Here is a 111,201-nt window from a genome sequence, read left to right on the forward strand (position 1 = left end):
AGCGTCCCCCGCAACCGGACCCACCCCGCCAATCCACGGATAGCGCGCTTCGGTTGTTGCCGTTGCCTCTGCAGGTGCAGGGCTGCAAGCCCTGCAAACCCACCCTCCCTCAGTGAGCAGCAGGCCGCGACGGCGGCAGCCATGCCGCCACGATGCCGAGCAGCGGCAGGAACGCCGTCAGGTGATAGACGTATTCGATGCTGGTCCTGTCCGCCAGCAGGCCCAGCACCGCCGCGCCCAGGCCGCCCATGCCGAACGCAAAACCGAAGAACAGGCCCGACACCATGCCGATCCGGTGCGGCATCATCTCCTGCGCATAGACCACGATGGCAGAGAAGGCAGACGACAACACGAAACCGATCAGCACCGCCAGCACCGTGGTCCACAGCAGATCCGCATGCGGCAACGCCAGTGCGAACGGCGCCACGCCCAGGATCGAGGTCCAGATGATCGGCTTGCGGCCGATGCGATCGCCCAGCGGACCGCCCAGGAAGCCACCCGCCGCCGAAGCCACCAGGAACGCGAACAGATGCAGCTGCGCCTGCGCCACCGGAATGCCGAAATGGTGGATCAGGTAGAAGGTGAAGTAGCTGCCGATGCTGGCCATGTAGAAGTACTTGCTGAAGATCAGCACCAGCAGGATCGCCAGCACCTTGGCCACGGTGCGCGGAGGATGCCGCGACGCCACCGCCGCCACGCCGGCCGGGCGGGGTGCGCCCAGGTGCAGCGCATACCAGCGGCTCACATAGGTCAGCAGGGCGATGCCGACCAGCGCAGCACCGGCAAACCATGAGGCCGCATGCTGGCCGTACGGCACGATCACGGCGGCGGCAATCAGCGGCCCCAGCGCGGTACCGAAGTTGCCGCCGACCTGGAACACCGACTGTGCGAAGCCATGGCGCCCGCCGGACGCCAGCCGTGCGATGCGCGACGCTTCCGGGTGGAAGATCGCCGATCCGATGCCGACCAGCGCGGCGGCCATCAGGACCATCGCATAGTTCGGCGCGAAGCCGAGCAGCAGCATCCCGCACAGCGTCGAGGCCATGCCGATCGGCAACGAGTACGGCGCTGGATGGCGGTCGGTATGCATCCCCACCAGCGGTTGGAAGATCGACGCGGTGAGCTGGTAAGTCAGCGTGATCAGGCCGATCTGGGTGAAGCTGAGATTGAAGCCGCCCTTGATGACCGGATAGATCGCCAGGATCAGCGACTGCATCATGTCGTTGACGACATGCGAGGTGGAAATGGCGGCCAGTACGCCGGGCGCCACCGGGCGGGAGGTCGTTGCAGGGGAAGCAAGAGTCGACATGGACGCAGTCAGATTTGGGGGCGGTTCCGCATGCTACGGTTGCCTTCCCCTCCCTTCTGCCGCGTTCGGGTCATGGCCTATCGCAAAAAGGACATTGGCGGTGACGTCGATCCGGCTGCGCCGTGGCGCGATGTGCCGCTGCATCGCCCGGTCACCTACCGGGTTACCCAGTACCCGGCCGGCGCCCATATCGCAGGCCACAAGCACCAGCGCCACCAGCTGGTCTATGCCATCTCCGGGCTGATGGTGGTGCGCTCGGAGGTCGGTCGCTGGGTCGTGCCCTCCACCCGTGCGATCTGGATGCCGGCCGGCATGGTGCACGCGGTGGACTGCATTGCCGCCGTGCACATGCGCAGCCTGTACATCGACCCGTCATTCGCCCCGCAACTGCCGGCCGAACCGTTCGCGGTACAGGTGGCACCGCTGCTGCGCGAACTGCTGCAGGCAGCCACCCTGATCAAGGGCGAGCACATCGAAGACAGCCGCGATGGCCGCGTGGTGCGCCTTCTGCTGGACGAGCTGCATCGCATGGACGTATTGCCGCTGCATCTGCCCGCGCCTGCCGATCCGCGCCTGCAGCGGATCTGCCGGCACCTGCAGAAGCACCCCGGCGATGACGCCACGCTGCAGGACTGGGCGCAGGCACTGGAAGTGGATGTGAAAACCATCCAGCGCCACTTCGCCAACGAACTGGGCATGACCTTCGGCCAGTGGCGGCAGCAGGCGCGGCTGCTGGCGGCAATGGAACGGCTGGCGACCGGCGAGAAGGTCATCGATGTCGCACTGGCGATGGGCTACGACAGCCCCAGCGCGTTCACCAGCATGTTCAAGCGCCAGCTGGGGCAGACCCCGGCGGCGTTCTTCCGCTGACCCCATGCACAGAAACGCCGGGCATGGCCCGGCGCTACCGTTCAACGCTTGCGTTGAAAATTCAGGACGTCATCCGGTCCCAGAAGCCCTTCACGCCGTCCATGAAGGTGGCGGACTTCGGCGAGTGCTTGCGCGCTTCCTCACCGACGAAGGTGGCCTCGAACTGCTCCAGCAGCCTGCGCTGGTCGTTGGTCAGGTTGACCGGCGTCTCGACCACCACGCGGCAATACAGATCGCCCTCGCTGCGGCTGCGCACCGAACGCACGCCCTTGCCGCGCAGGCGGAACAGTTTGCCGGTCTGGGTCTCTGCCGGAATGCGGATCTCCGCTTCGCCACCCAGCGTCGCCACGCGCACGGTATCGCCGAGCGCCGCCTGCGAGATGCGGATCGGCACTTCACAATGCAGATCGTCGCCATCGCGCTGGAAGATGGGGTGCTCGCGCACGCGCACTTCCACGTACAGGTCGCCCGGCGGCGTGCCGGCCGGCCCCGCTTCGCCCTCGCCAGCCAAGCGGATGCGATCGCCGGTGTCGACGCCCGCCGGCACCTTCACCGACAGCACCTTGTCTTCCTCGACACGGCCATTGCCGTGGCAGGTCTTGCAGGGCTTGGCGATGATCTGGCCGCGGCCGCCGCAGTTGTGGCAGGCCTGCTGCATGGCGAAGATGCCGCGCTGGATGCGCACCTGGCCGCGGCCGTGGCAGACGTTGCAGGTCTCCACCTTGCCGTCTTCCGAGCCACTGCCATCGCAATCGCCGCATTCGGCCAGCGTCGGGATCTCGATGCGGCGCTCGACGCCACGCACCGCTTCTTCCAGGTCCAGCTCCATCACGTAACCGATGTCGGCACCGCGGCGTGCCTGGCGCGGACCGCCGCCGGCACCACCGAAGATGTTGCCGAAGATGTCGCCGAAGATATCGTTCATGTCCGGACCACCCGGACCGCCCCCGCCCATGCCGTGCTCGAACGCGGCATGACCGTGGCTGTCATACATCCGGCGCTTGTTGCCGTCGGACAGCACCTCGTAGGCTTCCTTGCACTCCTTGAAGGAGGCTTCGGCGGCCGCATCACCCGGATTTCGGTCCGGATGGAACTTCATCGCGCAGCGGCGGTAAGCCTTCTTCAGCTCTTCTTCGTTGGCGGTGCGGGCCACGCCCAGCACTTCGTAGTAATCGCGCTTGCTCATATCGTGAATCGGCTTCCGGAATGTCGGGATTCGTCAAAGCGGAAGAGCGGAACCAGGTCCGCTCTTGCGTCGGGCGCCCCGACGCGCCGGAGGCGGTCAGGACCCTGATGCGACAACGGGACGCTGCCAGGCAGCGTCCCGCGTCGGTCCGGATCAGGACTTCTTGTCGTCCTTGACTTCGGTGAACTCGGCGTCCACCACGTCGTCGTTGCCCTTGCCCGCATTGCCGGCATCGGCGCCCGGGGCACCGCCCTGCTCTGCCGACGCTGCGGCGAACAGCGACTGGCCGGCTTCCTCCAGCACCTTCGACTTGGCTTCGATCTGTGCCTTGTCGTCGCCCTTCATCGCGGTTTCAAGATCGGCCAGAGCCGCTTCCACCTTGCCGATGACATCGCCGCCGACCTTGCTGCCGTGCTCGGTGATGGCGCTGCGGGTGCCGTGGATCAGGGCATCGGCCTGGTTGCGGGCCTGCACCAGCTCCTGGAACTTCTTGTCTTCTTCGCGGTTGGCTTCCGCGTCGGCGACCATGCGCGCGATCTCTTCCTCGGACAGGCCCGAGCCGGCCTTGATCTCGACCTTCTGTTCCTTGTTGGTCTTCTTGTCCTTGGCCGACACATGCAGGATGCCGTTGGCGTCGATGTCGAAGGACACCTCCACCTGCGGCAGGCCACGCGGCGCCGGCTCGATGCCGGACAGGTCGAACTTGGCCAGCGACTTGTTGAAGCGGGCCTGTTCGCGCTCACCCTGCAGCACGTGCACGGTCACGGCCGACTGGTTGTCCTCGGCGGTGGAGAACACCTGCGAGGCCTTGGTCGGGATGGTGGTGTTCTTCTCGATGATCTTGGTGAACACGCCGCCCATGGTTTCGATGCCCAGCGACAGCGGGGTCACGTCCAGCAGCAGCACGTCCTTGACGTCGCCGCCCAGCACGCCACCCTGGATCGCCGCACCCAGTGCCACGGCTTCGTCCGGGTTGACGTCCTTGCGCGGCTCCTTGCCGAAGAACTCGGTCACCGCCTGCTGCACCTTCGGCATGCGGGTCTGGCCGCCGACCAGGATCACTTCGCTGATGTCGCTCGAACGCAGGCCGGCATCGTTCAGGGCGACGCGGCACGGCTCGATCGACTTCTTGATCAGGTCTTCCACCAGCGCTTCCAGCTTGGCGCGGGTCAGCTTGATGTTCAGGTGCTTCGGACCCGACGCGTCAGCGGTGACGTACGGCAGGTTCACTTCGGTCTGCTGGGCGCTGGACAGCTCGATCTTGGCACGCTCGGCAGCGTCCTTCAGGCGCTGCAGGGCCAGCGGATCCTTGCGCAGGTCGATGCCCTGGTCCTTGTTGAACTCTTCCACCAGGTACTCGATGACGCGGTTGTCGAAGTCTTCGCCGCCCAGGAAGGTGTCGCCGTTGGTGGCCAGCACTTCGAACTGCTTCTCGCCGTCGACGTTGGCGATCTCGATCACCGAGACGTCGAAGGTACCGCCGCCCAGGTCGTACACAACGATCTTGCGATCCTTGTTGTCGCCCTTGTCCAGGCCATAGGCCAGCGCGGCCGCGGTCGGCTCGTTGATGATGCGCTTGACGTCCAGGCCCGCGATGCGGCCAGCATCCTTGGTGGCCTGGCGCTGGCTGTCGTTGAAGTAGGCCGGCACGGTGATGACCGCTTCGGTGACCTTCTCACCGAGGAAATCCTCGGCGGTCTTCTTCATCTTCTCCAGTACCTTGGCCGAGATTTCCTGCGGCGCCATCTTCTTGGCGTCGCTGGTGGCCACCCACGCATCACCATTGTCATGGGCAAGGATGCTGTACGGGACGTGGGCGATGTCCTTCTGCACCTCGGCGTCGGTGAACTTGCGGCCGATCAGGCGCTTCACCGCGTAGAAGGTGTTCTTCGGGTTGGTCACCGCCTGGCGCTTGGCCGAGGCACCGACCAGGACTTCGCCGTCCTTGGTGTAGGCGACGATCGACGGGGTGGTGCGATCGCCTTCCGAATTCTCGATGACGCGGGCCTTGCCGCCGTCCATGATCGCCACGCACGAGTTGGTGGTGCCGAGGTCGATACCAATGATCTTGCCCATGGGGGAGACTCCTGAGAAATGCTGTGTGGATGTCAGTCCGGCCGCTCGGCCGGTGGATGAATGGGATGTGGGGGAGGCTCGTGGAACATTCAAGCCATCTCCCGAACGCTGTGTTCAGCCGTTCAAGGTTCGCCGGGCATGGCCCGGCGATGACGATCCGGGGGTAGCGCCGGGCCATGCCCGGCGGCCGCTCCCGGATCGACCGCTCAGTCGGCGGCCACCACCACCAGCGCCGGCCGCAGCAGGCGCTCGTTGAGCAGATAGCCCTTCTGGAACACGGTCACCACGCTGCCCGGGGCGGCGTCCGGGGCCGGCACCTGGCTGATCGCCTGGTGGTGCTCCGGGTTGAACGGCTGGCCGGTCGGGTCAATCAGGACCAGGCCGTTGTCGGCGGCGACCTTCAGCAGCTGCTTGTAGGTCAGCTCCAGGCCCTCGCGCAGCGGGTGCGGGTCGTCGCCGGCGGCCTTCAGGCCGGCATCCAGGCTGTCGAACACGGGCAGCAGTTCGCCCAGCAGCTTCTCGTTGGCGAACTTGCGGGCCTGCTCGATGTCGCGGGCCACGCGCTTGCGCTGGTTCTCCAGGTCGGCGCGCTCACGCAGCGCATCGGCCCTGACCTGCTCGACTTCCGCGCGCAGGCGCTCCACTTCGTCATTGACGCCTGCTGCGGCGGCCGCGTCGGCGGCGCTCTGCTGGGATTCGAAATCTGGATGTTCGTGGTTCATGTCTGGGTCCCTGGCGGTCACTCCCCGCCTCCACCCACCCTAGTGTGGGCGGGATGCTGCGTTTCAAGCGTCCGCGGCACCGGATCCGCGCCCGGTCGGTGAAAAGGCCGCGCCCAGCACGTCGGCGGTGGCCTGTACCAGCGGGATCATGCGGTCGTAGGCCATCCGCTTCGGCCCGATCACCCCCAGCACGCCCAGCACCTGCCCGTTGGCCGCATACGGGGCGGTCACCAGCGAAACGCCCTGCAGCGGCATCATCCCGGTCTCTTCGCCGATGAAGATGCGCACGCCCGGGGCCTGGATGGTCCGCTCCAGCAGCTGCAGGATCTCGCGCTTGCTGGAAAACAGCTCGAACAGTTCACGCAGGCGCTCCAGGTCGGACAGGTCCTGGACCCCCATCAGGCGGGTCTGGCCCGCCACCAGCATGTCGTCGGCCGCGGGCTGCAGGGCCTGCTCGGCCAGTTCGATGCTGTGCGCCAGCAGCTGCTCCAGCTCGGAGCGGGCATCGCGCAGCTCCAGCAGCAGGCGCGCCCGGATCTCCGCCAGCGGCAGCCCGGCGAAATGGGCGTTGAGGTAATTGGCGACCTGCTCCAGCTGGCCCGGCGCGAAGTCCTGGCGGGTTTCGATCACCCGGTTCTGGACCTCGTTGTCGGCGAACACCAGGATCGCCAGCACCCGGCGGCCGTCCAGCGCCACGAAATCGATCTGGCGGAAGGCGAACTGCTCGCGCCGCGGCGCGCTGACCACGCCGACGAAGTGGCTCATCGCCGACAGCAGCTCGGAGGCACTGCCGAGCAGGGCCTGGGTGCTGCCGCCACCGGCCAGTTCCTGGCGCAAGCGGGCCAGCTCGCCCTCGCCCGGCGGCTGCATCTGCAGCAGGCTGTCGACAAACACCCGGTAGCCATGCGCGGTCGGGATCCGCCCGGCGGAGGTATGCGGCGACGCCAGCAGGCCCAGGTCCTCCAGGTCGCCGAGGATGTTGCGGATGGTGGCCGGGCTGACTTCCAGCCCGGCCACGCGCGCCAGCGTCTGCGAGCCCACGGGCTCACCATCCTGGATGTGGCGCGCGATCAGCGTGCGCAGCAGATGGCGCGCGCGCGGGGCGAGTTGGTCGGCGGAACCGTGCATGGAATCAACCTGTGAGACACGGAGACTAGATAATGGCGCCGGATCACCTTGGCAAGCCATTGGACCGCCCGCGTGCGCGTGCTAGCGTTGCGCGGCTCAGATACCCCCAGACCCATGCTCAGACACCTATCGATCAAGGATTTCGCCGTCGTCCGCGCTACCGAACTTGAATTCGGGCCTGGCATGACCGTGGTTTCAGGCGAGACCGGCGCCGGCAAGTCGCTGATGGTCGACGCGCTGGGCTTCCTGTCCGGCCTGCGCGCCGACAGTGGCGTGGTCCGCCACGGTGCCGCCCGTGCCGAGCTGTCGGCCGAGTTCGCGCTGGAGCATCTGCAGGCCGCACGCCAGTGGCTGGCCGACAACGAGCTGGACGATGAGGACCAGTGCCAGCTGCGCCGCGTGATCCGCGCCGACGGCGGTTCGCGGGCCTGGATCAACGGCCGCCCGGTCACCCTCGCCCAGCTGGGCGAACTGGCCGCGCTGCTGGTGGAAATCCACGGCCAGCATGAACAGCAGGCCCTGCTGGCGCGTCCTTCCCAGCTGGCCCTGCTCGATGCCTATGCCGGCAACGAGGAAGAGCGCCGTCAGGTCCGCCGCGCCGCAGCCGCCTGGCAGGCACTGGTCGATGAATCCCTGGCGCTGTCGCAGCAGGGCGACGTCAGTGACCGTATCGGTTTCCTCGAGCATCAGCTGCGCGAACTGGACCGTGAGGATCTGGAGCCCGAATCGATCCTCGCGCTGGGCGCCAGCCATCGGCGCCAGGCCCATGCCAGCGCGCTGCTGACCGCCTGCCAGGCCGCCAGCAACCAGCTCAACGGCGACGAGGGCAGCTCGGCGCTGGATCAGCTGCAGCAGGTGCGGCACGAACTGGCCCGGCTGATCGAACACGACCCGCGCCTGGGCGAGGTGGACAGCCTGATCGAAAACGCGTCGATCCAGCTGCACGAAGCCCTGTCCCTGCTCGACCGCGTGCACGACGACCTGGATGCCGACCCCGAGCAGTTCGAGGAGAACGAGCGCCGTCTCGGCCGCCTGCACGACCTTGCGCGCAAGCATCGCGTGCCGATGGACGAACTGGGCGCGCAGCGCGAGCGCATGCATGCCGAAGTGGAGCAGCTGCGCGGCGCCGACGAACGGCTGCAGCGCCTGGCCGGCGAGATCGACAAGGCCGCGGCCGCCTGGCGGGTGCAGGCCGAAGCACTGACCACAAGCCGGCGCAGTGCGGCGGCCGCGCTGTCGACCACCACCACCGGCATCATCGCCGAGCTGGGCATGGGCGGTGGCCAGTTCCTGATCGAGCTGGAACCCCAGGACGGCGGCAAGCCCGACCCGCAGGGCGCCGAACGCGTGGAGTTCCTGGTCGCGGCCAATGCCGGTCAACCACCACGCGCCCTGCGCAAGGTGGCCTCGGGTGGCGAACTGTCGCGCATCTCGCTGGCAATCGAAGTGGCCGCGCTCGACCTGGACGCCGTGCCGACCATGGTGTTCGACGAAGTCGACTCGGGCATTGGTGGCGCGGTGGCCGACATCGTCGGCCAGAAACTGCGCGCCCTTGGCGAGAAGCGCCAGGTGCTGTGCGTGACCCACCTGCCGCAGGTCGCGTCCAAGGGCCATGCCCACTACCGGGTCAGCAAGGCACCGGTGGAAGGCATGACCCAGAGTGCGGTGGAGAAGCTGGACCTCAAGGCACGCGAGGAAGAACTGGCACGCATGCTCGGTGGCGTCGAAGTGAGCAAGGAAGCGCGCGCCGCCGCCCGCAAGCTGCTGCAGGTCTGACGCCGGCGGCGCCGAGCGACGCCCGGTCCGTCCCACCGCAGGTTCACCCCAGCGGCCGCGCCAGATCCACCTTTTCCACCAGGAAATCCAGGAACGCACGCACCCGCAGCGGCAGATAGCCACCCTGCCCCAGGAATACCGCGTGCACCTCTTCCAGATCGCCGGGATTGGCCTCTTCCAGCACCGGCAGCAGCCGCCCGGCCGCTATGTCGTCCCTGACCTGGAACGCGGCCAGCCGGGCCAGCCCGAGCCCTCCCAGCACCAGCTGCCGCAGGGCATCGCCGTTGCTGGCGCGCGCATTGCCGCTGGTGGGCACGCGCAGCACCTGGCCGCCCTGCAGCAGCGGCCACCCCTGCATCGCCCGCGCATGGCCGATGTCCAGCCGGTTGTGCGTCTGCAGGTCGTCGACGTTGCCAGGCAGACCGTGTCGCTGCGCATAGCCGGGTGAGGCCACGATCATCATCCGCGTCGCCCCCAACCGTCGTGCCACCAGGCTGGAACTCTTCAGCGGACCGGCCCGCACGGCCACATCGGTGCGCTGCTCGAGCAGATCGATCACTTCATCGGTCAGGGTCAGATCCACCCCCACCTGCGGGTGCTGCTGCAGGAACATGGGCAGCAACGGCAGCAGGAAATGCTGGCCGAAGGGCACGTTGGCATTCACCCGCAGCCGCCCGCGCGGTTCGGCATGCGCGCTCGCACAGCGCTCGGCCTCTTCCAGGTCAGCAAGCACGCGCAGCCCGCGCTCGTAGAAGGCGCAGCCCTCCGGGGTCAGCTGCAGCTGGCGGGTGGATCGCTGCAGCAGGCGCGTGCCCAGCCGCTGCTCCAGCCGCGCCACCAGCTTGCTGACCGCCGAGGGCGTCATGTCCAGGCTGCGGGCCGCCGCGGAGAATCCGCCGGTTTCGATCACCCTCACGAACACTTCCAGCTCGCCGGAGCGATTGATGTCGGGTCGCGCCATGGTGATGAATCCAGTTCACAGATGATTATCCAGGCGCAGTCTAGTTCACAGAAAGCGGCAGGGACACCATGGCCCCTCCTTCCGACGGACCCTTCCGATGAACCGCCTGAGCACGTTGACCACCGCTGCCCTGCTCACCCTGTCCGCAGCAGCCAGCGCCACGGCCGCCCCTCCCCGGCACTGGGTGGCCAGCTGGCAAGCCAGTCCACAACCGGTTTGGCAGGCAGACTTCCTGTTTCCGACGCTGATCCCCGCAGAGCTGGCCGACCAGACCTTCCGCCAGACCGTCCGCATCAGCCTGGGCGGCTCGCGCCTGCGTGTCCGCTTGAGCAACGCCTACGGGACACAGCCACTGAGGGTGGGCCGGGCCACCCTGGCGGCACATCCGGGCGAGGTGCCGCAGGCGCTGACCTTCGATGGCCAGCCCGGCGTGCTGATCGCGCCTGGCCAGGACCGGCTCAGCGACGCGCTGCCACTGCCCACGCGCAACCTGCAGTCGCTGCAGGTCAGCATCCATCTGCCACAGCCCACGCCGCTGCGGACGTTCCACTGGGAGGGCCGGCAGACCAGTTGGATCGCGCTGGGTGACCAGAGCCTGGCTGCGGACCTGGACGGGGCCCGCAGTACCACGGCCCGCCTGCTGCTGTCCGGCATCGACGTCGAAACCGCAGCCCGCGCGCGCAGCGTGGTGGTGATCGGCGACTCGATCACCGATGGCGCAACGGCCAGCCTCGACCAGGACCAGCGCTGGACGGACCATCTCGCCGCACGGCTGGCACCGCAGGGAATCGCAGTGGTCAACGCCGGCATCTCCGGCGGACGCCTGCTGCGCGACGGCATGGGGGAATCCGCCCTGGCCCGCTTCCCGCGCGATGTCCTCGACCAGCCCGGTGTCGCCAGTGTGATCGTGCTGATCGGCATCAACGACATCAGCTGGCCGGGCACAGCGTTCGCGCGCGGCCAGGACCGGCCCGGGCTCGCCGAACTGCAGGCCGGCTATCGCAGCCTGGCCGGACAGGCCCATCGCCATGGACTGCGCATTGTCGGCGCAACCCTGCCGCCGTTCGCCGGTGCCCTGCCCGGCACCCCGCTGGACGACTACTACCAGCCGCACAAGGACGCACTGCGCCAGCAGCTCAATGCCTGGCTGCGGCAGGACAGCCCATTCGATGCGGTGATCGACCTGGATGCAGTGCTGCGCGACCCCGCCGATCCCTCACGGATGGCCGCCGCCTACGATTCAGGCGACCATCTGCATCCGGGCGATGCCGGCAACCGGGCCATGGCCGAGGCCGTGGATCAGCGGATGCTGATGCCGCCATCGCACCCGGCGGTCACTCCGCCGCGCTGACGAAAAACCCCGGGGCCAGCCCGGGGTCTCGTCGCAACCGGCACGCAGGGGGTGCCTATCTGCGCTTCTTGCGCACGTACAGCACCAGCGAATGTTCTTCCAGCTCATAGCCGTGATCGGCCGCGATCTTGCGCTGCAGTTCCTCGATCTCGGTACTTTCGAACTCGATGATCTTGCCGCTGTCCACATCGACCATGTGATCGTGATGGCCGCCGCGGTCCAGTTCATAGACGGCCTGGCCGCCTTCGAAATTGTGCTTGAGCACGAGGCCGGCAGCCTCGAACTGGGTCAGTACCCGGTACACCGTGGCCAGGCCGATCTCGTCACCATGCTCCAGCAGCTGGCGGTAGATGTCTTCGGCGGTCATGTGGTGCTGGGCAGTGCGCTGCTCGAGCAGCGCCAGGATCCGCATCCGTGGATGGGTTACCTTCAGGCCGACTTTACGCAGGTCGTGGGTTTCCATAGGTCTCCGTTCATTGGCGATTTAGCGCCAGCTGCCTCGGATTGGGTCGCGGTGGCACGCCGGGAGTGTATCATCGGTTCGATTTCCCCAACCGCCAGTCCCGATGCGCAATCTCCTGTTGGTCGCCGCCGTCGCCCTGTCCACCACCGGGTGCGGCATCATCTACAAGCAACCCATCTATCAGGGCAACCTGATCCGGGAAGATGCCGTGGCCAAGCTGCAGGTCGGGCAAAGCAAGCAGCAGGTGAACGCGCTGCTGGGCACGCCCTCCGTGCCGGACCCGTTCCATGCCCAGCGCTGGGACTACACCTCCAGCCAGCGGGTCGACCGTCTCGGCCGCACGGAAGTGAAGAACTTCACCGTGTATTTCGAGAACGACGCCGTGACGCGCTGGGAGGGTGACTATTTCCCGGCCAACGACAAGGCGCTGGCCCAGCAGACCGTCCGCCAGTTCGGCCGCAACCTGCCGAAGGACAAGAAGAAGAAGGGCCGCTGAGGCCGCCAGCCCGTTCCGACGGACGGGCCCTGGCCCTCAACCGCCGAGCGCGCGACGCCGGCGGTTGTCCTTGGGATCGGCCTGCAGCGGGCGCAGCAGTTCGACCCGGTCCCCATCCAGCAGTGCCTGCTGCGGGCGGGCCAGCACACCATGCACGGCGGCAGCCGGGCAGCCGGCACTGCCCTCAAGAGCGGCAGCGGCGATCGCATCGGCAACCGTGGCGCCCTCTTCCAGCTGCAACCGGCGTGACAGCACCCGCTGCGGCCAGGCAAGCACCACCTCGACCTCGATCATCGCTCAGTCCTCGTCGGCAACCCGGACGAAATCGTTGACCATGCGATCGGCCAGACCCTGGAAGCCGATCGCCAGCGCCGGGCCCAGCAGCCGTGAGCTGGGTTCGAATTCCAGGGTCAGCGTCACCTTGCAGGCGTCTTCGGCCAGCGCGTGGAATTCCCAACGGCCATGAAGCTGCTTGAAGGGACCGTCGCGCAGCTGCATGTCGATGCTGTGCGGGCGCTGCAGGGTGTTCTCGGTCTGGAACCAGGTACTGAACGAACCCAGGCCCAGGTCCAGACGCGCCACCAGCCGGTCCTCGCCCTGCTCCAGGATGCGGGCATCGGAGCACCAGCGGAAGCGGCGCGGATAAGCCTGGACGTCGTTGACCAGGTCGAACATGCGCGCGGCCGAATGTTCGACCAGGGCGCTGCGGCGGATAGTAGGCATGTATACGGGACGTTTCGGCAATCGACCGGGCGGGCCCGAATCGGAGACAATACGGAAATGAGCAAGAACAGCGGCAAGGATAAAGCAAAGAGCGCGACGGCCAACAAAACCATCGCGCTGAACAAGCGTGCCCGCCACGAGTACCACATCGAAGAGCGCTTCGAGGCCGGGCTCGCCCTGCAGGGCTGGGAGGTCAAGTCGATCCGGGCGGGGCGCGGCAACATCATCGACGCCTACGCTTACGTGAAGCGTGGCGAGATCTACCTGATCGGCGCACAGATCACTCCGTTGATCCAGGCCTCCACCCACGTGGTGGCCGAGGATCGGCGCGAGCGCAAGCTGCTGCTGCACCGGAACGAGATCGACAAGCTGATAGGCAAGGTCGAGCGTGATGGCTATACGATCGTGCCGACCGCGATGTACTGGAGCAAGAACAAGATCAAGCTCGAGATCGCGCTGGCCAAGGGCAAGCAGAACCACGACAAGCGCGATGCGGCCAAGGATCGCGACTGGGCGATCGAGAAGCAGCGGGTGATGCGGCGCGGCAACCGCGACGCCTGAGGCAGGCCCCGCCGCCATGTGGCGCCGGGCGATGCCCGGCGGCCCGGGCCATCAACCGGCCAGCATGCCCTGCCCGCGCGCGCGCGGCGCCAGGGCCGCGTGCATCACGGCCAGGTGCATCACCACCGCCAGTTCCGGCGCGTGGCGATCATCGCCCGCCCGCCACTGCTGGGCGAGCTGGGCTGCATCGGCCGGCAGCAGGGCCAGCAGCTGCGTATCGTCGAGCGCATCGGCTGCACCCTGCAGCTGGCGCGCCAGCTGCCGCGACTGCCACACGTGAACGCCGATGCTGAGGCTGGCCAATGTCATCAAGGTCAGCGCCAGGCCGTGCTCGAACCACTGCGCCAGCACGTCCGGCCCCCACAGCAACGCCGCCAGTACCGCCAGCGCCGGCAGCCGCCAGCCCAGCCAATGGGTGCGCCCACGCTGCGGCCAATGCACCACCACTGCGCTGGCGACCAGCGCCACCGCTGCGGTGGCCGGCAGTTCGGTCAGCCAGGTCGCCGCCAGCAGTACCGCCAGCAGCGCCCAGACCCAACCGGGAGGCAACGCCCGTCGCTGATAGTCGGCCCCGACCGGGCCCACCAGCTGGCGCAGGCTGCGCTGTTGCATCGCGTCGGTCACCCACAGTCTCCCGTTTCTGTCCTGCCCTGGATGGTCACGACCAGTGTGTCGCAAATCCGTGCCGGAGACGTTAGCAATCCGCTATGACACAGGCAGTACAACGTGTTGCGGATTGACCGGCCGCGCGAGGTGACTGTTCAGCTGTTTTGCCGTAGCATGACAACCGTTGGGCAGGCCCTGCCCGTGGTGACACGGAATCGGCCCTGTACCTTGCAGCACTGTAGAAACCGGGGGTGCATTGGTTTCGACGGGGGTTGTGAAGTCGCCTGGCGCATGCCGAGGGGGTAGCTTTCCTCGTAAATCCAGCTGCAAAACTCTAGTTGCCAACGACGACAACTACGCTCTGGCCGCTTAAGGCCTAAGCCTCGAAACCGCTTGTGTCCATGCTCGCGGTGTAGAGTCACTATCATGGAATCGCGCTGGACGGCTGCCTGTCAGTCCGGCACTAGAACACAACAGGCTGGTTCCCGGATGCGCTTTGCACGCCGTGCTGTTCGGGGACGAGATTCAACGGCGAGCTAAGCATGTAGTGCTGGGGATGGAGTGCCTTCGGACGGCGGTTCAATTCCGCCCACCTCCACCAACGAGCGGTCCTTCAAGGACCGGAGAAGCCCGGACATTCCCGCCAGAAGGGGATCTCCGGGCTTTTTTATTGCTTGCGGTATACACCGCTCGCCGCGCGTGTCGATCTCGACATCGGTAAATCAGTTCAGAAATTTCCTACCCCCGCACTGGGGGAGAACGGTCTGCGAAGCCGTTCGTTCAAGGTCGCCATCAGAAAGGAGACCGCGCGGACATACCCCCTTCATCTCGAGTCGAGCCCCCAGGGCACGACCGGCTCATCGCACCTTTCACAAAGGAACTGTATTCATGCGTACGTCGCTTCGGGTTTCCCTTGCCAGTGCCATCACCCTGGTCCTGGCCAGTGCCCCTGCCTTCGCCCAATCCACCGAACGGGTGTGGACACGGGGCATGGACAACAACCAGCAGTACAGCAGTTTCATCGTCAAGTACCGCGATGGCAGCCGCAAACGCGTCTCTGCCGACACCGCCCAGGATGCGCTGAAACAGCGCTTGGGCGCGCAGCAGCGCAGCAAGCGCTCGGTGGGTGCGGCGCAGGCTGCGGCGGTGGCGCATCAGCGCCGCATGGGTGGCGGCGCCGATGTGATCAGGACAGACAAGGCACTGGATCGTCCGGAGGCCGAGATCCTGATGCAGCGCATCGCCGACGACCCGGACGTCGAATACGTGCAGCCGAACTTCATGATGAGTGCGTTCGCCACGCCCAACGATCCGCGTTACGCCGAACAGTGGCACTACAGCAATCCCGTCAGTGGCGCACGCGTGCCGGCGGCATGGGATCGCTCCACCGGCCAAGGGGTCGTGGTGGCGGTGATCGATTCGGGCTATCTCGACAACAACGACCTGCAGCCGAACCTGCTGCCGGGCTACGACATGATTTCCTCCACCCGGCCGTTCAGCAATCTGCAGTGCATCCTGGGCGGGCTGAATCCCGGTTGTGGCGGTTCCGACGATGGCGATGGCCGCGATGCGGATGCCTTCGATGCCTCGGGCATCGCGCACGGCACCCACGTTGCGGGAACCGTCGCGGCGGTAACCAACAACCAGATCGGCGTGGCAGGCGTGGCCTACAACGCGAAGGTCGTACCGGTACGCGTGCTGGGCAACCAGGGCAATGGCGGCTCGGATGACATCATCGACGGCATGCTCTGGAGCGCTGGCATCGCCGTGCCGGGTGTTCCCGCCAATGCCAACCCGGCCGAGGTCATCAATCTCAGCCTGGGCGGCCGTCGGCCCTGCTCGCCGGCCGAGCAGGATGCGATCGACGACATCACGGCCACCGGCACCCTCGTGGTGGTCGCGGCGGGCAACAGCAACCTCGATGTGTCCGAGTTCGCACCGGCGAACTGCAACGGCGTGATCGCGGTAGCCGCGAACGACCAGGGCGGGCGCCGCGCGTTCTACTCCAACTACGGTGCAGGCATCCATATCACCGCGCCCGGTGGCGAGACGTGGTCGTGCCGCGCCTCGGTGGGCGAGTTCCTGCCCCTGGCCACACCGCCGAACTCGACCAACTGCGCACCGACCCGCCAGCATCCGGCGCAGGGCGTTCTGTCCACGGTGGGCAACAATGCCTTTGACTTCATGTCCGGCACCTCGATGGCGGCACCGCACGTGGCCGGCGTCGTCGCGCTGATGCAGGCGGTGGCACCGGTGCCGAAGACCACCAGCCAGGTCAAGGACATCCTGCGCCGCACCGCCCATCCGATCGCGGCGGCCAACTGCCCGGGGGGTTGCGGTCCGGGCATCATCGACGCCGCAGAAGCTGTCAGGGAGGCCAGCAACTGAGGCCCGGGCGCAGCGGCCCGCCACAGCCGCTGCGCCATGCGTTGCCCGCCGGTCAGATCCACAGGCCACCGTCTCCCACATTCCCGGCACGAAACCCATGAACTGGTTCGACGGCATGGCCATCGGCTTCCTGCTCGGTGTCCTGGCATGTACTGCTGCGGTGGTCCTGGCAATCCGCAACAGCGATCTGGACGATTGACGACCGGCCGCTGAAGGAACCGGCGCACGCCGCTTCCGCCTTGACATGCCTCCCGCTAGAGTGGCGCGACCGCGCAGGAGGATCGTATGGCAACCACGGGAATGGGCATCGTCGGCCGCACGGCTCTCGTCTTCACCCTGCTGCTGGCGCTGAGCGGCTGCGCCACCCTGCGCCAGTTCGGGCCCTCGGTGCAGGTCGCCTCGGTTACCCCCGGCCAGTACATCGCGCTCAAGCGCGGTGACATCCTCACCACCGGCAAGCTCAGCTCGGCCACCCTGGAAACCCTGCGCGTGGCCGGGCTGGACGAGGGTGTCTGCGCCAGGCCCGGTCCGCCCTGCATCGATGCAATGGAGGCCAGCATCGTCGTGCGCGAGGAAGACAAGCGCTCGGCCCTGGCCGAACTCTGGCTGCAGTACGCATTGACCCTGCCCGCCCCCAAGCGCGAGTACTCCGCGGAAGGCCGCGCCAAGGCCGTGGTCACCGAACTGGACGCCGGGTTCCAGCCGCGTCTGGATGCGTGGATGCAGGTTGCAAGGCAGGCCTACGCCTATCTGTTCTTCACCGAGCGCACCGCCAACCAGCGGGGTTTCGAGGATCGCCAGACGCAGGTGCGGGACTACTACAACCTGGCCGTGCAGGAAGCCTCCGTGCAGCTGTTCGAGGCCTACGCTACCGGCCGGGTGCACAGCGACACCAGCCGCTTCCAGCTGGGTCGATGGACCTTTGTGCTGGCGCCATCGGACGACGGCTCGCCCTTGGACGAGCGTACGCCGAGGGAGCTGGTTCCCGCCGCAGCGCTCTCGTTCACCGGCACCCTGCGCAGCGTGCATCGCCGAGATGGCTTCGGCGCCGAGCTGGTGGCGGTGATGGATGATCCCGGCAGCGACGTGGACACGCCGGCTGCCGCGGCCAGCGCCGCTGCGCCGGTACAGCGCAGCTGGAGCGAAATGCCTTCACCCTCGATGTCGGTGCTGCTGCGGTTCTCCGGCGACAACCTGTGGGAAGTGCTGCACGACGACGAGCCGGAGGTGGAGATCCACGATCCCTACCAGGTTTCGGAAGTCACCCTGCATGGCCAGCAGGTGCCACTGGCGGCCAACTTCACGGCAGGCTACGCGCTGTGGCTCGCACGCTCCAATTTCAGCCGGCAATCGCTGCGCTCGCTATTCGGGAGCAAGGGCGGCATCGATACGCCGCATCTGTACATGATGCAGCCCTACGACCCGAAGCGCCGCGTGCTGTTGATGATCCACGGCCTGGCAAGCAGCCCGGAGGCATGGGTCAACGTCGCCAACGAGCTGATGCGCGACGATGAGATCCGCCGGGACTTCCAGGTGTGGCAGTTCTACTACCCGACCAACATGCCCATCGCGATGAGCCACGATGCGATCCGCCACATGCTGGCCGATGTGCTGCAGCACTTCGATCCCACCGGAAAGGCCGCGGCCTCGCATGACATGGTGCTGGTCGGGCACAGCATGGGCGGAGTGATCTCGCGGCTGATGGTGTCTTCGTCCGGCGACCATCTGGTCGAGACCCTGCTGGCAACCGCGCAGATGACGCCGGCACAGCGCGAGCTGCTGCGCACCCGCGGCGCGCCGGTGCTCACGTTCAAGCCGGAGCCGGAGATTTCACGGGTGGTATTCATTGCCACACCGCATCGCGGCACCGACGTCGCCGGCACCCGCCTCGGGCGCTGGATCGGCCGTCTGGTACGGCTGCCACTGACCGTGCTGGAGGACGTGGCGACGATCGCCAACGACGGCCACGTCGACCGCGACGACGGCAAGCACGGCTACCAGATGAACAGCATCCAGAATCTCGACAAGGATGACCCCTTCGTCAAGGCCGTCGCCGATCTACCGATGTCCCCGAGCGTGCGCTATCACTCCATCATCGCGCGCGCCAAAGCCGATGGACCGCTGGAGCAGACCAGCGACGGACTGGTGCCGTACTGGAGTTCGCACCTGCCGTTCGCCGAATCGGAGAAGGTGATCGTGTCCGGTCACAGCGTGCAGGAAGCCACGCCCGCCATCGTCGAGCTCAGGCGCATCCTGCATGAAGACATGCAGGCACACGACCGGCGCGATGAATAGCGCAGGCTGATCGCCGTTCCGCCACCGGCGGAGACGGCGGGTCAGCCGTTGCGGGAAATCCCTCATCGCACGTACGCACAGTGCCTCCTATGCTGGCCGCACCTCCCCGACAGCAGGCCAGCCACATGAACACCCAGGACCTCAGCCGCCAACCCCGTCCCGATCCGGCCGAGCGCGATGCCTTCTTTCCCTCGCCCTGGTCGCTCTCGCAGTTCACGTCACCCACCAGCAATCTGTCCGGCGCGGACTATGCCGACGCACGCCGGGATGGCCGCTGGAAGATACTGATGATCGGCGCCGATGAGCGCTACCTGCCGACCGCCAACGGCCACCTGTTCTCCACCGGCAATCACCCGGTCGAAACGCTGTTGCCGATGTATCACCTGGACAAGGCCGGCTTCGACTTCGATGTGGCAACCCTGTCCGGCAACGCCGTGAAGTTCGAATGGTGGGCGTTCCCCGGCGAGGACCGCGACATCGGCGGTCTGTACGAACGTTACCTGGCGCGGTTCCGCCAGCCGAAGGTGCTGGACGACATCGTGGCCTCGCTGGACGCGGCGTCGGACTATGCAGCCATCTTCATTCCGGGCGGGCATGGTGCACTGATCGGTCTGCCGGAGAGCCGCGCGGTCAGCAAGGCGCTGCACTGGGCGATGGCGCAGCAGCGCTACATCATCACGCTCTGCCACGGCCCTGCAGCGCTGTTGGCTGCCGGGATCGATGAAGCGGGCGGTGATTCGCTGTTCCGTGGCTACCGCATCTGCGCCTTCCCCGATGCGATGGACCGGCAGACGCCGGACATCGGCTACATGCCCGGGCAACTGCCGTGGTTCTTCGGTGAAAAGCTCGCGCAGCAGGGCGTGCAGATCGTCAACGAGGGTATTGACGGCAGCGTGCTGCAGGATCGCCTGCTGCTGACAGGCGATAGTCCGTTGGCCGGCAATGCACTCGGCCAGTTGGCCGCACGCACCCTGCTGGACGCGCTGGCAGGTCGCTGAACACCGTGGCCGCGCTGGTGCCCATGCTGCTGGAACTGGAGCAGGCGCGTTCGATCGCCGGGATCGGCGCGCTGCTTCGCTCGATCGCCGCGCCCCTCGGCTACGATCGCGTGCTGGTGTTTGCGGCCGGCACCGGGGTGGAACGCGGCGCACACCGCGTGTACTGGATCGAGGGCGACTGGCTGGGCGAAGGGCGTGAGACCGATCTTGCCCGCTACCTGCATGCCTGCCCGGTCAACCGCCACGTGCTCGACAGCGATGCCCCGTTCTTCTGGAGCAAGCGCGACGGCGTAAGGGGGGCCCGCTACCAGGTGGTCAGGCACCCCCGCGGCGACGGCCTGCATGGCCTGCAGGTACCCGTGTTCGGAACCACGGGGCTGGAAGGGGCGATCAGTTTCGCCGGAACGATCATCGACGCTTCCGCGCCTGCCCGGCTGCTGCTGGAGTCTGCCGGCACAGCAGCATTCCGCGCCGCCCGCCGGCTGGCCGAAGCACCGGCTGAACGCCCCCTGGGCGAACTGAGCACGCGGGAACGCGAGGTTCTGCGTTGGGTCGCAGCCGGCCGGCGCCAGGCGGAGATCGCCGCCACGCTGGGGTTGTCCGCGCGCACCGTGGAGAACCACCTGCGCCGCGCGCGCCAGCGCCTGGGCGTTGCGACGACGGCGCAGGCCGTGCGCGCGGCCGCGCGACGCGGCGAGATCGAAGACTGAGCGGGCCCCCGTGCAGCCGCCACGCCAATGACCCATCCCGGCATACCCTCCCCTGCCAATCCGTGCCATCCTTCATGGAATCGTTTACATGGAATGGAGGGATTCCACGATGCTGTCGCGTTTCCGTCGCCCTGCGCTGTGTGCGCTGCTGGCCTTCGCTCTTCCCGCCATCGCCTGGGCGGCGGCCCCTGCGCCGCTGAAGGTGATGTCCTTCAATGTCCGCACCCCGGCCGACACCGCGCCAGGCAAGCGCTGGCCGGATCGCCGCGATGCGATGGTCAAGGTCATCCTGGATGCCCGCCCGGCCGTGATCGGCACCCAGGAGCTGGTACAGGAACAGGCCGACTATCTCGCCGGCCACCTGCCCGGCTACGCGTGGTTCGGTGAAGGACGGCGCGGTGGCAGCGGCGATGAGCACACGGGCGTGTTCTACGACACGCGGGTGCTGGCCGTGGAGGAATCAGGCAACTTCTGGCTGTCCGATACACCGGAGGTCGCCGGCAGCATCACCTGGGGCAACCTGTACCCGCGCATGGTGACCTGGGCCCTGTTCCGTCGCCTTGACGATGGCCGCCGCTTCTACTTCATGGACACCCACCTGCCCTATCGCGACGAAGACGAACCGCGCCGGGTCAAGGGAGCCGAGCTGATCGGCAGGCGGGTGGCGACGCTGCCGCCGGATCTGCCGGTGGTGCTGACGGGCGACTTCAACAGTGAACCCGGGGGCGGAACCTACGCGACGCTCACCCGCGTTCTGCAGGACGCACGCACCCAGGTGGCGTCTCCCCAGGGGCCGCGCCTGACCTTCCATGATTTCACCGGCAAGGCCACCACGCAGCTGGACTGGGTACTGGTGAGAGGCTTCCGTGCGCGCAGCTTCCTGACCGATGACCGTCGCATCGACGGCGTGCTGCCCTCGGATCACTTCCCGCTGGTGGTCGAGCTGGACTGGCCCCGGCCCTGAGTCGGGTTGCCGCCGCGTTCACCGCGGCGGCTGCCGCGCCAACAGGCGATACAGCGCCTGGTGCTGATCGCGCGCCTGGCAGATGCGAGCGCCGATGGCCAGCAGCACGGCCACGCCGATCAGGCCCAGGCCCAGCATGGAGTCCGGCAGCCGCGCGAAGCCGATGGCCGCGGCCAGCATCGCCAGCACCAGCAGAACGACCACCGCGACGGACAGTCCTGCACCGGGTGGTCCCGGATCGCCGAACAACATTCGTTGGGTATCCCGCTTGCCGTCCGTCATCGCCTGTCCTCTGATGGCCCGCCCCACTTGTTACACGGCAGAAGGCGCTTCCGGGAGAGTCAGAAGCGTCACGAATGTGACGGTGTCCACGGCTCACGCCGCGCTGCCCTGCCTGAGTTCGCAAAGTGTGGAGGACGGCATGGCAGGGCGGCAGGCGCCCGCCCATCGGTGGCCCTGACCGGAAACGAGGACGGAGGCCACTGCCGCCGTCCCCGTCCGGTCAATTCACCTGTGCCACGCTCGGCGCCTGCGGGGACTGGCCCCAACCACCCAGCGCCTTGTATACGCCGACTACGCTGACGTTGACCTCCGCCTCGGCGGCCGCCAGTGCATCATCGGCGGCCAGCTGGGTGCGCTGCGCGTCGAGCAGGGTCAGGAAGTCTTCCGAGCCCTCGCGATAGCGGATCTGCGCCAGCGACTCGGCTCGTCGTGCGGCCTGCGCCTGCTCCACCACGATCGCCAGCCGTGCCTGCTGCTTGGAGTAGCGTGTCAGCGCGTTCTCGGTGTCTTCCAGTGCCAGCAGCACCGTCTGCTCGTACTGCGCGGCAACGCCCTCGGCCTCGGCCTTGCTGGCACGCAGACGTGCGCGCACGGTTCCGAAATCGAAGGCCGCCCAGCTCAACGACGGCGTCAGCGACCAGGCCTTGTTGCTGCCGTTGACCAGGCCATTGGCGTCGCCGCCGAGGAAGCCGACGAAACCGGAAAGCGACAACCGCGGGAACAGATCGGCCGTTGCCACCCCCACCCGTGCCGTGGCGGCTGCCAGCCGCCGCTCGGCCGCACGCACGTCGGCACGCTGGCGCAGCAGTTCGCGGGTATCGCCCAGCGGCAACGGCTTGGCGAACGCCGGCACCTCATGCGGCGCGAGCATGTCGGCCAGTACTTCCGGGCGCTGGCCCAGCAGCACCGCCAGGCGATTGCGGGACTGCGTCTCGGCCACTTCCAGCAGGGGAATATCGGCCTCGATCGCCTTCAGCCGGGCACGGCTGCTCTGCACATCCAGCTCGCTGCCGGCACCCAGTTCCCAGCGCGCCTCGGTCAGCTTCTGCGTATCACGCAGATTGACCAGTGTGTGCTGGGCCACGGCGATGCGCTTCTGCGTGCCGCGCAGCTCGAAGTAGTTGCGTGCCACTTCGGCGGCAACCAGTACCTGCGCATCGGCCAGGTTGGCCTGCTCGGCCCCCAGATCAGCGCGTGCCGCTTCGGCAGCACGGCGCTTGCGGCCGAACAGATCCAGCTCCCAGCCCGCATCGAAGCCGAGCTGGTAGCTTTCACTGAACACCCGCTGCCCACCCAGCTGCGGATCGGGTTGCTTGCGGCGATCGTAACTGCCGCCTGCGGTCACGTGCGGTGCCTGGTCGAAGCGGCTTTCGACGAACACCGCCCGCGCCTGGCTGACACGCGCCACGGCCACGCGCAGGTCGAGATTGCTCGACAGTGCGCCGTGCACCAGCTCTTCCAGCACCGGGTCATCGAACTGCGCCCACCAGCTGGCAACCGGCGACGTGGTGCTGAACACCGGCTGCTCCGCGCCCTGCAGGACGACAGGCTCCTGCTGGGGTGCCTTGTAATTGGGACCGACGGTGACACAGCCGGCCAGCACGAGGCTGGAAACGGCCACCGCCAGGGTGCGGATCACCATGGCAGCACCTCGCCCAGATAGGTGAAGCTGCCACTCGGGCCTTCAGGGCCGATCAGCGCCATCTGCACGCTGGAACGCGCACCTTCGGCGATCTCGATCTCGCCGTGGCCACCATTCATGTCGGTCTTGACGTAGCCCGGGTGCACGGTGTTCACCTTGATCGGCGAGCTGCGGAGCTCGTATGCCAGGGCCAGCGTCCAGCTGTTCACCGCCGCCTTGGAGGCGTTGTAGGCCGGAATCTTGAAGTCATAGATGCCCGAACCCGGGTCGGCGTGCAGGGTCTGCGAGCCGAGGATGCTGGACACGTTGACGATGCGCCCGGCCTTGGCCTGCTTCAGCAGCGGCAGGAACGCCTGGGTCACCGCCACCAGTGCATATACATTGGTGTCGAAGGTGCGACGCCACGTATCCAGCGACTGCTCCGACGGTGCCTGTGCCGGGTTCTCGATCATGATGCCGGCGTTGTTGACCAGGATGTCCAGCCGGCCGTGACGCTGGCGCACCTGCTCGACCGCGTCGGCGATGCTCGCAGCGTCGGTAACGTCCAGCTGCAGCGCTTCCACCGGCAGGCCTTCCGCCTGCAGCTTCAGTGCCTGCTCCACCGCCGTCTCACGCTTGCGGCCGGCCAGCAACGTGTGCACGCCTTCCTTCGCCAGCTGACGCACGGTCTCGGCACCGATGCCACGGGTAGCGCCGGTAACCAGCGCGATCTTGTTCTGATGGGTGTTCATGGATTCATGCCTTTGGAGGGAGAAGCCGCCGCCGATCATCGACCGGCGGCGACGGGGTTCCGTATCAGTGATGAATGGTGGGCTCGCCGTGCTGCACCAGCTGGCCACCGCCGTTGCGGGTGACGAACTTGCGCAGGGCAACGTAGAACACCGGGGTCAGGAACAGGCCGAACAGGGTGACGCCCAGCATGCCAGCGAACACCGTGATACCGGTCACCGAGCGCACCTCGGCACCCGCACCATGCGAAAGCACCAGCGGCACGGTGCCGGCGATGAACGCGATGGAGGTCATCACGATCGGGCGCAGGCGCAGGCGGCAGGCTTCCAGCGCGGCCTCGACGATGCCCTTGCCGCCCATCTCCAGCTCACGGGCGAACTCGACGATCAGGATCGCGTTCTTGCATGCCAGGCCCATCAGCACCACCAGGCCCACCTGCACGAACACGTTGTTGTCGCCGCCGGTCAGCCATACGCCGAACAGAGCCGACAGCAGGGTCATCGGCACGATCAGGATCACCGCCAGCGGCAGCGACCAGCTCTCGTACAGCGCGGCCAGCACGAGGAAGGCCAGCATGATCGCCACCGGGAACACGATGAACGCGGCCTTGCCTTGGGTGGCCTGCTGGTAGCTCAGGTCGGTCCATTCGGTGGCCATGCCGACCGGCAGCACCTGCCCGGCAATCTCGGTCAGCTTGTTCATCGCTTCCGCCGAGGACAGCAGGCGCGGGTCGGCTTCGCCGGCCAGGTCCGCTGCCGGGTAGCCGTTGAAACGCAGCACCGGGTCCGGGCCGAACGTCTGCTTGATGGTCACCATCGAACCGATCGGCACCATCTCGCCGCGGTCGTTGCGGGTGCGCAGCTTGGCGATGTCCTCGACGCTCTCACGGAACGGGCCGTCCGCCTGGGCGATCACCTGCCACGTGCGGCCGAACTGGTTGAAGTCGTTGACGTACGCCGAACCCAGGTAGGTCTGCAGCGTGTCGAACAGCTCGGTCAGCTGCACGCCCTGCGCCTTCGCTTTCACACGGTCCACTTCCGCATCCAGCTGCGGCACGTTGGCCTGGTAGCTGCTGATCGGGAAGGCCATGCCCGGGGTCTGTGCAACGGTCCCCTGCATCGCCTGCACGGCATTCTGCAGCGCGCCGTAACCCAGGTTGCCGCGGTCCTCGATGAACATCTGGTAGCCATTGCCGTTGCCCAGGCCCAGGATCGGCGGCGGCATCATCGCGAACGCGAAGCCCTCCTGCAGGCCTGCGATCTTCTGGTTGATCTCGGCGTTGATCTCCGCCGCGGTCCGGCCATGACGCTCGTTGAACGGCTTGAGCGGAATGAACGCCACACCGGTGTTCGGGGTGTTGGTGAACTGCAGCGCGTTCAGGCCCGGGAACGAAATGGTATGCGCCACGCCGTCGGTTTCCTGGGCGATCTTGGCGACCTTGCGCAGCATTTCATCGGTACGTGCGATCGACGAACCTTCCGGCAGCTTCACGCCCGCGATCAGGTACAGCTTGTCCTGGGTCGGGATGAAGCCCGGCGGCACCAGCTTGAAGATCACACCGGTACCGACCAGCAGGATCGCGTAGACCACGAACACAGCGCCGCGGCGGCCAAGGATGCGCGCCACGCCGCGCTCGTACTTCTCCGAGCTGGACTTGAAGAAGCGGTTGAACGGGCGGAACACCCAGCCGAACAGGCGATCGATCAGACGGCTCGGGCCATCCTTCGGAGCGCCATGGGCCTTCAGCAGGCGGGCGGCCAGGGCCGGCGACAGGGTCAGCGAGTTGATCGCCGAGATCACCGTGGAAATGGCGATGGTGACAGCGAACTGCTTGTAGAACTGACCGGTGACGCCCGACAGGAACGCCATCGGCACGAACACCGCGCACAGCACCAGTGCGATCGCAACGATCGGGCCGGACACCTCACGCATGGCCTGGTGGGCGGCTGCGGTCGGCGACAGACCTTCTTCGATGTTGCGTTCAACGTTCTCCACCACCACGATCGCGTCGTCGACCACGATGCCGATCGCCAGCACCAGGCCGAACAGGCTCAGCGTGTTGATCGAGAAGCCCAGTACGTACAGCGCTGCGAAGGTACCGACCACCGACACCGGAACCGCGATCAGCGGAATGATCGACGCGCGCCAGGTCTGCAGGAACAGGATCACCACCAGCACCACCAGGGCGATCGCTTCAAGCAGGGTCGAGACCACCGCCTTGATCGAATCACGCACGAAGATGGTGGTGTCGTACACCGCTTCGTACTTCACGTCGGCGGGCATGGTCTTCTGCATCTCGTCCATCGTGGCGATGACCTTGTCGCGAATCTCCAGTGCATTCGCACCGGGCGACTGGAAGATGCCGATACCCACCGCATTCTTGCCGTCGAGCTGCGAGCGCAGGGTGTAGTCGCCAGCACCCAGTTCCAGGCGGGCAACGTCGGACAGGCGCACGATCTCGCCGTCGACACCGCTCTTGAGCACGATGTCGCCGAACTCCTGCTCGCTGCGCAGGCGGCCCTGGGCATTGATCAGGGTCAGGAACTGGCTGTTCGGCAGCGGCTCGGCGCCGAGCTGACCCGCAGAGACCTGCACGTTCTGCTCACGCATGGCACGCACCACGTCGCTGGCCGTCAGGCCGCGCGAAGCAACCTTGTCCGGGTCCAGCCATGCGCGCATGGCGTAGTCACCACCACCGAAGATCTGCGCGTCGCCCACGCCGGGAATGCGTGCCAGCGCGTCCTTGACGTGCAGGCGGGCGTAGTTGCGCAGGTACAGGGTGTCGTACTTGCCATTGGGCGACGTCAGATGCACGACCATCAGGAAGGTGGGCGACTGCTTCTGCGTGGTCACGCCCTGCCGGCGTACGTCCTCGGGCAGGCGTGCCTGCGCCTGCGCCACACGGTTCTGCACCTTCACCGCCGCCGCGTCCGGATCAGTGCCCGGGCGGAAGGTGACGGTCATCTGCAGCACGCCGTCGGAACCGGCGACCGACTTGAGGTACATCATGCCCTCGACGCCGTTGATCGCCTCTTCAAGCGGCGTGGCGACGGTTTCGGCGATGACCTTGGGATTGGCGCCCGGATAGACCGTGCGCACGACCACCGACGGCGGCACCACTTCCGGGTACTCGCTGATCGGCAGGATCGGAATCGTGATCAGGCCTGCGGCGAAGATCACGATCGACAGTACCGCCGCGAAGATCGGCCTGTCGATGAAGAAACGGGAAAAGTCCATGGAGGAATTCCTGGGAAATGCCGCCGGCGGGCAACAGCCACCCTGCCCCTCGCCGATATGACGAAGGCAGGGAAGGCCGCCGCTGGCGCCGGCAGCTAAGCGGAAACTCGGATCAGGAGACGGCGGATCAGCGGTTCAGCGCAGCAGTGGCATCACGACCTGGTGCGGCGGCCGCAGCCGGCTGCATCGTCACCGCCTTGGCCTGCACCGGCATGCCCGGCATGAAGACCTTCTGCACGCCATCGATGATGACCTTGTCGCCTGCGGACAGGCCCTGCTCGACGATGCGCAGGCCTTCCGCCGTGCGGCCAAGGCGGATGTCGCGGCGCTGGGCCTTGCCATCCTTGTCGACCACGTACACGTACTTGCGGTCCTGGTCGGTCAGCACAGCCTTGTCGTCGATCAGCATCGCCTGGAACTGGCCACTGCCCAGCAGCTGCACACGGGCGAACAGCCCCGGGGTGAACTGCCGGTCGGCATTGTCCAGCAGCGCACGCACGCGGATGGTGCCGGTGCTGCGTGCAACCTGGTTGTCGAGGAAGTCGACCTTGCCCGCGTGCGGGTAGCCTTCTTCACCCGACAGGCCAACCTTCACTGGCAGGTCGCTGTCGCGCTCGCTCGGGCGCTCGCCCTTGCGTGCCATCTGCGCGTAACGCAGGAAAGTGCTTTCGTCGGCATCGAAGTAGACGAACACGGTGTCCAGCGAGACCAGCGTGGTCAGCACGCTGGCGCTGTCGCCGGCGGTGACCAGGTTGCCCGCGGTGACCATCGCGCGGCCGGCACGGCCGTCGATCGGCGCACGCACCTTGGTGAACTCCAGGTTGAGCCGGGCAGCATCCAGTGCCGCCTGCGCGGCCTGCACGGCTGCGCCGGACTGGTCTGCCGCAGCGCGACGCTGCTCGGCGGTCTCGGTGGAGATCGCCTGCTGCTCGGCCAGGCGCTTGGCCCGCTCCGATTCACTGCGGGCCAGGGTTGCCTGGGTGCGGGCGCGGGCCAGTTCAGCGGCGGCGCGATCGTACTCGGCCTGGTAGCTGCGCGCGTCGATGGTGAAGAGCACATCGCCCTTCTTCACTTCCTGGCCTTCGACGTAGTTGACCTTGTCGATGTAGCCGGACACGCGCGGACGCAGTTCAACGCTCTGCACCGCCTCGATGCGGCCGCTGAACTCGTCCCATTGGCTGATCTGCTTGACCAGCACCGGCGCTGCGCTGACCTGCGGCGGGGGCGGTGCACCGGCTTCTTCGGCATGGCCGCCACTGCAGGCAGCGAGCACCGCCGCGGCGAGGATCGACACGCCGACCATCGCAATGCGATGGCCGAAACGATGTGGGGTGGTTTTGGGGGAAGTCATGGCATGCATCCGTACGGAGGGGTGGTACAGCTAATGAGAATGGCTATCAGAAAGTGCGGCGTATGCTGCAACCTCAACCAAGGTCAAGGTCAAGCGACACCGACGGCGTCGCGCCACGGTGGTGGAACTTCCAGTCGCAGCATGCCCCGCGGCAGTTCCGCATCGCTGCTGTCGCAGCGAACGATGGCGCGGTTGTCGCGGCAGCCATCAAGCAGCGACACCACGCGCCGGCCGACCAGCAGCGAGCTCGGCCACTCGATGCAGGCGTTGGCGGCGTTGGCCGGTGTACACACCGGGCTGCACACCTCCAGCATCTGCGCGCGGACACCGACCGCCTGTGCTTCCTGGTGCACCACCTGTGCGTACATGCGCAGGGCGGCGGTGGTGATCGAGGTCTCGCCGTAGCCGGCCCAGGGCTTGAGACCGGCAGGGCTGCCGATCATCACGTAGCGCCGCGCATGCACGTTGTCACGCAGCAGCGGCAGCAGGTGGCGTACCGCATGCACATGGGGCATCAGGTCGGCCTGCAGTGCGCCGAGCAGTTCGTCGCCCTTGCGGTCCATCACCCGGCCACGGTTGTAAGGACCGCCCATGGCCGCGATCACCGCCGCCAACGGCCGCGGGCGCTGCGCGACGCGCTCGGCCAGGACCTGCGCCGAACCGTCGTCTGCCAGTGAACCCAGCATGGTCTGCAGGCCGGGCTCATCGGCGAACTGCGCTTCCAGCGACGCCAGCCGTCCTGGATCGCGGCCGACCACCAGCACCGGGCTGCCGGCTTCCAGCAGCGCACCGACCACGCCCTGGCCGACCGCACCGGTTCCGCCGAGGACCAGGACTTCGGGCATCAGAATCCCATTCACGGGACATTTCCTCCCAAATCCGGGATAGTCCCGATTCGGCGCAGTCGATCGCTCTTCTGCGGCGCCAAGCGGATGGCACCGCCACGCTGCTGCCGCATGGGCGCGGTAAACTCACGGAAATCCTTGTGCACCAAGGAACTCGGGCGGATCTCAACGGTCATCGCCAGATCCAGGGCGTTCTGGCCGGCATGCCGGAAACGGGCAAGAATGTTGCGCAGGCTCATGGCGGGGGGACTCCATTTCACGAATGGCGCCACGATAGACCTCAAACCTTTACTTGATTAGTCCTGATTAAGGGGAATAATCATCCCGTTCCCGGTCCAATCGATCTGTCACGATTGTCCCACCCCCGACGTCCAGGACTCCCGACCATGTCCCACGATCTCAATGAAACGCTGATCTTCGTCAAAGTGGTCGAGCAGGGCAGCTTCATCGCAGCTGCCAAAGCGCTCGGCCTGCCCAAGACCACTGTCAGCCGCAAGGTGCAGGAGCTGGAGACGCGGCTGGGCGCGCGCCTGCTGCACCGGACCACGCGCCGTCTTGGCCTGACCGAGGCGGGCTCGATCTACCACGAGCACTGCCAGCGCATCGCGCGCGAGCTGGAAGAAGCCGAGAGCGCGGTCAGCCAGTTGCAGTCCGGCCCACGCGGCTGGCTGCGTTTCACTGTGCCCTACTCCATCGGCATCACCTGGATCGCGCCGTTGCTGGGCCAGTTCCATGCGCAGTACCCGGAAATCCGCCTGGACATGCACATGGGCAACGAGAAGCTCGACCTGATCGCCGGTGAAGCCGATCTGGCCCTGCGCGTCGGCGCCCTGCCCGATTCCAACCTGGTCGCACGCAAGCTCGGCAGCCTGCGCACGCAGGTGTTCGCCAGCCCAGCCTACATCGAGCGCTACGGCGAACCACTGCACCCGGAAGAGCTTCAGTTCCATCGCATCCTGGCCATGCGCAAGCCCTACCACACTGGCAATTCACCGCGCTTTACCTGGCAGCTGGGCGAGAACGGAGGGGAACTGCGTGACTTCCCGGTGACGCCGCTGATGACGGCCAACGACATGTCCGCGCTCAACGGCGCGCTGGTGTGCGGTGAAGGCCTGCTGCTGACCGGCGATGTGATGGCCAAGCCGTTCGTCGAGTCAGGCATGGTCCGTCGCGTGCTTGCCGGGTGGACAGGTCCGGAGGTGGATTTCAACGCGGTCTTTGCCGGCGGCCGCCTGGTCTCGCCGAAGGTGCGCGCATTCGTCGACTTCCTGGTGGAGAAGCTCAACTTCGACGCCAATTACATGCTGGCGCAGTGCCCTGGCGCGAAGCTGGCGCGGCAGCAGCAGGAGCAGGAAGATGCCGCGCTTGAGATCAGCGGCAAGCGGATCCTGGAGAAGGTGGCCGCGCCGGCGGCGTGAAGCGGGGCCTGCCCGGCGTCATGCGGCGCGCTGTTCCAGCAGATGCTCGATCAGTGCCCGCAGCTTCGGCTCGGCCTGGCGCCGGCTGGGGTAATACAGGAAGAACCCTGCGAACCACGGACAGTACGGCTCCAGCACGCTGACCAGTTCCCCACGCTGCAGCCACGGGCGCCATGTGTCCTCCATGCCGAAGGCCAGCCCGGCGCCCGCCAATGCCAGGCGGGTCATCGTGGCCATGTCATTGCTGGTGATCTCCGGCTGCACATCGACGCTGAACTCGCGTCCGCGCTCTTCGAATTCCCAGCGATAGGGCGCCTTGCGTGGTGCGGCGCGCCAGCCGATGCAACGGTGCCCGGGCAGCTCGCGCGGGTGTCTGGGCATGCCGTGCTGCTGCCCATACCGCGGAGTGCACACCACCACCTGCCGCTGCCGGCCGGACACCGGAATCGCCACCATGTCCTGGGCGATCACCTCGCCCAGACGCACGCCCGCGTCGAAACCCGCCTCGACGATGTCGAACTCCTCATCGGTCACCGTGATGTCCAGCTGCAGCTCCGGGTGCCGGGCGGCGAAGCTGGCCAGCAGGGGACCGGCCAGGAAATGCTCGGCAATGGAGGACACGGCCAGGCGCAGCTGGCCCTTGAGGGTGCTGCCGCGACGTAGCGTGGACTCCACGGCGCTGCCCAGCTCAGCCAGGGCGGGTCTGACCGCCGCAAGCAGCGCCTGGCCGGCATCGGTGAGGTTGACGCTGCGGGTGGTGCGCAGCACCAGAGCGACACCGAGCGACTGTTCCAACCGGGCGATGGTCTGGCTGACGGCCGACCGGGTCACGCCCAGTTGCTGGGCCGCCGCGGTGAAGCTGCTGCAGTCGGCTACCCGCTGGAACACCGCGAGGGCATTGAGATCGACGGACATTGGTTAGCGGATCTATACAAGGTAGTCAGCAGCCGCCATCTTATCGCGACGAAGCAGGCCGTCTACCGTGACTGCACCGGGCACGACCCGGCATTTCCCCCTAGCCCTTCTGGAGACCTGCCATGAGCCATTCCCGAACCATCCTGATCACCGGTGCCTCCAGCGGCATCGGCGCCGGCATCGCCCGCTCGCTGGCGCAGCCCGGCGCGCGCCTGGTGCTCGGCGCGCGCCGCCTCGAACGGTTGCAGGCACTGGCGGATGAACTGCGCCAGCACGGCGCCGACGTACGCGTGCATGCGCTGGACGTGACACAGCGCGCGCAGGTCGAAGCGTTCGCCGCTTCGGCCCTGGAGCAGTTCGGCGCCCTCGATGTGATCGTCAACAATGCCGGTGTGATGCCCCTGTCGCCGATGGCATCGCTGAAGGTGGACGAATGGGACCGGATGATCGACGTCAACATCCGCGGTGTACTGCACGGGATCGCGGCCGTGTTGCCGCATATGTGCGCACGCGGCCGCGGACAGATCATCAACATCGCGTCCATCGGCGCGCTGTCGGTCGTACCGACCGCTGCGGTCTACTGCGCCACCAAGCACGCGGTACGCGCCATCTCGGAGGGCCTGCGCCAGGAGCACCGCGAGCTGCGGGTCACCTGCATCCACCCCGGCGTGGTGGAAAGCGAGCTTGCGGACAGCATCACCGACCCGGTCGCCGCCGAAATGATGGTCGGCTATCGCGCCATCGCCCTGCAGCCGGATGCGATCGGGCGCGCGGTGCGGTTCGCCATCGAGCAGCCCGACGACGTGGACGTGAACGAGATCGTGGTGCGGCCGACGGCCGCAGCATGACCCGGCCGCCGTTCCTGCGCTAGGCGCCGCGCATCGCCGCCAACGAAAATGCCGCCTGCAAGGGCGGCATTCCCGTTCCGGCTGCGCCGGACCTGCACGCACGCGCCGCGCGTTACTGCTGCAGCGGAATCACGCGGATTTCAACACGGCGGTTCTTGGCACGGCCGGCATCGGTGCTGTTGTCGGCAATCGGGTACGCCTTGCCGGCGCCCAGCGTTTCGATACGCACGCTCTGCACGCCCTGCCCGATCAGGTACTGGGCGACCGAATCGGCGCGCTCCTTGGACAGGCGGTTGTTGACCGCATCGCTGCCGATGCTGTCGGTATGGCCGACCACTTCGATCATGGTCTGGTTGTAATCACGCAGGGTGCCGGCCACGCCGTTGAGCGCGCCGTAGAACTGCGGCTTCAGTGCCGACTTGCCGAAATCGAAGGTGATGCCGTCGGGCAGGTTCAGCATGATGTTGTCGCCCTGGCGCTGCACATCGATGCCGGTGTTGGCAGTGCGCTCGCGCAGCGCGCGTTCCTGGCGATCCTGGTACTGGCCCACGGCCGCGCCACTGAGCGCGCCGATGCCTGCACCGATCAGCGCGTGCTGGCGGCGCTCGGTCGCACTGTCGCCGCTGAGCAGGCCGGCGGCCACGCCAATGGCGGTACCGATCAGCGCGTTGCGACCGGTCCGGTTCTGCTGCTCGGTCGGGTTGCCGTACTGATCGCTCTGCACGTAGGAACCGCCGGTGGCGCAGGCCGACAGGACGGCCGCGCTCATCAGGGCCAGTGCGACATTGCGGGTGGTGTTGCGGATCATGATGGTCTCCTTGGTTTCCGGTCGGGCCGGCGGCTTGCGGGCCGCCCAGAGGATAAACAGCAGGACGCGATGCCGGGATGATGAACACGCCGCTCGACAGGCCCTTGTTCAGCTAGCTGTCTGGAACCCCGCGGCGGCGCTTTACCCCGCTCCCGACTGGCGGTAGGCGGCGAGCGCTGCATCCCGGCCGGCGGCCAGATCCACCAGGGGGCTGCGCGGATACTCCGGCGCGTGCTCGGCCAGCCACTGCGGATGCTGCCACGGCGCGAAGCGCGCCTTCACCGGCAGCGCCGCCAGTTCCGGTACCCAGCGGGTGATGTAGCGCGCCTGAGGATCGAACTTTTCGGCCTGGGTGACCGGATTGAACACGCGGAAGTAAGGCGCTGCATCCGCACCGGTACCGGCCACCCACTGCCAGCCCATCGTGTTGTTGGCCAGGTCGGCATCGACCAGTGTGTCCCAGAACCAGCGTGCGCCATGCAACCAGTGCGCGCGCAGGTGCTTGCACAGGTAGCTGGCGACGATCATCCGCACCCGGTTGTGCATGTAGCCGGTATGCCACAGCTCGCGCAGGCCGGCATCCACGATCGGTACACCGGTGTTGCCGCGCTGCCAGTCATGCAGCTGACCGGCGCTGGGCGTGGCCCATGGAAAGCGGTCGAAGCGCGGGTTGAGGCTGCCGGTCGGGGTCTCCGGAAAGTGATGCAGCAGGTGGTAGGCGAAGTCACGCCAGCCCAGTTGCCGCAGGTAACCGTCGATGTCGGCGTCGGTGCCGGCGCTGCGCAACCCTTCCAGCGCCTGGGCGATGCGCCAGGGCGCGATCTCGCCGAAGTGCAGGTGCGGTGACAGCCGCGAGGTACCGACCCGGTCCGGCAGGTCGCGCTGCGCGCGATAGCCTCGCAGCGCGCCGTCCTCGAACACCGAAAGCGCCTCCAGCGCGCCGGCCTCTCCCGGCTGCCAGTGCTCCCAGAAGCCCTCGTCCCAGCCGAGCGCCGGTGCCAGCCCGAGCGCCTGCAGCGACTCGCCTTCGACGGCATGCGTTGCCAGTGCCGCGGGCGCCGCCTGCAGCCCGGGCAGGCGCCAGTGACTGAGCACGTTGCGCCAGTAAGGGGTGAACACCTTGTACGGCTGCCCCTGCTGGGTGGCGATGTCCCACGGCTCGAACAGCAGACTGCCGTTGCAGCTCTGCGCATCGATGCCCTGCTCGCGCAGCGTGCGCTTGATGGAGGCATCACGTGGCTGGGTGGCGGGCTCGTACTTGCGGTTCCAGTACACCGCCGTGGCACCGGTCCGTGCGATCAGTGCCTGCAGCACCGGCAGGCTGTCGCCGATCTGCAGCACCAGGGAAGAACCGCGGCCACGCAGATCCGCATCCAGCGCGGCAAGCGAGCGATGACGCCACGCGTTGGATGCCGCTCCCGGGGCCCACTCGCCTTCTTCGTGCGGCGCGTGGATGTACACCGGGACCACATCGTGCCCCGCATCCAGTGCGGCCTGCAGGGCCGGATTGTCCTGCAGCCGCAGGTCGCGACGGAACCAGACCAACGCTACCGACACGTGCACCGCCTTTGCTGTGGAAGGCGGCCATGATAGCCAGCACAGGTGAAGACCGCGCAGGGGTGCAACGCCGTCCGCAGCCGGACTACTTCCCGGCGTCGAAACGCTGCATGGCTTCGCGGATCAGCGTACGCGCCTCGGCCGCGTTGCCCCAGCCCTGCAGCTGCACCGGGTTGCGTCCGGCTGGCAGATCCTTGTACACGCGGAAGAACGCCTCGATGCGCTGCCGCTCGATCTCCGGCAGATCGGCCAGATCGCGGACGCCTGCATAGCTCGGATCAACCTTGTCGGTCGGCACGCCGATGACCTTCTCGTCATGTTCGCCGCCATCGATCATCTTCAGATAGCCGATCGGGCGGAAGCGGATGATCACGCCGGGATGCAGGGGCTCACGGGTCAGCACCAGCGCGTCCAGCGGATCGTTGTCGCCCGCCAGCGTGCGCGGCATCGAACCATAGTTGGCCGGATAGGCCACCGGCATCGACTGGAAGCGGTCGACGTGGACCAGCCCGTCGTCCTTGATCTCATACTTGGTGAAGCTGCCAGCGGGAATTTCCACGGCCAGGTTCACCTCCTGCGGTGCCTGCTGCGGCTGGGCCGCCAGGAACGGATGCAGCACCGCATCAGCGGCGGCCACCGCACCGGCCAGCAACAGCAGGGCGGCACCGATGGCAGCAAGAGGAACGATGCGTCGGGGCATGGTCATCGGCGTCTCCTTATTCCCAGCAACGGTCGGCGCGACCCTTGGCAGTCTGCGCGCGCGGGCAGTCGCGTGGCGTGATGCGGCCGTCGGTCAGCTCCGTGCGCTGCTTGCCCCCGCTGGCGTCGCGGCGCAGCTCGAAAGCATCGTACAGCTGCCCGGTCACCGTGCGCGCCTCATAGCGCAGGTGCTGCGGATCGATGCGCAGCACCTGGAACAGCTGGGTGTCCTCGGCCACCGGGGCCATCGTCCTTCGGGCTTCATCGGAAAGACGGTACTGCTTCGGTCCCGCCACGGTCACCACGTACTGTGGTGTGGCGGCCTGTCCTTCGCCACGGCGGCCATAGGTGTGGTCGTGCCCCTGCAGCACCAGATCCACCTGGTGACGACGCACCACCGGCAGCAGCACGTCACGCAATGCGGCGTTCTCGCGGCCTTCGCGCGGCGAGTAGAAGGGCTGGTGCAGCAGTACGATGGTCCACGGCTGCGGATTGCCGGACAGCACCTTGTCCAGCCAGTGTGCCTGGGCCTGGGCGGTGCCGAGATCGAGTGCCGAGGTTCCATCAAGCACCGCCACGCGCACGCCCTGCGCATCGAACCAGTAGCTGGTCTGCTGCGCGGCAGCGGCGCCATTGCCCGGCAGTGCGAAGGTCACCGGCCAGTGCCGGCCCAGCACACGGCGTTCCTGCGGAGTGTCCTCGAACTCCTCGAAATACTCGTGATTGCCGATGGCAGGCGCCACCAGTGTTTCCTGCGCCAGCCAGCCGGTGGCGGCGAACCATTCGCCCCATTCACTGTCGTCCACACCGTCGCCGCCGCTGACCAGGTCACCCGCGAACAGGCTCAGGCGAGCGTCCGGTGCCGCCTTCTGCGCGGCCCGGATCACTCGGCTGACGTGACTGAGATTCTTGTTCTGGGTATCGCCGAAGTACAGCAGCGTCAGCGGCTGCCCGGCGGTGGCCAGCGTGCGCAGCTGGTTCCATGCACTCCAGCCTGCCCTGCCCTGCACACGGTAGATGTATGCGGTATCCGGCTGCAGGCCATCGATGTCAACGCGGTGATGGTGCGACAGGCCGTTCTCGGTCTGCAGCGCCTGCGTGGTCGCGCGCAGCGCGCGAATGCCTTCGATGGCCGGCGAATCGCCGGCACGCGCGATCTCCAGCAGTGGCGCCTGTACGCTGCCATCCGTACGCCAGGCTACGGCGAATCCGTGGCTGGGGTCGGCCGAGGGCGAAGCAACGATACGATCCGGCAGTGGCGATGCCGCATAGTGGCGGCTGCCCGCAGGCACCTGCGTGTTGGGTTCGACCGCCGCGGTGACCAGCAGAGGCAGGGCCAGCAGCAGGCTGGCGACGAACGCGCGCGTGCTGTGCCGCCTCATGCGCCACACTCCAGCGGCAGCGCCAGCTGCCTGGCAATGCTTTCCCAGTCAAAGGCGACCACGCCCTGATCGTCATGCACCGCATACAGCGCACCGTGCGGGAACCGCGTGCTGGGCTGCTGCATCAGCCAGATGCCATCGGTGTTGGCCACGGTATTGCCCTGGAAGGCACCGACCGGCTTCAGCGTGTGCCGATCGAACAGATGGAACACGCTGCGCTGCTTGCCCTGCTCGGTGGTGATCCACCAGCCGTCCTTGCCGCAGGTCCGCAGGGTCACCCCTTCGGCCTGCGCCTTGAACACGTCACGGCCGAAGGTGGTGCCGGTGAAGCGGCCTGCCAGCGTATAGACCTTGAACTCGCTGGCGTAGCTCTCATCCTCTTCGGCAATCAGCAGACGGTCGTTGTCCGGATCGCCCCAGATCGATTCGACCACGCGCAGCGCACCGGCCTCACTGGTGTCGCCGATGTCGGCGATGCGCTTCGCGTCGATCTTCGCGCCGTCGCGGGAAACGTGGTACTGGCGCACGCGCTTGTCCAGTTCCGCCAGCGGCGGCAGGATGTCGCGGCCCTGTGCGTCCTCGCCGTTGTCCCAGGAGTCCGTGACGTAGACGCTGTAGCCGTCCGCCCTGCGATCGACCCACAGCCCATAGGGCTTGCGCAGATCTTCGGCAGCGAACGTCGCCAGTGGTATGAAGTCCGGCAGGGACAGGACCTGGACCCGGTGATTGTCGCGTTCCACGATCCACAGCAGGTCGTCGGTCACGGCGATGCCATTGGGGCGATCGAACTGTCCCAGGCCGGTACCGGTGGCACCGACGTCGCGCAGGTGACGGCCGGTGCTGCCGTCATACACCACCAGTTTGTCGGTGGCCTTGGCGGTGGCGATCAGCCAGATCTGCCCGTCCGGCGTGCGCCAGGTTGCGGGCGAATCGATGTTGTCGGCGGGCGTGAGTGGCGAGACGAACGCCTCGGCAACGGTGGCCACCGTGCGCGCCGGAGGCGTCGGCGACGCCGCATGTGCCGCCGGCGCACGGTCGGCCGCTGGCGTGCAGCCCACGACCAGCGCGGTTGCGATCGCTGCCACGAGCCCCGGAATGTGCCGCCCCATCACAGCGCCACCTTCAGGCCCAACGCATAGGTGCGGCCATATTCTTCCATCTGCAGCGTGCGCGAGCGCGTGCCCTGGTACAGCTCCAACGGCTTGTCCAGCAGGTTCTGCGCCTCGAAGTACAGGCTGACGCGCGGGCTGAAGCGATAATCCAGCGAGAAGTCGAGCTGCGTGTTGGGTGCCACGTAGATGTCGAATGCACGGCCCTTGCCGATGCTGTCCAGATATTCGCTGCGGTACACCGCAGCCAGGCGGGTGCTCAGGCCATATTTCTCGTAGCCGACGTGCGCGCTGTACACGTGCTTGGAGGCACGCGGCAGCGTGAAGTCCTCGCCGGCACGGTCCGCGATGCCGGCATCGAATTCGGTATCCAGCCAGGTGCCGCTGGCCCCGACCAGAAGACCGTCGAAGCCTGCCGGCAGGAAGGCCAGCTGCTGCTGCCAGTTGAACTCGGCGCCGCGTACCGTGGCCTTGCGGCCATTGATCGGCTGGGTCACGTCGAAGCCGTCGTAGTCCGGATCATTGGTACGCACGGTTTCCACGATATAGCCGTCGATGGACTTGTGGAACAGGCCAAGCGAAACGATGCCGGTGCTGCCGATGTACTTTTCCACCGACAGGTCGATGTTCTTCGACTCGTACGGATCCAGCTCGGGATTGCCCAGCCGCACTTCCTCGTCGCCGCGGCTGTAGCCCACACGGGGCGAAACGTCGCCGAAGGACGGGCGCGAGACGGTCTTGTTGGCCGAGGCGCGCAGCACCCAGTCATCGGCTGCGTCGTAGCGCAGATGCAGGCCCGGCAGCACATTGGTGTAGCTGTTGTTGGCCACGCGCGGGGTGACGGTAAAGCTGCGCCCGTTGGCCGCCACCTCGACCTGGTTGCCCACCGCCTTGAAACGGGTGTTCTCCACGCGTGCGCCGCCGATGATGCGCAGCGCGCCGATATCCCAGGTCCCCATCGCATAGCTGGCGAAGATGTCTTCGCTGGCCACATAGTCCTCTTCCAGCGATGCCAGGGCATTGGCGCCGGCATCCTGCGGCCGGGCGCTGTACTGGCTGCCATTGGCCGCCCAGTAGGCCCGCATCGCCGCCGAATCCATGCCATCGCCCAGGTTGCCATGGCGATGCTCGGGGGCCGACGTGGTCCAGCTCGACAGTGCCACCTTCGGGCCCACCCGCAGCTCACGCTCGTCGGTATTGACATCGCGGTCGCGCCAGCGGCCCAGCAGGCCGAACTTCAGGCTGCTGCTGTCGCCGTCGAAGCGTACGTTGACCTGCGCGCTGTGCTCCTTGTCGTTGACCTGCTTGGGCGAAAGCACGAAGCGGTCGAAGGCGTAGTTGCCGTTGTCCAGCCACTGCGGGTTGTCGAAACTGTAGGTCGGCAGCCGGCTGCGCTGGTCCAGGGTGCCGTTGAAGTCATCACCATCCAGTGTGAACCGCGCCTCCATCTCGTCGTTCACCCGCTCCTCGGTGCGGGTGTAGCCGATACGGTAATCGACCACCGCGCTGGTCAGCCGGTTCTCGCCACCGAGGCTGGCTGCGAAGGTGTTCTCCTTCTTGGTGCGGTAACGCATGCGCTTGTCGATCGCATCGCCCGGCATGTCATCTAGCCGGTACTGGTCGGTGCCGGTGCGCACCATGTCGGCATCGTCGAAATTGAAGATCACCCGCTGGCGGGTCTCGGCATCGTCGAACTGGCTGTACAACGTGCGCAGGTAGTACTTGCTGTCTTCATTCGGGCGCCAGTCCAGGTTGAGGTTGGCGCCGATGCGCTTGCGCTCGATCTCGTACTTGCGGTGCTGCAGGTTGATCGCGGTGACATCCCCCGGTGCAGCATCATCCTCGCCGTCGTACTCCACTTCGGTGTTGTCCGATTCAAACCTGCGCTTCTGGTAGTTCACGCCCAGCGCGATGCCGAACGTATCGGCGAACACTTCGCTGTAGTTGAAGGCGGCCTTCGGGCTGGTTTCGCCCGAGAGCTGCTGGTGGCTGCCTTCGATCTTGGCACGCAGGCTGCGCCCGTCGCGATCGAATGCCGAGGCCGATTCGACCAGGACCGCACCGCCGATCGCGTCGCCGGGCATGTCCGGGGTCGGCGACTTGACTACGCGCAGCCGCTCGGTGGAGTCGGAGGGAATGACATCCAGCGGTGCAGCGCGGCTGGAGTCCTCCGGCGTACCCACGGCGATTCCATCGACGCTGACGCTGTTGAGGTTGGCGTCCAGGCCCCGGATGACCACGAAACGGCCTTCGCCCTGGTCGCGGGTGACGCTGATGCCGGGTAGACGCTGCAGCGATTCGGCCACGTTCTTGTCCGGATACTGGCCAAGGGCGTCGGAAGACACGGCGTCTTCGATCGCGTCGCTGCTGCGCTTCAGATCGACCGCGCGGATCTGCGATTCGAGCTGCGCACGCACCTCGACGCGGTCCAGGTCGATCGCATCGACCGCCGCTGCCCCCGTGGCGGCGACCGTCTGCTGCGCGGCGGCCTGCAGCGGAGCGCTGGCCCCCATCGCCAGGGTCAGCGTGATGGCAACGGCCAACGGAGTCTTGATATGCACTGGGAATCCCCATTCCTGTTAAGAATGGGTCTGGACGGTATGTCCGCAAGGTTGCATGGCCATGACAGACGCCCTCGATCCGCGCCCGCTGGCTGCGCTCCGTTTGGGGTTCCGCACCCCGATCCGGCAGAATGATCGCCTCTCCCTTCCCCCCTTTCCGACCATGAAGATCGTCGAAGTGCGCCACCCGCTGGTGCAGCACAAGATCGGCCTGATGCGCAACGCCGCGCTCAGCACCAAGGATTTCCGCGAACTGGCCAACGAGCTGGGCACGCTGCTGGCCTATGAGGCCACCGCTGACCTGGACACCGAGCCGCACACCCTGCCCGGCTGGGCCGGTCCGGTGACCGTGCAGCGCATCGCTGGCGCCAAGATCACCGTGGTGCCGATCCTGCGGGCCGGCCTGGGCATGCTCAGCGGCGTACTGTCGCTGATCCCTGCCGCCCGCGTGAGTGTGGTCGGCCTGCAGCGCGATGAGGAAACCCTGCAGCCGGTGCCGTACTTCGAGCGCCTCACCGGGCGCCTGGAAGAGCGCGATGCGCTGATCCTGGACCCGATGCTGGCCACGGGCGGCACCCTGATCGCCACCATCGACATGCTCAAGCGGGCCGGTGCGCGACGCATCAAGGGCATTTTCCTGGTCGCCGCTCCGGAGGGCATCGACGCGGTCAAGGCAGCGCATCCGGATGTGGAGATCTACACGGCGGCAATCGACGCCCAGCTCAACGAAAAGGGCTACATCCTGCCGGGCCTCGGCGACGCGGGCGACCGCATCTTCGGCACCCGCGTCGGCTGACCGGTGCGACGGGGTCAGATCCCTTTCGCAGAAAGGGCTCCGACCCCGGCACTCACCCCAGCGCGCGCGCCTTCAGTTCACCCTGCTCGTGCAGGGTCACGAAACGCCCCTTGTCGTCGCGACCCAGCTGGGCCAGTGCGACCTGCGGGTCGTGGGTAAAGAACAGATGCACGTTGCGCGCCAGCTTGTCCTCCAGGAACTGCCGCTTCTCGTCGATCAGCAGTTCCGCGTTGCGGTCATATCCCATGGTGATCGGCACGTGCACCCACGAGCGCCCCGGAATCAGGTCAGCGCAGAACACCACACCACCGCGCGCGACCTCGCCTGCATGCCCATGGCCGACGATCTCGGCCAGCATCAGCCCCGGCGTATGACCATCGCTGTAGCTGAAACGCACGCTGCTCCCCAGCGCCCGGGAGAACTCGCCGTCGACCACTTCCAGGCGCCCACTGGCCTGCAGCAGCCCGGGCAGCTCCGGGATGAAACTGGCGCGGTCGCGCGGGTGCGGCTGAAGTGCGCGCTGCCAGTGCTGTGCACCGACCACATAGGTGGCATTGGGAAACAGCAGTTCGGGCTCGCGCCCCTCGCTCCATGCTGCCAGCAGGCCGCCGGCGTGGTCGAAGTGCAGGTGGCTGAGGACCACCACGTCGATGTCCTCGTGTTCGAAGCCCGCCTCACGCAGCGAATCGATCAGCACGTGCTGGCTTTCCTGCACGCCATAGCGCTCGCGCATGCGCGGATCGAAGAACGCGCCGATGCCGGTTTCAAACAGGACCGTCTTGCCTTCCAGCGGGCTGGCCAACAGCGCGCGGCATGCCAGCTCGATACGGTTCAGCTCATCCGGTGCCGCCCATTTTTCCCACAACGCACGGGGTGCGTTGCCGAACATCGCACCGCCGTCGAGGCGCTGCGAGTTACCACGAATCGACCAGAGTTTCATGCGCCGATTATCGTCGGCAGGCCGTTAAATAATCGCTAGAACGAAACTGCAGCGCCCTGCCGTTGCGGGCAGGGCGCTGCGGCTCACCGTCGGCCGGATGGTGACCCGGCGATCCCGGCCGTTACCTGCCGGGCACCACCTGGGCGCTGCCGACCGGGTTGCGCGGATCGCTGCCGCCGAACAACCGGTTGCTCCTGCGATCCCATTCCACCGTCTGCAGATTGCCCCAGACGTGGCTGGAGCCGCGGCCACCGGCGGCGACATTCCCCGGCAGATCGATCTTGTGGCCCATCGCCTGCAGCTGCTTCACGGTGGCCGCGTCGAACGCGTTGTCTTCGGCCTCGATCAGGTCCGGCAGCCACTGGTGGTGGTAGCGTGGCAGCGCGGCGACCTGCTGCGCGTCCAGGCCGGCGTCGTAACCGAGGATGCCCAGCAGCACCATGGTGATGATGCGGCTGCCGCCGGGGGTGCCCAGCACCACGACCTTGTCGGCGTTCTCCATGAAGGTCGGCGTCATCGAGCTGAGCATGCGCTTGCCCGGCTTCGGTGCGTTGGCCTCGTAGCCCATCACGCCGAACGCATTGGGCGTGCCCGGCTTCAGCGCGAAATCATCCATCTCGTTGTTCAGCAGCACACCGGTGCCCTTGGGTATCAGGCCCGAGCCGTACAGCAGGTTGACGGTCTGGGTGGCGCCGACGCGGTTGCCATCACGGTCGATGATCGAGAAATGGGTGGTCTCGTCGTCCTCCAGCGGCGTCGGATTGCCCGACAGCAGGTCGCTGGGCGTGGCCTTCTCCGGATGGATGGTGGCACGCAGGCCCTGCGCGTAATCCTTGCTGGTCAGCACTTTCTGCGGGATCTGCACGAAGTCCGGATCGCCCAGGAAGAACGTGCGGTCGCGGTAGGCGCGCCGCATCGATTCGACTACCAGATGGGCGCGGTGCGCCGGATCCATCTGCTTGATGTCCCAGCCTTCGAGGATCTGCAGCATGCTGGCCAGGGCGATGCCACCGGACGACGGCGGCGGCGCCGTGGTGATCTTCCAGCCGTTGTAGTCGAAGACGATCGGCTCGCGCTGCTTCACCCGGTAGCCGGCCAGCTCCTCGGCGGTCCAGCGGCCACCGGCCTGCTTCACTCCGGCCAGCAGCAGCTTGCCGGTCTGGCCCTTGTAGAAGCCATCGAAGCCACCTGCCGCCAGCCGCTCCAGCGTCTGCGCCAGTTCCGGCTGCCGGAACACATCACCGGTGGCGATCGGCCTGCCGTTGCGCAGGTACACCTCGCGGGTCCCGGGGTAACGCTCCATCACCTCGCGGCGCGAGGCATAGCCCTTGGCCATCCGCTCGTACACCGGGAAGCCGTCGCGGGCGATGCGGATGGCCGGTTGCAGCGAAACCGCCAGGGGCAGCCTGCCGTGCCGGGCCGAAAGCTCCACCAGCGCCGCAGGCAGGCCAGGGATACCCGCCGACCAGGCGCCGTTGACCGAGCGGTCGCGGTCCAGGTTGCCCTTCCCGTCGAGGAAGGCCTGCGGCGTGGCAGCAGCCGGCGCGGTCTCGCGCGCATCCAGCATCACGTCCTTGCCGGTGGCCGCATCATGCAGCAGGAAGAAGCCGCCACCGCCCAGGCCGGAACTGATCGGCTCGACCACCGCCAGCGTCGAGGACACCGCCACCGCGGCGTCGAACGCGTTGCCTCCCTGCGCAAGGATGTCGACGCCGGCCTGGGTGGCCAGCGCGTGGCCGCTGGCAATGGCAGCGCCATCGGGACGTTCGGCACGGGCCGGCGCATCGGCCCAGGCAAGCGGGCTCAGCAACAGGCCGAGCAGCAACACGGGACGGGCGAGCAGCGTCTTCATTCGGATGGGGGCTCCGCGTAGAGTTCGGGATGATCGTGCTGCAGCCGGCGCAGTTTGGCCAGCAGCTGGTCTTCCGTTTCCACGATCTCCGGGTCCGGATCGATGCATTCGACCGGGCAGACGACCACGCACTGTGGCTCGTCGAAATGGCCCACGCACTCGGTACAACGGGCGGGGTCGATCACGTAGATGGTTTCACCCATCGCAATGGCCTGGTTCGGGCAGGCCGGCTCGCAGACGTCGCAGTTGACGCAGAGCTCATTGATTTTCAGCGACATGGCGATACTCCTCGCCCGCGCCTTGGGACAAAGGACCGGCCAGCGCGGGCGCGCGGGCCGGTCAGGTCATCGGTGGCGCCCGCTACAGGCGCCACCCGGGCCACGTTGCAACGTGGCCGCCACGGCTCGGTCTTACTTGGCTTCGACGAAAATGTACTCGGCACCGGTCGGCTGCACGGCCGCCTGCACGCGGGCGTTGTCGGCCGACTGGCCGATGAAGACGACGCGCACGCCCTTCATCGAATCCGGCGACACGTCCTTGAACACGGCCTGGATCATGTCCGCCATCTTGCCCGAGGCCGACGAACCGAAGGCCAGCATGTTGCCCGGCTGCACGCCACGGGCCACGGCCTGGGTCGCGCTCTCGGTCTGGCGCTCGTACTTGGCCTGGAAGTCCGGGTCCGATTCCGGCGAGAGGTAGTACAGGAACGGGCTGTTGGAGATGTTGCCCATGTTCTGGATGGCGACTTCCTGCAGGTACTTCTTCCAGCCTGCGTCGTCGTCCTTGGACGGGGCGACCAGCGCCTGCTTGGCTTCGTCGACCGGAGCGGCCTCTTCCTTCTTGCAGGCGGTGAAGGCCAGGGCCAACGAGGCGATCAGCATCGCGCGCATGGTGGTGTTCATGGTTTCCTCCCGGAATGGTGCGTGGTGTTGTACGTAAGGGGTGCGGGTACGGCGGGGCTTATGACTGGGTCGATTTCGCCTCGCGGACCCTGCGCAGGGCTTCAAGCACCGCGGCCGGCACGAAGCCGGACACGTCGCCGCCCAGGCGCGCGATCTCGCGGACCAGCGAAGACGAAATGAAGCTGTGCTGCTCGGCCGGCGTCAGGAACAGGGTCTCGACTTCCGGGATCAGGTGGCGGTTCATGCTCGCCATCTGGAACTCGTATTCAAAGTCCGACACCGCGCGCAGGCCGCGCAGCAGGACACCGCCCTGGACGGAGCGTACGAAATGGGCCAGCAGGGTATCGAACCCGCAGACCTCGACGTTGCCATGGTGGCCCAAGGCATCCCGGGCCAGCTGCACGCGCAGTTCCAGCGGCAGGGTCGGCCCCTTGGACGGGCTCTGCGCCACGCCGACCACGACCTTTTCAAACAGCGGCGCGGCCCGGTTCACCAGGTCGATATGACCGTTGGTGATCGGATCGAACGTGCCGGGGTAGACGGCAATGCGGCGGTTGGCCACGGTCATGGGCGGTTGCAGATGTTCAGATGAAGTCAAAGTGTAGCAGCGGCGCGGCGGTACAGGGCAAAGCGCACCTCACGGGTGCCGCCCTCGCGGTGCAGCAGCCAGTCCGGCGGCAGCACCGGGACGTGACCGGCCGGCGACTCCAGGTAGAGCCAGGCGTCGGCTGCCAGATGCCGCGGCAGCTGGGCCAGCACGTCCTGCCAGAGGCCATCGGCGAACGGCGGGTCGATGAACACCAGATCCGCCTGCTGCGCGGGAGCGCCCTGCAACCAGCGCAGGGCATCGGCCTGGACCACGGTGATCTGCGCGCTGGCCTGCAGCTTGGCGACGGCGGCCGACAGATTGCGGCCGAGCTGGGCATCGCGCTCGACCAGGGTGGCGTGAGCGGCACCGCGCGAGACGGCTTCCAGACCCAGCGCGCCGCTGCCGGCAAACAGGTCCAGCACGCGGGCCCCGGCCAGTCGGGGCATCAGCCAGTTGAACAGGGTCTCGCGTACGCGGTCACTGCTGGGCCGCAGGCCCGGCAGGTTCGGCACCGGCAGGCGGGTATTGCGCCAGCGCCCGCCGATGATGCGGACCTGGCCGTCATTGCCCCCACGGCCGCTCATCGGCGCCACCTGCGGGGGGTGTTCGAGAATTTCAGCATGAGCGGGATTGTAGTTCGGCCGGGCGGCGCCCGGCACCCGCAGAAGCCAGAGCAACGGCTGGAGCAACGGCTGGAGCAACGGCAAAGGCTGGTTTCCTGGGGGTTGGCGGGGTGGGTCAGGTTGTGGGGGACGCCGTGAACCCATCCTTGGGGGCTTGGCCGCGGCATCCATGCCGCGGACACCCCCACAACCTGACCCACTCCGCCTTCGACAGTTCGCTGCGATCTGCAGATCCACGCCATGCGTGGATGAAGATCTGTCAGATATCGAAGGAATTGATCAGATCAGAAGTCCAGCCGTTGTCACCGTCACCGGTGACCTGTCAGAGGCGGGGCGGTGTGGGGTGGCAGGACCGTTGGCGCCATGGATGGCGCCATCGAGCCCCCATGGACGGGTTTACGGCGTGTCCTGCCACCCCACACCGCCCCGCCAAGCAAGCAGACAACCCAGAGCCGCCTTGGCCCTGGCTTTTGCTCTGGCCTCTGCGGGTGCAGGGCGCCGCCCTGCCCGACCAACCCCCTTGATTTCGGGACAATCACCCCTACCCCTTGGCGAGGCCGCACGCGCTGGCGCGGCATTGCACACGGAGCCCTATCGATGACCGAGACGACCCAGACCGAAACCCTTGGCTTCCAGACCGAAGTCAAGCAGCTGCTGCAGTTGATGATCCACTCGCTGTACTCCAACAAGGAGATCTTCCTGCGCGAGCTGGTGTCCAATGCCGCCGACGCGGCCGACAAGCTGCGCTTCGAGGCGCTGACCCAGCCGTCCCTGCTGGAAGACGACAGCGACCTGCGCGTGCGCGTCAGTTTCGACCCGGCCGCCCACACCATCACCATCGAGGACAACGGCATCGGCATGAGCCGCGCCGAGGCCATCGCCCACCTCGGCACCATTGCCAAGTCCGGCACCGGCGACTTCCTGCGCCAGCTGTCCGGCGACCAGAAGAAGGACTCGCAGCTGATCGGCCAGTTCGGTGTCGGCTTCTACAGCGCGTTCATCGTCGCCGACGAAGTCGAAGTCACCTCGCGGCGGGCCGGCCTGGCCAGCAGCGAAGGCGTGCGCTGGACCTCGCGCGGCGAAGGCGACTTCGATGTCGCGACCCTCGACAAGCCCGAGCGCGGCACCCGCATCGTGCTGCACCTGAAGGACGGCGAACACGACTTTGCCGATGGCTGGCGCCTGCGCAGCATCCTCAAGAAGTACTCCGACCACATCGGCCTGCCGATCCAGATGCCGAAGGAGGGGGGTGAAGAGGGCGCGGCGGTCGAATGGGAAACCGTCAACCGTGCCAGCGCGCTGTGGACCCGTCCGCGCACCGAGATCAGCGACGCCGAGTACAGCGAGTTCTACAAGCACGTGGCACACGACCACAGCGATCCGCTGGCGTGGAGCCACAACAAGGTCGAAGGCAAGCTGGAGTACACCTCGCTGCTGTACGTGCCGGGCCGTGCACCGTTCGATCTGTATCACCGCGATGCGCCCAAGGGCCTGAAGCTGTATGTCCAGCGGGTGTTCGTGATGGACCAGGCCGAGCAGTTCCTGCCGCTGTACCTGCGCTTCATCAAGGGCGTGGTCGATTCCAACGACCTGTCGCTGAACGTCTCGCGCGAGATCCTGCAGTCCGGCCCGGTCATCGATTCGATGAAGGCCGCGCTGACCAAGCGCTCGCTGGACATGCTGGAGAAGCTGGCAACCGACAAGCCCGAGCAGTACGCCACGTTCTGGAAGGAATTCGGCCAGGTGCTGAAGGAAGGACCGGCCGAGGACTACAACAACCGCGAGAAGGTGGCCGGCCTGCTGCGCTTCGCCTCCACCCGTGGCGAGGGCGATGCCCAGACCGTCTCGCTGGCCGACTACATCGGTCGCATGGCCGAAGGCCAGGACAAGATCTACTACCTGACCGGCGAGAGCTACAGCCAGGTCCGCAACAGCCCGCACCTGGAAGTGTTCCGCAAGAAGGGCGTGGAAGTGCTGCTGCTGACCGACCGCATCGACGAATGGCTGATGGGTTACCTGACCGACTTCGACGGCAAGGGCTTTGTCGACATCGCCCGTGGCGACCTCGACCTCGGCGCGCTGGAGACCGAGTCGGACAAGCAGGAACAGGAAGCGGCGGCCAAGGACAAGCAGGCCCTGATCGAGCGGCTGAAGGCGGTGCTCGGCGACGACGTGGCCGAAGTCCGCGTGTCGCACCGGCTGACCGATTCGCCAGCGGTGCTGGCCATCGGCGAACAGGATCTGGGGCTGCAGATGCGCCAGATCCTGGAAGCCAGCGGCCAGAAGGTGCCTGACAGCAAGCCGGTGCTGGAGATCAATCCGGGGCACCCGTTGATCGCCAAGCTCGATGGCGAGGCCGATGGTGATCGTTTCGATGATCTCGGCCGCGTGCTGTTCGACCAGGCCGCGCTCGCGGCCGGCGACAGCCTGAAGGACCCGGGCGCCTACGTTGCGCGCCTGAACAAGCTGCTGCTGGAACTGTCGGCCTGACACGCTGGGTGGTCGCCGGGCATGGCCCGGCGCTGCCAGGCGCTGGCTGTCATCTGCCAGGCCGGGCTGCTCAGGCCCGGCGATCCAGCAGCGACCCCAGCATCTGGTCCTGGCGGCGGACCAGCGAAGCGTTGGCGGCGAAGGCCACCACCTCCGCGTTTGCCGCCAGCAGATCAGCCAGCGGCGCGGCGGGATCGGCGCCGGCAGCGGTCACCCGGGTCTGCACCCCACCCTGTTCCACCGCCGCGCGCTGCAACTGCAGGCGCGGCGCATCGGCTGTCGCCAGGTTGGCCACGTTGTGCGCGGCCACCTGCACGCCTTGTGCTGCGGCCCGCATGCCGCTCCAGGCCGTTGCCATCACGTTGTCCATGGCGGTCTCCGGGCCGCCCGGTGCAGCCCTCCGAAGCCATTAGCGGCTGGCCGGCCGCGACCTTGAGTCCACATCGGGCAGACGGGCCCGGGTGGTAGCATATCCCTCTGATTTCAGCGCCTTTTGCCAATGCTCAGTTTTTTCCGCCGCAAGAAGCCCCAGGACGCCGCCACACCGGACGCGCCCAAGACCCAGCACTACTCGGCTGAAGAGCTGGCGGCGGCATTCCCGTCGGCCGCGCCCGTCGAGGACACCACGGTCGTAGCCGACGCCCCGCCAGCCGTGGCTCCGGCTGAGGCGGTGCCCGTCCCGGCGCCGCCCGCCACTGCCCCGGCGTCCCCGCCGGCGCCGGCAGCGACCGAACGCGTCCTGGCACCGGAAGACTTCGAGGCCGAGGCACGTGCCGCCGCCGCCGTGCTCGCCCCGCTGGCTCCGGTGATTCCCGCACAGCAGCCCTCCGCACCGGCCGCCGACCTGCCGGTGCTGGTGGATGCCGCACCGGCCCCCGCCGGCAAGTCCGGCTGGCGCGAACGCCTGCGCAACAGCGTCATCGCGCGCAGCTTTGGCGGCCTGTTCTCGCGCAATCCCAAGCTCGACGATGACCTGCTGGACGAACTGGAAACCGCGCTGATCACCGCCGATGTCGGCGTCGGTGCGACCACCGAGCTGGTCGAAGGCCTGCGCAGACGCATGAAGGCACGTGAGTTCGCCGATGCCAACGCACTGCTGGGCGCACTGCGTGCCGACCTGATCGCGATCCTGCAGCCGGTCGCCAGGCCACTGGTGATCGATCGCAACGCCAGGCCCTTCGTGGTGCTGACCGTTGGCGTCAACGGTGTCGGCAAGACCACCACCATCGGCAAGCTGGCCAAGCGCTTCAAGGACGACGGGCACAGCCTGATGCTGGCCGCCGGCGATACCTTCCGTGCCGCTGCCGTGGCCCAGCTGCAGGCCTGGGGCGAGCGCAACGGCGTGGCCGTGGTGGCCCAGGGCCAGAACGCCGACGCCGCCTCGGTGGCCTACGACGCGCTGCAGGCCGGCAAGGCGCGCGGCACGTCGGTGCTGATTGCCGATACCGCCGGCCGCCTGCATACCCAGTCCGGCCTGATGAACGAGCTGGGCAAGATCCGTCGTGTGCTCGGCAAGATCGATCCCGCTGCGCCGCACGAGGTGCTGATGGTGATCGACGGCACCACCGGCCAGAACGCGCTGTCGCAGCTGCGCCAGTTCAACGCCGCGGTGAACGTCACCGGCCTGGTGGTGACCAAGCTGGACGGCACCGCAAAGGGCGGCGTGGTGTTCGCACTGGCCCGCGAGTTCGGCATTCCGATCCGTTTCGCCGGCATCGGTGAGCGCCCGGAAGATCTGCGTGAATTCGATCCGGAAGCCTTCGTCGACGCGCTGCTGCCCGAAGCGCTTGGCAGTGCCTGAGGCCACCGTCGTGCCCGCGGGCGACCCGTTCGTCGCCCGCCTGCTGCACTGGTTCGACGACCACGGCCGCCACGACCTGCCCTGGCAGCATCCGCGCAGCCCCTATAGGGTCTGGTTGTCGGAGATCATGCTGCAGCAGACCCAGGTGGCCACGGTCATCCCCTACTTCCAGCGGTTCCTGCAGCATTTCCCGACCCTGCCCGCGCTGGCCGCGGCCAGCAACGATGCAGTGATGGCGCAATGGGCCGGGCTGGGCTACTACGCCCGTGCGCGCAACCTGCATGCGGCGGCCCAGCGCTGCGTGGAACTGCATGACGGCGAACTGCCGCGTGATTTCGACGCGCTGCATGCGCTGCCCGGCATCGGCCGCAGCACCGCAGGCGCGATCCTCAGCCAGGCCTGGAACGACCGGTTTCCGATCCTCGACGGCAACGTCAAGCGCGTGCTCAGCCGGTATCACGGCATCGAAGGCTTCCCCGGCCTGCCAGCCATCGAAAGGCAGTTGTGGGCCATCGCCGAAGCGCACGCGGCCCAGGTGCCGGATGGCCGGATGGCCGACTACACGCAGGCGCAGATGGACCTCGGTGCCACCGTGTGCAGCCGCGCCAGGCCCGCCTGCGTGATCTGCCCGCAGCAGCAGGACTGCGTGGCGCGCCGCGAAGGCCGGACCGCCGAGCTGCCCACGCCGAAGCCCGGCAAGGCCCTGCCCGAACGCGAAGCCGTGGCCCTGCTGCTGCGCGATGCCCAGCAGCGCGTGCTGCTGCAGAAGCGACCGGAGACCGGCATCTGGGCGCAACTGTGGACCCTGCCGCAGGCCGACGCCGGTGAAGCGCTGCAGGACTGGTTCGATGCACACGTGGACGGCTCGCTGGAAGATGCCGACGAGCTGCCGGTGCTGCAGCACACCTTCAGCCACTACAGGCTGCACCTGCAGATCCTGTCGCGACAGGTACGCGGCCTGCGCGTGGAAGAATCCTCGCTGCGCTGGGTCACCGCCGACGAACTGCCGGCGCTGGGCTTGCCGGCTCCCATCCGCAAGCTGCTCGATGGCACTGCGATCAAACCGCCACGACGCAGATCCAAGAAACCCCGCAACCACGAGTGAGTGCCATGCCCCGAACCGTCTTCTGCCAGTACGAACAACGCGATGCCGAGGGCCTGGACTTCGTGCCCTATCCGGGCGAACTGGGCCAGCGCATCTTCAACCACATCGGCAAACAGGCCTGGGCGGCATGGCTGGCGCACCAGACCATGCTGATCAACGAGAACCGCCTGTCACCGCGCGACCCGAAGCATCGCGCGTTCCTGGAAGGGGAACTGGTCAAGTTCCTGTTCGAGAAGGACGCGGAGAAGCCCGCCGGCTTCGTCCCGGAAGCCTGATCCGGAGATGGCGCCGGCCTAGTTCGCCGGCTCCTCGCGCTCCTGCACCTGCGCCTGCCGCAGCTCCTGTTCCGAAGCACGCAGCGCCTTCACGTCAAGCTTGCGGATGCTGCTGATGAAGCACGGCAGGCGCGGGCCTCCGGTCGGGTCCCGGACCAGCACCTTGTCGAAGCGGGCCGACACGCGGTTCATGCGGCTGGTCAGGCCAATGGCGGTCGCAAACGACAGATCCTGGCAGGGGCCGTTCAATTCCAGCAGGTAGGCCTCGCTGGGCCGGGTCCATACCGCCAGTGCACTGTCGCCCAGTTCGGTCCAGCCGTTGAGGCTGCCGAAGAACTGCATGTCATTCTGCGGTGCGCCGGCGTGCGCCCGGTACAGGTCCAGCCGCTCGGCACTGCTCAGGCGGCCGGTGGTCGCACACGCGGCCAGGGCAAGGCAGAGCCCTGCGATCACAAGCGGGGTCTTCATGTCGATCTCCACGGGGAACCGGGGCCATCATGCGCCTGCCCGGGTATGGGCGGCGAGAATCCCGGCGCCACCGTTCAGGCGCCGGGAGGTGCACGTTGCCGGCGGCTCAGACGTCGGCGTGGGCCAGCTCGTGCAGGCGCCCTTCGCGCAGTTCCAGCACCCGGTCCAGGCGCCGCGCCAGACCGCGGTCGTGGGTGACCAGCACCAGGCTGGTATGGCGGGCACGATTGAGTTCGAGCATCAGGTCGAACACGGTGCCGGCCGTGCGATCGTCCAGGTTTCCGGTCGGCTCGTCGCCCAGCACGCAGGCCGGATGATTCACCAGCGCGCGCGCCACCGCCGCACGCTGGCGCTCGCCACCGGAAAGCTCGCCCGGTTTGTGGTCCAGGCGATGGCCCAGCCCGACCGACTCCAGCAGCAAGGTTGCGCGCGCGGCCGCCTCCTCCACTTCAGGACGACCACGGACGAAGGCGGTGGCTCCGTTGACGATGCTGGCCAGCGCCGTCCCCACCACGCCCAGGCCGGCGAACATCGCCCGCTGTGACATCGGCGAATGCGAGCGGGACAGCAGCAGCGGCATCATCACGTTTTCCAGCGCGGTGAATTCCGGCAGCAGGTGATGGAACTGGTAGACAAAGCCCAGCGCCTGGTTGCGCAGCAGGCCACGCGCGGTATCCGACAGCGCCGACATGCGTTGACCGGCCACGTACACCTCGCCGGCACTGGGTACGTCCAGTCCCCCCAGCAGGTGCAGCAGCGTGCTCTTGCCGGCACCGGACGCGCCGATGATGGCCACGGTTTCACCCGCGGTGACGGTCAGGTTCAGGCCGTCGAACACCGGGGTCTGCATGCGCCCTTCGGCATAGATCTTGCCGAGGTGCTCGGCGCGGATCACTTCCTGGCCGCGGTCAAAGGCTTCATTCATAGCGCAGGGCCTCCGCCGGCTGGGTGCGTGCCGCCCGCCAGGCGGGATACAGGGTGGCCAGGAAGCTCATCAGCAGCGCGACCACGGTGATCACCACCACGTCGCCGGTCTGCATGTCCGTCGGCAGGCCGGTGATGTAGTACACGTCTTCCGGCAGCAGCTTGACGTTGAATACGCGCTCAATGGCACCGAGGATGCGTTCCAGGTTGAAGGTCAGGGTGATGCCGCCGATCAGTCCGGCCAGCGTGCCGAAGATGCCGATCAACGAGCCCTGCACCATGAACACCTGCATCACCCCGGCCGGGGTCAGGCCAAGCGTGCGCAGGATGGCGATGTCCGCCTGCTTGTCGGTGACCAGCATCACCTGCGAGGACACCAGATTGAACGCGCCCATGGCGATGATCAGCGACAGCAGGATGCCCATCACCACTTTCTCCATGCGCAGCGAGTGGTAGAGATTGGCGTTCTGCTGGGTCCAGTCACTCACGCGATAGGCGCCGCCGAGGTTCTGCGCAAGGTCCACGCCGACTTCCAGCGAGCGGTCCATGTCGTGCAGCTTCAGACGCACGCCGGTCGCGCCATCGGCGCGCAGTACGCGCTCGAGATCCTTCATGTTGGCGAAGCCGACGCCGCGGTCGACCTCGTTGTAGCCGGCCTCGAAAATACCGCTGACGGTGAAGCGTTTCATCCGCGGAACGGCGCCTGCAGGTGTGCCCTGCACTTCGGCGAAGGTCACCAGCACCTGGTCGCCGACATCGACGCCCAGCCAGATCGCCAGTTCCTTGCCCAGCAGCAGATTGAAGCTGCCGGGTTGCAGGCTGTCGTAGCTGCCCTTGACCACCTTCTGGTCGATCACCGACACCTTCGGCTCCAGTGCCGGGTCGATGCCCTGGATGATCGCACCCTGCACGCGCGGGCCGCTGATCATCGACTGGATCTCGATATAGGGTGCGGCGCCCGCCACGCGCGGGTCCTTGTTGGCCACGTCCACCACGCGCATCCAGTCCGGCATGGGCTCGCCGTCGCGACTGATGGTGGTATGCGCCGTCATCTGCAGCAGGCGGCTGCGGATTTCCTTCTGGAAGCCGCTCATCACCGCCAGGGTGGTGATCAGCACCGTAACGCCGAGCGCGATGCCCAGGATCGATGCCATCGAAATGAAGGAGATGAAGCCGTTGCGGCGCTTGGCGCGCAGGTAGCGCAGGCCGATGGCCACGGGAATGGGTTTGAACATGCAGGCACGCCGGACGATTCAGCCTATGGTGCCATCGACCGGGCTCGACGGGAAACGGCGCGTGCGGCGACGGCCAGTCGCAGTTCACGTCGCTGCCGGGCATCGAGCACATCCGGCCAGAACAGCAGCCGCCGTTGCCGCCGCCCCTGGCGCCCATGCAGCAACAGCCACGGGCCGCGGATCACCAGCTGTGGAGCGTCCAGCGCCTGCCCCGCCACCTGCAGCGGAGCGGGCAACGCCGGCAGGCACACCCTCACCTTCGGCCGGCGCAGGCGCCAGAAGAGCTCGGCCAGGCCCAGCGCCCAGACCAGCAGTACGACGGGAACCAGGGCGTCTCGGGGCAGATCCGAAGCGCGCAGCAGCCAGGGGGCTGCGAGCAGTACCGCCAGCTGGGCACCCGCCTGCAGCCGTGAAGGGCGCCACTCAAGGCTTGAGGGCGCGGATCCTGTCCATGAGCGGGATGGCGTGCGCATGCGGGCAGACCTCGTAGCCCATGAACCAGCGCCACAATTTATCGTCCTCACAGTCGAGCAGGAACAGGAAAACCTCGCGCTCTTCGGTCGGCGCAGCGCTCCATTCGCGGTCGAGGTAACGTTCGAACAGCTGGTCCAGTTCGCGCATGCCACGCCGGCAGCGCCAGCGCAGCTTCTTCAGCAGGGTCTCTTCATCCATTGCAGGCCTCCAGATACAGCGAAGCCACGCATGGCGTGGCTCGGCTGGGGTGCGTGCGGCCGCCGTCGATGCGGCCGCATGCGGGATGGATCAGGCGCGACGCTCCATCATGAGCTTCTTGATCTCGGCAATCGCCAGCGCCGGGTTCAGGCCCTTCGGGCAGGTGCGGGCGCAGTTCATGATGGTGTGGCAGCGGTACAGCTTGAACGGATCTTCCAGATCGTCCAGGCGCGCACCGGTGTCCTCATCGCGCGAGTCGATGATCCAGCGGTAGGCCTGCAGCAGGATCGCCGGACCCAGGTAACGCTCGCCGTTCCACCAGTAGCTCGGGCAGCTGGTCGAGCAGCAGGCGCACAGGATGCACTCGTACAGGCCATCGAGCTTCTTGCGGTCTTCCGGCGACTGCAGGCGCTCGCGATCCGGCGGCGCCGGGGTCTGCGTGCGGATCCACGGCTTGATCGAGGCGTACTGCGCGTAGAAGTGGGTCAGGTCCGGAACCAGATCCTTGACCACGTTCATGTGCGGCAGCGGGTAGATCGGCACTTCCTTCTTGCCGCAGTCCGCGATGGCGCGGGTGCAGGCCAGCGTGTTGGTGCCGTCGATGTTCATCGCGCACGAACCGCAGATGCCTTCGCGGCAGGAGCGACGGAAGGTCAGGGTCGGATCGATCTCGTTCTTGATCTTGATCAGCGCGTCCAGGACCATCGGGCCGCAGGCGTCCAGATCGACCTCATAGGTATCGGTGCGCGGATTGCTGTCGTCGTCCGGACTCCAGCGGTAGATCTTGAAGGTACGCACGTTCTTGCCGCCGTTCTGGACGGGGAAGTGCTGGCCCTTCGTGATCTTGGAATTCTTGGGGAGTGAAAACTCGGCCATGGCTGCTCTCGTTGGCTCAGGCGGCCCGCGCCCTCAAGGCGCGGATTGCATGGTAGGCGGGGTCGGATCAGTACACGCGCGGCTTCGGCGGCACCACGGACACGTCATCGGTCAACGTGTACATGTGCACCGGACGGTAGTCGAAGCTGCACTTGCCCTTCTCGTCGACGCTGACCAGGGTGTGCTTCTGCCAGTTGACGTCGTCGCGGTCCGGGAAGTCCTCGTGCGCATGCGCGCCGCGGCTTTCCTTGCGCTGTTCGGCCGAGTTGATCGTCGCCACCGCGTTGAGCAGCAGGTTGTTCAGCTCGTAGGTCTCGATCAGGTCCGAGTTCCACACCAGCGAACGGTCCGAGACCTTCACGTCCTGGAACGAATCGAAGATCTTGTCCATCTTCTCGCAGCCTTCCTTCAGCGTCTGGCTGGTGCGGAAGACGGCCGCGTCGGCCTGCATGGTGCGCTGCATGCGGTCGCGGATGACCGAGGTCGGGGTGTCGCCGTTGGCGTGGCGCAGCTTGTCCAGCAGGCCCAGCGCCTTGTCGCAGGCATCGGACGGCAGCGGCTTGTGCGCCGCGCCCGGCTTGATGGTCTCGGCACAGCGGTTGGCCACCGCGCGGCCGAACACCACCAGATCCAGCAGCGAGTTGGAGCCCAGGCGGTTGGCGCCGTGCACGGACACGCAGGCGGCTTCGCCGATGGCGTACAGGCCCGGCACCACGGCATCGGGGTTGTCGCCGACCTTGCGCACCACTTCACCGTGGTAGTTGGTCGGGATGCCACCCATGTTGTAGTGCACGGTCGGGATGACCGGGATCGGCTGCTTGTGCACGTCGACGCCGGCGAAGATGCGGGCGCTCTCGGCGATGCCCGGCAGCTTGTCATCGATCACGCCCGGGCCCAGGTGGGTCAGGTCGAGCAGGATGTGATCCTTGTGCTCGCCGACACCGCGGCCTTCGCGGATCTCGATGGTCATCGAACGGCTGACCACGTCGCGCGATGCCAGATCCTTGTAATGCGGTGCATAGCGCTCCATGAAGCGCTCGCCGCTGCTGTTGCGCAGGATGCCACCTTCACCGCGGACACCCTCGGTGATCAGGCAGCCGGCGCCGTAGATGCCGGTCGGGTGGAACTGCACGAACTCCATGTCCTGCATGGCGATGCCGGCACGCATGGCCAGGCCGCCACCGTCGCCGGTGCAGGTATGCGCGGAAGTTGCGCTGAAATAGGCTCGGCCGTAGCCGCCGGTGGCCAGTACCACGCCCTGGGCGCGGAACAGGTGCAGCGTGCCGTCGGACATGTCCAGGGCCAGCACGCCGCGGCAGACGCCTTCGTCGTCGAAGATCAGGTCGAGCGCGAAGTACTCGATCATGAAGCGCGCGTCGTGCTTCAGCGACTGCTGGTACAGCGTATGCAGCATCGCGTGGCCGGTACGGTCGGCCGCCGCGCAGGTGCGCTGCGCCGCCGGGCCTTCGCCGTACTTGGTGGTCATGCCACCGAACGGGCGCTGGTAGATCTTGCCTTCGGCGGTACGCGAGAACGGCACGCCGTAGTGCTCGAGCTCGATGATGGCCGGAATGGCCTCACGGCACATGTATTCGATGGCGTCCTGGTCGCCCAGCCAGTCCGACCCCTTGATGGTGTCGAAGAAGTGGTAACGCCAGTCGTCCTCACCCATGTTGCCGAGCGCGGCGGAGATACCGCCCTGGGCGGCGACGGTGTGCGAACGGGTCGGGAAGACCTTGGTCAGGCACACGGTCTGCAGGCCCTTGGCGGCCAGGCCGAACGTGGCACGCAGGCCGGCGCCGCCGGCGCCCACCACGACCATGTCGTACTTGTGTTCGGTGATCTTGTAAGCGGACATCTAGTCTGGATTCCTGTGTAGGTGCCTGGGCTCAGGCAACGCCGAGGGCGATGCGGCCCACCGCGAACACACTGACGATCATGCCGAGCACGGCGACGAACTTCACCGCGGTCTGCAGCACCAGGGCCAGCAGCGATTCGTGGATGTAATCTTCCAGCACGACCTGCATGCCGAGCTGTGCGTGCCAGAACATGGCGATCAGCAGGCCGATCAGCGGCACCGCGTTCCACGGCTTGGCGATGGCAGCAGTGGCGGTCGCGTAGTCGGAACCCAGCAGGCCCAGCACGAAGACCAGGAACCAGATCCCCAGCACCACCAGGGCGGCGGCGGTCAGGCGCTGGTGCACGAAGTGCTCGGTGCCGGTCTTGGCCGAACCCAGGCCACGCACGTTCTTCAGCGGAGTACGGAACTTGCTCACGCGGCACCTCCAAACATCACGTAGGCCCACACCAGCAGGGTGATCACCAGGCTGCCGATGACCGACAGCCAGCTGCTGCGGATGAAGGCGGGGATGCTGAAGCCGATGGCGAAGTCCTGCACCACATGGCGGATGCCATTGCACAGGTGATAGGCGAACGACCATGTCCACGCGAACAGGAACACGCGGCCATACCAGGCCCCGGCATGGCCGGTGAAGCAGTTCCACGAATCGGGCCCCATCATCAGGGCCAGCAGGCCCGCAGCGATGATGAGGGCACCAACAGACAGAAAGACGCCAGTGGCTCGATGCAGGATCGAGGTGGCCATCTGAATCTGCCAGCGATACACCTGAAGGTGCGGGGAAAGTGGGCGTTGTCTGGTCGCCATTCGCTGGGCTCGTTGTCTCGGCTGGGCGGCACGCGGCCGCGTTGGCTCAATGCTGATCAGAAATCGATGCAGCGTCCGTTTTTCTCCCAATCGCCATACCGCACCGGATCGAGTCCGCCGCGGCCGCCGAATTCCTCTGCCTTTTCCTGTTCCACGGGCACGGGTGCCGCAGGGACCAGCGGGGCTTCAGTTTCGTCGTCGGGAGTGGGGGTTGTTTGGCCTATCATGGTCGGTCTCGCAACGCACAAATTTTAGACCTCGTTCACGTGCCTGACAACCTGCCCCCTGCTTTCGTCGGATATCCACGCCTTCCGGGCCACCAGCTGGTGAGCCTGCAGGGCGTGGACGCAGCTGCCTTCGCCCACGCCCAGTTCAGCAGCGATGTCGTCGCTCTGCCCCAGCAGCACTGGCAGTGGAGCGCCTGGCTGAGTGCCAAGGGCCGCACCCTGGCGGTGTTCCAGCTGCTCCGGCTGGCTGAGGATCACGTGATGCTGGTGTTCGCCGATGGCGACGCGGATGCGACTGCGTCGCAACTGCAGCGTTTCGTGTTCCGCCGCAAGGTCAAGGTGCAGCTGCGCGACGATCTGGCCGTGGCCGGCGCGTTCACCGCACCGGAAGCGGCTACCGGCGCAGCGATCGCCGCCAATGCAGGCGGTTGGGAGCTGGACCTGGGCAGCGACGCGCTGCCGCGCGCGCTGCGCATCGGTGCCGCTGACACCTTCCCGGCCGGTGGGCCGGACGACGACGTGGCCTTTGCATTGGCCTGGCGCCAGGCTGACCTGCGGTATGGCCTGCCCCGGCTGGAGCAGAGCCAGCGCGAGGTGTGGACCCCGCAGCAGTTGGGGCTGGACCGTCTGAACGGCTACAGCGTGAAGAAAGGCTGCTACCCGGGCCAGGAAATCGTCGCCCGCACCCACTTCCTCGGCAAGGCCAAGCGCGCGGTGCAGCTGCTGCACACCCATGCGCCGGCGCAGGCCGGTGACGGCGTGCAGCAGGACGGCGCGGCACTGGGCACGATCGCCAGCGTGGCCGGCGATCTCGCGCTGGCGGTGCTGCCGCTTGAAACGAGCGACGCTGCGCTGCAGGTCGGCGATGCGCCCGCGCAGCGGATTCCACTGCTGGATGGCCTGGCGCGCTGAGGCTGCGCCCCATCCACGCAGGGCGGGGATCTGCCGATGACGCCGGGCATGGCCCGGCGCCACCAAGTCTTACAGGCGCTCGCCGGTTTCCGCGTTGAAGAAGTGCAGGCCCTGCGGATGGATCGCCACGCGGATGTCCTCGCCCACGGCCGGCAGCGCCTGCGGCGCCACCCGCATGGTCAGTGCATGCTGGCCGCTGCTGAGGTTGACGAAGATCTCGTTGCCGACCGGCTCGATGCCCTCGATGCGCGCGGTGAACGCATGCGCGTCGTCGCCCGTGGCGGGCTGCAGGTGCTCCGGGCGCACGCCGACGTTGATCGGCTTCTGCAGCCATGCGGGGTCGATCGTGGCCTGGCCCAGCGGCGCGCGCCACTCACCCTCGACCACCGTCACGCCGCCCGCATCGCCCTGCAATGTCCCGCGCAGCACGTTCATCGCCGGGCTGCCGAGGAAACCGGCCACGAACAGGTTGGCCGGGCGGTCATACAGCGCCATCGGCGTATCGATCTGCTGGATGATGCCGTCCTTGAGCACCACGATGCGCTGGCCCAGCGTCATCGCTTCGACCTGGTCGTGCGTGACATAGATCATGGTCGTACCCAGCTTGCGGTGCAGCTGCGCGATCTCGGTACGCACGCTGTGGCGCAGCTTGGCATCGAGATTGGACAGCGGCTCGTCGAGCAGGAACACCGCAGGTTCGCGCACCAGCGCGCGCCCCAGCGCAACACGCTGGCGCTGGCCACCTGACATCGCCTTGGGCAGCTTGTCCATCATCTCGGTCAAGCCAAGCGTCTGCGCCGCTTCGGCAATCCGCCTGTCGATGGTCGCCTTGTCGTGGCCACGCAGCTTCAGGCCGAACGCCAGGTTCTCGGCCACGGTCATGTGCGGGTAAAGCGCATAACTCTGGAACACCATGGCGATGTCGCGATCCTTCGGTGCCACATCGTTGACCACGCGGTCACCGATGCTCAGCGTGCCACCGCTGATCTCCTCCAGGCCTGCCACCATCCGCAGCAGGGTCGACTTACCACAGCCGGAAGGACCGACCAGCACCATCAGTTCGCCATCGGCGACCTCGAAAGTGGCGTCCTTCACCGCAACCTGGCCGTTGTCGTAGACCTTGCGCACACCCTGCAACTGCACTTTTGCCATATCACCTGATCCGGTCTGCCCGACGCCGGGCTGTCTTTTGGGACTGCCTCGGCCCTCCCGATGGCAGCAATGATTGCGCGACTGCCGCATGACGGCGAGCACTGCAATCGAATACAGTTGCCCATTCTGCCATGTAAACGTTTTCACGTGGCACTATCCGATGGTCGGTGCGCACCGACCTGCGTCGGCGGACAATGGAACGTTCGCCGGTGCGGTGGTTTCGCATGGAACGGCCTGCTGGTATCCCCTGCAGATCGCGTTCCGCGAACCTCGGACAGGCAGTTGCGCGGATGTCCCCCGAACCCAGCCATGAAGCGATTGACAACGATGTCACCCGGATCTGAAACTCGAGCGATGCACGACACCCTCTTCCTGTTCGGTGCCACAGGTGATCTGGCCCAGCGCTACCTGTTCCCTTCGCTGCTGCGCCTGCTTGGCGATGGTCTGCTGCCGGAGGATTTCCGCATCCGTGCGCTGGCCCTGTCCGGCCATGACACCGCGGCCTTCCATGACATCCTGCGCCCGCGCCTGCAGCAGGCCATGCCGATGGCCTCGCAGGACGACATCGCCGCGCTGCTGCGCCGCATCGACTACCGTTCGGTGGACCTGCGCGATGTCGACTCGGTCGCCGCCGCCGTCTCCGACCTGGTGGACCGCAGGTGCGTGAGCTACCTGGCCATTCCGCCGGGCCTGTACATCTCCACCTGCGAAGGCCTGGCCAAGGGGGGCGCCCTCGCCGCACCGGCCCGGCTGATGCTGGAGAAACCGATCGGCAGCGACAGCGAAAGTGCCGAAGAGATCATCAGCACCATCGGCCAGTGGATCGACGAAGACCGCGTGTTCCGCCTGGATCACTATCTGGGCAAGGCTGCGGTGCAGAACCTGATCGCCCTGCGCTTCGGCAACACCCTGCTGGAGGCGGTGTGGAACCGCAACTACATCGAGTCGGTGCACATCCTGGTCGCAGAGAGCGAAGGCGTGGACGGCCGCGACGCGTACTACGCACGCTCCGGCGCCCTGCGTGACATGGTGCAGAGCCATATCCTGCAGCTGCTGTGCCTGGTGGCGATGGAACCGCCGGCTTCGCTCGAAGCCGACCGCATCCGCGACGAGAAGGTCAAGGTGCTGCGCGCCCTGCGCCCCCTCGACGCCCAGCATGCCGCCCGCGACAGCGTGCGCGGCCGCTATACCGCCGGCACCATCAACGGCCAGCCGGCACAGGCCTATCAGCCGCCGGAAGGCAGCGACGTGGAAACCTTCGCCGGCGTCACCGCGCACATCGACAACTGGCGCTGGTCCGGCGTTCCCTTCCATCTGGTCACCGGCAAGCGCCTGCCCGAGCGCACCACCCGCGTGGTGGTGACCCTCAAGCCGGTCACCCATTGGCTGTTCGAGCGCCCGCAGCGCGCGCAGGCCGCACCCAATCGCCTGGTGTTCCAGCTGCAGCCGCAGGAAAACATCGAGCTGGGCCTGATGAGCAGCCTGGCCGGTCCGGAATGGGGCGCGCTGGAACTGCATCCGCTGGAACTGGAGCTGTCGGTGCCGACGGGACTGCACCGCCGCATCGCTTACGAGCGCCTTTTCCTGGACGCCTTCAACGGCAACCATGCGCTGTTCGTGCGCGACGACGAAGTGCGCGCCGCCTGGGCGTGGATCGACAGCGTCGCCGATGCCTGGAAGGCAGCCGGCCTGCCGCTCCAGCCTTACCCTGCAGGCCAGTGGGGTCCGGCCGATGCCACCGGCTTCCTGCCTCAGGGCGTGGATGCGCCGGACACCGGAGCCTCGGCATGAGTGGCAGCTCGCAGCCGGTTCTGGTCGCCGACATCGGCGGCACCAATGCCCGCTTCGCACTGGCCGACACTTCGCTGGATGCGCCCCTGCAGAAGGACAGCATCCGCGAGTTCGCAGTCGCCGAGTTCCCGTCGCTGGGCGATGCCGCCCGCCACTACCTTGAGCAGGCCGGGGCCAGCGCGCGCCGCGGCGTGTTTGCGGTGGCCGGCCGCGTCGATGGCGACGAGGCACGCATCACCAACCATCCGTGGGTGATCTCGCGCAGCCGCACCGCAGCGATGCTCGGCTTCGACGAGCTGCACCTGATCAACGACTTCGCCGCACAGGCGATGGCCGTCGCCCTGCTGCAACCGCAGGATGTGGTGCAGATCGGCGGTGCGCACTGGACGCCGGCCGCACCGGGCCAGCCACGCAACTACGGAGTGATCGGCCCTGGCACGGGCCTCGGCGTCGGTGGCCTGGTGGTGCGCCACGGCCGCAGCTACCCGCTGGAAACCGAAGGCGGTCACGTCAGCTTCCCGCCGGGCACGCCGGAAGAAGTGCGGATCCTGGAGATCCTGTCCGAGCAGTTCGGCCGCGTGTCCAACGAGCGTCTCATCTGCGGTCCCGGCCTGGTCAACATCCATCGTGCGGTCTGTGAGATGGCCGGTGTCGACCCGGGCCATCTGCAGCCGGCCGACGTCACCGCCCGTGCCGCGCTCGGCGATCCGCAGGCGATGCGCACCGTGGATGTGTTCTGCGCAGTGTTCGGCGCCATCGCCGGCGACCTGGTGCTGATCCAGGGTGCCTGGGATGGCGTGTTCCTGACCGGCGGCCTGGTGCCCAAAATGCTGGATTCGCTGCAGCACTCCGGCTTCCGCCAGCGCTTCGAGCACAAGGGCCGGTTTTCCTCGATCATGGCGCGGGTGCCTTCGCTGGCGATCATGCACCCCTGCCCCGGCCTGCTGGGCGCTGCCGCCTATGCAGCCGATGCCGAACGTGACGCTCCGGGAGTTGCCGCATGAGCCCTGTCTTCCAGGACGACCGCATCGATTTTGTCAGTCACGGCGATGCCGATGGCTGGATCGAAGCGGTGGCCACCGAAATGGCACAGACCATCAACCGTGACATCAACGAAGTCGGCCGCGCACGCATCCTGCTGTCCGGTGGCACCACGCCGGCGCCGGTGTACCAGGCGCTGGCAGAAATGGAAGTGCACTGGGACCGCGTGGAAGTGAGCCTGGCCGATGAGCGCTGGCTGTCGCCGCAGGATCGCGACAGCAATGCCTGGCTGGTACGCGAGCACCTGCTCAAGCGCGCCGAAGGTGCACATTTCGACCCGCTGGTGCGCATCGGCAAGCCGCTTCCGGAATGCGTGTACACCGCCAATCTGCAGGCACAGCACAGCCAGCCGCCCAGCCTGGTCGCGCTCGGCATGGGCAATGATGGCCACACGGCCTCGTTGTTCCCCGGCTCGAAGGACCTGGCCCGCGCGCTGGAAAGCCCCCTGCCCTATGCCGCACTGGATGCGACCGGCTGCCCGGGCGCCAACCAGTGGCCGCTGCGGATCACGCTGACCCCGCACGGCCTGCGCCAGTGCCGCCAGCGCCTGCTGCTGCTGCGCGGCAAGCAGAAGCTGCAGGTGCTGCGGCAGGCGCTGGACAGCAACAATGCCCAGCAGTACCCGATCCTCAACGCAATCCACCTGGAAGGCGCGCGCCTGCGCGTCCACTGGGCAGATTGATGTCGGTGGCGGCATATCGCCGCCGCCCACCTCTCGCCACCTCGAACGCCGGTAGCCAATGAGCCTCCATCCGCAACTGCAAGCCATCACCGACCGCGTCATCCGTCGCAGCGCTGCCTCGCGCGCGGCCTACCTGGCCGCTGTCGACGCCGCCCTGCGCGAAGGCCCCTTCCGCAGCCGCCTGAGCTGCGGCAATCTCGCCCATGGTTTCGCTGCCTGCGGCGGCACCGACAAGAGCCGCCTGCGCGGCGGGGTGACGCCGAACCTGGGCATCATCACCGCCTATAACGACATGTTGTCGGCCCACCAGCCGTTCGAGACCTATCCGGAGCAGATCCGCGGGATCGCCCGTGAACTGGGCGCCACCGCGCAGGTGGCCGGCGGTGTGCCGGCGATGTGCGACGGCGTCACCCAGGGCCGCGGCGGCATGGAACTGTCGCTGTTCTCGCGCGATGTGATCGCGCAGGCCACCGCGATCGGCCTCAGCCATGACATGTTCGATACCACGGTCTACCTTGGCGTGTGCGACAAGATCGTGCCCGGCCTGCTGATCGGCGCGCTCGCGTTCGGCCACCTGCCGGCGGTGTTCATTCCGGCCGGCCCGATGACGCCGGGCATTCCGAACAAGCAGAAGGCCGAGGTGCGCGAACGCTATGCGGCCGGCGAAGCCACCCGCGAAGAACTGCTGGAGGCCGAGTCGGCCTCCTACCATGGCGCAGGCACCTGCACCTTCTACGGTACCGCCAACTCCAACCAGGTACTGCTGGAAGCGATGGGCGTGCAGCTGCCAGGCGCATCCTTCGTCAACCCGGGCACTGCGCTGCGCGATGCGCTCACCCGCGAGGCCACCGAGCGTGCGCTGGAGATCACCGCGCTGGGCGAGGATTTCCGTCCGCTCGGCCGGATCATCGACGAGCGCGCGATCATCAACGCCGTCATCGCCCTGATGGCCACCGGCGGCTCGACCAACCACACCATCCACTGGATCGCGGTCGCACGTGCCGCCGGCATCGTGCTGACCTGGGACGACTTCGACGAGCTGTCGCAGCTGATTCCCCTGCTGGCCCGCGTCTATCCGAACGGCGAAGCCGACGTGAACCGCTTCGCGGCGGCCGGCGGCCCGGCTTTCGTGTTCGGCGAACTGATCAGGGCCGGGCTGATGCACGGCGACCTGGTCAGTGTGGCGCGCGGCGGCATGGCCGATTACGCCCGCGAACCGCAGCTGCGTGACGGCACCCTGGTCTATCTGCCCGGGCTGGAGCGCAGTGCCGACGAGGAGGTGGTGCGCGGCGTCGACGCTCCGTTCGAGAGCCAGGGTGGCCTGCGCCTGCTGCGCGGCAACCTGGGCCGGTCGTTGATCAAACTGTCGGCGGTGAAGCCGCAATACCGTTCGATCGAAGCACCGGCCGTTGTCGTTGATGCGCCCCAGGTGCTCAACAAGCTGCATGCTGCCGGGCTGCTTCCCCAGGATTTCGTGGCGGTGGTGCGCTACCAGGGCCCGCGCGCGAACGGCATGCCGGAGCTGCATTCGCTGGCGCCGCTGCTGGGCCTTCTGCAGAACCAGGGCCGACGCGTTGCGCTGGTCACCGATGGCCGGTTGTCCGGGGCGTCGGGCAAGATCCCGGCAGCGATCCATGTCACGCCGGAAGCCGCGCGTGGGGGTCCGCTGGCGAAAGTCCGCGAAGGCGACATCATCCGCCTGGACGGCGAGGCAGGCACGCTGGAGGTCCTGGTGGACGCTGCCGAATGGGCAGCACGCACGCAGGCTCCGAACACCGCACCCGCGGCCAATGATCTGGGCCGCAACCTGTTCGCGATCAACCGTCGTGTGGTCGGGCCGGCCGATCAGGGGGCCATTTCGATTTCGTGCGGGCCGGCAGCGGCCGATGGCGGGCCGTGGGATTACGACGCCGAGTACGAACTGGGACACGATGCGGCGGCTGCGGCAGCGCCGCATGAGGCGAAGGACGCCTAAGGGTTGAACAGCGCTGCGGGTGTGTTGCGGCGGTGAGTGTGCTGGTGGCGGCGTCACACTTTCGGGCGCATCAACGCCGCGAAGTGATCACTGAAAATCAAATTCGGAAGCAAAGGCAGAAGTAGAGCTATGGGTATCGAACAACATCAGCTGAAGGCGGCGGAGCTGTTGCATGCGGCGGGCATCCTGCCGGTGGTGACGATTCATACGCTGGACCAGGCCCGCGCGGTGAGTGCGGCGCTGCTGGAAGGCGGTCTGCCGGCGATCGAGCTGACGTTGCGCACGCCGGTGGCGATGGAGGCGCTGGCCATGCTCAAGCGCGAACTGCCGGACGTGGTGGTGGGTGCCGGTACAGTGCTGACCGTTGAGCAGATGCAGCAGTCGATTGATGCCGGCGCGGACTTCCTGGTGACCCCGGGTACGCCGCCCGCGCTGGCCGATGCGCTGGCCGCTGCGCCGCTGCCGGTGGTGCCCGGTGCGGCGACGCCGACCGAGCTGCTGTCGCTGCATGCGCGCGGATTCCGGGTGTGCAAGCTGTTCCCGGCCACGGCGGTCGGCGGCCTGGCGATGATCAAGGGCGTGGCCGGTCCAATTGCCGATCTGAAGCTGTGCCCGACCGGCGGCATCACGGAAAACACCGCCGCCGAGTACCTCGAGCAGAAGAACGTGGTCTGCATCGGTGGCTCATGGATGGTGCCCGGCAACTGGATTGCGGACGGCGACTGGGACAAGGTGCGCGCCAGCGCCATGCAGGCGGCGGCCATCGTCAAGCGCGTGCGCGGCACCTGAGCGCCCGATGGGTGAGCGCGGGGCCGACGCTTGGCCCCGCGACCGCGGGCCGGAACTGGAAGACAGATTCCGGGCGCGCGACGCACCTCAGCCGTTGGCTGAAACCCTCACAGCGGCCGTGCCGGATCCACCAGCCCGTACTGGCTGGCCATGCGCGCCAGCGCGATGTTGTCATGGATACCCATCTTCTCGAACAGGCGTGCCTTGTGCGTGTTGACGGTCTTGGCGCTGAGGCTGAGGCGGCGCGCGATGTCTTCCTGGCGCAATCCCTGGGTCAGCAGCAGCGCCACTTCCAGCTCGCGCGGAGACAGGGTGTCGAACGGCGAACCATTCCCCTCCACCGTCGACAGCGCCAGATTCTGCGCGATGCTGGTGCCCAGGTAGCGGCGCCCGCCTGCCACGTCGCGCACCGCGCGCAGCAGTTCCTGGGCGTCGCAGCCCTTGCCGATGTACCCGGCCGCGCCGGCTTCCAGCAGCCGCTTCGGCAGCGGGCCATCCTCCAGGACGGACACGATCACCACGCGCGTGCTGCGATGGCCGCGCACGATGCGCTCGGTCACTTCCATGCCGCTGACACCCGGCAGGTGCAGGTCGCACAGCACCACGTCCGGCTGCAGCTGGCGGATCTCGCGCAGCGCGTCCTCGCCGGTCTCGGCCTCGCCCACCACCTCGATGTCGGTCTCACCCGACAGGATCATCTTCATCCCGGTGCGGACCAGTGCGTGGTCGTCCACCAGGTAGACTCGAATCGTCATTCACGTACCTCTTCGAATGCGGCCATTGCGGGTCAAGCTAGGCAGGGTGCCGAACCCTCGCAAGCGCGGTCGAAGTGCATACCGGGCAAGAGTGCCGGGTTGATCACAGTCTCACGCATTGTGCTTACCCCCTGTCTTGCAGAACCCACTGCAACGAAACAGCTCATCTATCACGTAGACGCCCGCGAAGAGCCATCCACGTCACTCCCCCTGTGTTGATGCTTCGCTGGCCGTCGATGGCGGCGAATCGCGGCGTCGCCAGGGATGCCGACGACTGAACATGACCAGGTAGCACCCTACCACCCAAACCAGTGCTGCACACCATCCGGCCAGGATATCCGACGGGTAATGGACCCCGAGATAGACCCGGGACACGCTGACCAGCAAGCTGAACGCAGGGGCCAGCACCAGCACCGGCCAGCGCCAGCGGGTATTCCAGGCCAGAAGTACCAGGGTTGCCGCCAGGGTCATCGACCCCATGGCGTGGCCGCTGGGGAAACTGAACGTCGATTCCGGTGCGATGGACTCCCACAGGCTGGGGCGGTCCCGCTGGAAGAACCGCTTGCTGCCCATGTTCAACAGTGCCGATCCGAGGAAACTGACGGCCACGAAGGTGGCCTCGCGCCAGCGGCGGTAGCCCAGCAGTGCCGCGACGATCAGCACATCGGCGGGAATCAGGAACCACTCGTAACCCAGCCGGGACAGCAGCACGAAGAACCGGTCCAGCCACGGCGAATGCAGGCCGTGCATCTGCCACAGCAGCGGCGCGTCGAAATGGAACGATTCAAACTCATGCACCTCGTCGGCCAGCGCGACGAAGCCGGCCAGCGGCAACAGCACGCCGGCGAACAGCAGGACCAGGCGCCACGCATTGCGCGCCATCCAGTGACGGAAGCCGGAGGCCGGCTCCGGCGCGGCAAGGATCGCGGGCTTATCCTGCGCTTCGGACATAGGTTCGTTCGACGTAGTCGTCGATCAGGGCGACGAATTCCTGGGCGATGTTCTCGCCACGCAGGGTCACCTTCTTCTCGCCATCGACGAACACCGGCGCCGACGGCGCCTCCCCGGTTCCCGGCAGCGAGATGCCGATGTTGGCGTGCCGCGATTCTCCCGGGCCGTTGACCACGCAGCCCATCACCGCCAGGGTCATGTTTTCCGCCCCCGGGTGCTGCACTTTCCACAGCGGCATCTTCTCGCGCACGTGGTTCTGCACCACCTTGGCCAGCTCCTGGAAGAACTCGGAGGTGGTGCGGCCGCATCCCGGGCAGGCTGTCACCAGCGGCGTGAACGCGCGCTGGCCGGTGGTCTGCAGCAGCTCCTGCGCGACGATCACTTCCTGCGTCCGCGACTGGCCCGGCTCGGGCGTCAGCGAGATGCGGATGGTGTCGCCGATACCTTCCTGCAGCAGCACGCTCAGCGCCGCTGCCGACGCAACGATGCCCTTGCTGCCGATGCCGGCTTCGGTCAGGCCCAGATGCAGCGCGAACTCCGAACGCTGTGCCAGGTCACGGTAGACCGCGATCAGCTCCTGCACGCCACTGACCTTGGCCGACAGCACGATGCGGTCGCGCGGCAGGCCCAGCTCCACGGCCTGTTCGGCCGAATCCAGCGCTGACCGGATCAGTGCCTCGCGCAGGACACGTCCGGCGTCCCAGGGCTGCTCGCGCTCGTTGTTCTCATCCATCAGCCTGGCCGCCAGCGCCTGGTCCAGCGAGCCCCAGTTGGCGCCGATGCGCACCGGCTTGTTGTAGCGGATGGCGAACTCGATCAACTGCGCGAACTGCAGGTCCTTCTTCTTGCCGAAGCCCACATTGCCCGGATTGATGCGGTACTTGGCCAGTGCTTCGGCACACGCCGGTTCGGCGGTCAGCAACTGATGGCCGTTGTAGTGGAAATCACCGATCAGTGGCACGTCGATGCCCATCATCGCCAGCTTGTCGACGATGCGCGGGATCGCGGCCGCGGCCTCGACGGTGTTGACGGTCAAGCGCACCATTTCCGAACCGGCGCGCCAGAGCTCGGCGACCTGCTTCACGCTGGAGGCCACGTCGGAGGTGTCGGTATTCGTCATCGACTGCACCACCACCGGCCTGCCGCCGCCGACGGTGACTCCGCCGATCTGGACGGCGTGGGTCTGGCGACGGGACCAGGCGGTGGGCTCGGAAGGCGGGGTCGGGCGGGTAACGGCGTCGTGCATGCGGGCATTCTAGCGCCCGCCTCCGGTTTCCGGGTGACTCGCATTCAGCCGCCGGCACGGCTGCGGCCGATTGTCGCAGGCACACCCGCCCGCGAACGCATACGATGGGCGCGAATGACTGGTCCCGACGCCCCGTTTCTCCGCACCCTGTGCAGCCTGCGATGGCTGGCCGTGGCCGGCCAGGCCGCCACCATCCTGGTCGCCACCTGGGTGCTGGGCCTGCCGCTGCCGCCACTGCCGCTGTGGGCCGGCGTCGCCGTGCTCGCGCTGTTCAATGTCTACACCCAGCTGCGGCCGGAAGGGGCCGATACCGCGCCACTGACAGCCTTCGGCCACATCCTGGTGGACGTGATCATCCTGACCTGGATGATCAGCTGGAGCGGCGGCATGGCCAATCCGTTCAGCTCCCTGTTCCTGATCCTGATTGCGTTGGCCGCCTTCGCCCTGCCCCTGCGCTGGGCGTTGGCGGTGGCCCTGGCCTGCCTGCTCGGCTACGCCGCCAGCGGACTGTTCGGCCAGCCGCTGCCGGACGGCTACTTCCGTGCGCAGGACCTGAACCGCTGGGGCGTGGTCGCCAATTTCCTGATCTCCGCCACTGTCGTGCTGACGTTCTCCACGCGCCTGGCCCTGGCCCTGCGGCAACGGGAACTGGAGCTCTCGGCACTGCGTGAACGCTTCGCCCGCAACGAGGGCATTGTCGCCCTGGCCACCCACGCCGCCTCGGTGGCGCATGAACTGAACACGCCGCTGGCGACCATGACCCTGCTGGCCGACGACGTTGCCGAGCGCAGCGAGGAGCCGGAAGTACGCGAGGACATGGAAACCCTGCGCGAACTGCTCGTGCAGTGCCGCGAACGGGTGCTGGCACTGGCCGCGCCGGCATCGGCCGACATGCCCGGACGCAGCCGCTCCAGCGCCCAGCAGGTGCTGGAACAATGGCGGCTGGTGCGGCCGACCATCGACCTGCACCGCAACGACGATGCGCCGCTGCGGCTGCCGCTGGACCCCGGCGTGGGCCACCTGCTGATGGTCCTGCTCAACAACGCGGCCGATGCCGGAGAGCAGGCCGGGCGCCCGCGCGTGGACCTGAGCCTGCGCATCGACGGCGACGACCTGATCGGCGAAGTCCGCGACTACGGCCACGGCTTCGATGCCCGCGCCGCCGTGCTGCCGGGCACGCTGTTCGGCAGCAGCAAGAGCGAGGGCATGGGCGTCGGCCTGGCCCTGTCCCATGCCACCATCGAACGCCTCGACGGCGAGATGTGGATGCGCCCGGCCCAGGGGGCCGGCAGTCGCGTCGGCTTCCGCCTGCCGCTGGCCCCACGCGAGGACACCCCATGAGCCTGCACCACTCCACCCAGGGCCTGCTGGTCGACGACGACGAGCTGTACCTGCGCACCCTGCAGCGCAGCCTGGCGCGCAAGGGACTGGAAACGCAGACCGCGCAGGACGCGGCCACTGCGCTGATGCTGGCCCGCCAGCATCCACCGGCCTTCGCGCTGATCGACCTCAAGCTCGGCAGTGATTCCGGCCTGGCCCTGATCCAGCCCCTGCGTGCCCTGCGTGCGGACATGCGGATCCTGCTGGTCACCGGTTATGCCAGCATCGCCACAGCCGTGGAAGCCATCAAGCTGGGCGCAGACGATTATCTGCCCAAGCCGGCAACGGTACCGATGATCCTGCGCGCGCTGGGCGAAGAGGACGACGGCCCGGCCGACGACGGCGAGATGGAAGTCCCCGACGCGATGACGCCGATCAGTCGCCTGCAGTGGGAACACATCCAGCAGGCGATGCACGAGACGGGCGGCAACGTGTCCGCTGCCGCCCGCCTGCTCGGCATGCACCGACGGTCGCTGCAGCGCAAACTGGCCAAGCGGCCAAGCCCGGAACGCGATCCGAGCCGTTGAGCCCGGGGTCGCGTCCGCCGGGCATGGCCCGGCGCTACCGGATCTGCGCCAGGATCTCGCGGGTCATCGGGTCGGCGATCGCCACGCCCTCGCCCTGCAATGCCGGCAGCAACTGGTTGGCCAGCTGCTTGCCCAGCTCGACCCCGAACTGGTCGAAGGCGTTGATGTTCCAGATCACCGACTGCACGTACACCGCGTGCTCGTACATGGCGATCAGCGCACCCAGCGCCTGCGGCGTCAGTGCATCGAGCAGGATCAGCGTACTCGGACGACCGCCCGGGTAGTCGCGGTGCGGATCGTCGCTGCCCTGACCGTTGGCCAGCGCTTCGGTCTGCGCCAGCAGGTTGGCCAGCAGCGCCTGATGATTGACGGTATAGGGATCGTCGTTGTGCACACAGCCGATGAAGTCAGCCGGGACGATGCTGGTGCCCTGGTGCAGCGCCTGGAAGAAGCTGTGCTGCACATCGGTGCCCGCACCGCCCCACCACACCGGCACGGTATCGGTGGTCACCGGCTGGCCATCACGCTGCACGCGCTTGCCCAGGCTTTCCATCACCAGCTGCTGCAGGTAGGCCGGCAGCAACGCCAGGCGCTGGTCGTAGGTCATCACCGCATGGGTGGCGCAGCCCAGCAGGTTGCGGTTCCAGATGTCGGTCAGGCCATGCAGCACCGGCAGATTGCGCTCCAGCGGTGCATCCAGTGCGTGCGCGTCCATCTGCGCCGCACCCTCCAGCAGCTGTTCGAAACGCTCAAAGCCGATCGCCAGCGCAATCGGGAAGCCGACCGCCGACCACAGCGAGTAACGGCCACCGACCCAGTCCCACATCGGCAGCACGCGCTCTGCGCCGATGGCGAAGGCCTTCGCTGCGCGCTCGGGATTGGCGCTGACGGCATACAGGCGCTCACTGCCACCCAGCCAGTCGTGCAGGATCTGGCCGTTGAGCAGGGTTTCCTGGGTGCCGAAGGTCTTGGAGATCAGGATGCCGGCGGTGCGCGCCGGGTCAAGCGTGGCCAGCGTGCGCTGCATGGCCGCGCCGTCCACGTTCGATACGAAATGCACGCGCAGGCGCGCGCCGCTGACCGGGCGCAACGCATCGGCGACCAGCCGCGGGCCAAGATCGGATCCCCCGATGCCGACGCTCACCACGTCGGTCACGCCGCTGTCTTCCAGCGCACGCACGAGGACTCCCATGCGCTGACGGATTTCGCGTGCAGTGGCATGGGCATCGGCGGCCACCGGCGCGTCGACCACGTCACCACGCAGCGCCGTGTGCAGCGCCGCGCGTCCTTCGGTCAGGTTGACCTGCTCGCCGCGCATCAGGCGGTTGATGGCGCCCCCGACATCGCGTTCTGCTGCCAGCGCCAGCAGCGCCTGCAGCGCCGCGGCGTCGTACTTCTGCCGGGCAAAGTTCACGTACAACGGACCGACCCGCAGCGCCAGCTCCTGCACACGGCCAGGTTCGGCGGCGAGCAGGCTGGGGATGCTTGCGCCTTTCAGGCGCTGGGCGTGGGAATGCAGCGAGTCGAATCCGTTGTTCGTTGTCATGCGGCCTGGGTCGGGATCGTGTCGTTGGTGTGGGTGATCTGGTTGCTGCCATCCACGTACACCAGCTTCGGCTTGAAGCTGTCCGCTTCCTGCTCGGTCATGCTGGCGAAGGCGGCGATGATGATGATGTCGCCAACCTGCACGTGGCGCGCGGCGCCACCATTGAGCGAGACGATGCCGCTGCCGGCTTCGGCGCGGATCGCATAGGTCGAGAAGCGCGCACCGTTGGTCACGTCCCAGATGTGGACCTGCTCGAACTCGCGGATACCGGTGGCAGCCAGCAGGTTGTCATCGATGGCGATCGAGCCTTCGTAGTTCAGCTCGGAGTGGGTGACGGTGGCGCGGTGGATCTTGGTCTTGAGCAGGGACAGGTGCATGGCACGGTACAACGCAGAGGAAAGCGTGGATTCTAGCACCCGCGCAACGCGGGGCATCACGACCGGCAAACCGTTCAGGTAGCGCCGGGCCATGCCCGGCGGCGCCATCACAGCGGAACTCAGAACTCCAGGTTGTCGATCAGCCGGGTCGTGCCCAGCCGCGCGGCGATCAGCGCCACCCGGCCGCCACCCTCGAATGCCGGCTCGGCCAGCTCGGGCGTGCGCAGCACGGCGTAGTCGACCTGGAAACCAGCCGCCTGCAGCGCGGCGGTGGCATCGGCCTCGATGCGCTCGCGCGGCTGGCCAGCCACATAGCCTTCGCGCATGGCCAGCAGGGTCCGATGAAGGGTCGTCGCGACGGGGCGCTGTTCCGGGCTCAGATACTGGTTGCGCGAACTCTTGGCCAGCCCATCGTCATCACGGACGATCTCCGCACCGACGATCTGGACCGGGAACGACAGCTCGGCCACCATCTGGCGGATCACCGCCAGTTGCTGGTAGTCCTTGCGGCCGAACACAGCCACGTCCGGCTGCACCTGCAGGAACAGGCGGGCGACCACCGTGCAGACGCCGTCGAAATGGCCCGGACGGCTGGCACCTTCCAGCGCCTCGCTGATGCCGGGCGCGTGCATGCGCGTGGTCTTGTCCACGCCCAGCGGATACATCGCCTCGACGCTCGGCAGCCACACCGCATCGCAGCCGACCTGCTCCAGCCCCGCGACATCGGCCTCGGGCGTGCGCGGATACCGGCTGAAATCCTCGTTGGGCCCGAACTGGGTCGGATTGACGAAGATGCTGGCCACCACCCTGTCGGCGTACTGGCGGGCCAGGCTCACCAGCGCGTGATGGCCACCGTGCAGGTTGCCCATGGTCGGCACCAGCGCGACGCGCAGGCCTTCGCGCTTCCACTGGGCGATCTGCCCGCGCAACGCGCCGAGCTCATTGAAGGTCTGGATCATTGGGCGTAAGCGTGCTGTTCGTCGGGGAAGCTGCCGTCACGCACGGCGTCGGCGTATGCGCGGGTGGCTCCAGCCACCGAGCCCCCTTCGGCAAGGAAATCCTTGACGAATTTCGGTCGGCGATGGCCGCTGTCCAGGCCCAGGAAGTCATGCAGGACCAGCACCTGGCCATCGCACTGCGGACCGGCACCGATGCCGATGGTGGGCACCGGCACTGCAGCGGTGACCTCGGCCGCGACCGGGGTCGGCACGCATTCCAGCACGATGATGCTGGCGCCCGCGTCGGTCACGGCCCTGGCGTCCTCCACCAGCTGCCGGGCCGCATCGCCACGGCCCTGGATCTTGAACCCGCCCAGGCGCAGCACCGACTGCGGGGTCAGGCCCAGATGCGAGCAGACCGGAATCTCGCGTTCGACCAGGTAACGGACGATATCGACCTTGAAGCCGGCCCCCTCGATCTTGACCATCTCCGCGCCTGCCTGCAGCAGCTGCAGCGACGCATCGAGGGCGCGTTCCGGGGTTGCATCGGCACCGAACGGCAGATCGGCAACCAGCAGCGCGCGCTGCAGCACGCGGGCCACGGCGCGGGTGTGATAGACCATGTCGGCCACGGTCACCGGCAGGGTGGAATCGTGCCCCTGCACGACCATGCCCAGCGAATCACCGATCAGGATCAGGTCGACGCCGTTGGCGTCGAAGGTGCGGGCGAAGCCAGCGTCGTAGGCGGTCAACATGACCAGCTTCTGGCCATTCCGCTTGGCCTCGGCCAAGGCGGGAACGGTCCAGGGCTTGCTGTCTGCGTGGGTGCTCATGTGCTGATAACCGGGGGAGATAACCCGGGCATTATCACCCTATCGGCGCAATCCCGCAGGCATCCACCCGCATCACTGCATCCCGCACGCGACCATGGCCGGGAATGGCCAGATCCGGCGCGATCTCGGCCAGCGGCACCAACACGAAGGCACGCTCGTGCAGGTAGGGATGCGGCACCTGCAGACCCGGTTCATCCAGTACCTGCGCGCCATACAGCAGCAGGTCCAGATCCAGTGCCCGCGGTCCCCAGTGCACGGCTGGATCGCGCACGCGACCGAAATGCCGCTCCAGCTCCAGCATCGCCCGCAGCAATCCGGAGGCCGGCAGGCGCGTTTCCACCGACGCCACCGCGTTGACGAACGGCGGCTGATCCTCGTTGCCCCAGGCCGGCGTGGCATACAGGCGCGACGCCTGGCAGCGCCGCGTGTCAGGAAGCGCGTCCAGTGCGGCAATCGCCGCACGGACGGTCGCGGCCGCGTCGCCAAGATTGGCGCCCAGGCCGATCCAGGCCAGCGTCATGGCTTACTCGCCAGCGCTGCCGGCCGTGGCACCGGAGCGCCGACGGCGGCGCCGGCGCTTGCGCGGTGCGCCCTCTTCCTCGTCGCCCGGTTCGGCATGCATCGCATCCAGCGCGGATTCCAGCTCGCGGCCCGGTTGCACCTGCGCCTCACGCCAGAACGCCACATCTGCCTCGTGTTCGGCCGACGCGACCTGGCGCAGCGTCAGGAAATCGAACGCTGCACGGAAGCGCGGGTGGGTGAGCGTGCGGAACACGCGCTTGCGCTGGCGCGAGCCGAAACGCGACTGCAACAGCCAGATCTCCTGCATCGGCAGCGAGAAACGGCGCGGCAGCGCGATGGTGCTCAGCTGCTGCACCGTCACGCGGTCGGCAGCACGACGCTGCGCTTCTTCCGGCGCCACGCCCTGCTTGAGCAGGGTGGCCTGCGCCCGGCAGAACGCCGGCCACAGCAGCAGCGCGAACAGGAACGCGGGCGAGACAGGCTCATCGTTGGCAACGCGTGCATCGGTATTGGCCAGGCCCTCGACCAGCATGCGGCGCAGTGCACCGGTGCGGTTCGCCTTCAGCGCCCTGCCACTTTCAGGGAACAGGACGTCGAGCAGGCCGTAGCGCTCCAGGCCTTCGAAACTGGCAACACCGTGGCCGGACAGGAACAGCTTCAGCACTTCCTCGAACAGCCGCGCGGGCGCGGCTTCGTTCAGCAGGCCTGCCAGGTGCGGGATCGGCGCGGCGGTGCCCTCTTCGATCTGGAAGCCGAGCTTGGCCGCCAGGCGCACCGCGCGCAGCATGCGCACCGGGTCCTCGCGATAGCGCTGTTCGGGGTCGCCGATCAGCTTCATCAGGCGCGCCTGGACGTCTTCGAAACCGCCGACGTAGTCGCGCACCGAGAAATCCTCGATCGCGTAGTACAGGGCATTGCAGGTGAAGTCGCGGCGCACCGCGTCGTCTTCGATGCTGCCGTACACGTTGTCGCGCACGAGCATGCCGTTTTCCATTTCGCGGTCGCCGCTGCCGTCATCGACGTTGGCGCGGAAGGTGGCGACTTCGATGATCTCGCGGCCGAACACCACATGGGCCAGGCGGAATCGGCGGCCGATCAGGCGGCAGTTGCGGAACAGCTGTTTGACCTGTTCGGGCGTGGCATCGGTGGCCACGTCGAAATCCTTGGGTTGGCCATTGACCAGCAGGTCGCGCACCGCGCCGCCGACAAGGTAGGCGCCGAAGCCGGCATCGCGCAGGCGATAAAGCACGCGCAGGGCGTTCGGGCTGATGTCCTTGCGGGAAATGGTGTGCTGGTCGCGCGGGATGACGCGCAGGCTGAACGGTGATGGAGCAGGAGAAATGATGTTGGCGCTTCCGGTTGAAGTTTCGGGATTGCCCAATGGCATCGAGGTGCATATACTAGCGCTCCTGCCTCGGCAGCGACACATATACGCTCCCTTCGTCTAGTGGTTAGGACGTGGCCCTCTCAAGGCTAAAACAGGGGTTCGAGTCCCCTAGGGAGCGCCAGTCGCCACAGCAGGAACCGAAAAAGCCCGCCTCGTGCGGGCTTTTCTGTTTCCCGGGGTTTGCCTGTTGCGTCGAGCGGGTCGCCTCGGGGGCGAGCCGCCCCTGCCTGTCCTGGAGCGGCTGGCCTGCCGCCGCCACGGAACAGGAAGGCGCTGGAAACCAGGGCGGCGCCATCAGCCTTCCATCTGCTCCAGCTCCTTGCCCTTGGTCTCGCGGACGTAGCGGACGACGAAGAAGATCGAGAGGATCGCTGCAACCGTGTAGATGCCATAGGCACCGGCCAGGCCGATACCCGCCAGCAGCAGCGGGAAGGTCACGGTGATGGCGAAGTTCGACGTCCACTGCGCCGCACCGGCCACCGCGAGCGCCGGGCCGCGGATCTGGTTCGGGAACATCTCGCCCAGCATGACCCACATCACCGGGCCCCAGGACATGTTGAAGAACACCACATAGACGTTGGCCGCCACCAGCGCCAGCCGGCCCATGCCATCGGACAGGTGCAGGCGCCCTTCGACCAGGCTGCCGCTGGCGAATGCCACCACCATCAGCACCAGGGCAACCGACATGCCGACCGAACCGACCCACAACAGCGGCTTGCGCCCGATCCGATCGATCAGCATCACCGTCAACAGGCAGGCGCCGATGCTCAGCGCACCGGAAAGAACGTTGATCAGCAGCGCATCGCTTTCCGAGAAGCCGACGGCCTGCCACAGGACCGCGCCGTAGTAGAACACCACGTTGATGCCGACCAGCTGCTGGAACATCGCCAGGCCGATGCCCACCCAGATGATCGGGCGAAGCCTGCCGGTGCCCTTGTCCAGCAGGTCGCCGAAGCGCGGCTTGTGCTGGTCCTGGTCCAGGCTGGCCTCGATCTCCGCCTGTTTGGCGGCCGCCGCGGCGTCGCCGTACAGCCGCGACAGAACCGCCCTGGCCTGCGCCTGGCGCCCCTTCACCACCAGGAAGCGCGGGCTTTCCGGAATCACCAGCAGCAGCAACAGGAACAGCGCCGACGGCAGCGCCTGCATCCAGAACATCCAGCGCCAGGCCTCCTGCCCGAACCACAGGAGCTCGGTGGAGGTGCCTGCCGCACGGGCCAGCAGGTAGTTGCTGAGGAAAGCGGCGAACAGGCCGCAGATGATCGCCATCTGCTGCACCGTCGCCAGGCGGCCCCGGTAGCGTGCGGAAGCGACCTCGGCGATGTAGGCCGGCGACATCACGCTGGCCGCACCGACGGCGAAGCCGCCCAGCACGCGAGCGGTCACGAACAGCCAGGAGGCGTGCGCGGCGCCCGCACCCAGCGCCGACAGCAGGAACAGCACCGCCGCCACGATCAGCACGCCGCGTCGGCCCAGGCGGTCGCCCAGCCAGCCGGCGAGAAACGCGCCGATCGCGCAGCCCAGCAGCATCGAGGCAACCTCGAAGCCCAGGGCCGCCTCGCTGGAGTTGAAGGCCTGCCGCAGGCCATCAACCGTGCCGTTGATTACGCCACTGTCGAATCCGAACAGGAAGCCTCCCAAGGTGGCCACGCAGCTGATCAGGACGATGAACGCGGTGTTCTCTCCACCATCGGCGGCGGCAGGCTGAGCTGGGGACATGGGCATTCCAGGAGGGAGGACAGTCCGGCTGCCACAGCAGCCAGCAGCGCGCAGCCTCGCACAGGCGCCGCCCCATCGCCAATGGGCCGTGCCCTCGAGCCCGGCAGATCCCCCTTTTCAGGCCCGCGCCGACACCGGGGGGCAACCTGTTCTAGAATTGGCGGGTTCAGGAATCGATCCACCCCCAAGCCCATGCCCTTTGTCGTCACCGAAAACTGCATCAAGTGCAAGCACACCGATTGCGTGGAAGTGTGCCCCGTGGATTGCTTCCACGAAGGCCCGAACTTCCTGGTGATCGACCCGGATGAGTGCATCGACTGCACCCTCTGCGAGCCGGAGTGCCCGGTCAACGCGATCTTCCCCGAGGACGATGTCCCCGCCGGACAGGAGGGCTTCGTCGCCCTCAACGCCGAACTGGCCAAGGCCTGGCCGGTACTGACCGTGCGCAAGGACCCGCCGGCGGACGCCGGTGAGTGGGATGGCAAACCGGACAAACTGAAGCTGCTCGAGCGCTGAGGCGCCAGCACCCGCCGCCATGAAAAAGGGCGCCCTGGGCGCCCTTTTCCTGTTCCGGCAATGCCAGGCCCTGCCCGGCCGAACCCGGGCGCGTGGCCCGGTCCGCAGCTGCCGGCGGTTCCTTACTTCGCCAGCGCGGCCTTCAGTGCGGCAATCAGCTTCACCGGGGCCTCGGCGGTCGCCGGCAGACCACGCGGATCGACCGCAGAGACATAAGCGCCGGCATCGACGGCCACCACGCGCACCAGGAAGTTACTGCCTTCATAGGCCACGTCGTAGGAGCCCAGCAGCTGGGCACGGCTGGCGATGGTCACGCCCTGCACGCCTTCCAGCGCGGTGCCGACCTTGGCGAACGCCTCGTCCTTGCTGCCCGGAATGGTGAAACCGGTATTGCCCACGGCCGGGGCAGCCGGAGCGGCCACAGCAGCCGGGGCGGTGGTCGAGGCCAGCCTCGGCACCTGGTTCTCGCCCGACGCGGACGGCAGGTTCAGGTCCGGCGGCACTTCCAGCGGACGCATCTCCGGGGCCAGGGCGTAGTCGCCCTTGGCACCGCGCTTGAAGCAGCCGGTGGTGGTCACGACCGTGGTGAGGGCGATGAGCGCGAAGGACAGCACGCGGACGGCGGAAACGGATTGACGCATGTGGATCTCCTGGATCAGACCAAGACGGAAGGTCAGTGGCTGGAAAGGGCTTCAAGCGCGGCGATGTCGCCGGCCAGATGATCGGCTGCCGGATGATGCGCTGCCGAAAGTGGCAGCAGCGGCAGGCGCAGGTCGTGGCCGATGCCGATGCGGCGCAGCAGCGCCTTGACCGGAATCGGGTTGGATTCGATACCGCAGAAATCGTGGTACGGCTGCAGGCGCGCGTCCCAGGATGCGGTGGCGTCATGGTCGTGGGCGGCAGCCAGCTCGCACATCCGGCGGTACGCACCAGGCAGCGCGTTGGAGCCGACCGAGATCAGCCCGTCGATGCCGGCCTGGATCGAGCGCGCAGCCGTGCCGTCGTCGCCACTGAGCACGGCGAACCTGGAACTGCGCAGCGCCAGCAGGGCCTTCACGCGCCCGATGTCGCCGACGGCCTCCTTGATGCCGACAATGTTCGGATGATCCGCCAGCTCGGCCACGGTCTCCGGCAGCATGTCGCATCCGGTGCGCCCGGGTACGTTGTACAGCACCACGGGCAACCCGCCGTGGTCGGCCACGGCCCGGTAGTGCGCGATCAGCCCGGCCTGCGTCGGACGCACGTAAGGCGGTGTCACCACCAGAGCGTGACTGGCACCCTGCGCGGCAGCGCGACGGGTCTGTTCGATGGTCTTGGCGGTGCCGGACAGGCCGGTACCGGCCAGGACCGGGATGCGTCCGCCGATGCGTTCGACCGCACTGGCCAGCAGCTGGTCGTACTCGGCATCGGACAGCGTCGCCGCTTCGCCGGTCGAGCCGGCGACGACAACGCCATGGACGCCACCTTCCAGTTGCAGATGCAGCAGGCGCTGCCAACCGTCGGGATCGAGGGCACCGTCGGCCCGGAACGGGGTCGCCAGCGCGGTGATGAGGCCGGAAAGGGACAAGGACGTGCTGCTCTTGGCTGGGAAGGGAAAACGCCCGCCACGAAAGGGCGGGGGCGACTTGAATGTTACTTGCGGCGCGAAAGCACGGGCAAGTATGCTGCACTCCGGTGGATCCCCGCCTCTGGCGGGCATTCAGACTCACGCATGCATTACCCGGAATCGCCTTGACCGACACCACCCCGCGCCCCGCGCCGAGCGAAAACCACCTCCTGATCAACGCCTATACGACGCATCCGGAGTCCCCACTGCTGTCCGTCACCCGACGCATTGCCGACAGCGGCTGCAATCTGGTGGACGCGCGCCTGGCCACGGTTGGCCGCGACGTATCGGTCACCGCGCTGGCCACCGGGTCGTGGGACTCGGTCGCCAAGCTGGAAGCGATGCTGACCCGGCTCGAGCGCGAGGAAGGCCTGAAACTGGTCTGGTACCGCACCGAGGCCAAGCAGGCGCAGTCCAATCTGCTGCCGTACATCGTTGAAGTGATCGCCGCTGACAAGCCGGGCATCCTGTTCCAGCTGGCCGACTTCTTCGACCGCCAGGGCATCACCATCGAGACCCTGCAGAGCACGCGCTATCGCGCCATGCAGACCGGTGCGGAAATGTTCAGCGCGCAGGTCACCATCGGCGTGCCGGCCAACATGCACATCGCCGCCCTGCGCGATGATTTCCTCGAATTCTGCGACCACCTGAACCTGGACGCGATCATGGATCCGATGAAGTTCTGATTTTTCGCGCGTTCGTCACGGGCGCGCGGCGTTTCATGCAACTGTCGTAGAAATACCCCAGGCTCCGGAACCAAGGACCTCATGAACAACGGCGATACCCTGGACCGCACCACCCTCTCGCTCCCGCTGGCCCTGTCAGGCGGCGAACACACCACCCTCGGCGACCTCGCGGGCCAATGGCTGGTGCTGTACTTCTACCCCAAGGACAGCACCCCGGGGTGCACCACCGAAGGCATCGACTTCAACGCGCTGCTGCCGGAGTTCCGCAAGGCCGGCGCCACCGTACTCGGCGTCTCCCGTGACTCGGTGAAATCACACGACAACTTCTGTGCCAAACAGGGCTTCGCGTTCCCGCTGGTCAGCGATGGCGACGAAGCGCTGTGCAACGCCTTCGATGTGATCCGGATGAAGAACATGTACGGCAAGCAGGTACGTGGCATCGAGCGCAGCACCTTCCTGATTTCTCCCGACAGCCGCATCGCGCAGTCCTGGCGCAAGGTCAAGGTCGCCGGCCATGCCGACGCCGTGCTTGCCGAACTGAAGGCCGCCCAATCCAAGTGATTCCCATCGCCCACTTTGTCCGCCATCACCCTGCCCCGCAGGTCGTGGTGGTTTTTCCCTGTCCGTAACCAGGAATCGACGATGACCCGAGGCAAGCGCATCTACGTGCTGGATACCAACGTGCTGATGCACGATCCGACCGCGCTGTTCAAATTCGAGGAGCATGACGTCTACCTGCCGATGCAGGTGATCGAGGAGCTGGACAACGGCAAGAAGGGCACGTCCGAGGCAAGCCGCAACGCCCGCCAGGTCAGCCGCTTCCTCAACGAGCTGGTGCAGGCCTCCGGCCTGGACAATCTGGCCGACGGCATTCCGCTGCAGCGGCCACAGGGCCTGCAGCTGCGTGGCAAGCACAGCGCCGGCAAGCTGCGTTTCCAGACCAGTCATTTCGACGCCGGCAAGAGCTTCGGCCAGGTCATCCCGGACAATGCCATCCTCGGTGCCATCCTGGCGCTGAAGGAGCAGACCCCGGAGATCCCGGTGGTGTTCGTCTCCAAGGACATCAACCTGCGGATCAAGGCGGCCATCGCCGGCATCGTTTCGGAAGATTACGAAAACGACCGCGCACTGGACGATTTCAGCCTGCTCTACACCGGCGCCACCGAGCTGCCGGAGGATTTCTGGAAGCTCCATGGCGACGACCTGCGCAGCTGGAGCGACAAGGGCCGCACCCATTACGAGATCCTGGCCAGGGACGACGAGGAATGGTACCCGAACCAGTACGTCTACCTGCCGGGCGAGGACGAGGTGGAGCTTCGCGTCAGCCGCGTGGTCGGCGATGGCAAGGTGGTGCTGTCGCTGGTTGATGATTTCCGCCACGGCAGCCACGCCGTGTGGGGCATCAGCGCGCGCAACCGCGAGCAGAACTTCGCGCTCAATGCACTGATGGATCCGGAGATCGACTTCGTCACCCTGCTCGGCACCGCCGGCACCGGCAAGACCCTGCTGGCACTGGCCGCGGGGCTGGCGCAGACGATGGACCAGCAGCGCTACCGCGAGATCATCATGACCCGGGCCACCGTCAGCGTCGGCGAGGACATCGGCTTCCTGCCGGGCACCGAGGAAGAGAAGATGACACCGTGGATGGGCGCGCTGACCGACAACCTGGAAGTGCTCACGCACAACCAGGAAGGCGGAACCTGGGGACGCCAGGCAACCAACGATCTGCTGGCCAGCCGCATCAAGATCCGCTCGATGAACTTCATGCGCGGCCGCACCTTCCTGTCGCGCTATCTGATCCTGGACGAGGCGCAGAACCTCACCCCTAAGCAGATGAAGACGCTGATCACCCGTGCCGGTCCCGGCACCAAGATCGTCTGCCTGGGCAACGTCGAGCAGATCGACACCCCGTACCTGACCGAGACGACATCCGGCCTGACTTACGCGGTGGACCGCTTCAAGAACTGGCCGCACAGTGCGCACATCACCCTGCGCCGTGGCGAACGCTCGCGGCTGGCCGATTACGCTTCGGAGGTGCTGTGAACCGTTCTGCCCGCCTGCTGCTGCCGACGGCTGCGATCACCCTCGCAGCCGTCCTTGGTGCCTGCACCACCACCCGCGGGCCGGCCAGCGTGCCGACCGCCGAACGCACCGGCCAGTCGTGGGTGGTCACCCGGCCGATCGTCGCCGCGCAGGTGCTCGACACCTGCTCGCGGCACAGCCCGGGCCGGGATGCCGGCCGCGTCACCGGCTACTGGGCCCCCAGCCGGCAACAGGTGGACCAGCTGGAAGCCGCACTACCTTCGCTGCAGGCGCAGGTGCCCGACGTACTGGACTTCGACCGCCAGTACGTCGGCATCGAAAGCGCCGGCAAGCGCCTGATCTACATCAATGCGTTCCGCCTGCCTGACGACAGCGGCATCAAGCCGGCGCGCGAGGCCATCCGCGTCTGCGATGGTGGCAAGCAGTTCTGGGGCGCGGTGTTCGACCCGGCCACCGGTGCGTTCAGCGAGCTGCAGTTCAACGGCGGTCTCGGCGGTCCCTGAGGGTCACGCCGATGGGCATACGCCTTCCCACCTGGGTCTGGATCGGTGCCGTAGCGCTGTCGTGCGTGGCCGGCATGGTCAACGTGGTCGGCTTTCTGGGCTTCGAGCATCAGGCCGTCAGCCACATGACCGGTAGTACCAGCCAGCTCGGCATGGCACTGGCGCAGGGCGACTGGCGCGCGGTCGGACACCTGTGGGGCCTGCTGATCGCTTTTTCGCTGGGTGCGATGCTCAGCGGGCTGCTGATCCAGGACAGCGCACTGCAGCTCGGCCGGCGCTATGGCGTCGCTCTGGCACTGGAATCGGCGCTGTTGCTGGCCGCCATTCCCTTGTTCAAGCAGCAGCAGATCTGGGGCGCGTTGTCGGCAGCGATGGCCTGCGGGTTGCAGAACGCGATGGCCACCACCTTCAGCGGCGCGGTGATACGGACCACCCACCTCAGCGGCATGTTCACCGATCTTGGCATCGGCCTGGGCCATCTGTTGCGCGGGCTGCCGCTGCAGGTGCGGCGGCTGACGCTCAGCGGACTGATCATCAGCGGCTTCCTGGCCGGTGGCGTGATGGGTGCGTGGCTGTTCCTGCGCTGGCAGTACGATGCCCTGCTTGCCCCCGCGCTGCTGACCGGCGCGACCGGGCTGGTCTATGTGCTGTACCAGCAATGGGTACGCTGGCGGTACTGAGCGTCGCCGCACGCACGCGCAGCATGAGGCGTCCGCCCCTGCCGGCAGCCCGTAGCCGGCACTACCCCCATCCCGGTGACCACGGCACAATCGCCGCATGAGCCCGACCACTCCCGTTTCCGCCCTCACCATCGCCGGCTCCGACTCCGGCGGAGGCGCCGGCATCCAGGCCGACCTGAAGGCCTTCGCCGCACACCGCGTGCATGGCCTCTCCGCGATCGCCGCACTGACCGCGCAGAACACCCGCGGTGTCACCGCCGTGCATGTGCCGCCAATCGAATTCCTGCGCGCGCAGCTCGACGCGTGCTTCGATGATTTCGACATCCACGCGGTGAAGCTGGGCATGCTGGCCAATGCCGAGGTGATCCACGCCGTGGCCGATGCGCTGCAGCGTCACCGGCCCGCACATGTGGTGCTGGATCCGGTGATGGTCGCCACCAGTGGTGCGCGCCTGCTGGAAGACAGCGCGCTGCAGGCAATGCGCGAGCGTCTGCTTCCGCTGGCCACGCTGGTCACTCCCAACACACCGGAGGCAGAACTGCTGGTGGGCCGCACGATCGGCGATGGAGACGACGCCGAGCGGGCTGCGTCGGCACTGCTGGATCTCGGGGCCGGCGCGGTGCTGCTCAAGGGCGGCCACCTGCACGAGGGCAACCGGGTGATCGATCGCTACTTCGATGGCGTCAGCAGCGAGGAATTCAGTCACGCGCGCCTGCCGCTGGATGCCCACGGCACCGGCTGCACACTGGCCTCGGCCATCGCCGCGCAACTGTGCAATGGCCTGAGCCTGGCCAACGCCTGCGAAGCATCGATCGACTACGTGGCACGCGGGCTGCAACTGGGCTACATGCCGGGGCGCAGCGATGTGCGCGTGCTGGATCATTTCGGCGCAGCGCCCCACGCATGAGCCTGCCATCACGGACACTGGCCGTGGAATGCGGCGACGGCCATCGCTTCGAGGTGATGGCCTGCGTACCAGAGCAGCCGCTGGCGCGGCTGCTATGGCTCCCCGCACTGGGCGTGGCCGCGCGCCACTACCTGCCACTGGCACAGGCCCTGGCTGCGAAAGGCATCGCGGTCTACCTGCACGAGTGGCGTGGCAACGGCAGCAGTTCACTGCGCCCTTCGCGCACGCAGGACTGGGGCTATCGTGAAGTGCTCGAGCAGGACCTGCCTGCCAGCCAGGCTTTGCTCGCCAACGCCGATGCCGGCGAAGGCGTGCTGCCCTGGATCATCGGTGGGCACAGCCTGGGTGGGCAGCTGGCCTGCGTGCATGCAGGACGGCAACCGCAGCACTTCGAGCACCTGTGGCTGGCCGCCAGTGGCACGCCGTTCTGGCGTACGTTTCCGCCTCCGCGCGGATGGCTTCTGCCGCTGGTGTATCGCTTCCTGCCCTGGATCGCCCGCCGCCAGGGCGTGCTGCACGGCCGGCGCCTGGGCTTTGGGGGCACCGAAGCACGCGGCCTGATTGCCGACTGGTCGCGGGTGGGCCTGAGCAACCATTACGCAGCCGCGGGCATGACCGAGGATCTCGATGCGCAGATGGCACGCGTGCATGGCAGCGCGCAGGCCGTGGTGATGGAACACGACTGGCTGGCACCGACCGGTTCGATGCAGGCGTTGCTGGACAAACTGCCGAATGTGGCATCACACCTGCATGTGCTGTCCGACGGGGAACTGGGCACGCGTGCCGACCACTTCGCGTGGATGAAGGCGCCACAGGCGGTCGCCCACCAATTTTTCATTCAGCTGGATGAAAATCTTCACGAAAACGGTTGACGGTACGCGCCGACATCCGCATAATTCCGCTCCTGTCGCAGGGCGCCCGTAGCTCAGTTGGATAGAGTACCTGGCTACGAACCAGGCGGTCGGGAGTTCGAATCTCTCCGGGCGCACCACTCGACAGGTTTCCGGCATCCGCCGCTGGAAATGAAGTAAAATTTGATTGTGTACCGCGCGCCCGTAGCTCAGTTGGATAGAGTACCTGGCTACGAACCAGGCGGTCGGGAGTTCGAATCTCTCCGGGCGCACCATACACGGTCAACACAACAGGTTTATGTAATTGGCGCCCGTAGCTCAGTTGGATAGAGTACCTGGCTACGAACCAGGCGGTCGGGAGTTCGAATCTCTCCGGGCGCACCATTACACCGAAACAGCAGGCCTCGGCCTGCTGTTTTTTTATGTGTGTTCTTCGGCAGGGCTGCGCCCTGCACCCGCCGAAGCCAAAGCCGGAGCAACAGCAACAGCGCGCATTCCATGGGATGGCGGGGCGGTGTCGGAGTGCGGGGACGCCGCAAGTGCGTCCCTGTAGGCTTGGCAGCCGCATCCATGCGGCTGACACCCCGCACTCCGACACCGCCCCACCTTCGACAGGTTCACGCGGCTGTTGGTAGGTGTCGACCTTGGTCGACACATCTGTCAGATATCGAGTGAATTCATCCACGCATGGCGTGGATCTACCGTGTCGATCAAGTCGACACCTACCGGACCCACCCCGTCTTGCCCCAGCAAACCCCCTTCGGCTGTTGCTGTTGTCGTGTTCCCGCCCGTCGCGGGTGCAGGGCGCAGCCCTGTCGCACACCTACCCCCCGGCCATTGCCCGCCACCACTGCGACAGCAGCTCCGGCCTACGCAGGCGCTCGCGCCACCAGCGCAATGCCGCGCCATCCTCACCGGTCCGCCAGGCCAACCAGAAGGTCTCCTCCGGCTTGTGTTCCTCGACCTCACGGATAACCAGTTCGCCTCGTGCCACGGCCGCGCGCGCGCACGGCTCGGGCAGAAAGCCGAAGCCCACGCCCTCGCATTGCAGTTTCAGCTTGCTGGCCATGTCGGGCACTGTCAGCATCTCCTGCCCCATCAGCAGGCCAACCGTACGGGGCAGCAGGCGCCGCGCCGAATCGGACACCGCGATCGCACAGTGCTCGACCAGCTGCTCACGTCCCAGCACGCCCGGCACTGCCGCCAAGGGATGATCCGGGGCAACCGCGAACACGAACTCGACCGTACCCAACGGCTCGACCACGTAGCCACCACCGCTCGGCCCCTCGCCCGGCGCGCCCACCAGCAGATCGGCACGCCGGTCCAGCAGCGCCTCCCAGGTGCCGGACAGCGCCTCGCCGATCAAGCGCAGGCGGGTCGGCGCCTCAGCGCCGCGAAATGCGGCGATGTCCGGACCCAGCAGCCAGGTGGGAAACACCGAATCCACTGCCAGGGTCAGTTCGGTTTCCCAGCCGGAGGCCACCCGGCGCACCCGCAGTTCCAGTTCGCGGGCCGCACGGAGCAGATGCCGGCCCTCATCCAGCAGCGCGCGACCGGCCTCGGTCGGCTCCGCACGCGGGCCCACCCGGTCGAACAGCTGCACGCCAAGATCCTCTTCCAGCTTGGCCACGGTGTAGGAAATGGTGGACGGCACCTTGTGCAGGGCCTTGCCGGCGCCCGCAAACGAACCGCGGCGATCGATGGCGTCCAGGATCTGCAGGGCTTCGAGGCTGAGCTTGAGCATTCGAATTTTTCGATGATGGCTTTCAAAACTATCCGTTTTTCAAAGCACCGGCGCAAGCGGATACTTCTCTCCAACAGGGAAACACGGCGATCAATGCCCTGCCCCGCCCCATCGAAAACATCGAACAAGGAGATATCCCATGCTGCAGATCCGCAAGAGTGCTACCCGTGGCCTGGCCGAACATGGCTGGCTGTCCTCGCGCCACACCTTCTCGTTCGCCAACTACTACGATCCGCGCTATGTCAGCTTCGGTCCGCTGCGGGTGATCAACGAGGACAAGGTGATCGGCGGCCAGGGCTTCGGCACCCACAGCCACAGCAACATGGAGATCGTCTCCTACGTGCTGGGCGGCGCACTGGAACACAAGGACTCGATGGGCACCGGTTCGGTACTGCGCTACGGCGATGTGCAGCGCATGAGCGCCGGCAGCGGCGTCAGCCACAGCGAGTTCAACCACTCGGCCACCGAACCCGTGCATTTCCTGCAGATCTGGATCTTCCCGGACACGGAGAACATCACCCCGTCGTATGAGGAAACCCACTTCACGCCGGACAGCAAGCGCAACCAGCTGCGCCTGATCGCCTCGCCCGACGGTGCAGATGGTTCGCTGCGCATCCACCAGGATGCCCGCATCTTCGCCACCCTGCTCGACGGCAGCCACAAGCTGCACCACGCCCTGGGCAGCGGACGCGGTGCCTATGTGCAGGTCGCCCGTGGCCAGCTGCAGGTCAACGGCATCACCCTGGAAGCCGGTGATGCGCTGCAGATCAGCGACGAAGCGCAGCTGACGCTGGAGAACGGCAACGACGCCGAAGTGCTGGTGTTCGACCTGCCGCTGTGAAGTCACGCCCGCGGTGCCGACCGGTACCGCGGGCGACCTCTGGCCTCAACCGCCGACGGCGGCGCAGGCCTCCAGAATCAACGCAGTCACCTCGGCCGGTTTCGACGCCAGCGAAGCATGGCTCGCATCCAGTTGCAGAAGACGCCGGGGCTGGATCCGATCGGCCATCATCTGCGGGTTCTGAACAGAAGCTCTCGTGGGGTCTGTCCATACGCGGCCACAGATCACCGTCGCGGTGCGGGGCGGGGTTCGATGCCGCCTCGCCCTTGGCGCGCTGCAATCGTATGCATGTCGCCCCCCCTCCGTTGGCACTTGCCGAACCGCCATGAAATCGCTTCCATGTCGGTTCACTGGAGCTTCCTACTGCGCATGACGCCTTCTTCCCCACGTGCCCAGCAGCACGCCACCCGCGCCGCCTTCTTCATTCCCGGTTTCGCCACCGCCGCGTGGGCACCGATGGTGCCCTTCGCCAAGGCCCAGGCAGGGCTGTCCGACGCCGGTCTGGGCGCCGTGCTGCTGTGCCTCGGGCTGGGCTCACTGCTGGCCATGCCGCTGGCCGGTGCGCTGACCGGTCGCTTCGGCTGCCGTCGGCTGCTGGTGGTCACCTGTGCACTCGTGCTGCTGGCACTGCCGCTGCTGGCGGTGCCGCCTTCGCCCTTCGTGCTCGGTGCGGCCCTGTTCGTGTTCGGCGCGGGCGTGGGTGCGATGGACTGCACGATGAACATGCAGGCAGTGGCCGTCGAACGCGAAGCCGGCCGGGTGATGATGTCCGGCTTCCACGCCTTCTACAGCATCGGTGGCTTTGTCGGCGCCGGCTGCATGACCGGTCTGCTGATCCTGGGCACACCGCTCTGGCTGGCCGCGCTGCTCGCGGCGGCGGCACTGCTGCTGGTAGCTGTGCTGTCGGCACCGCACTGGCGTCCGCAACGGATCCTGCACGAAGGCCCCTTGCTGGCACTGCCACATGGCGTGGTGCTGTTCATCGGCGTGCTGGCATTCGTGGTGTTTCTCGCCGAAGGCTCGATGCTGGACTGGAGCGCCGTGTTCCTGGCCGAGGTACGGCAGGTGCCTCGCGACCAGGCCGGCGCGGGCTTCGCGGTGTTCACTCTGGCGATGACAGCCATGCGCCTGTTCGGCGATGGCATCGTCGAGCGTCTCGGCCGCACCCGCACCCTTGTCATCGGCGGCATCACCGCTGCGGCCGGCTTTGCCGTGGCCACCCTGGTGCCATCGTTGCCGGTTGCCCTTGCGGGCCATGCGCTGGTCGGCCTGGGCTGCGCCAACATCGTGCCGGCACTGTTCTCGATGGCTGGACAGCAGCGCGCGATGCCCGAGAACATCGCCATCACGGCGGTCACCACACTCGGCTATGCCGGCATTCTCGCCGGCCCGGCCGCGATCGGCGCACTGGCCCATGCCAGCAGCCTGGGCTTCGCGTTCCTCTGCGTGGCGGCACTGCTGATCGGTGTCGCGCTGTCGGCGCCGGCACTAGCGCGCCGGCTGTCCTGACGATGCATCAACCGCGTGCCGGCTCCGCTGCCGGCACATCGTGCACCAGCCACTCGGCCTGTGCCGGCAGCTGCGGCGCCGGGCAGGTGGACGGGGGGTGCCGTTCGTCGCGCGCCATCCAGTCGTCGACCACACCGGCCAACAGATCCAGCCGCAGCGGCAGGGTGATATGGTCCTCGCCGCGCATCTCGATGTAGTGCGCCCGCGGGTTGGCCTGCGCGAGTTCGCGCCCCTGGCTCACAGGAATGTGCTGGTCGCCCTGCCCGTGCAGCAGCAGCACGCAGGCGCGCGTGTCGGCCAGCGCGCGAGCCACATCCACATGGTCAAGATCGACATCGATGCGGCGGCTGGCCGCAGCAATCACCTGGTCGATGTCCTGTCCGCCATAACGCCACCGCGCATATGAGGCCACGGCCTGTGCCTTCCACCCTTCCGGCTGCAGCGCCATCAGGTGCGGAATCATCGTGCGGATGGCTACGCCGGCATTGGCGAACGACTCCATCGCGACGACGCCGGCAACCTGGTCACCGAGCTTTTCAGCGGTGAACACCGCCGTCGCCGCGCCATAGGACACGCCGAACAGATACAGGGGCCCGGTGACTTCGCCGCGTGCGCGCAGCTCAGCGATCACATCGACCACGTCGTCCGATTCGTAGGTGCCATAGCCGGAGGGTCCAGCCCCGGACTGACCGTGGTTGCGCAGGTCGAGCGTGACCACGCGATAGCCCGATCCGGCCAGCTGCAATGACCACGGCAGCATCGAATCGCCGTTCATCATCCAGCCGTGCAGGAGCACCACGGTGCCACGCGGCGCCTGTGCCCGGAACGGCTGCGGCACCGACAGGCTGAGTCCGGTGTCCAGCGGCAGGCCATTCTCATGCCGCTGCGGCAGATAGCGATAGCGGGCGCCGTAGTCGCCCGGATCGAACACGCGCCAGAAGATCGGCACGCCATCACGGCCCGGCGCGAAACCATGGCGATTGGGAATCCCGGCAATGGCCGCAGCGATGCGCGGCTGGTCAAGCAGCGTCGACACGCCGCCCGGCGCGACCAGGCGGTCGGCGAGCGAGGTGGATGCGGCATTCATCGAGGAAGAGCATGCAGCCAGCCACAGGCCGGCGCACGCCAGCAACAGCAGCAGCGGGCGCTTCATGGGCGATCAAGGAAGAAATGCGACAGCGTGGCAGCCTAGCGGGCACCGCGCTTGCCATCTATCGCGGTTCGATGACGGCTTGATGACAGCGCAGCATCGATTCAGCTTGGTGCAGGGCGCCTCCCGCGCCGCGGGTGCAATGAAGGCTGCATCTGCACGTCACCGTCACGTCACTGCCGCTGCCGACACTCCGGGGCTTCCCCCACTCGTGAAGGTCCGGTTTCGATGCCAACGCATGCGCGTATTCCCCGTATCTCGTTGCTTGCCCTGCTGATCGCGCCCACACTGGACGCCCTCGCCGAAGCACCGCAGGGAGAGGGTGACACGACACGTCGCAGCGACGCCCGCACGCTGGACCAGGTCCAGGTGATCGGCCAGGCAACCAGTTACGCCAAGACTGCGGTGCGCACGGAAACACTGAACCGGCAGCTGGTGATGAGCAGCGTCAACGACGCGCTCAACGAAGTGCCCGGCGTGGTCGTCAGCGAGGCCGATGCCACCGGTTCGTCGGTGTGGGGCACGCAGATCAGCATGCGCGGCTTCGTCACCAACCGCGATACGCAGCAGATCGGCACCACCATTGATGGCCTGCCCAATGGTGGCTCGGGCTACGGCGGTGGCTCCCTGGCCAATCGCTACATCGACACCCTGGACCTGGAAACGGTGGAGGTCAGCCAGGGCACGGCTGACATCTCCTCGCGCTCGAACGAGGCGCTGGGCGGCACCCTGAACTTCCTCACCGGCGATCCGCTGCAGGACAGCCGGCTGCGCTTCGTCGTCGGTGCCGGTGACAATGAAGCGCGCAAGTACTACGTGCGCTATGACACCGGCGTGCTTGGCGGCCACACCCGTGCCTGGGTCAGTGCATCCTCGGCGCGCGTGCACGATTGGATCGACGGCAGCGGCCGCACCCGCAACGACCATATCGCCGGCAAGTTCGTCACCGAACTGGACCGCTGGACACTCACCGGCTATCTGTCCTACAACGATGCCGACGAACCGGAATACACCAGCGTCTCGCCTCAGGGCTTCGCCACCAATCCGGACCGCGACAACCTGGTCGGCACCCTGACCGGCATTCCCTATCTGGATCAGAATTTCCGTTCCGGTTCCCGTGCCCTGCGCGAGAACACCTTCGGTTACCTGCGCGCCGCCTTCGACGGTGGCAACGGCTTCAAGGCCTCGATGGCGGCCTACGGTCATCGCATGCAGGGTCGCGGCGACTGGCTGCCGCCGTACCTGGCGCAGGTCAGCGACGATGGCAGCGGTCGCCCCGAGTCGGAGTACACCGGCGGCAGCACCGTGTACGGCGGCAGCAACCGGGGCCAGATCTACTTCGTCAATCCCGATGGCAGCGCCGCCCAGCGTCTGGCCACCTGCACGCCGCGGCTGGGCTTCACGGCCGAGTATGATCCGGGCTGCTACGCCGGAAATGTGCTCGGCGCCCAGTCCTACCGCCACACCCACTACGACAACGACCGCATGGGCGTCACTGCCGACGTCGAGTGGCGGCAGACCTTCGGCAGCATCGACAACACGGTCCGCGGTGGCCTGTGGGTGGAAAAGCTGGACCGCTCCGCACGCCGCGACTGGCACCGGCTGCTCAACGTCGGGCAGGACATCGCCTTCGATCACCAGCCGTACTGGGTCCAGTTCGAAGACCGGTACAAGGTCGATGAGCAGATGTACTACATCGAGGACGTGGCCCGCTTCGGCCCCTTCAGCGCGCGCCTGGGCGTGAAGCAGTTCTTCGTGGACCAGTCCCGCCAGCGTGTGATCGGCGCCGCCGAGAACGTCACGTCCGATTCAAAGTCCGATCCGCTGCTGTCCACCGGCTTCACCTGGGCACCCGGTGTTCAGGGCATGGAACTGTTCGCAGGCTTCTCGCAGAACTTCGCGGCCATCCCCTCAGGCGTACTGGGCGAGACCGATCCGCAGCGCTTCCGCAACGTCGAGCCGGAGACCGCCGACAACATCGAACTCGGCATGCGCATCAGCCGCTGGCCGTTGACCGCCTCGGTCACCCTGTACAACATCAAGTTCGACAACCGCATCGTCTACCTGCCGGCCGGTTTCGTCAGCGGCATCGATTACCTGGGCGAGACCGACGGCGTCTACGAGAACTTCGGGGGCGTGGAGAGCAATGGCCTGGAAGCGGCGCTCGGATACGGCTGGGACAACGGCTGGCGGATCAACGCGGCCTATACCTACAACCGCTCGAAGTACCTCGGCAGCGGCGATTCCGCGCGTGACGCCCAGCTGGGCATCGTCGATGGCGCCAAGGTGATCGGCCAGCCCGAGCAGATCCTGGTGGTCTCGGCTGACTGGCAGGGCGAGAACTGGAACTTCGGCCTGTCAGGCCGCTACCTGGGAACGCGCTACCTCGATGCTGCCAACGCCAGCAGACTGCCCTCGGCCACGGTGTTCAATGCCAACATCGGCTTCGATCTGCAGGGCCTGTCGCCACGCCTGAAGGGCATGGGTGCGAACCTGGTGGTGAGCAATCTCACCGACAAGCGGTATCTTGCAGGTGTCGACGGCCGCGACAGCGCCTTCATCGGCGCTCCGCGCACCGTCGGCATCTCCTTCCGCGTGGACCTGTGAGTGAACCCGTGACCGATATCGGCCGTCGCCGACTGCTGCAGGCCGGCCTTGCCGCCGGCCTTTCACCGCTGCTGCCGAGCATCGCCCGGGCCGCCGCGATCGCCCCCGATGCACGCACCCGCAGCCTGCAGGACCTGCAGCACATCGTGGTGTTCATGCAGGAGAACCGCTCGTTCGATCACTACTTCGGCACCCTGCCGGGCGTGCGCGGATTCGGTGATCGTTTCGTGGCCCCCGCCGCCCCCCTGGCGGGCGGTGGCGCTGCGCGCACCCTGTGGCTGCAACCCGATGCCAGCGGCAGCCGCGCGATCGCACCGTTCCCGCTGGATACCGCCGCGCACTTCGGCTACATGCGCGTCGAAGGCACGCCGCACTCCTGGCCTGACGCGCAGCGTGCCTGGGACCATGGGCGCATGGGGCAGTGGCCCAAGGCCAAGCAGAATCACTCCATGGGCTACTTCCAGCGCAGCGACCTGCCCTTCCAGTTCGCACTCGCCGATGCCTTCACCGTCTGCGATGCCTATCACTGCGCGATCCAGGCCGGCACCAACCCGAACCGGGTGTTCCTGTGGACCGGCCACAACGATCCCTTTGCCCGCGCCGGCGGCCCGGTGATCGCCAACTCCCACGACAACTTCCCGGAGCACGGCGGCCATCCGGCGTCCTACCAGTGGGCCAGCTACGTCGAGCAGCTGCAGCAGGCGGGGGTGTCCTGGCAGATCTACCAGGACATGGCCGACAACTTCACCGACAACCCGCTGGCGGGATTCGAGACCTTCCGGCAGGCGTACCGCGCTGCACCGGGCCACGATCCACAACTTCGCGCACGCGGGGTCAGCACGCGCGGGCTGGCACAGCTGCGCCAGGATGTGGTCGACGGGCAGTTGCCACAGGTCAGCTTCATCATCGCCGACGCTGCCGGCAGCGAACATCCCGGCCCCTCCAGCCCGGCGCAGGGCGCGGCCTACACCGCGCGCGTGCTCGACGCGCTGACCGCTGACCCGGAGGTCTGGAGTCGTACCGCCCTGCTGTTGATGTTCGACGAGAACGACGGCTTCTTCGACCACGTGCCGCCGCCCGCCCCGCCTTCACCGCTGGAGGATGGCTGGGCCGGCGCATCGTCGGTCGGCACCGAAGGCGAATACCATCGGCATCCTGCGCCTGGCGACGAGAAGTACGACGCCGCCGAGCTGCGTGGCCGCCCCTATGGACTGGGCCCACGCGTGCCGTTGTATGTGATCTCGCCCTGGAGCCGGGGCGGCTGGGTCGATTCGCAGGTGTATGACCACACCTCGGTACTGCGCCTGATCGAACGCCGCTTCGGTGTGCCCGCACCGGGCATCTCACCGTGGCGGCGCGCGATCTGTGGCGATCTGACCCACGCGTTCGATTTCGCCCAGCGCGATACCCGCCCCTTCGTGCAAGCGTTGCCTGACGTCGATGCGGTGGCCGCGCGCGCGGCGGCCCTGCCGGGCCGGACCGTGCCTGCACTGCCGCAGGGGCTGCACCCTGCACGCCAGGAAGCCGGGGTGAGACCGGCACGCGCCCTGCCCTATCGGCCGCAGGCCCGGATCACCGCATTGGCCGCCGGAAGCATCGATCTGCAGCTGGGCTGCGAAGGAGCGGCAGCGGTACTGCATGTCTACGACCGGCTGCGCCTGGACGCGATTCCGAGGCGCTACACGCTGGTGCCGGGCACGCCCGTGCAGGCGCGCTGGCCGCTTGCTGCCGATGGCCGCTTCGACCTGTGGCTGCTGGGCCCCAATGGATTCCATCGCCACTTCCGCGGCGATGCCACCTCCCCGATGTTGCTGGCGGATGTGGAGCGCGCCGATGGTCAGCTTCGCCTGCTTCTGCGTAACCCGGGCAATGAACCCTGCCGGGTCCGCGTGCAGGGAGGCGCCTATGCCGGGCACATGCCCGACCAGACGCTGGACATCCCCGCGCGCTCGGAAACATCGCTGGCCTGGGATGCAGCCCCCACCGCAGGGTGGTACGACCTGCATGTCAGCGCAGGAAGCGGTGCGCTGCGCCTGGCAGGGCGCGTCGAGGATGGCCGCCCCGGCACCAGCGATCCGGCGATGGGCAGTGAACCCTTGCGGTTCCAGCACGATTGAGGTCGAGGACGCTCCAGAGAGGGAGATTGCGCTGTTCACCGGACACAGCACGGATTCCCCTGACCGGGTGCAAGCGGATCAGCGCCCCGGAGCTGTACCAGCCCGGCGTGGAACAGCCGCGCGACGAGCGGGGGCAGTGTACCGAACCATTGGGTGATCCGAACAAGTTCTGCCGGTGAGTCCAGTGGCCAGCGCCACCGCACCGCAGAGTCGACAAGTGCACGCGAACTGCTGGAGCAGAAATAGCAAAGCCCTCGCAGGCGAGGGCTTTGAACGCCTTATGAGGCCAGGCAATCAAGCGAGAGCTTCGAACAAATTCTTGAACAGATTTACAACTTCACCGCCCTGACTCCAAATGAACCAAATCGCAGCGACCAATGAAACACCATGCACATCGCGCTTCTTTACTCGGAAGACGTAATAAGCCTCGGACACTGCATTCTTGGAGTCTTCGGACTCAGCTGTTTCGCCCTGTCTCATGATAGCTCTCCTTAGCGCCAGAAGACTTGAGCATAGCCTGCCTGCAACACCAGCGCACAGGCGGTGGCGACACGCGTGCGGGTTGTGCCGTGGCGCGCTTGATGACCTTGCAGCCAGCAGAGATTGAAGATCGCTCGGCACATTCGGCCGAATGTAGAAGCGGAAGGTGGTACCACGGCCCAGGTAGTGCGCTATTCGCATGACAGGGTGTCCAAGCAAGTGTCCAAGGCCGCAAAAAGAAAAACGCCCGCAGATCGAGGATCTGCAGGCGCTTCTTTGTATCTGGCGGAGTGAGAGGGATTCGAACCCTCGATAGAGCTTTTGACCCTATACTCCCTTAGCAGGGGAGCCCCTTCGGCCACTCGGGCATCACTCCGGGGATTTCACCGCAGGGGTGCGTCGCACCTCAGCGGGGCGTGAATCATAACGTTAATCACGCGCGAAGGTAAAGCCTTATTCCGCAGAATTTTCACCACCGGCGCTGCCGGCTTCGTCACCACGCTGGATGCGCTGGTAGATCTCTTCGCGATGCACAGCGACGTCCTTCGGCGCAGTGATGCCGATACGTACCTGGTTACCCTTGACGCCGAGCACGGTGACGCTCACCGAGTCACCGATCATCAAGGTTTCGCCGACGCGGCGAGTCAGGATCAACATTTTTGTAAGTCTCCATGGAACCGTGTGGAAGGGTATCCCCCACCGGCTTGACGCTTCGTCAAGAAGCGCTACCACGACAAAGGGAAAAGATTCGCAATGGTACCGTCAGCCGTCCCGCTCCTACAAGAAGGGGGACGGCAGGCTTCATCACAGGCGGGGGCTGACCCATTCGACGACGGCAGCCAGTGCAGTGGCAAGGGCGGGCCCGTCCTCGCCACCACCCTGGGCGAGGTCCGGGCGTCCGCCGCCCTTGCCCCCGATCTGACCGGCGATATGCGACAACAGTTCCCCGGCCTTGACCCGGCCCGTTGCACTGCCGTTCACGCCGGCGACCAGGGCGGCCTTGCCGTCCTGGGCACCTGCCAGCACGATCACCGCGTCTCCCAGCTGCTGCTTCAGGCGGTCCACGGCATCGCGCAGCGCCTTGGCGTCGAAGCCCTCCAGGCGGGCCGCCAGCACCTTCACGCCCGCGACCTCGACCGCCTGGCTGGAAAGGTCGGCGGTCGCACCCGCGGCAACCTTGGCCTTCACCGCTTCCAGTTCACGTTCCAGCTGCTTCTGGCGCTGGCCAAGCGCCCGGATCTTCTCGACCACGTCGGCAGCACTGCCACCCAGCAGCTCGGCCGCCTCGGCCAACCGCGCCTCTTCGGCATCGACGTAATCCAGGGCGCCCTGACCGGTGACCGCTTCGATGCGACGCACGCCCGCGGAGACACCCCCTTCCGAGGTGATCTTGAACAGGCCGATATCACCGGTACGCTTGACGTGGGTGCCACCACACAGTTCGGTGGAATAGTCGCCCATTTTCAGTACCCGGACCTTTTCGCCGTACTTCTCTCCGAACAGTGCCATTGCGCCGAAATCGAGTGCTTCCTGCATGCCCATGGAGTGCACTTCGGCAACATTGTTGGCACGCACCTGCTGATTGACCTTGCGCTCGATCACGGCCAGTTCTTCGGCACTGATCGGCTGGAAATGCGAGAAATCGAAACGCAGGCGGTCTGGCGCCACCAGCGAGCCCTTCTGCTGCACGTGCGTGCCCAGCACTTCGCGCAGGGCCGCGTGCAGCAGGTGGGTGGCCGAGTGGTTGAGGATGGTGGCGCCGCGGCGCTCACCGTCGACCTCGCCAGCCAGCACATCGCCCACCTTCAGGTCGCCTTCGGTCAGGGTACCGACATGGCCGTGGAACTGGCCCGCGAACTTCTGGGTGTCTTCCACCGCCAGCCGCACGCCGTTGCCGGTCATTACGCCGGTATCGCCGACCTGGCCGCCGGACTCGGCATAGAACGGCGTCTGGTTGGTGATGACGATGACGGCATCGCCGGCACTGGCCGACTGTACCGGACGCCCCTCCTTGAGCAGCGCCAGCACGGTCAGGTCACCGGCCTGCAGGCGGTCGTAGCCCAGGAACACGGTCGGGGTGAGCGTCGCCACCAGCTCGGCCGGCAGGGTCACGCCACCACCGAACTTGCCCGCGGCACGCGCGGTCTCGCGCTGCTGTTCCATCGCCGCATCGAACCCGGCGATATCGACCGTCAGGTCACGCTCGCGGGCGATGTCCTGGGTCAGGTCCAGGGGGAAGCCATAGGTGTCGTAAAGGCGGAAGGCGTCACCACCCGGGATCACGCCATTGCCGGCCCTTGCCGCAACGTCTTCGAAGATTTTCATGCCGGCGTCGAGCGTCTCGGCGAACCGCTCCTCCTCAGCCTGCAGCGCGCGGGTCACGGTGTCCGCTGCCGCCGGCAGCTCCGGATAGGCCTCGCCCATCTGTGCAACCAGCGTCGGCACCAGCTTGCTGAAGAACGGCTGGCGCACACCCAGCATCCAACCATGGCGCAGCGCGCGGCGGATGATACGGCGCAGCACATAGCCCCGTCCTTCGTTGGAAGGCAGGACGCCATCGACGATCAGGAACGAGCAGGCGCGGATGTGGTCGGCAATCACGCGCAGCGACTTGTTCTCCAGGTCGGAGGTACCGGTCAGCTCGGCGGCCTTGCGGATCAGAGCCTGGAACAGGTCGATCTCGTAGTTCGTGTGGACATGCTGCAGGATCGCCGCAAGACGTTCCAGGCCCATGCCGGTATCCACGCACGGCGCCGGCAGCGGCACCAGAGTGCCGTCCGGCTGGCGGTCGAACTGCATGAACACCAGATTCCAGATCTCGATGAAGCGGTCGCCATCCTCATCCGGCGACCCCGGAGGACCGCCGGCAATGTGGTCGCCGTGGTCGTAGAAAATCTCGGTGCACGGACCACACGGGCCGGTGTCGGCCATCTGCCAGAAGTTGTCCGAAGCGAACGGCGCGCCCTTGTTGTCGCCGATCCGCACGATGCGCTCTTCCGGCACCCCCACCATGTCGCGCCACAGTTCGTAGGCTTCGTCGTCGGTCTGGTAGACAGTCACCAGCAGGCGCTCGGCAGGCAGCTTCCAGACCTGGGTCAGCAGCTCCCACGCCCACGCAATCGCGTCCTTCTTGAAGTAGTCACCAAACGACCAGTTGCCCAGCATTTCAAAGAAGGTGTGATGGCGGGCGGTGTAGCCGACCTGGTCAAGATCGTTGTGCTTGCCACCCGCGCGCAGGCAGCGCTGGACATCGGCCGCGCGCACGTAGCTGCGCTTCTCGGCACCGAGGAACACGTCCTTGAACTGCACCATGCCGGAGTTGGTGAACAGCAGGGTCGGATCGTTGCCAGGCACCAGCGGTGCCGACGGCACGATGGTATGGCCTTTGCCCTTGAAGAATTCAAGGAAATCGCTGCGGATCTGGGAGGTCGTGAATTTGGCGGGTGCGTTCATTGGGGGCTGGCAGTCTGCGGGCCGGCGGACCCGGACCACCGGCCGCCTGGGCCAGGGTCGCGACGGACCGCCGAAAACCTAAAGGGTATCAGGCCCGGCGCCGCCAGTCTCAATCGTCAGGGTCGTAGCGGGTCGCATGGCGGATGCTGTCACCGTCGAAGCCCCGCCGCGCCAGCAGATCCGCCGCTTTGCGGCGCTGCGCCAGGTCCTGTGGGCCGGCCTCGCCAAAGCGGCGGCGGACCAGATCACGGGCGTTCTCCTGCCAGTCGCCCTCGTAGCTGTCCATCGCTGCGGCAATCGCGGCACTGTCCAGCCCGTGGGTCCCCAGTTCGGCACGCACATGGATGGGGCCGTAACCGGTGTTGGCCCGCATGCGTACCAGGTTCTCGGCAAACCGGGTGTCGTCCTGCCACCCCGCTTCGGTCAGCTTGGCGACCGCTGCCTGCGCGGCTTCGTCTTCGATACCCCGCGCAGTCAGTTTGCGGGTCAATTCCTTGCGTGAATGCTCCCGGCGGACCAGCAGGCCCAGTGCCCGCTGCACCGGAGTCTGCTCGCGAGGCCGGCGCTTTCGGCCTGTCGAGGTAGGTTCGTCGCTGTCGGACATCAATCCCTCCAGGGGTGGCGCCGTCCCTGGCACCCTGCCCATCCTGGGCGGTTCGAACCTGCGGGGTAGAGCGACGTCACTGACGGCGTCACCCTACCCCACAGCAAGACTTACTCGTCGTCGCCTTCGTCGTCGCCTTCCTCGCGGACGGCCTCGGACGGCTGGAATTTCTCGCGCAGCTCGGCTTCGAGCTTGGCGGCGACGGTCGGGTTGTCACGCAGATAACCGCGGGCGTTGTCCTTGCCCTGGCCGATGCGCTCTTCGCCATAGCTGTACCAGGCACCGGCCTTCTCGACCAGCTTGGCATCCACGCCCATGTCGATCAGTTCACCTTCACGGCTGATGCCTTCGCCATACAGGATCTCGGTGATTACCTGCTTGAACGGCGGGGCCAGCTTGTTCTTGACGACCTTGATCTTGGTCTGGTTACCGATGATCTCATCGCCCTTCTTGATGGCACCGATGCGGCGGATGTCCAGACGGACCGAGGCATAGAACTTCAGCGCGTTGCCACCCGTGGTGGTCTCCGGGCTCTGGCCCGGCATCATCACGCCGATCTTCATGCGCAGCTGGTTGATGAAGATCACCAGCGTGTTCGAGCGCTTGATGTTGCCGGTCAGCTTACGCAGCGCCTGGCTCATCAGGCGGGCCTGCAGACCCGGCAACTGGTCGCCCATCTCGCCCTCGATTTCGGCCTTCGGGGTCAATGCCGCGACCGAGTCGATCACCAGGATGTCCACCGAGCCGGAACGGACCAGCATGTCGGCGATTTCCAATGCCTGTTCACCGGTATCGGGCTGCGACAGCAGCAGATCGTCCACGTTCACGCCAAGCTTGGCGGCATAGATCGGGTCGAGAGCGTGCTCGGCATCGATGAAGGCAGCGGTGCCTCCCATCTTCTGGCACTCGGCGATGGCCTGCAGCGTCAGCGTGGTCTTGCCCGAGGACTCCGGTCCATAGATTTCCACCACGCGGCCCTTCGGCAGACCCCCGATGCCCAATGCGATGTCGAGCATCAGCGAACCGGTCGGGATGGCTTCGACGGGCTCGACCACACGGTCGCCCATGCGCATCACCGAGCCCTTGCCGAACTGCTTTTCGATCTGGCCCAGAGCAGCAGCCAATGCGCGCTTCTTGTTCTCGTCCATCGTATTGGTCCTTGCAGAGGTCATTTCGTTGGGGGTGCTGTCTTTGGGGGTCTTCTTTGCCATGGGTTCACTTTAAGGCGGACGTATCGCACAGGCTGAGATTCTGCCCGGCGCTCTGAAAAGAATTATCGGACATCCGTACCAACCTCGGTGGAACCAGAGAATCGCCACAAAAGACCGCGGGGTAACGCACCTTCGAACGCTTCAGCGATTCGGCCGCAACAGGCCGCAGTACAGGCCTTCGATCGAGAAGTCCTGGTCGGGAAGCACTTCGATCGGCTTGTAATCGGGGTTCCGGGGCAACAGCCGGATACGGTCCTTCGCGATCTTCAGCAGCTTGACGGTGATCTCATCATCGATGCGCGCCACCACGATCTGCCCCGAATGGGCGTCGCGGGTGCGGTGCACGCCGATCAGGTCACCATCGAAGATCCCTTCGTCGATCATCGAGTCACCCTGCACCTTCAGCAGGTAATCCGGCGCGGGCGAAAAGAACACCCGGTCCAGCACCACGAAATCGTCCGAGCCGATATCCGCGCCGATAGGGAGGCCGGCGGCGACCCGCCCCAGTACTGGCAGCCGCAGCACGCTCTCGGGCAGCCCGGGCTCGGCCAGGGTCTCCACGGGGGGAGCCTGCACCAGGCGGATGCCCCGCGCCTGGCCGGGAATGCGGCGGATCGCTCCCGCCTGCTCCAGCGCCTCCAGGTGGTACTGGGCCGCGCGTACGCCCTTGAAGCCGAACGCACGTGCGATTTCAGTCTGCGACGGCGGCGCGCCTTCGCTCTCGATACGCTCGGCGATCAACTGCAGGATCGCCTGCTGGGTGTCGGTCAGGTCCATGGTTAGTAGTATTACTACTAACTACGGGAACTGCAAGTGCCGGACACGACAGGGCGAAGCGTGCCGGGCGATACCGCAGCGAACGACACTCAGTCGTGCCTGCCACTTCTCCAGATGGAGAACAGGATCCAGACGCCGCAGATACCGGCCCCGACGAATCCGGAAACCCCGAGCGCCAGCAGCCAGCGGCTGGAGACCCCACCGACGCTGTGCATGACGATCGATGAGCCGATGATCAGCGCTGCAGTCACGATGCCCATCACCATGCGATTGGCCGCACGGTTCACCTGCTCGCCAAAGCCCTGCAGCGCACTGGTCTCGACCTTCAGCTGCAGGCGCCCACGGCGCGCCGCCTGCACCAGCTTGCGCAGATCGCGCGGCAGATCGCCGGCGAAGTCGATCATTCCCAACAGGCTGCGCCGGCCGCGTTTGAGCAATGCCCGCGGCGCGTAGCGCTGCAGTACCACCCGCTCCAGGAAGGGGCGTGCGGCACTGGCCATGTCGAAGTCCGGGTCGAGCTGCCGGCCCATGCCTTCCAGGGTGAGGAACGCCTTGATCATCAGTGCGAGGTCGGCCGGCAGGGTCAGGCTGTAGCTGCGCAGCAACTGGGTGATGTCGCCCAGCATCAGGCCGATGCGCAGATCCTTCAGCGGCACGCCACGGTACTGGTCGACGAACTGGCTGATGTCGTGCTGCAGCCGGTTCTCATCCACCTCCACGCCCCCGGCCCAGTCCAGCAGGACGTCGGCCACCCCCTGCGGGTCCTGTTCGACCAGCCCGTGCAGCAGTTGCGCAACCTGGAAGCGACGCACTTCGGACAGTGCCCCGACCATGCCGAAGTCGATCACGCCGATGCGGCCGTCACGCAGATAGATGATGTTGCCCGGGTGTGGATCGGCGTGGAAGCTGCCGTCCTCGAGCACCATCTTCAATACGATGTTGGCACCGCGCCGCGCCAGTTCACGACGGTCCAGCCCTGCTGCGTCCACGCCGGCAAGATCGCGGCCCGGAATGCCGTCCACGAAGTCCTGCACGTTCAGGCTTTCGCAGGTCCACTGCCAATGCACGCCGGGAACAAGGATGTCGTCGCGACCTTCAAAGTTGCGTGCGATGCGCTCCGCGTTGCGGCATTCGGCCGCGAAATCGAGTTCGCGCCGCAGCGATACGGTGAACTGCTGCACCACCTCTGCCGGCCGGTAACGGCGCAGATCCGGAAGACGCGCCTCGACGATTTCGGCCAGCCGTGCCAGCAGGCGCAGGTCGGCTTCGACCACGTCACGGATGCCGGGACGACGCACCTTCAGCACCACTTCGCGGCCGTCCAGCAGGCGCGCGCGATGGGCCTGCGCCAGCGAGGCCGCCGCCATCGGTGTTTCCTCGAGGAAGGCGAATACCTGCTGCGGAGGCGCGCCCAGATCGGCCTCCAGCTGCGCGCGGATCTGCGCATAAGGAAGGGCCGGTACCGCATTCTGGAGTTCGGAAAGCTCGGCGATCCACTCCGGCGGCAGCAGATCGACACGGGTCGCCAGCACCTGTCCGAGTTTGACGAACGTCGGACCGAGGTCCTGCAGGGCGCTGCGCACCCGCACCGGCGCGGTCATCCGCAGCAGATGCTGGCGGTCCTCGTTCCAGTGCAGCAGGCGCCCGGCACGCTCCAGCACCGTGGCCAGGCCGACCCGGCGCACCACGTCGCCGAAGCCATAACGGATCAGGACCGCTGCAATTTCCTGCAGCCTCCCCAGGTCACGGACGGTGCCCAGCGTTTCCCACATCATGCGTGCTCCGGACGATTACCGCAGCAGCATGTCACAGCTGGGCGTCGATACCGTGCAATGCCGCAGCGACGGTTTGCCTGCGGATGGCTTCGCGGTCGCCATCGAACTGGAACAGTTCCGCCCGGGCGTATCCGCCGCGGCGCTTCCAGCCGATCCAGACGCTGCCGACCGGCTTGTCCGGGCTGCCGCCACCAGGACCGGCAATGCCGGTAACCGCCACCGCGATGCCGGCACCGGAGTTGATCAGAGCGCCGGACACCATCTCCAGCACCGTTTCGCGGCTCACCGCACCGAACTGCTCCAGCGTCTGCGCGCGTACCCCAAGCAGGCGCTGCTTGGCTTCGTAGCTGTAGACCACCATGCCGCAGTCGAAGAACGCCGAGGAACCGGCGATGTCGGTCATGGTCTTGGCGATCCAGCCGCCACTGCAGCTTTCAGCCGTCACAAGCTGCAGCGAGGCCTGCTGCAGGCGCTGCCCGAGTGCGGCAGCCTGGGCGTTGAGGTCGGCGTCGGTAGGGATGGACATCGAGATGACAGTGGGGTGAAGAACCCGCCTGTTGTACCGCAGATGGCAGGCGCGTGTCGCGTCCCGGCCGGTACGCGCCCGACTACGCAGCGGCGCGCACCGGGATTGTGCGGCGCTATCTCACCATTCCGGCAGCTTTTCCGGCAGCAGGGCACGGATCGGCCCGCCATCAATGCCCGCCGCGAGTTTTTCGGCTTCGGCAATCGGAAGATCGACCTGCAGCAGCCAGCCCTCCTCGTCTGCCTGCTCGCTGCGGATCACTTCCAGCTGATGCAGGCGCGCGCGCAGGCGGCCCGCATCCGGCGGCAGGCGCAGCTCCCCGGTCACATGCTGCAACCCCAGGCGCTTGCCCAGCACCGCCTGCAACAGCTCCAGGCCCTGCCCGTCACGCGCGGAGATCCAGACCCGCTCGCGGCGCGACTCGTCCGGCACGCCATCCTGACCATCGTGGCGCACTTCGGCGCCCTCGATACGGTCGATCTTGTTGAACACCAGCAGCTGCGGCAGATCACCCGCACCGACCGCAGCCAGCACCTCGTCGACCTGGGCGATGCGCTCCTCGCGGTGCGGATCGGCCGCATCGACCACGTGCAGCAGGAAATCGGCCTCGCGGGCCTCGGACAGGGTCGAGCGGAACGCGGCCACCAGGTCGTGCGGCAGGTCGCGGACGAAGCCGACGGTGTCGGCCAGCACGACGTTGCCACCCGGCACAGCGATGCGGCGCACCGTCGGGTCCAGGGTCGCGAACAGCTGGTCGGCCGCATAGGCCTCGGCGCCGGTCATCGCGTTGAACAGGGTCGACTTGCCGGCATTGGTGTAACCCACCAGGGCCACACGTGGCAGTTCGCTGCGCACGCGCGCACGGCGCATCTGGGTGCGCTGGACTTCGACCTTCTCCAGCCGCTTCTGCAACTGCTCCACCCGCTTCTGCAGCAGACGGCGATCGGTTTCCAGCTGGGTTTCGCCCGGGCCGCGCAGGCCGATCGAACCACCGCGCTGGCGCTCCAGATGGGTCCAGCCGCGCACCAGCCGCGTCGCAAGGTGGCGCAGCTGCGCCAGCTCGACCTGCAGCTTGCCTTCGTGGCTGTGAGCGCGCTGCGCGAAGATGTCCAGGATCAGCCCGGTACGGTCGATCACCCGGCGCTCCAGGAAGCGTTCCAGGTTGCGTTCCTGGCCGGGGCTCAGCGCATGGTTGACCAGCACCAGATCGGCGCCGGTGGCGTCGGCTGCTGCCTTGATCTCATCCAGCTTGCCGCTGCCGATCAGGGTCGAGGGATTGGGACGGTCCAGGCGCGCGGTGATCGTGGCAGCGATGCTGGCCCCTGCCGAGCGGGCCAGATCACCGAACTCTTCCAGCACGTCGTCTTCCAGCTTGCCGAAGTGCGGCTGGATCAACAGGGCATGTTCACCCTTTTTCGAGCGGTCAAACATTCACCGCTCCGGTCTTACTCGTCTGCTTCATCACCTGCCTGACCACCTTCACCCGACTGCACATAACCACCGCCCGGCCCAACCTTCACATTGCGTGCCGGCACCACGGTGGAGATCGCATGCTTGTAGACCATCTGGCTGACCGTATTGCGCAGCAGGACCACGAACTGATCGAACGACTCGATCGTGCCCTGCAGCTTGATGCCGTTGACCAGGTACACCGAAACCGGCACGCGCTCGCGCCGCAGTGCATTCAAGAAAGGATCCTGCAGCGATTGCCCCTTGGACATTGCTCACTCCTGATTATTGTTCTTATTGGGTTGCCGGCGGCCGCCGCGGCCCCCGAGCCGCCCGCCGGACAGTGATGTTACACGGCTGGCGGCGGTTCAGCGTGCGACGAAGGTCGACACCGCGTCGGCCATCCGCTCGTGGTCGATATGGGGGTCGAACCAGCGCGCGTCAAGCTCACCCCGCAGCCAGGTCAGCTGCCGCTTGGCCAGCTGGCGGGTGGCGAATATCGCCTTGTCGCGGAAGCCGCCGGCATCGATCCGACCGTCCAGGTGCTCCCAAGCCTGGCGGTAGCCGACCGCACGCACCGCCGGCAGGTCCAGCGGTGCCGCGACAGCGGCCATTTCCGGAATCGCGCGCAGATCGCGCACTTCGTCGAGGAAGCCCTGGGCCAGCATGGCATCGAAGCGGGCCTCGATCCGCCGGTGCAGGATTGCCCGGTCGTGCGGCGCCAGGACCAGCTTCAGGGTGCGTACCGGCAGCGGCGCCACGCCGGGCCGGCGCTGCCACTCGCTGATCGGCGTTCCCGTCAGTCGATAGACCTCCAGCGCCCGCTGGATCCGCTGTGGGTCTGTCGCATGGATGCGGGCAGCCGCGGCGGGGTCCACCTTCGCCAGTTCGGCATGCAACGCGGCCCAACCGCGCTCGGCGGCCTCGGCTGCCAGCGTGGCGCGCAGGGCCGGGTCGGCCTCCGGCATGGGCGACAGTCCCTGCAGCAGGGCGCGGAAGTACAGGCCGGTGCCCCCGGCCAGGATCGGCATCCGTCCACGCGCAACGATGTCGGCGACGACGCGGCCGGCGTCGGCGGCGAACTCCGCCGCTGAGTAGGTCTGCCACGGATCACGCAGGTCCAGCAGGTGATGCGGCGCCTGTGCGCGCTCGGAAACGTCGGGCTTGGCCGAACCGATATCCAGATGGCGATAGACCAGCGCCGAGTCAACGCTGACGATCTCGCCATCCAGCTGCCGGGCCAGGGCGATCGCGGTGGCCGTCTTGCCACTGGCGGTCGGCCCCATCACGGCAATCGCCAGCGGCCGCCGGTCAACGCCCATCAGTCTTCGTCCGGCCAGCTGATCGTCGCCCGGGTGTCATCGCGTGGCGCCGGCACGGCGTCCACCGCCTGCCAGATCTTCAGTGCATCGACGGTGGCGGCGACGTCATGTACACGCACGATACGCGCACCGCGCTGCACGGCAATCAGGTGCGCGGCCACAGACGCCGCCACCCGCTCGGCCGGCGCGTCACGCCCGGTCAGCTCGCCAAGGCTGCGCTTGCGCGACAGGCCCGCCAGCATCGGCACGCCCAGTTCCAGAAAACGCTCCGAACGCGCCAGCAGGGTCATGTTGTGCGCGGTGTTCTTGCCGAAGCCGAAACCTGGATCGATGACCAGATGCTTCTTCGCGATGCCGGCCATCTCGGCGGCGAACAGGCGCTGCACGAGAAACCCGTGGACTTCGGCAACGACGTCGTCGTAGTGCGGATCGGCCTGCATGTTGCCCGGCTCGCCCTGCATGTGCATCAGCACCACCGGCACGTTGGCCGCAGCGGCCGCTTCCAGCGCGCCGTCCTGGCGCAGGCCGAAGATGTCGTTGATCATGCCGGCGCCGGCGGCCACCGCCGCGCGCATCACCTCAGGCTTGAAGGTATCGATGCTGATCGGCACGGAGGTACGCGCCGCAAGCTGCTCGATGACCGGAACGATGCGGCGGAGCTCTTCCTCCACCGATACCGGTACAGCGCCGGGACGGGTCGATTCACCCCCGATGTCGAGCAGGTCGGCGCCCTCTTCCACCAGCTTCAGGCCATGCGCGACCGCGGCTTCCGTGGTGTCATGGTGCCCGCCGTCAGAGAACGAATCCGGGGTGACGTTGACGATGCCCATGACCCGGGCACGGTCCAGGCGCAGGATGCGACCGGCGCAGTCGAGCTGGGGCGAGGTATCGAACATGGGCAATCCTGCAGGGACAACGGCGGGTAGTTTAGTTCGGCAGGGCTGCGCCCTGCACCCGCAGAGGCCAGGGCGACAACAACAGCCAGAGCAACAGCTGCTTTGCTGATGAAAGGCGGGGCCGGTCCGGTTGCAGGGCGTCAGCCCTGCCGACACCCCTCAACGGCGGCGGCGCTTGCGGTCCACGTAGAGGGTCCTGGCAATGCTCAGCACGATGCCGACCGCAATACCCACCACGCAGCCCAGCAGCAGATTGTCGGCCCCCAGGCCCACACCCACACCGACCACGGTGGCGATGACCATCTCGACGGTGTGGGAAATCGGTTCGGGCTTCGGGGCGGACATGCGGGCTCCAGCGTCAGATCGGTTCTTCGGGGTGGGCCGAGGGCCCGGAAACGACGAAGCCGGGTTGCCCCGGCCTCGTCTGATGTCACGTGCGGCGGGGCCGTCAGTGCGATTCGGCCGGACCGGCGATCGGCGGCAGCGGACGGGCATCACCGCCCTTGTCGTTGCTGCCACCGTCCTTGTTCGACTTGTTCCAGCCCGCCGGCGGCGGCGGCTCGCGACCTTCCATGATGGCGTCGATCTGCGGCGCGTCGATGGTCTCGTACTGCAGCAGCAGCTGCGACATCGTGTGCAGCTTGTCGATGTTGTCGGTCAGCAGCTGGGTGGTGCGGGCGTAGGCCTTGTCGAGGATGTTGCGCACTTCCTCGTCGATGCGGCGCGCGGTGTCGTTGGACACGCTCTTGTGCTGCGTCACCGAGCGGCCCAGGAAGACTTCGTCGTCCTCCTCGCCATAGGCGATCGGACCGAGTTCTTCGGACAGGCCCCACTTGGTGACCATGTTGCGGGCCATCTTGGTGGCGCGCTCGATGTCGTTGGACGCACCCGTGGTGACCTTGTCGGTGCCGAAGATCAGCTCTTCGGCGACGCGGCCGCCGTACAGCGAGCACAGCTGCGACTGGATCGCCACGCGGTTCATCGAGTACTTGTCGCCCTCAGGCAGGTACATGGTCACACCC

General features: G+C 66.9%; 107 protein-coding genes, 5 tRNA genes, 1 other RNA gene and 1 pseudogene (1 of these 114 only partly in view). 42 read left to right on the top strand and 72 right to left on the bottom strand.

From position 1 onward, the window contains the following. Window positions 1–109: 109 nt before the first annotated feature. Window positions 110–1,309 (bottom strand): MFS transporter, encoded by a 1,200-nt coding sequence (locus AC06FB_RS01945; protein WP_164152967.1) that lies wholly within the window; start codon window positions 1,307–1,309, stop codon window positions 110–112. A 72-nt stretch (window positions 1,310–1,381) separates the two neighbouring features. Between AC06FB_RS01945 and AC06FB_RS01950 the strand changes: the two genes are divergently transcribed. Next, the gene (locus tag AC06FB_RS01950; protein WP_180876311.1) at window positions 1,382–2,179 is read left to right on the top strand and encodes an AraC family transcriptional regulator; all 798 of its coding nucleotides are present in this window, start codon (window positions 1,382–1,384) and stop codon (window positions 2,177–2,179) included. A gap of 61 nt (window positions 2,180–2,240) precedes the next feature. On the opposite strand, the gene dnaJ is transcribed toward AC06FB_RS01950, so the two are convergent. From dnaJ to hrcA, 4 genes are all read right to left on the bottom strand, one after another. Next, on the bottom strand, window positions 2,241–3,365 hold the full coding sequence (gene dnaJ / locus AC06FB_RS01955; protein WP_053519713.1) for a molecular chaperone DnaJ: 1,125 nt from the start codon (window positions 3,363–3,365) through the stop codon (window positions 2,241–2,243). Window positions 3,366–3,518: 153 nt separating this feature from the next. Continuing rightward, window positions 3,519–5,441: a molecular chaperone DnaK gene (gene dnaK / locus AC06FB_RS01960; protein ID WP_053519712.1), complete on the bottom strand. Its 1,923-nt coding sequence runs from the start codon at window positions 5,439–5,441 to the stop codon at window positions 3,519–3,521. Between the two features lie 206 nt (window positions 5,442–5,647). Next, on the bottom strand, window positions 5,648–6,163 hold the full coding sequence (gene grpE / locus AC06FB_RS01965) for a nucleotide exchange factor GrpE (protein WP_053519711.1): 516 nt from the start codon (window positions 6,161–6,163) through the stop codon (window positions 5,648–5,650). A gap of 63 nt (window positions 6,164–6,226) precedes the next feature. After that, window positions 6,227–7,291, bottom strand: a complete 1,065-nt coding sequence (hrcA, locus tag AC06FB_RS01970) for a heat-inducible transcriptional repressor HrcA (RefSeq protein WP_053519710.1) — start codon at window positions 7,289–7,291, stop codon at window positions 6,227–6,229. 114 nt (window positions 7,292–7,405) lie between these two features. Between hrcA and recN the strand changes: the two genes are divergently transcribed. Further along, window positions 7,406–9,067: a DNA repair protein RecN gene (gene recN, locus AC06FB_RS01975; RefSeq protein ID WP_180876309.1), complete on the top strand. Its 1,662-nt coding sequence runs from the start codon at window positions 7,406–7,408 to the stop codon at window positions 9,065–9,067. Between the two features lie 43 nt (window positions 9,068–9,110). On the opposite strand, the gene AC06FB_RS01980 is transcribed toward recN, so the two are convergent. Further along, window positions 9,111–10,028: a LysR family transcriptional regulator gene (locus AC06FB_RS01980; protein WP_053519708.1), complete on the bottom strand. Its 918-nt coding sequence runs from the start codon at window positions 10,026–10,028 to the stop codon at window positions 9,111–9,113. Between the two features lie 97 nt (window positions 10,029–10,125). On the opposite strand from AC06FB_RS01980, the gene AC06FB_RS01985 reads away from it, so the two are divergent. Further along, complete coding sequence (locus AC06FB_RS01985; RefSeq protein WP_478053328.1) at window positions 10,126–11,379, top strand: SGNH/GDSL hydrolase family protein; 1,254 nt, start codon at window positions 10,126–10,128, stop codon at window positions 11,377–11,379. A 55-nt stretch (window positions 11,380–11,434) separates the two neighbouring features. Here AC06FB_RS01985 and fur read toward each other — a convergent pair whose 3' ends face one another. Next, window positions 11,435–11,842, bottom strand: coding sequence for a ferric iron uptake transcriptional regulator (fur, locus tag AC06FB_RS01990; RefSeq protein ID WP_053519706.1), 408 nt, complete (start codon window positions 11,840–11,842; stop codon window positions 11,435–11,437). 103 nt (window positions 11,843–11,945) lie between these two features. Here fur and AC06FB_RS01995 point away from each other — a divergent pair, with 103 nt between their 5' ends. Further along, on the top strand, window positions 11,946–12,338 hold the full coding sequence (locus AC06FB_RS01995) for an outer membrane protein assembly factor BamE (RefSeq protein ID WP_053519705.1): 393 nt from the start codon (window positions 11,946–11,948) through the stop codon (window positions 12,336–12,338). A 36-nt stretch (window positions 12,339–12,374) separates the two neighbouring features. Here AC06FB_RS01995 and AC06FB_RS02000 read toward each other — a convergent pair whose 3' ends face one another. Together AC06FB_RS02000 and AC06FB_RS02005 are read right to left on the bottom strand one after the other, a co-directional pair. After that, the gene (locus tag AC06FB_RS02000; RefSeq protein WP_053519704.1) at window positions 12,375–12,632 is read right to left on the bottom strand and encodes an RnfH family protein; all 258 of its coding nucleotides are present in this window, start codon (window positions 12,630–12,632) and stop codon (window positions 12,375–12,377) included. Window positions 12,633–12,635: 3 nt separating this feature from the next. After that, window positions 12,636–13,061, bottom strand: coding sequence for a type II toxin-antitoxin system RatA family toxin (locus AC06FB_RS02005; protein WP_053519703.1), 426 nt, complete (start codon window positions 13,059–13,061; stop codon window positions 12,636–12,638). 57 nt (window positions 13,062–13,118) lie between these two features. On the opposite strand from AC06FB_RS02005, the gene smpB reads away from it, so the two are divergent. Beyond that, window positions 13,119–13,622 carry an SsrA-binding protein SmpB gene (gene smpB, locus AC06FB_RS02010; RefSeq protein ID WP_019661238.1) on the top strand — a complete coding sequence of 168 codons (504 nt, stop codon included), beginning with the start codon at window positions 13,119–13,121 and terminating at the stop codon, window positions 13,620–13,622. Between the two features lie 51 nt (window positions 13,623–13,673). Here the strand turns inward: smpB and AC06FB_RS02015 are convergent, their stop codons facing one another. Further along, complete coding sequence (locus tag AC06FB_RS02015; RefSeq protein ID WP_053519702.1) at window positions 13,674–14,246, bottom strand: hypothetical protein; 573 nt, start codon at window positions 14,244–14,246, stop codon at window positions 13,674–13,676. Window positions 14,247–14,475: 229 nt separating this feature from the next. Here AC06FB_RS02015 and ssrA point away from each other — a divergent pair. The 6 genes from ssrA (at window position 14,476) to AC06FB_RS02045 (ending at window position 21,583) form a co-directional block, all read left to right on the top strand. Then, window positions 14,476–14,829, top strand: a transfer-messenger RNA (tmRNA) gene (ssrA, locus tag AC06FB_RS02020). 287 nt (window positions 14,830–15,116) lie between these two features. After that, window positions 15,117–16,616 (top strand): S8 family serine peptidase, encoded by a 1,500-nt coding sequence (locus tag AC06FB_RS02025; protein WP_229765817.1) that lies wholly within the window; start codon window positions 15,117–15,119, stop codon window positions 16,614–16,616. Window positions 16,617–16,901: 285 nt separating this feature from the next. Continuing rightward, window positions 16,902–18,911, top strand: coding sequence for an esterase/lipase family protein (locus AC06FB_RS02030; protein WP_053517465.1), 2,010 nt, complete (start codon window positions 16,902–16,904; stop codon window positions 18,909–18,911). 125 nt (window positions 18,912–19,036) lie between these two features. Continuing rightward, a complete protein-coding gene (gene hchA, locus AC06FB_RS02035) occupies window positions 19,037–19,909 on the top strand; it encodes a glyoxalase III HchA (protein ID WP_263177923.1) in 873 nt (290 codons plus the stop codon). Between the two features lie 5 nt (window positions 19,910–19,914). Beyond that, on the top strand, window positions 19,915–20,619 hold the full coding sequence (locus AC06FB_RS02040) for a PA1136 family autoinducer-binding transcriptional regulator (protein WP_197600414.1): 705 nt from the start codon (window positions 19,915–19,917) through the stop codon (window positions 20,617–20,619). A 109-nt stretch (window positions 20,620–20,728) separates the two neighbouring features. Next, a complete protein-coding gene (locus AC06FB_RS02045; RefSeq protein ID WP_461288409.1) occupies window positions 20,729–21,583 on the top strand; it encodes an endonuclease/exonuclease/phosphatase family protein in 855 nt (284 codons plus the stop codon). Between the two features lie 18 nt (window positions 21,584–21,601). Here the strand turns inward: AC06FB_RS02045 and AC06FB_RS02050 are convergent, their stop codons facing one another. The 7 genes from AC06FB_RS02050 to AC06FB_RS02080 all read right to left on the bottom strand — a co-directional run bounded on the left by AC06FB_RS02050 (window position 21,602) and on the right by AC06FB_RS02080 (window position 29,908). Next, window positions 21,602–21,865, bottom strand: coding sequence for a hypothetical protein (locus tag AC06FB_RS02050; protein WP_461288410.1), 264 nt, complete (start codon window positions 21,863–21,865; stop codon window positions 21,602–21,604). 220 nt (window positions 21,866–22,085) lie between these two features. Then, on the bottom strand, window positions 22,086–23,507 hold the full coding sequence (locus AC06FB_RS02055) for an efflux transporter outer membrane subunit (RefSeq protein ID WP_065174973.1): 1,422 nt from the start codon (window positions 23,505–23,507) through the stop codon (window positions 22,086–22,088). After that, window positions 23,501–24,238, bottom strand: coding sequence for an SDR family oxidoreductase (locus AC06FB_RS02060; RefSeq protein WP_053517458.1), 738 nt, complete (start codon window positions 24,236–24,238; stop codon window positions 23,501–23,503). Before AC06FB_RS02060 ends, AC06FB_RS02055 begins: the two co-directional genes overlap by 7 nt. A gap of 64 nt (window positions 24,239–24,302) precedes the next feature. After that, complete coding sequence (locus AC06FB_RS02065; protein WP_053517457.1) at window positions 24,303–27,473, bottom strand: efflux RND transporter permease subunit; 3,171 nt, start codon at window positions 27,471–27,473, stop codon at window positions 24,303–24,305. A 127-nt stretch (window positions 27,474–27,600) separates the two neighbouring features. After that, complete coding sequence (locus tag AC06FB_RS02070; protein ID WP_478053329.1) at window positions 27,601–28,824, bottom strand: efflux RND transporter periplasmic adaptor subunit; 1,224 nt, start codon at window positions 28,822–28,824, stop codon at window positions 27,601–27,603. Between the two features lie 89 nt (window positions 28,825–28,913). Next, entirely contained in the window at window positions 28,914–29,684 is a 771-nt protein-coding gene (locus AC06FB_RS02075; protein WP_478053330.1) for an SDR family NAD(P)-dependent oxidoreductase, read from the bottom strand. Then, window positions 29,681–29,908 (bottom strand): hypothetical protein, encoded by a 228-nt coding sequence (locus AC06FB_RS02080; protein WP_053517540.1) that lies wholly within the window; start codon window positions 29,906–29,908, stop codon window positions 29,681–29,683. The genes AC06FB_RS02075 and AC06FB_RS02080 overlap by 4 nt, the downstream gene beginning before the upstream one ends. Before the next feature lie 147 nt (window positions 29,909–30,055). Here AC06FB_RS02080 and AC06FB_RS02085 point away from each other — a divergent pair, with 147 nt between their 5' ends. Beyond that, a complete protein-coding gene (locus AC06FB_RS02085) occupies window positions 30,056–31,087 on the top strand; it encodes a LysR family transcriptional regulator (RefSeq protein WP_065174970.1) in 1,032 nt (343 codons plus the stop codon). Window positions 31,088–31,105: 18 nt separating this feature from the next. Here AC06FB_RS02085 and AC06FB_RS02090 read toward each other — a convergent pair whose 3' ends face one another. Continuing rightward, entirely contained in the window at window positions 31,106–32,002 is an 897-nt protein-coding gene (locus AC06FB_RS02090; RefSeq protein WP_053517329.1) for a LysR family transcriptional regulator, read from the bottom strand. Window positions 32,003–32,124: 122 nt separating this feature from the next. On the opposite strand from AC06FB_RS02090, the gene AC06FB_RS02095 reads away from it, so the two are divergent. After that, window positions 32,125–32,850: an SDR family oxidoreductase gene (locus AC06FB_RS02095; RefSeq protein WP_253118834.1), complete on the top strand. Its 726-nt coding sequence runs from the start codon at window positions 32,125–32,127 to the stop codon at window positions 32,848–32,850. A 112-nt stretch (window positions 32,851–32,962) separates the two neighbouring features. Here the strand turns inward: AC06FB_RS02095 and AC06FB_RS02100 are convergent, their stop codons facing one another. The 6 genes from AC06FB_RS02100 to AC06FB_RS02125 form a co-directional block, all read right to left on the bottom strand. Next, on the bottom strand, window positions 32,963–33,658 hold the full coding sequence (locus AC06FB_RS02100) for a YiaD family glycine zipper/OmpA-like lipoprotein (RefSeq protein WP_053517326.1): 696 nt from the start codon (window positions 33,656–33,658) through the stop codon (window positions 32,963–32,965). 141 nt (window positions 33,659–33,799) lie between these two features. Next, window positions 33,800–35,215: a cryptochrome/photolyase family protein gene (locus AC06FB_RS02105; protein ID WP_478053331.1), complete on the bottom strand. Its 1,416-nt coding sequence runs from the start codon at window positions 35,213–35,215 to the stop codon at window positions 33,800–33,802. A gap of 85 nt (window positions 35,216–35,300) precedes the next feature. Further along, on the bottom strand, window positions 35,301–35,921 hold the full coding sequence (locus tag AC06FB_RS02110; RefSeq protein ID WP_065174967.1) for an inorganic diphosphatase: 621 nt from the start codon (window positions 35,919–35,921) through the stop codon (window positions 35,301–35,303). A gap of 10 nt (window positions 35,922–35,931) precedes the next feature. After that, window positions 35,932–37,296 (bottom strand): purple acid phosphatase family protein, encoded by a 1,365-nt coding sequence (locus tag AC06FB_RS02115; RefSeq protein ID WP_478053332.1) that lies wholly within the window; start codon window positions 37,294–37,296, stop codon window positions 35,932–35,934. Further along, a complete protein-coding gene (locus AC06FB_RS02120; RefSeq protein WP_461289603.1) occupies window positions 37,293–38,405 on the bottom strand; it encodes an NHL repeat-containing protein in 1,113 nt (370 codons plus the stop codon). Before AC06FB_RS02120 ends, AC06FB_RS02115 begins: the two co-directional genes overlap by 4 nt. Beyond that, window positions 38,405–40,918, bottom strand: coding sequence for a TonB-dependent receptor (locus tag AC06FB_RS02125; protein ID WP_478053383.1), 2,514 nt, complete (start codon window positions 40,916–40,918; stop codon window positions 38,405–38,407). Before AC06FB_RS02125 ends, AC06FB_RS02120 begins: the two co-directional genes overlap by 1 nt. Window positions 40,919–41,129: 211 nt before the next feature. On the opposite strand from AC06FB_RS02125, the gene upp reads away from it, so the two are divergent. Next, on the top strand, window positions 41,130–41,762 hold the full coding sequence (gene upp, locus AC06FB_RS02130) for a uracil phosphoribosyltransferase (RefSeq protein ID WP_053517320.1): 633 nt from the start codon (window positions 41,130–41,132) through the stop codon (window positions 41,760–41,762). A gap of 52 nt (window positions 41,763–41,814) precedes the next feature. On the opposite strand, the gene AC06FB_RS02135 is transcribed toward upp, so the two are convergent. The 6 genes from AC06FB_RS02135 to rsmD form a co-directional block, all read right to left on the bottom strand. Then, window positions 41,815–42,702, bottom strand: coding sequence for an MBL fold metallo-hydrolase (locus tag AC06FB_RS02135; RefSeq protein WP_053517318.1), 888 nt, complete (start codon window positions 42,700–42,702; stop codon window positions 41,815–41,817). 121 nt (window positions 42,703–42,823) lie between these two features. Then, window positions 42,824–44,554, bottom strand: coding sequence for a gamma-glutamyltransferase (ggt, locus tag AC06FB_RS02140; RefSeq protein WP_197600423.1), 1,731 nt, complete (start codon window positions 44,552–44,554; stop codon window positions 42,824–42,826). Then, complete coding sequence (locus AC06FB_RS02145) at window positions 44,551–44,832, bottom strand: YfhL family 4Fe-4S dicluster ferredoxin (protein WP_053517316.1); 282 nt, start codon at window positions 44,830–44,832, stop codon at window positions 44,551–44,553. Before AC06FB_RS02145 ends, ggt begins: the two co-directional genes overlap by 4 nt. 132 nt (window positions 44,833–44,964) lie before the next feature. Further along, window positions 44,965–45,456 (bottom strand): hypothetical protein, encoded by a 492-nt coding sequence (locus tag AC06FB_RS02150; RefSeq protein ID WP_053517314.1) that lies wholly within the window; start codon window positions 45,454–45,456, stop codon window positions 44,965–44,967. 58 nt (window positions 45,457–45,514) lie between these two features. Further along, window positions 45,515–46,024, bottom strand: a complete 510-nt coding sequence (gene coaD, locus AC06FB_RS02155) for a pantetheine-phosphate adenylyltransferase (protein ID WP_053517312.1) — start codon at window positions 46,022–46,024, stop codon at window positions 45,515–45,517. Window positions 46,025–46,050: 26 nt separating this feature from the next. After that, the gene (gene rsmD, locus AC06FB_RS02160; RefSeq protein ID WP_053517311.1) at window positions 46,051–46,629 is read right to left on the bottom strand and encodes a 16S rRNA (guanine(966)-N(2))-methyltransferase RsmD; all 579 of its coding nucleotides are present in this window, start codon (window positions 46,627–46,629) and stop codon (window positions 46,051–46,053) included. 636 nt (window positions 46,630–47,265) lie between these two features. Here rsmD and htpG point away from each other — a divergent pair. Continuing rightward, a complete protein-coding gene (gene htpG / locus AC06FB_RS02165; RefSeq protein WP_053517309.1) occupies window positions 47,266–49,158 on the top strand; it encodes a molecular chaperone HtpG in 1,893 nt (630 codons plus the stop codon). Between the two features lie 70 nt (window positions 49,159–49,228). Here htpG and AC06FB_RS02170 read toward each other — a convergent pair whose 3' ends face one another. Next, window positions 49,229–49,528 (bottom strand): hypothetical protein, encoded by a 300-nt coding sequence (locus AC06FB_RS02170; protein ID WP_180876286.1) that lies wholly within the window; start codon window positions 49,526–49,528, stop codon window positions 49,229–49,231. Window positions 49,529–49,657: 129 nt separating this feature from the next. Between AC06FB_RS02170 and ftsY the strand changes: the two genes are divergently transcribed. From ftsY to AC06FB_RS02185, 3 genes are read left to right on the top strand one after another with little or no spacing between them, the layout of a single operon-like run. Beyond that, a complete protein-coding gene (gene ftsY / locus AC06FB_RS02175) occupies window positions 49,658–50,959 on the top strand; it encodes a signal recognition particle-docking protein FtsY (RefSeq protein WP_180876285.1) in 1,302 nt (433 codons plus the stop codon). After that, window positions 50,952–52,064: an A/G-specific adenine glycosylase gene (gene mutY, locus AC06FB_RS02180; protein WP_368866062.1), complete on the top strand. Its 1,113-nt coding sequence runs from the start codon at window positions 50,952–50,954 to the stop codon at window positions 52,062–52,064. The genes ftsY and mutY overlap by 8 nt, the downstream gene beginning before the upstream one ends. A 5-nt stretch (window positions 52,065–52,069) precedes the next feature. After that, window positions 52,070–52,339 carry an oxidative damage protection protein gene (locus AC06FB_RS02185; protein ID WP_053517303.1) on the top strand — a complete coding sequence of 90 codons (270 nt, stop codon included), beginning with the start codon at window positions 52,070–52,072 and terminating at the stop codon, window positions 52,337–52,339. Between the two features lie 18 nt (window positions 52,340–52,357). Here AC06FB_RS02185 and AC06FB_RS02190 read toward each other — a convergent pair whose 3' ends face one another. The 10 genes from AC06FB_RS02190 to AC06FB_RS02235 all read right to left on the bottom strand — a co-directional run bounded on the left by AC06FB_RS02190 (window position 52,358) and on the right by AC06FB_RS02235 (window position 59,406). Continuing rightward, the gene (locus tag AC06FB_RS02190) at window positions 52,358–52,807 is read right to left on the bottom strand and encodes a DUF6491 family protein (RefSeq protein ID WP_053517332.1); all 450 of its coding nucleotides are present in this window, start codon (window positions 52,805–52,807) and stop codon (window positions 52,358–52,360) included. A 106-nt stretch (window positions 52,808–52,913) separates the two neighbouring features. Beyond that, window positions 52,914–53,732, bottom strand: coding sequence for an ATP-binding cassette domain-containing protein (locus AC06FB_RS02195; protein WP_065174957.1), 819 nt, complete (start codon window positions 53,730–53,732; stop codon window positions 52,914–52,916). After that, window positions 53,725–54,966 (bottom strand): lipoprotein-releasing ABC transporter permease subunit, encoded by a 1,242-nt coding sequence (locus AC06FB_RS02200; RefSeq protein ID WP_478053333.1) that lies wholly within the window; start codon window positions 54,964–54,966, stop codon window positions 53,725–53,727. Before AC06FB_RS02200 ends, AC06FB_RS02195 begins: the two co-directional genes overlap by 8 nt. A 23-nt stretch (window positions 54,967–54,989) precedes the next feature. Beyond that, window positions 54,990–55,439, bottom strand: a complete 450-nt coding sequence (locus AC06FB_RS02205; RefSeq protein ID WP_081279720.1) for a hypothetical protein — start codon at window positions 55,437–55,439, stop codon at window positions 54,990–54,992. Beyond that, window positions 55,390–55,638, bottom strand: a complete 249-nt coding sequence (locus AC06FB_RS02210) for an FAD assembly factor SdhE (protein WP_053517299.1) — start codon at window positions 55,636–55,638, stop codon at window positions 55,390–55,392. Before AC06FB_RS02210 ends, AC06FB_RS02205 begins: the two co-directional genes overlap by 50 nt. Window positions 55,639–55,728: 90 nt before the next feature. Continuing rightward, window positions 55,729–56,514, bottom strand: a complete 786-nt coding sequence (locus AC06FB_RS02215; RefSeq protein ID WP_478053334.1) for a succinate dehydrogenase iron-sulfur subunit — start codon at window positions 56,512–56,514, stop codon at window positions 55,729–55,731. A 67-nt stretch (window positions 56,515–56,581) separates the two neighbouring features. After that, window positions 56,582–58,372 (bottom strand): succinate dehydrogenase flavoprotein subunit, encoded by a 1,791-nt coding sequence (gene sdhA, locus AC06FB_RS02220; protein WP_111185438.1) that lies wholly within the window; start codon window positions 58,370–58,372, stop codon window positions 56,582–56,584. A 31-nt stretch (window positions 58,373–58,403) separates the two neighbouring features. Next, on the bottom strand, window positions 58,404–58,790 hold the full coding sequence (sdhD, locus tag AC06FB_RS02225; RefSeq protein ID WP_053517295.1) for a succinate dehydrogenase, hydrophobic membrane anchor protein: 387 nt from the start codon (window positions 58,788–58,790) through the stop codon (window positions 58,404–58,406). Continuing rightward, window positions 58,787–59,179, bottom strand: a complete 393-nt coding sequence (sdhC, locus tag AC06FB_RS02230; RefSeq protein ID WP_004153151.1) for a succinate dehydrogenase, cytochrome b556 subunit — start codon at window positions 59,177–59,179, stop codon at window positions 58,787–58,789. The genes sdhD and sdhC overlap by 4 nt, the downstream gene beginning before the upstream one ends. A 56-nt stretch (window positions 59,180–59,235) precedes the next feature. After that, window positions 59,236–59,406, bottom strand: a complete 171-nt coding sequence (locus AC06FB_RS02235; RefSeq protein ID WP_074901279.1) for a DUF1674 domain-containing protein — start codon at window positions 59,404–59,406, stop codon at window positions 59,236–59,238. Between the two features lie 39 nt (window positions 59,407–59,445). Here AC06FB_RS02235 and ygfZ point away from each other — a divergent pair, with 39 nt between their 5' ends. Beyond that, window positions 59,446–60,318, top strand: coding sequence for a CAF17-like 4Fe-4S cluster assembly/insertion protein YgfZ (gene ygfZ, locus AC06FB_RS02240; protein WP_478053335.1), 873 nt, complete (start codon window positions 59,446–59,448; stop codon window positions 60,316–60,318). Between the two features lie 69 nt (window positions 60,319–60,387). On the opposite strand, the gene AC06FB_RS02245 is transcribed toward ygfZ, so the two are convergent. Then, complete coding sequence (locus AC06FB_RS02245; protein ID WP_065181281.1) at window positions 60,388–61,470, bottom strand: ABC transporter ATP-binding protein; 1,083 nt, start codon at window positions 61,468–61,470, stop codon at window positions 60,388–60,390. A gap of 354 nt (window positions 61,471–61,824) precedes the next feature. On the opposite strand from AC06FB_RS02245, the gene zwf reads away from it, so the two are divergent. From zwf to eda, 5 genes are all read left to right on the top strand, one after another. Continuing rightward, entirely contained in the window at window positions 61,825–63,261 is a 1,437-nt protein-coding gene (gene zwf, locus AC06FB_RS02250; protein WP_346479938.1) for a glucose-6-phosphate dehydrogenase, read from the top strand. Beyond that, on the top strand, window positions 63,258–64,265 hold the full coding sequence (gene glk, locus AC06FB_RS02255; protein ID WP_053517290.1) for a glucokinase: 1,008 nt from the start codon (window positions 63,258–63,260) through the stop codon (window positions 64,263–64,265). Before zwf ends, glk begins: the two co-directional genes overlap by 4 nt. Next, complete coding sequence (gene pgl / locus AC06FB_RS02260) at window positions 64,262–64,984, top strand: 6-phosphogluconolactonase (protein WP_053517289.1); 723 nt, start codon at window positions 64,262–64,264, stop codon at window positions 64,982–64,984. Before glk ends, pgl begins: the two co-directional genes overlap by 4 nt. Before the next feature lie 58 nt (window positions 64,985–65,042). Then, window positions 65,043–66,959: a phosphogluconate dehydratase gene (gene edd, locus AC06FB_RS02265; RefSeq protein ID WP_111185432.1), complete on the top strand. Its 1,917-nt coding sequence runs from the start codon at window positions 65,043–65,045 to the stop codon at window positions 66,957–66,959. Window positions 66,960–67,088: 129 nt separating this feature from the next. Further along, window positions 67,089–67,748: a bifunctional 4-hydroxy-2-oxoglutarate aldolase/2-dehydro-3-deoxy-phosphogluconate aldolase gene (gene eda / locus AC06FB_RS02270; protein WP_128989062.1), complete on the top strand. Its 660-nt coding sequence runs from the start codon at window positions 67,089–67,091 to the stop codon at window positions 67,746–67,748. Between the two features lie 107 nt (window positions 67,749–67,855). Here eda and AC06FB_RS02275 read toward each other — a convergent pair whose 3' ends face one another. The 3 genes from AC06FB_RS02275 to ispG form a co-directional block, all read right to left on the bottom strand. Further along, window positions 67,856–68,503, bottom strand: coding sequence for a response regulator (locus tag AC06FB_RS02275; protein ID WP_065174949.1), 648 nt, complete (start codon window positions 68,501–68,503; stop codon window positions 67,856–67,858). A gap of 201 nt (window positions 68,504–68,704) precedes the next feature. Then, window positions 68,705–69,454: a phosphatase PAP2 family protein gene (locus tag AC06FB_RS02280; protein ID WP_053517284.1), complete on the bottom strand. Its 750-nt coding sequence runs from the start codon at window positions 69,452–69,454 to the stop codon at window positions 68,705–68,707. Next, complete coding sequence (gene ispG / locus AC06FB_RS02285; RefSeq protein ID WP_053517283.1) at window positions 69,435–70,700, bottom strand: flavodoxin-dependent (E)-4-hydroxy-3-methylbut-2-enyl-diphosphate synthase; 1,266 nt, start codon at window positions 70,698–70,700, stop codon at window positions 69,435–69,437. Before ispG ends, AC06FB_RS02280 begins: the two co-directional genes overlap by 20 nt. Before the next feature lie 114 nt (window positions 70,701–70,814). Between ispG and AC06FB_RS02290 the strand changes: the two genes are divergently transcribed. Together AC06FB_RS02290 and AC06FB_RS02295 are read left to right on the top strand one after the other, a co-directional pair. Next, window positions 70,815–72,041: an ATP-binding protein gene (locus AC06FB_RS02290; protein WP_065174948.1), complete on the top strand. Its 1,227-nt coding sequence runs from the start codon at window positions 70,815–70,817 to the stop codon at window positions 72,039–72,041. Next, window positions 72,038–72,607 carry a response regulator transcription factor gene (locus tag AC06FB_RS02295; RefSeq protein WP_053517280.1) on the top strand — a complete coding sequence of 190 codons (570 nt, stop codon included), beginning with the start codon at window positions 72,038–72,040 and terminating at the stop codon, window positions 72,605–72,607. Before AC06FB_RS02290 ends, AC06FB_RS02295 begins: the two co-directional genes overlap by 4 nt. A 34-nt stretch (window positions 72,608–72,641) precedes the next feature. Here AC06FB_RS02295 and pgi read toward each other — a convergent pair whose 3' ends face one another. The 6 genes from pgi to pcnB form a co-directional block, all read right to left on the bottom strand. Then, entirely contained in the window at window positions 72,642–74,153 is a 1,512-nt protein-coding gene (pgi, locus tag AC06FB_RS02300; RefSeq protein WP_478053336.1) for a glucose-6-phosphate isomerase, read from the bottom strand. Next, window positions 74,150–74,530 (bottom strand): aspartate 1-decarboxylase, encoded by a 381-nt coding sequence (gene panD / locus AC06FB_RS02305; RefSeq protein ID WP_053517331.1) that lies wholly within the window; start codon window positions 74,528–74,530, stop codon window positions 74,150–74,152. The genes pgi and panD overlap by 4 nt, the downstream gene beginning before the upstream one ends. A gap of 119 nt (window positions 74,531–74,649) precedes the next feature. Continuing rightward, a complete protein-coding gene (gene panC / locus AC06FB_RS02310) occupies window positions 74,650–75,489 on the bottom strand; it encodes a pantoate--beta-alanine ligase (RefSeq protein ID WP_478053337.1) in 840 nt (279 codons plus the stop codon). Next, a complete protein-coding gene (gene panB / locus AC06FB_RS02315; protein WP_478053338.1) occupies window positions 75,486–76,301 on the bottom strand; it encodes a 3-methyl-2-oxobutanoate hydroxymethyltransferase in 816 nt (271 codons plus the stop codon). The genes panC and panB overlap by 4 nt, the downstream gene beginning before the upstream one ends. A 34-nt stretch (window positions 76,302–76,335) precedes the next feature. Continuing rightward, entirely contained in the window at window positions 76,336–76,821 is a 486-nt protein-coding gene (gene folK / locus AC06FB_RS02320) for a 2-amino-4-hydroxy-6-hydroxymethyldihydropteridine diphosphokinase (RefSeq protein ID WP_053517275.1), read from the bottom strand. Window positions 76,822–76,824: 3 nt separating this feature from the next. Continuing rightward, window positions 76,825–78,204 carry a polynucleotide adenylyltransferase PcnB gene (gene pcnB / locus AC06FB_RS02325; protein WP_065181273.1) on the bottom strand — a complete coding sequence of 460 codons (1,380 nt, stop codon included), beginning with the start codon at window positions 78,202–78,204 and terminating at the stop codon, window positions 76,825–76,827. Between the two features lie 52 nt (window positions 78,205–78,256). On the opposite strand from pcnB, the gene AC06FB_RS02330 reads away from it, so the two are divergent. Next, a tRNA-Glu gene (locus tag AC06FB_RS02330) sits at window positions 78,257–78,331 on the top strand. Window positions 78,332–78,504: 173 nt separating this feature from the next. On the opposite strand, the gene AC06FB_RS02335 is transcribed toward AC06FB_RS02330, so the two are convergent. Then, window positions 78,505–79,926, bottom strand: coding sequence for a sugar porter family MFS transporter (locus AC06FB_RS02335; protein ID WP_065174943.1), 1,422 nt, complete (start codon window positions 79,924–79,926; stop codon window positions 78,505–78,507). Between the two features lie 192 nt (window positions 79,927–80,118). Here AC06FB_RS02335 and fdxA point away from each other — a divergent pair, with 192 nt between their 5' ends. Beyond that, a complete protein-coding gene (gene fdxA, locus AC06FB_RS02340) occupies window positions 80,119–80,442 on the top strand; it encodes a ferredoxin FdxA (protein ID WP_049411316.1) in 324 nt (107 codons plus the stop codon). Window positions 80,443–80,564: 122 nt separating this feature from the next. Here the strand turns inward: fdxA and AC06FB_RS02345 are convergent, their stop codons facing one another. Next, the gene (locus tag AC06FB_RS02345; protein WP_065174942.1) at window positions 80,565–81,083 is read right to left on the bottom strand and encodes a hypothetical protein; all 519 of its coding nucleotides are present in this window, start codon (window positions 81,081–81,083) and stop codon (window positions 80,565–80,567) included. A 32-nt stretch (window positions 81,084–81,115) separates the two neighbouring features. After that, a complete protein-coding gene (gene dapA, locus AC06FB_RS02350) occupies window positions 81,116–82,009 on the bottom strand; it encodes a 4-hydroxy-tetrahydrodipicolinate synthase (protein ID WP_053517270.1) in 894 nt (297 codons plus the stop codon). 164 nt (window positions 82,010–82,173) lie between these two features. Between dapA and AC06FB_RS02355 the strand changes: the two genes are divergently transcribed. From AC06FB_RS02355 to AC06FB_RS02400, 10 genes and pseudogenes are all read left to right on the top strand, one after another. Then, on the top strand, window positions 82,174–82,734 hold the full coding sequence (locus tag AC06FB_RS02355; protein ID WP_025879444.1) for a glycine cleavage system transcriptional repressor: 561 nt from the start codon (window positions 82,174–82,176) through the stop codon (window positions 82,732–82,734). Window positions 82,735–82,815: 81 nt separating this feature from the next. Next, window positions 82,816–83,295 carry a peroxiredoxin gene (locus AC06FB_RS02360; RefSeq protein ID WP_065174941.1) on the top strand — a complete coding sequence of 160 codons (480 nt, stop codon included), beginning with the start codon at window positions 82,816–82,818 and terminating at the stop codon, window positions 83,293–83,295. A gap of 81 nt (window positions 83,296–83,376) precedes the next feature. After that, window positions 83,377–84,777 carry a PhoH family protein gene (locus tag AC06FB_RS02365; RefSeq protein WP_065181271.1) on the top strand — a complete coding sequence of 467 codons (1,401 nt, stop codon included), beginning with the start codon at window positions 83,377–83,379 and terminating at the stop codon, window positions 84,775–84,777. Next, window positions 84,774–85,280 carry a hypothetical protein gene (locus AC06FB_RS02370; protein WP_053517266.1) on the top strand — a complete coding sequence of 169 codons (507 nt, stop codon included), beginning with the start codon at window positions 84,774–84,776 and terminating at the stop codon, window positions 85,278–85,280. Before AC06FB_RS02365 ends, AC06FB_RS02370 begins: the two co-directional genes overlap by 4 nt. 11 nt (window positions 85,281–85,291) lie before the next feature. Further along, window positions 85,292–85,960 (top strand): YoaK family protein, encoded by a 669-nt coding sequence (locus tag AC06FB_RS02375; RefSeq protein ID WP_053517265.1) that lies wholly within the window; start codon window positions 85,292–85,294, stop codon window positions 85,958–85,960. A 97-nt stretch (window positions 85,961–86,057) separates the two neighbouring features. Further along, window positions 86,058–86,867, top strand: a complete 810-nt coding sequence (thiD, locus tag AC06FB_RS02380; protein WP_053517263.1) for a bifunctional hydroxymethylpyrimidine kinase/phosphomethylpyrimidine kinase — start codon at window positions 86,058–86,060, stop codon at window positions 86,865–86,867. After that, window positions 86,864–87,791, top strand: a pseudogene (locus AC06FB_RS02385) (alpha/beta hydrolase family protein). Before thiD ends, AC06FB_RS02385 begins: the two are co-directional and overlap by 4 nt. Continuing rightward, window positions 87,782–87,858, top strand: a tRNA-Arg gene (locus AC06FB_RS02390). Before AC06FB_RS02385 ends, AC06FB_RS02390 begins: the two are co-directional and overlap by 10 nt. 58 nt (window positions 87,859–87,916) lie before the next feature. Then, a tRNA-Arg gene (locus AC06FB_RS02395) sits at window positions 87,917–87,993 on the top strand. A 32-nt stretch (window positions 87,994–88,025) separates the two neighbouring features. After that, window positions 88,026–88,102 (top strand) — tRNA-Arg (locus AC06FB_RS02400). Between the two features lie 439 nt (window positions 88,103–88,541). Here the strand turns inward: AC06FB_RS02400 and AC06FB_RS02405 are convergent. Beyond that, complete coding sequence (locus tag AC06FB_RS02405) at window positions 88,542–89,462, bottom strand: LysR family transcriptional regulator (RefSeq protein ID WP_065181268.1); 921 nt, start codon at window positions 89,460–89,462, stop codon at window positions 88,542–88,544. Between the two features lie 139 nt (window positions 89,463–89,601). Here AC06FB_RS02405 and AC06FB_RS02410 point away from each other — a divergent pair, with 139 nt between their 5' ends. After that, a complete protein-coding gene (locus AC06FB_RS02410) occupies window positions 89,602–90,303 on the top strand; it encodes a pirin family protein (RefSeq protein WP_053520377.1) in 702 nt (233 codons plus the stop codon). A 45-nt stretch (window positions 90,304–90,348) separates the two neighbouring features. Here the strand turns inward: AC06FB_RS02410 and AC06FB_RS02415 are convergent, their stop codons facing one another. Then, window positions 90,349–90,471 (bottom strand): hypothetical protein, encoded by a 123-nt coding sequence (locus tag AC06FB_RS02415; RefSeq protein WP_262917636.1) that lies wholly within the window; start codon window positions 90,469–90,471, stop codon window positions 90,349–90,351. A gap of 201 nt (window positions 90,472–90,672) precedes the next feature. Between AC06FB_RS02415 and AC06FB_RS02420 the strand changes: the two genes are divergently transcribed. Beyond that, a complete protein-coding gene (locus AC06FB_RS02420) occupies window positions 90,673–91,812 on the top strand; it encodes an MFS transporter (RefSeq protein WP_065181266.1) in 1,140 nt (379 codons plus the stop codon). A 7-nt stretch (window positions 91,813–91,819) separates the two neighbouring features. On the opposite strand, the gene AC06FB_RS02425 is transcribed toward AC06FB_RS02420, so the two are convergent. Further along, the gene (locus AC06FB_RS02425; RefSeq protein WP_180876655.1) at window positions 91,820–92,965 is read right to left on the bottom strand and encodes an alpha/beta fold hydrolase; all 1,146 of its coding nucleotides are present in this window, start codon (window positions 92,963–92,965) and stop codon (window positions 91,820–91,822) included. Between the two features lie 225 nt (window positions 92,966–93,190). Here AC06FB_RS02425 and AC06FB_RS02430 point away from each other — a divergent pair, with 225 nt between their 5' ends. Continuing rightward, a complete protein-coding gene (locus AC06FB_RS02430; protein WP_478053339.1) occupies window positions 93,191–95,569 on the top strand; it encodes a TonB-dependent receptor in 2,379 nt (792 codons plus the stop codon). Window positions 95,570–95,577: 8 nt separating this feature from the next. After that, window positions 95,578–97,686, top strand: coding sequence for a phosphocholine-specific phospholipase C (locus AC06FB_RS02435; RefSeq protein WP_478053384.1), 2,109 nt, complete (start codon window positions 95,578–95,580; stop codon window positions 97,684–97,686). 294 nt (window positions 97,687–97,980) lie between these two features. Here the strand turns inward: AC06FB_RS02435 and AC06FB_RS02440 are convergent, their stop codons facing one another. The 15 genes from AC06FB_RS02440 to ftsH form a co-directional block, all read right to left on the bottom strand. After that, window positions 97,981–98,166 (bottom strand): hypothetical protein, encoded by a 186-nt coding sequence (locus AC06FB_RS02440; RefSeq protein ID WP_146256229.1) that lies wholly within the window; start codon window positions 98,164–98,166, stop codon window positions 97,981–97,983. A 283-nt stretch (window positions 98,167–98,449) separates the two neighbouring features. Beyond that, window positions 98,450–98,542 (bottom strand) — tRNA-Ser (locus AC06FB_RS02445). 77 nt (window positions 98,543–98,619) lie between these two features. Next, complete coding sequence (csrA, locus tag AC06FB_RS02450) at window positions 98,620–98,823, bottom strand: carbon storage regulator CsrA (protein ID WP_053520007.1); 204 nt, start codon at window positions 98,821–98,823, stop codon at window positions 98,620–98,622. A gap of 147 nt (window positions 98,824–98,970) precedes the next feature. After that, a complete protein-coding gene (gene alaS / locus AC06FB_RS02455) occupies window positions 98,971–101,619 on the bottom strand; it encodes an alanine--tRNA ligase (RefSeq protein WP_478053340.1) in 2,649 nt (882 codons plus the stop codon). Between the two features lie 109 nt (window positions 101,620–101,728). Then, entirely contained in the window at window positions 101,729–102,223 is a 495-nt protein-coding gene (gene recX / locus AC06FB_RS02460; protein WP_262101241.1) for a recombination regulator RecX, read from the bottom strand. Window positions 102,224–102,333: 110 nt separating this feature from the next. Beyond that, the gene (gene recA, locus AC06FB_RS02465; RefSeq protein WP_053520004.1) at window positions 102,334–103,371 is read right to left on the bottom strand and encodes a recombinase RecA; all 1,038 of its coding nucleotides are present in this window, start codon (window positions 103,369–103,371) and stop codon (window positions 102,334–102,336) included. Window positions 103,372–103,575: 204 nt separating this feature from the next. Then, complete coding sequence (gene lexA, locus AC06FB_RS02470; RefSeq protein ID WP_053520003.1) at window positions 103,576–104,211, bottom strand: transcriptional repressor LexA; 636 nt, start codon at window positions 104,209–104,211, stop codon at window positions 103,576–103,578. Window positions 104,212–104,300: 89 nt separating this feature from the next. Further along, window positions 104,301–105,983: a 2-polyprenylphenol 6-hydroxylase gene (gene ubiB / locus AC06FB_RS02475; protein ID WP_262101347.1), complete on the bottom strand. Its 1,683-nt coding sequence runs from the start codon at window positions 105,981–105,983 to the stop codon at window positions 104,301–104,303. Between the two features lie 34 nt (window positions 105,984–106,017). Further along, complete coding sequence (locus tag AC06FB_RS02480) at window positions 106,018–106,512, bottom strand: CinA family protein (protein WP_053520002.1); 495 nt, start codon at window positions 106,510–106,512, stop codon at window positions 106,018–106,020. Between the two features lie 120 nt (window positions 106,513–106,632). After that, window positions 106,633–107,943: a ribosome rescue GTPase HflX gene (hflX, locus tag AC06FB_RS02485; protein WP_065174932.1), complete on the bottom strand. Its 1,311-nt coding sequence runs from the start codon at window positions 107,941–107,943 to the stop codon at window positions 106,633–106,635. A gap of 14 nt (window positions 107,944–107,957) precedes the next feature. Further along, on the bottom strand, window positions 107,958–108,233 hold the full coding sequence (hfq, locus tag AC06FB_RS02490; protein WP_004152891.1) for an RNA chaperone Hfq: 276 nt from the start codon (window positions 108,231–108,233) through the stop codon (window positions 107,958–107,960). A gap of 96 nt (window positions 108,234–108,329) precedes the next feature. Then, window positions 108,330–109,283, bottom strand: coding sequence for a tRNA (adenosine(37)-N6)-dimethylallyltransferase MiaA (gene miaA, locus AC06FB_RS02495; RefSeq protein ID WP_262101240.1), 954 nt, complete (start codon window positions 109,281–109,283; stop codon window positions 108,330–108,332). Beyond that, window positions 109,283–110,179 carry a dihydropteroate synthase gene (folP, locus tag AC06FB_RS02500; protein ID WP_262101239.1) on the bottom strand — a complete coding sequence of 299 codons (897 nt, stop codon included), beginning with the start codon at window positions 110,177–110,179 and terminating at the stop codon, window positions 109,283–109,285. The genes miaA and folP overlap by 1 nt, the downstream gene beginning before the upstream one ends. Window positions 110,180–110,338: 159 nt before the next feature. Continuing rightward, window positions 110,339–110,524, bottom strand: a complete 186-nt coding sequence (locus tag AC06FB_RS02505; protein ID WP_065179301.1) for a hypothetical protein — start codon at window positions 110,522–110,524, stop codon at window positions 110,339–110,341. A gap of 103 nt (window positions 110,525–110,627) precedes the next feature. Then, on the bottom strand, window positions 110,628–111,201 hold the 3' portion of the coding sequence (gene ftsH, locus AC06FB_RS02510) for an ATP-dependent zinc metalloprotease FtsH (RefSeq protein ID WP_053519737.1). 1,364 nt of this gene lie beyond the right edge of the window; the window shows 574 of its 1,938 coding nt (coding positions 1,365–1,938); the start codon falls outside the window, past its right edge; the stop codon is at window positions 110,628–110,630.

The sequence above is a fragment of the Stenotrophomonas sp. Steno-C15 genome (genome assembly GCF_056393265.1).

Excerpts from the sequence above, each read along its gene's own strand:
- AC06FB_RS01945 (WP_164152967.1), bottom strand. The coding sequence starts at position 1,309 with ATGTCGACTCTTGCTTCCCCTGCAACGACCTCCCGCCCGGTGGCGCCC.
- AC06FB_RS01950 (WP_180876311.1), top strand. The coding sequence starts at position 1,382 with ATGGCCTATCGCAAAAAGGACATTGGCGGTGACGTCGATCCGGCTGCG.
- dnaJ (WP_053519713.1), bottom strand. The coding sequence starts at position 3,365 with ATGAGCAAGCGCGATTACTACGAAGTGCTGGGCGTGGCCCGCACCGCC.
- dnaK (WP_053519712.1), bottom strand. The coding sequence starts at position 5,441 with ATGGGCAAGATCATTGGTATCGACCTCGGCACCACCAACTCGTGCGTG.
- grpE (WP_053519711.1), bottom strand. The coding sequence starts at position 6,163 with ATGAACCACGAACATCCAGATTTCGAATCCCAGCAGAGCGCCGCCGAC.
- hrcA (WP_053519710.1), bottom strand. The coding sequence starts at position 7,291 with ATGCACGGTTCCGCCGACCAACTCGCCCCGCGCGCGCGCCATCTGCTG.
- recN (WP_180876309.1), top strand. The coding sequence starts at position 7,406 with ATGCTCAGACACCTATCGATCAAGGATTTCGCCGTCGTCCGCGCTACC.
- AC06FB_RS01980 (WP_053519708.1), bottom strand. The coding sequence starts at position 10,028 with ATGGCGCGACCCGACATCAATCGCTCCGGCGAGCTGGAAGTGTTCGTG.
- AC06FB_RS01985 (WP_478053328.1), top strand. The coding sequence starts at position 10,126 with ATGAACCGCCTGAGCACGTTGACCACCGCTGCCCTGCTCACCCTGTCC.
- fur (WP_053519706.1), bottom strand. The coding sequence starts at position 11,842 with ATGGAAACCCACGACCTGCGTAAAGTCGGCCTGAAGGTAACCCATCCA.
- AC06FB_RS01995 (WP_053519705.1), top strand. The coding sequence starts at position 11,946 with ATGCGCAATCTCCTGTTGGTCGCCGCCGTCGCCCTGTCCACCACCGGG.
- AC06FB_RS02000 (WP_053519704.1), bottom strand. The coding sequence starts at position 12,632 with ATGATCGAGGTCGAGGTGGTGCTTGCCTGGCCGCAGCGGGTGCTGTCA.
- AC06FB_RS02005 (WP_053519703.1), bottom strand. The coding sequence starts at position 13,061 with ATGCCTACTATCCGCCGCAGCGCCCTGGTCGAACATTCGGCCGCGCGC.
- smpB (WP_019661238.1), top strand. The coding sequence starts at position 13,119 with ATGAGCAAGAACAGCGGCAAGGATAAAGCAAAGAGCGCGACGGCCAAC.
- AC06FB_RS02025 (WP_229765817.1), top strand. The coding sequence starts at position 15,117 with ATGCGTACGTCGCTTCGGGTTTCCCTTGCCAGTGCCATCACCCTGGTC.
- AC06FB_RS02030 (WP_053517465.1), top strand. The coding sequence starts at position 16,902 with ATGGCAACCACGGGAATGGGCATCGTCGGCCGCACGGCTCTCGTCTTC.
- hchA (WP_263177923.1), top strand. The coding sequence starts at position 19,037 with ATGAACACCCAGGACCTCAGCCGCCAACCCCGTCCCGATCCGGCCGAG.
- AC06FB_RS02045 (WP_461288409.1), top strand. The coding sequence starts at position 20,729 with ATGCTGTCGCGTTTCCGTCGCCCTGCGCTGTGTGCGCTGCTGGCCTTC.
- AC06FB_RS02050 (WP_461288410.1), bottom strand. The coding sequence starts at position 21,865 with ATGACGGACGGCAAGCGGGATACCCAACGAATGTTGTTCGGCGATCCG.
- AC06FB_RS02055 (WP_065174973.1), bottom strand. The coding sequence starts at position 23,507 with ATGGTGATCCGCACCCTGGCGGTGGCCGTTTCCAGCCTCGTGCTGGCC.
- AC06FB_RS02060 (WP_053517458.1), bottom strand. The coding sequence starts at position 24,238 with ATGAACACCCATCAGAACAAGATCGCGCTGGTTACCGGCGCTACCCGT.
- AC06FB_RS02065 (WP_053517457.1), bottom strand. The coding sequence starts at position 27,473 with ATGGACTTTTCCCGTTTCTTCATCGACAGGCCGATCTTCGCGGCGGTA.
- AC06FB_RS02070 (WP_478053329.1), bottom strand. The coding sequence starts at position 28,824 with ATGACTTCCCCCAAAACCACCCCACATCGTTTCGGCCATCGCATTGCG.
- AC06FB_RS02080 (WP_053517540.1), bottom strand. The coding sequence starts at position 29,908 with ATGAGCCTGCGCAACATTCTTGCCCGTTTCCGGCATGCCGGCCAGAAC.
- AC06FB_RS02085 (WP_065174970.1), top strand. The coding sequence starts at position 30,056 with ATGTCCCACGATCTCAATGAAACGCTGATCTTCGTCAAAGTGGTCGAG.
- AC06FB_RS02090 (WP_053517329.1), bottom strand. The coding sequence starts at position 32,002 with ATGTCCGTCGATCTCAATGCCCTCGCGGTGTTCCAGCGGGTAGCCGAC.
- AC06FB_RS02095 (WP_253118834.1), top strand. The coding sequence starts at position 32,125 with ATGAGCCATTCCCGAACCATCCTGATCACCGGTGCCTCCAGCGGCATC.
- AC06FB_RS02100 (WP_053517326.1), bottom strand. The coding sequence starts at position 33,658 with ATGATCCGCAACACCACCCGCAATGTCGCACTGGCCCTGATGAGCGCG.
- AC06FB_RS02110 (WP_065174967.1), bottom strand. The coding sequence starts at position 35,921 with ATGACCATGCCCCGACGCATCGTTCCTCTTGCTGCCATCGGTGCCGCC.
- AC06FB_RS02115 (WP_478053332.1), bottom strand. The coding sequence starts at position 37,296 with ATGAGGCGGCACAGCACGCGCGCGTTCGTCGCCAGCCTGCTGCTGGCC.
- AC06FB_RS02120 (WP_461289603.1), bottom strand. The coding sequence starts at position 38,405 with ATGGGGCGGCACATTCCGGGGCTCGTGGCAGCGATCGCAACCGCGCTG.
- AC06FB_RS02125 (WP_478053383.1), bottom strand. The coding sequence starts at position 40,918 with ATGGGGGCCAGCGCTCCGCTGCAGGCCGCCGCGCAGCAGACGGTCGCC.
- upp (WP_053517320.1), top strand. The coding sequence starts at position 41,130 with ATGAAGATCGTCGAAGTGCGCCACCCGCTGGTGCAGCACAAGATCGGC.
- AC06FB_RS02135 (WP_053517318.1), bottom strand. The coding sequence starts at position 42,702 with ATGAAACTCTGGTCGATTCGTGGTAACTCGCAGCGCCTCGACGGCGGT.
- ggt (WP_197600423.1), bottom strand. The coding sequence starts at position 44,554 with ATGAAGACGCTGCTCGCCCGTCCCGTGTTGCTGCTCGGCCTGTTGCTG.
- AC06FB_RS02145 (WP_053517316.1), bottom strand. The coding sequence starts at position 44,832 with ATGTCGCTGAAAATCAATGAGCTCTGCGTCAACTGCGACGTCTGCGAG.
- AC06FB_RS02150 (WP_053517314.1), bottom strand. The coding sequence starts at position 45,456 with ATGAACACCACCATGCGCGCGATGCTGATCGCCTCGTTGGCCCTGGCC.
- coaD (WP_053517312.1), bottom strand. The coding sequence starts at position 46,024 with ATGACCGTGGCCAACCGCCGCATTGCCGTCTACCCCGGCACGTTCGAT.
- rsmD (WP_053517311.1), bottom strand. The coding sequence starts at position 46,629 with ATGAGCGGCCGTGGGGGCAATGACGGCCAGGTCCGCATCATCGGCGGG.
- htpG (WP_053517309.1), top strand. The coding sequence starts at position 47,266 with ATGACCGAGACGACCCAGACCGAAACCCTTGGCTTCCAGACCGAAGTC.
- AC06FB_RS02170 (WP_180876286.1), bottom strand. The coding sequence starts at position 49,528 with ATGGACAACGTGATGGCAACGGCCTGGAGCGGCATGCGGGCCGCAGCA.
- ftsY (WP_180876285.1), top strand. The coding sequence starts at position 49,658 with ATGCTCAGTTTTTTCCGCCGCAAGAAGCCCCAGGACGCCGCCACACCG.
- AC06FB_RS02185 (WP_053517303.1), top strand. The coding sequence starts at position 52,070 with ATGCCCCGAACCGTCTTCTGCCAGTACGAACAACGCGATGCCGAGGGC.
- AC06FB_RS02190 (WP_053517332.1), bottom strand. The coding sequence starts at position 52,807 with ATGAAGACCCCGCTTGTGATCGCAGGGCTCTGCCTTGCCCTGGCCGCG.
- AC06FB_RS02195 (WP_065174957.1), bottom strand. The coding sequence starts at position 53,732 with ATGAATGAAGCCTTTGACCGCGGCCAGGAAGTGATCCGCGCCGAGCAC.
- AC06FB_RS02200 (WP_478053333.1), bottom strand. The coding sequence starts at position 54,966 with ATGTTCAAACCCATTCCCGTGGCCATCGGCCTGCGCTACCTGCGCGCC.
- AC06FB_RS02205 (WP_081279720.1), bottom strand. The coding sequence starts at position 55,439 with ATGCGCACGCCATCCCGCTCATGGACAGGATCCGCGCCCTCAAGCCTT.
- AC06FB_RS02210 (WP_053517299.1), bottom strand. The coding sequence starts at position 55,638 with ATGGATGAAGAGACCCTGCTGAAGAAGCTGCGCTGGCGCTGCCGGCGT.
- AC06FB_RS02215 (WP_478053334.1), bottom strand. The coding sequence starts at position 56,514 with ATGGCCGAGTTTTCACTCCCCAAGAATTCCAAGATCACGAAGGGCCAG.
- sdhA (WP_111185438.1), bottom strand. The coding sequence starts at position 58,372 with ATGTCCGCTTACAAGATCACCGAACACAAGTACGACATGGTCGTGGTG.
- sdhC (WP_004153151.1), bottom strand. The coding sequence starts at position 59,179 with ATGGCGACCAGACAACGCCCACTTTCCCCGCACCTTCAGGTGTATCGC.
- AC06FB_RS02235 (WP_074901279.1), bottom strand. The coding sequence starts at position 59,406 with ATGATAGGCCAAACAACCCCCACTCCCGACGACGAAACTGAAGCCCCG.
- AC06FB_RS02245 (WP_065181281.1), bottom strand. The coding sequence starts at position 61,470 with ATGGCAAAAGTGCAGTTGCAGGGTGTGCGCAAGGTCTACGACAACGGC.
- zwf (WP_346479938.1), top strand. The coding sequence starts at position 61,825 with ATGCACGACACCCTCTTCCTGTTCGGTGCCACAGGTGATCTGGCCCAG.
- glk (WP_053517290.1), top strand. The coding sequence starts at position 63,258 with ATGAGTGGCAGCTCGCAGCCGGTTCTGGTCGCCGACATCGGCGGCACC.
- pgl (WP_053517289.1), top strand. The coding sequence starts at position 64,262 with ATGAGCCCTGTCTTCCAGGACGACCGCATCGATTTTGTCAGTCACGGC.
- edd (WP_111185432.1), top strand. The coding sequence starts at position 65,043 with ATGAGCCTCCATCCGCAACTGCAAGCCATCACCGACCGCGTCATCCGT.
- eda (WP_128989062.1), top strand. The coding sequence starts at position 67,089 with ATGGGTATCGAACAACATCAGCTGAAGGCGGCGGAGCTGTTGCATGCG.
- AC06FB_RS02275 (WP_065174949.1), bottom strand. The coding sequence starts at position 68,503 with ATGACGATTCGAGTCTACCTGGTGGACGACCACGCACTGGTCCGCACC.
- AC06FB_RS02280 (WP_053517284.1), bottom strand. The coding sequence starts at position 69,454 with ATGTCCGAAGCGCAGGATAAGCCCGCGATCCTTGCCGCGCCGGAGCCG.
- ispG (WP_053517283.1), bottom strand. The coding sequence starts at position 70,700 with ATGCACGACGCCGTTACCCGCCCGACCCCGCCTTCCGAGCCCACCGCC.
- AC06FB_RS02290 (WP_065174948.1), top strand. The coding sequence starts at position 70,815 with ATGACTGGTCCCGACGCCCCGTTTCTCCGCACCCTGTGCAGCCTGCGA.
- AC06FB_RS02295 (WP_053517280.1), top strand. The coding sequence starts at position 72,038 with ATGAGCCTGCACCACTCCACCCAGGGCCTGCTGGTCGACGACGACGAG.
- pgi (WP_478053336.1), bottom strand. The coding sequence starts at position 74,153 with ATGACAACGAACAACGGATTCGACTCGCTGCATTCCCACGCCCAGCGC.
- panD (WP_053517331.1), bottom strand. The coding sequence starts at position 74,530 with ATGCACCTGTCCCTGCTCAAGACCAAGATCCACCGCGCCACCGTCACC.
- panC (WP_478053337.1), bottom strand. The coding sequence starts at position 75,489 with ATGATCCAGACCTTCAATGAGCTCGGCGCGTTGCGCGGGCAGATCGCC.
- panB (WP_478053338.1), bottom strand. The coding sequence starts at position 76,301 with ATGAGCACCCACGCAGACAGCAAGCCCTGGACCGTTCCCGCCTTGGCC.
- folK (WP_053517275.1), bottom strand. The coding sequence starts at position 76,821 with ATGACGCTGGCCTGGATCGGCCTGGGCGCCAATCTTGGCGACGCGGCC.
- AC06FB_RS02335 (WP_065174943.1), bottom strand. The coding sequence starts at position 79,926 with ATGTCCCCAGCTCAGCCTGCCGCCGCCGATGGTGGAGAGAACACCGCG.
- fdxA (WP_049411316.1), top strand. The coding sequence starts at position 80,119 with ATGCCCTTTGTCGTCACCGAAAACTGCATCAAGTGCAAGCACACCGAT.
- AC06FB_RS02345 (WP_065174942.1), bottom strand. The coding sequence starts at position 81,083 with ATGCGTCAATCCGTTTCCGCCGTCCGCGTGCTGTCCTTCGCGCTCATC.
- AC06FB_RS02360 (WP_065174941.1), top strand. The coding sequence starts at position 82,816 with ATGAACAACGGCGATACCCTGGACCGCACCACCCTCTCGCTCCCGCTG.
- AC06FB_RS02365 (WP_065181271.1), top strand. The coding sequence starts at position 83,377 with ATGACCCGAGGCAAGCGCATCTACGTGCTGGATACCAACGTGCTGATG.
- AC06FB_RS02375 (WP_053517265.1), top strand. The coding sequence starts at position 85,292 with ATGGGCATACGCCTTCCCACCTGGGTCTGGATCGGTGCCGTAGCGCTG.
- thiD (WP_053517263.1), top strand. The coding sequence starts at position 86,058 with ATGAGCCCGACCACTCCCGTTTCCGCCCTCACCATCGCCGGCTCCGAC.
- AC06FB_RS02405 (WP_065181268.1), bottom strand. The coding sequence starts at position 89,462 with ATGCTCAAGCTCAGCCTCGAAGCCCTGCAGATCCTGGACGCCATCGAT.
- AC06FB_RS02410 (WP_053520377.1), top strand. The coding sequence starts at position 89,602 with ATGCTGCAGATCCGCAAGAGTGCTACCCGTGGCCTGGCCGAACATGGC.
- AC06FB_RS02415 (WP_262917636.1), bottom strand. The coding sequence starts at position 90,471 with ATGGCCGATCGGATCCAGCCCCGGCGTCTTCTGCAACTGGATGCGAGC.
- AC06FB_RS02420 (WP_065181266.1), top strand. The coding sequence starts at position 90,673 with ATGACGCCTTCTTCCCCACGTGCCCAGCAGCACGCCACCCGCGCCGCC.
- AC06FB_RS02425 (WP_180876655.1), bottom strand. The coding sequence starts at position 92,965 with ATGAAGCGCCCGCTGCTGCTGTTGCTGGCGTGCGCCGGCCTGTGGCTG.
- AC06FB_RS02430 (WP_478053339.1), top strand. The coding sequence starts at position 93,191 with ATGCCAACGCATGCGCGTATTCCCCGTATCTCGTTGCTTGCCCTGCTG.
- AC06FB_RS02440 (WP_146256229.1), bottom strand. The coding sequence starts at position 98,166 with ATGAGACAGGGCGAAACAGCTGAGTCCGAAGACTCCAAGAATGCAGTG.
- csrA (WP_053520007.1), bottom strand. The coding sequence starts at position 98,823 with ATGTTGATCCTGACTCGCCGCGTCGGCGAAACCTTGATGATCGGTGAC.
- alaS (WP_478053340.1), bottom strand. The coding sequence starts at position 101,619 with ATGAACGCACCCGCCAAATTCACGACCTCCCAGATCCGCAGCGATTTC.
- recX (WP_262101241.1), bottom strand. The coding sequence starts at position 102,223 with ATGTCCGACAGCGACGAACCTACCTCGACAGGCCGAAAGCGCCGGCCT.
- recA (WP_053520004.1), bottom strand. The coding sequence starts at position 103,371 with ATGGACGAGAACAAGAAGCGCGCATTGGCTGCTGCTCTGGGCCAGATC.
- lexA (WP_053520003.1), bottom strand. The coding sequence starts at position 104,211 with ATGGACCTGACCGACACCCAGCAGGCGATCCTGCAGTTGATCGCCGAG.
- ubiB (WP_262101347.1), bottom strand. The coding sequence starts at position 105,983 with ATGTGGGAAACGCTGGGCACCGTCCGTGACCTGGGGAGGCTGCAGGAA.
- AC06FB_RS02480 (WP_053520002.1), bottom strand. The coding sequence starts at position 106,512 with ATGTCCATCCCTACCGACGCCGACCTCAACGCCCAGGCTGCCGCACTC.
- hflX (WP_065174932.1), bottom strand. The coding sequence starts at position 107,943 with ATGTTTGACCGCTCGAAAAAGGGTGAACATGCCCTGTTGATCCAGCCG.
- hfq (WP_004152891.1), bottom strand. The coding sequence starts at position 108,233 with ATGTCCAAGGGGCAATCGCTGCAGGATCCTTTCTTGAATGCACTGCGG.
- miaA (WP_262101240.1), bottom strand. The coding sequence starts at position 109,283 with ATGGGCGTTGACCGGCGGCCGCTGGCGATTGCCGTGATGGGGCCGACC.
- folP (WP_262101239.1), bottom strand. The coding sequence starts at position 110,179 with ATGTTCGATACCTCGCCCCAGCTCGACTGCGCCGGTCGCATCCTGCGC.
- AC06FB_RS02505 (WP_065179301.1), bottom strand. The coding sequence starts at position 110,524 with ATGTCCGCCCCGAAGCCCGAACCGATTTCCCACACCGTCGAGATGGTC.